General features: G+C 72.0%; 97 protein-coding genes, 4 tRNA genes, 3 pseudogenes and 1 riboswitch (1 of these 105 only partly in view). Of the genes and pseudogenes, 59 read left to right on the top strand and 45 right to left on the bottom strand.

Annotation, left to right across the window (positions count from 1 at the left end):
- Positions 1–662, top strand: the 3' portion of a protein-coding gene (locus tag ACLJPY_RS43495; RefSeq protein ID WP_410596833.1) for a chitosanase. 178 nt of this gene lie to the left of the window's left edge; 662 of the gene's 840 nt are visible here — the last part of the coding sequence; the start codon falls outside the window, past its left edge; its stop codon occupies positions 660–662.
- Between the two features lie 6 nt (positions 663–668).
- On the opposite strand, the gene ACLJPY_RS43490 is transcribed toward ACLJPY_RS43495, so the two are convergent.
- The 3 genes from ACLJPY_RS43490 to ACLJPY_RS43480 are packed head-to-tail and all read right to left on the bottom strand — an operon-like array spanning position 669 to position 2,818.
- On the bottom strand, positions 669–1,655 hold the full coding sequence (locus ACLJPY_RS43490; protein ID WP_410596832.1) for a PHP domain-containing protein: 987 nt from the start codon (positions 1,653–1,655) through the stop codon (positions 669–671).
- A 9-nt stretch (positions 1,656–1,664) separates the two neighbouring features.
- Entirely contained in the window at positions 1,665–2,168 is a 504-nt protein-coding gene (locus ACLJPY_RS43485) for a metallophosphoesterase family protein (protein ID WP_410596831.1), read from the bottom strand.
- The gene (locus ACLJPY_RS43480; RefSeq protein WP_410596830.1) at positions 2,165–2,818 is read right to left on the bottom strand and encodes a GntR family transcriptional regulator; all 654 of its coding nucleotides are present in this window, start codon (positions 2,816–2,818) and stop codon (positions 2,165–2,167) included. Before ACLJPY_RS43480 ends, ACLJPY_RS43485 begins: the two co-directional genes overlap by 4 nt.
- 76 nt (positions 2,819–2,894) lie before the next feature.
- Between ACLJPY_RS43480 and araD the strand changes: the two genes are divergently transcribed.
- From araD to ACLJPY_RS43465, 3 genes are all read left to right on the top strand, one after another.
- Positions 2,895–4,607 (top strand): L-arabinonate dehydratase, encoded by a 1,713-nt coding sequence (gene araD, locus ACLJPY_RS43475; protein ID WP_410596829.1) that lies wholly within the window; start codon positions 2,895–2,897, stop codon positions 4,605–4,607.
- 129 nt (positions 4,608–4,736) lie between these two features.
- Positions 4,737–6,521: a VanW family protein gene (locus ACLJPY_RS43470; RefSeq protein WP_410596828.1), complete on the top strand. Its 1,785-nt coding sequence runs from the start codon at positions 4,737–4,739 to the stop codon at positions 6,519–6,521.
- A 51-nt stretch (positions 6,522–6,572) separates the two neighbouring features.
- Positions 6,573–7,772 carry an MFS transporter gene (locus tag ACLJPY_RS43465; protein WP_410596827.1) on the top strand — a complete coding sequence of 400 codons (1,200 nt, stop codon included), beginning with the start codon at positions 6,573–6,575 and terminating at the stop codon, positions 7,770–7,772.
- A 315-nt stretch (positions 7,773–8,087) separates the two neighbouring features.
- Here ACLJPY_RS43465 and ACLJPY_RS43460 read toward each other — a convergent pair whose 3' ends face one another.
- Positions 8,088–8,366, bottom strand: a complete 279-nt coding sequence (locus tag ACLJPY_RS43460; protein ID WP_410596826.1) for a hypothetical protein — start codon at positions 8,364–8,366, stop codon at positions 8,088–8,090.
- Positions 8,367–8,574: 208 nt separating this feature from the next.
- Here ACLJPY_RS43460 and ACLJPY_RS43455 point away from each other — a divergent pair, with 208 nt between their 5' ends.
- Complete coding sequence (locus tag ACLJPY_RS43455; protein ID WP_410596825.1) at positions 8,575–9,849, top strand: diguanylate cyclase; 1,275 nt, start codon at positions 8,575–8,577, stop codon at positions 9,847–9,849.
- Between the two features lie 4 nt (positions 9,850–9,853).
- Here ACLJPY_RS43455 and ACLJPY_RS43450 read toward each other — a convergent pair whose 3' ends face one another.
- The gene (locus tag ACLJPY_RS43450) at positions 9,854–11,206 is read right to left on the bottom strand and encodes a TrpB-like pyridoxal phosphate-dependent enzyme (protein ID WP_410596824.1); all 1,353 of its coding nucleotides are present in this window, start codon (positions 11,204–11,206) and stop codon (positions 9,854–9,856) included.
- A 65-nt stretch (positions 11,207–11,271) separates the two neighbouring features.
- Between ACLJPY_RS43450 and ACLJPY_RS43445 the strand changes: the two genes are divergently transcribed.
- From ACLJPY_RS43445 to ACLJPY_RS43435, 3 genes are read left to right on the top strand one after another with little or no spacing between them, the layout of a single operon-like run.
- Positions 11,272–12,132 carry an arginase family protein gene (locus ACLJPY_RS43445; protein ID WP_410596823.1) on the top strand — a complete coding sequence of 287 codons (861 nt, stop codon included), beginning with the start codon at positions 11,272–11,274 and terminating at the stop codon, positions 12,130–12,132.
- Positions 12,129–12,791 carry a dienelactone hydrolase family protein gene (locus ACLJPY_RS43440; RefSeq protein ID WP_410596822.1) on the top strand — a complete coding sequence of 221 codons (663 nt, stop codon included), beginning with the start codon at positions 12,129–12,131 and terminating at the stop codon, positions 12,789–12,791. The genes ACLJPY_RS43445 and ACLJPY_RS43440 overlap by 4 nt, the downstream gene beginning before the upstream one ends.
- Complete coding sequence (locus ACLJPY_RS43435; RefSeq protein WP_410596821.1) at positions 12,788–13,525, top strand: phosphatase PAP2 family protein; 738 nt, start codon at positions 12,788–12,790, stop codon at positions 13,523–13,525. The genes ACLJPY_RS43440 and ACLJPY_RS43435 overlap by 4 nt, the downstream gene beginning before the upstream one ends.
- Here ACLJPY_RS43435 and ACLJPY_RS43430 read toward each other — a convergent pair.
- The gene (locus ACLJPY_RS43430) at positions 13,518–16,304 is read right to left on the bottom strand and encodes a tetratricopeptide repeat protein (protein ID WP_410596820.1); all 2,787 of its coding nucleotides are present in this window, start codon (positions 16,302–16,304) and stop codon (positions 13,518–13,520) included. The genes ACLJPY_RS43435 and ACLJPY_RS43430 overlap by 8 nt on opposite strands.
- 222 nt (positions 16,305–16,526) lie before the next feature.
- Between ACLJPY_RS43430 and ACLJPY_RS43425 the strand changes: the two genes are divergently transcribed.
- From ACLJPY_RS43425 to ACLJPY_RS43415, 3 genes are all read left to right on the top strand, one after another.
- Positions 16,527–17,396 (top strand): helix-turn-helix domain-containing protein, encoded by an 870-nt coding sequence (locus ACLJPY_RS43425; protein ID WP_410596819.1) that lies wholly within the window; start codon positions 16,527–16,529, stop codon positions 17,394–17,396.
- Positions 17,397–17,404: 8 nt separating this feature from the next.
- Positions 17,405–18,400 carry an aldo/keto reductase gene (locus ACLJPY_RS43420; protein WP_410596818.1) on the top strand — a complete coding sequence of 332 codons (996 nt, stop codon included), beginning with the start codon at positions 17,405–17,407 and terminating at the stop codon, positions 18,398–18,400.
- An 87-nt stretch (positions 18,401–18,487) separates the two neighbouring features.
- Complete coding sequence (locus ACLJPY_RS43415) at positions 18,488–19,324, top strand: hypothetical protein (protein ID WP_410596817.1); 837 nt, start codon at positions 18,488–18,490, stop codon at positions 19,322–19,324.
- Here the strand turns inward: ACLJPY_RS43415 and ACLJPY_RS43410 are convergent.
- The 6 genes from ACLJPY_RS43410 to ACLJPY_RS43385 form a co-directional block, all read right to left on the bottom strand.
- Positions 19,322–19,397 (bottom strand) — tRNA-Ala (locus tag ACLJPY_RS43410). The genes ACLJPY_RS43415 and ACLJPY_RS43410 overlap by 3 nt on opposite strands.
- 254 nt (positions 19,398–19,651) lie before the next feature.
- Complete coding sequence (locus tag ACLJPY_RS43405) at positions 19,652–20,752, bottom strand: ribonuclease inhibitor (protein ID WP_410596816.1); 1,101 nt, start codon at positions 20,750–20,752, stop codon at positions 19,652–19,654.
- Positions 20,749–22,068: an SDR family NAD(P)-dependent oxidoreductase gene (locus ACLJPY_RS43400; protein ID WP_410596815.1), complete on the bottom strand. Its 1,320-nt coding sequence runs from the start codon at positions 22,066–22,068 to the stop codon at positions 20,749–20,751. Before ACLJPY_RS43400 ends, ACLJPY_RS43405 begins: the two co-directional genes overlap by 4 nt.
- A gap of 37 nt (positions 22,069–22,105) precedes the next feature.
- Positions 22,106–22,183, bottom strand: a tRNA-Gly gene (locus ACLJPY_RS43395).
- Positions 22,184–22,209: 26 nt separating this feature from the next.
- A complete protein-coding gene (locus ACLJPY_RS43390) occupies positions 22,210–23,748 on the bottom strand; it encodes a hypothetical protein (RefSeq protein WP_410596814.1) in 1,539 nt (512 codons plus the stop codon).
- Positions 23,749–23,806: 58 nt separating this feature from the next.
- A complete protein-coding gene (locus ACLJPY_RS43385) occupies positions 23,807–24,946 on the bottom strand; it encodes an epoxide hydrolase (RefSeq protein ID WP_410596813.1) in 1,140 nt (379 codons plus the stop codon).
- Positions 24,947–25,027: 81 nt separating this feature from the next.
- Between ACLJPY_RS43385 and ACLJPY_RS43380 the strand changes: the two genes are divergently transcribed.
- The gene (locus ACLJPY_RS43380) at positions 25,028–25,591 is read left to right on the top strand and encodes a CGNR zinc finger domain-containing protein (RefSeq protein ID WP_410596812.1); all 564 of its coding nucleotides are present in this window, start codon (positions 25,028–25,030) and stop codon (positions 25,589–25,591) included.
- Positions 25,592–25,664: 73 nt separating this feature from the next.
- Entirely contained in the window at positions 25,665–26,081 is a 417-nt protein-coding gene (locus tag ACLJPY_RS43375; RefSeq protein ID WP_410596811.1) for a DUF2750 domain-containing protein, read from the top strand.
- Between the two features lie 201 nt (positions 26,082–26,282).
- Here the strand turns inward: ACLJPY_RS43375 and ACLJPY_RS43370 are convergent, their stop codons facing one another.
- From ACLJPY_RS43370 to ACLJPY_RS43360, 3 genes and pseudogenes are all read right to left on the bottom strand, one after another.
- Positions 26,283–27,506 carry an RNA polymerase sigma factor gene (locus ACLJPY_RS43370; protein ID WP_410596810.1) on the bottom strand — a complete coding sequence of 408 codons (1,224 nt, stop codon included), beginning with the start codon at positions 27,504–27,506 and terminating at the stop codon, positions 26,283–26,285.
- On the bottom strand, positions 27,503–27,826 hold the full coding sequence (locus tag ACLJPY_RS43365) for a YciI family protein (protein WP_410596809.1): 324 nt from the start codon (positions 27,824–27,826) through the stop codon (positions 27,503–27,505). The genes ACLJPY_RS43370 and ACLJPY_RS43365 overlap by 4 nt, the downstream gene beginning before the upstream one ends.
- A gap of 27 nt (positions 27,827–27,853) precedes the next feature.
- Positions 27,854–28,347 (bottom strand): annotated as a pseudogene (locus ACLJPY_RS43360) (dihydrofolate reductase family protein).
- A gap of 143 nt (positions 28,348–28,490) precedes the next feature.
- Between ACLJPY_RS43360 and ACLJPY_RS43355 the strand changes: the two are divergent.
- Positions 28,491–28,952 carry a phage tail protein gene (locus tag ACLJPY_RS43355; RefSeq protein WP_410596808.1) on the top strand — a complete coding sequence of 154 codons (462 nt, stop codon included), beginning with the start codon at positions 28,491–28,493 and terminating at the stop codon, positions 28,950–28,952.
- 58 nt (positions 28,953–29,010) lie between these two features.
- On the opposite strand, the gene infA is transcribed toward ACLJPY_RS43355, so the two are convergent.
- Both infA and ACLJPY_RS43345 read right to left on the bottom strand, forming a co-directional pair.
- Positions 29,011–29,223 (bottom strand): translation initiation factor IF-1, encoded by a 213-nt coding sequence (gene infA / locus ACLJPY_RS43350; protein ID WP_176175606.1) that lies wholly within the window; start codon positions 29,221–29,223, stop codon positions 29,011–29,013.
- Positions 29,223–29,921 (bottom strand): GNAT family N-acetyltransferase, encoded by a 699-nt coding sequence (locus tag ACLJPY_RS43345; protein ID WP_410596807.1) that lies wholly within the window; start codon positions 29,919–29,921, stop codon positions 29,223–29,225. Before ACLJPY_RS43345 ends, infA begins: the two co-directional genes overlap by 1 nt.
- 241 nt (positions 29,922–30,162) lie before the next feature.
- Between ACLJPY_RS43345 and ACLJPY_RS43340 the strand changes: the two genes are divergently transcribed.
- From ACLJPY_RS43340 to mtnA, 4 genes are all read left to right on the top strand, one after another.
- Complete coding sequence (locus ACLJPY_RS43340) at positions 30,163–30,789, top strand: glyoxalase (protein WP_410596806.1); 627 nt, start codon at positions 30,163–30,165, stop codon at positions 30,787–30,789.
- A gap of 61 nt (positions 30,790–30,850) precedes the next feature.
- Positions 30,851–31,648 (top strand): Fpg/Nei family DNA glycosylase, encoded by a 798-nt coding sequence (locus ACLJPY_RS43335; RefSeq protein WP_410596805.1) that lies wholly within the window; start codon positions 30,851–30,853, stop codon positions 31,646–31,648.
- Positions 31,649–31,704: 56 nt separating this feature from the next.
- The gene (locus tag ACLJPY_RS43330) at positions 31,705–32,499 is read left to right on the top strand and encodes a PIG-L family deacetylase (protein WP_410596804.1); all 795 of its coding nucleotides are present in this window, start codon (positions 31,705–31,707) and stop codon (positions 32,497–32,499) included.
- Between the two features lie 396 nt (positions 32,500–32,895).
- The gene (gene mtnA, locus ACLJPY_RS43325; RefSeq protein ID WP_410596803.1) at positions 32,896–33,909 is read left to right on the top strand and encodes an S-methyl-5-thioribose-1-phosphate isomerase; all 1,014 of its coding nucleotides are present in this window, start codon (positions 32,896–32,898) and stop codon (positions 33,907–33,909) included.
- Here the strand turns inward: mtnA and ACLJPY_RS43320 are convergent.
- Positions 33,866–34,081 carry a ferredoxin gene (locus tag ACLJPY_RS43320; protein WP_410596802.1) on the bottom strand — a complete coding sequence of 72 codons (216 nt, stop codon included), beginning with the start codon at positions 34,079–34,081 and terminating at the stop codon, positions 33,866–33,868. The genes mtnA and ACLJPY_RS43320 overlap by 44 nt on opposite strands.
- Before the next feature lie 2 nt (positions 34,082–34,083).
- Positions 34,084–35,274, bottom strand: a complete 1,191-nt coding sequence (locus ACLJPY_RS43315) for a cytochrome P450 (protein WP_410596801.1) — start codon at positions 35,272–35,274, stop codon at positions 34,084–34,086.
- A gap of 116 nt (positions 35,275–35,390) precedes the next feature.
- On the opposite strand from ACLJPY_RS43315, the gene ACLJPY_RS43310 reads away from it, so the two are divergent.
- From ACLJPY_RS43310 to ACLJPY_RS43295, 4 genes and pseudogenes are all read left to right on the top strand, one after another.
- Positions 35,391–35,900, top strand: coding sequence for a PadR family transcriptional regulator (locus tag ACLJPY_RS43310; RefSeq protein WP_410596800.1), 510 nt, complete (start codon positions 35,391–35,393; stop codon positions 35,898–35,900).
- Positions 35,897–37,110 (top strand): annotated as a pseudogene (locus ACLJPY_RS43305) (cytochrome P450). The gene ACLJPY_RS43310 and the pseudogene ACLJPY_RS43305 overlap by 4 nt, the downstream one beginning before the upstream one ends.
- 2 nt (positions 37,111–37,112) lie before the next feature.
- Positions 37,113–37,310, top strand: a complete 198-nt coding sequence (locus tag ACLJPY_RS43300; protein ID WP_410596917.1) for a ferredoxin — start codon at positions 37,113–37,115, stop codon at positions 37,308–37,310.
- A 43-nt stretch (positions 37,311–37,353) separates the two neighbouring features.
- On the top strand, positions 37,354–37,917 hold the full coding sequence (locus ACLJPY_RS43295; RefSeq protein ID WP_410596799.1) for a TetR family transcriptional regulator: 564 nt from the start codon (positions 37,354–37,356) through the stop codon (positions 37,915–37,917).
- Position 37,918: 1 nt separating this feature from the next.
- Here the strand turns inward: ACLJPY_RS43295 and ACLJPY_RS43290 are convergent, their stop codons facing one another.
- On the bottom strand, positions 37,919–40,654 hold the full coding sequence (locus ACLJPY_RS43290) for an FAD-binding and (Fe-S)-binding domain-containing protein (protein ID WP_410596798.1): 2,736 nt from the start codon (positions 40,652–40,654) through the stop codon (positions 37,919–37,921).
- A gap of 57 nt (positions 40,655–40,711) precedes the next feature.
- Between ACLJPY_RS43290 and ACLJPY_RS43285 the strand changes: the two genes are divergently transcribed.
- Positions 40,712–41,527 carry a PHP domain-containing protein gene (locus ACLJPY_RS43285; protein ID WP_410596797.1) on the top strand — a complete coding sequence of 272 codons (816 nt, stop codon included), beginning with the start codon at positions 40,712–40,714 and terminating at the stop codon, positions 41,525–41,527.
- Between the two features lie 100 nt (positions 41,528–41,627).
- Here ACLJPY_RS43285 and ACLJPY_RS43280 read toward each other — a convergent pair whose 3' ends face one another.
- Positions 41,628–42,656: a Glu/Leu/Phe/Val dehydrogenase dimerization domain-containing protein gene (locus tag ACLJPY_RS43280; protein WP_410596796.1), complete on the bottom strand. Its 1,029-nt coding sequence runs from the start codon at positions 42,654–42,656 to the stop codon at positions 41,628–41,630.
- 80 nt (positions 42,657–42,736) lie between these two features.
- Here ACLJPY_RS43280 and ACLJPY_RS43275 point away from each other — a divergent pair, with 80 nt between their 5' ends.
- From ACLJPY_RS43275 to ACLJPY_RS43265, 3 genes are all read left to right on the top strand, one after another.
- Complete coding sequence (locus ACLJPY_RS43275) at positions 42,737–43,192, top strand: Lrp/AsnC family transcriptional regulator (protein ID WP_103337692.1); 456 nt, start codon at positions 42,737–42,739, stop codon at positions 43,190–43,192.
- Between the two features lie 129 nt (positions 43,193–43,321).
- The gene (locus tag ACLJPY_RS43270; RefSeq protein WP_410596795.1) at positions 43,322–43,579 is read left to right on the top strand and encodes a hypothetical protein; all 258 of its coding nucleotides are present in this window, start codon (positions 43,322–43,324) and stop codon (positions 43,577–43,579) included.
- A 40-nt stretch (positions 43,580–43,619) separates the two neighbouring features.
- Positions 43,620–44,219, top strand: a complete 600-nt coding sequence (locus ACLJPY_RS43265; RefSeq protein WP_410596794.1) for a GNAT family N-acetyltransferase — start codon at positions 43,620–43,622, stop codon at positions 44,217–44,219.
- On the opposite strand, the gene ACLJPY_RS43260 is transcribed toward ACLJPY_RS43265, so the two are convergent.
- Entirely contained in the window at positions 44,210–46,930 is a 2,721-nt protein-coding gene (locus tag ACLJPY_RS43260; protein ID WP_410596793.1) for a GH92 family glycosyl hydrolase, read from the bottom strand. The genes ACLJPY_RS43265 and ACLJPY_RS43260 overlap by 10 nt on opposite strands.
- Before the next feature lie 443 nt (positions 46,931–47,373).
- Positions 47,374–48,006 (bottom strand): YigZ family protein, encoded by a 633-nt coding sequence (locus ACLJPY_RS43255; RefSeq protein ID WP_410596792.1) that lies wholly within the window; start codon positions 48,004–48,006, stop codon positions 47,374–47,376.
- Between the two features lie 566 nt (positions 48,007–48,572).
- Between ACLJPY_RS43255 and gltB the strand changes: the two genes are divergently transcribed.
- Together gltB and ACLJPY_RS43245 are read left to right on the top strand one after the other, a co-directional pair.
- The gene (gltB, locus tag ACLJPY_RS43250) at positions 48,573–53,144 is read left to right on the top strand and encodes a glutamate synthase large subunit (protein ID WP_410596791.1); all 4,572 of its coding nucleotides are present in this window, start codon (positions 48,573–48,575) and stop codon (positions 53,142–53,144) included.
- Positions 53,137–54,588 (top strand): glutamate synthase subunit beta, encoded by a 1,452-nt coding sequence (locus ACLJPY_RS43245; RefSeq protein WP_410596790.1) that lies wholly within the window; start codon positions 53,137–53,139, stop codon positions 54,586–54,588. Before gltB ends, ACLJPY_RS43245 begins: the two co-directional genes overlap by 8 nt.
- 58 nt (positions 54,589–54,646) lie before the next feature.
- Here the strand turns inward: ACLJPY_RS43245 and ACLJPY_RS43240 are convergent, their stop codons facing one another.
- Positions 54,647–55,519, bottom strand: coding sequence for an SDR family oxidoreductase (locus ACLJPY_RS43240; RefSeq protein WP_410596789.1), 873 nt, complete (start codon positions 55,517–55,519; stop codon positions 54,647–54,649).
- An 82-nt stretch (positions 55,520–55,601) separates the two neighbouring features.
- On the opposite strand from ACLJPY_RS43240, the gene ACLJPY_RS43235 reads away from it, so the two are divergent.
- A complete protein-coding gene (locus ACLJPY_RS43235; protein WP_410596788.1) occupies positions 55,602–56,171 on the top strand; it encodes a TetR/AcrR family transcriptional regulator in 570 nt (189 codons plus the stop codon).
- Positions 56,172–56,376: 205 nt separating this feature from the next.
- On the top strand, positions 56,377–57,777 hold the full coding sequence (locus ACLJPY_RS43230; protein WP_410596787.1) for a Dyp-type peroxidase: 1,401 nt from the start codon (positions 56,377–56,379) through the stop codon (positions 57,775–57,777).
- A 51-nt stretch (positions 57,778–57,828) separates the two neighbouring features.
- On the opposite strand, the gene ACLJPY_RS43225 is transcribed toward ACLJPY_RS43230, so the two are convergent.
- Positions 57,829–58,725 carry an ROK family protein gene (locus ACLJPY_RS43225; protein WP_410596916.1) on the bottom strand — a complete coding sequence of 299 codons (897 nt, stop codon included), beginning with the start codon at positions 58,723–58,725 and terminating at the stop codon, positions 57,829–57,831.
- A gap of 288 nt (positions 58,726–59,013) precedes the next feature.
- On the opposite strand from ACLJPY_RS43225, the gene ACLJPY_RS43220 reads away from it, so the two are divergent.
- Entirely contained in the window at positions 59,014–59,223 is a 210-nt protein-coding gene (locus tag ACLJPY_RS43220; protein WP_003069169.1) for a CbtB domain-containing protein, read from the top strand.
- A 19-nt stretch (positions 59,224–59,242) separates the two neighbouring features.
- A complete protein-coding gene (locus ACLJPY_RS43215; RefSeq protein ID WP_410596786.1) occupies positions 59,243–59,995 on the top strand; it encodes a CbtA family protein in 753 nt (250 codons plus the stop codon).
- A 380-nt stretch (positions 59,996–60,375) separates the two neighbouring features.
- Here ACLJPY_RS43215 and ACLJPY_RS43210 read toward each other — a convergent pair whose 3' ends face one another.
- Positions 60,376–61,857, bottom strand: a complete 1,482-nt coding sequence (locus ACLJPY_RS43210) for a cobyric acid synthase (RefSeq protein ID WP_410596785.1) — start codon at positions 61,855–61,857, stop codon at positions 60,376–60,378.
- Entirely contained in the window at positions 61,854–62,894 is a 1,041-nt protein-coding gene (locus ACLJPY_RS43205) for a cobalamin biosynthesis protein (RefSeq protein ID WP_410596784.1), read from the bottom strand. The genes ACLJPY_RS43210 and ACLJPY_RS43205 overlap by 4 nt, the downstream gene beginning before the upstream one ends.
- Positions 62,895–62,929: 35 nt before the next feature.
- On the opposite strand from ACLJPY_RS43205, the gene ACLJPY_RS43200 reads away from it, so the two are divergent.
- The 4 genes from ACLJPY_RS43200 to ACLJPY_RS43185 are packed head-to-tail and all read left to right on the top strand — an operon-like array spanning position 62,930 to position 66,054.
- Positions 62,930–63,571, top strand: a complete 642-nt coding sequence (locus tag ACLJPY_RS43200; protein ID WP_410596783.1) for a bifunctional adenosylcobinamide kinase/adenosylcobinamide-phosphate guanylyltransferase — start codon at positions 62,930–62,932, stop codon at positions 63,569–63,571.
- 13 nt (positions 63,572–63,584) lie between these two features.
- Positions 63,585–64,598 (top strand): nicotinate-nucleotide--dimethylbenzimidazole phosphoribosyltransferase, encoded by a 1,014-nt coding sequence (gene cobT, locus ACLJPY_RS43195; RefSeq protein ID WP_410596782.1) that lies wholly within the window; start codon positions 63,585–63,587, stop codon positions 64,596–64,598.
- A 23-nt stretch (positions 64,599–64,621) separates the two neighbouring features.
- A complete protein-coding gene (locus ACLJPY_RS43190; RefSeq protein WP_410596915.1) occupies positions 64,622–65,335 on the top strand; it encodes an adenosylcobinamide-GDP ribazoletransferase in 714 nt (237 codons plus the stop codon).
- 32 nt (positions 65,336–65,367) lie between these two features.
- A complete protein-coding gene (locus ACLJPY_RS43185; RefSeq protein WP_410596781.1) occupies positions 65,368–66,054 on the top strand; it encodes a helix-turn-helix transcriptional regulator in 687 nt (228 codons plus the stop codon).
- Here the strand turns inward: ACLJPY_RS43185 and ACLJPY_RS43180 are convergent.
- From ACLJPY_RS43180 to ACLJPY_RS43160, 5 genes are all read right to left on the bottom strand, one after another.
- Positions 66,038–66,394: a VOC family protein gene (locus ACLJPY_RS43180; protein WP_410596780.1), complete on the bottom strand. Its 357-nt coding sequence runs from the start codon at positions 66,392–66,394 to the stop codon at positions 66,038–66,040. The genes ACLJPY_RS43185 and ACLJPY_RS43180 overlap by 17 nt on opposite strands.
- An 81-nt stretch (positions 66,395–66,475) precedes the next feature.
- On the bottom strand, positions 66,476–67,492 hold the full coding sequence (cobC, locus tag ACLJPY_RS43175) for an Rv2231c family pyridoxal phosphate-dependent protein CobC (RefSeq protein WP_410596779.1): 1,017 nt from the start codon (positions 67,490–67,492) through the stop codon (positions 66,476–66,478).
- On the bottom strand, positions 67,485–68,816 hold the full coding sequence (locus ACLJPY_RS43170) for a cobyrinate a,c-diamide synthase (protein WP_410596778.1): 1,332 nt from the start codon (positions 68,814–68,816) through the stop codon (positions 67,485–67,487). Before ACLJPY_RS43170 ends, cobC begins: the two co-directional genes overlap by 8 nt.
- Positions 68,810–69,424, bottom strand: coding sequence for a cob(I)yrinic acid a,c-diamide adenosyltransferase (gene cobO, locus ACLJPY_RS43165; protein WP_410596777.1), 615 nt, complete (start codon positions 69,422–69,424; stop codon positions 68,810–68,812). Before cobO ends, ACLJPY_RS43170 begins: the two co-directional genes overlap by 7 nt.
- Complete coding sequence (locus ACLJPY_RS43160; protein WP_410596776.1) at positions 69,424–71,388, bottom strand: putative cobaltochelatase; 1,965 nt, start codon at positions 71,386–71,388, stop codon at positions 69,424–69,426. The genes cobO and ACLJPY_RS43160 overlap by 1 nt, the downstream gene beginning before the upstream one ends.
- 68 nt (positions 71,389–71,456) lie before the next feature.
- On the opposite strand from ACLJPY_RS43160, the gene cbiE reads away from it, so the two are divergent.
- The 6 genes from cbiE to ACLJPY_RS43130 all read left to right on the top strand — a co-directional run bounded on the left by cbiE (position 71,457) and on the right by ACLJPY_RS43130 (position 79,539).
- A complete protein-coding gene (gene cbiE, locus ACLJPY_RS43155) occupies positions 71,457–72,632 on the top strand; it encodes a precorrin-6y C5,15-methyltransferase (decarboxylating) subunit CbiE (RefSeq protein WP_410596775.1) in 1,176 nt (391 codons plus the stop codon).
- 649 nt (positions 72,633–73,281) lie between these two features.
- On the top strand, positions 73,282–74,043 hold the full coding sequence (gene cobM, locus ACLJPY_RS43150; protein ID WP_410596774.1) for a precorrin-4 C(11)-methyltransferase: 762 nt from the start codon (positions 73,282–73,284) through the stop codon (positions 74,041–74,043).
- A complete protein-coding gene (locus tag ACLJPY_RS43145; protein WP_410596773.1) occupies positions 74,040–75,056 on the top strand; it encodes a Gfo/Idh/MocA family protein in 1,017 nt (338 codons plus the stop codon). Before cobM ends, ACLJPY_RS43145 begins: the two co-directional genes overlap by 4 nt.
- A complete protein-coding gene (locus ACLJPY_RS43140; protein WP_410596772.1) occupies positions 75,053–75,772 on the top strand; it encodes a cobalt-precorrin-6A reductase in 720 nt (239 codons plus the stop codon). The genes ACLJPY_RS43145 and ACLJPY_RS43140 overlap by 4 nt, the downstream gene beginning before the upstream one ends.
- Positions 75,769–76,428: a 5,6-dimethylbenzimidazole synthase gene (bluB, locus tag ACLJPY_RS43135; RefSeq protein ID WP_410596771.1), complete on the top strand. Its 660-nt coding sequence runs from the start codon at positions 75,769–75,771 to the stop codon at positions 76,426–76,428. The genes ACLJPY_RS43140 and bluB overlap by 4 nt, the downstream gene beginning before the upstream one ends.
- Positions 76,429–76,446: 18 nt before the next feature.
- Positions 76,447–79,539, top strand: a complete 3,093-nt coding sequence (locus ACLJPY_RS43130) for an arabinosyltransferase domain-containing protein (protein WP_410596770.1) — start codon at positions 76,447–76,449, stop codon at positions 79,537–79,539.
- A gap of 94 nt (positions 79,540–79,633) precedes the next feature.
- Here the strand turns inward: ACLJPY_RS43130 and ACLJPY_RS43125 are convergent, their stop codons facing one another.
- The 4 genes from ACLJPY_RS43125 to ACLJPY_RS43110 are packed head-to-tail and all read right to left on the bottom strand — an operon-like array spanning position 79,634 to position 83,133.
- Positions 79,634–81,124: a precorrin-2 C(20)-methyltransferase gene (locus tag ACLJPY_RS43125; protein ID WP_410596769.1), complete on the bottom strand. Its 1,491-nt coding sequence runs from the start codon at positions 81,122–81,124 to the stop codon at positions 79,634–79,636.
- A complete protein-coding gene (locus ACLJPY_RS43120) occupies positions 81,121–81,744 on the bottom strand; it encodes a precorrin-8X methylmutase (RefSeq protein WP_410596768.1) in 624 nt (207 codons plus the stop codon). Before ACLJPY_RS43120 ends, ACLJPY_RS43125 begins: the two co-directional genes overlap by 4 nt.
- Positions 81,741–82,814, bottom strand: coding sequence for a precorrin-3B synthase (locus ACLJPY_RS43115; RefSeq protein WP_410596767.1), 1,074 nt, complete (start codon positions 82,812–82,814; stop codon positions 81,741–81,743). The genes ACLJPY_RS43120 and ACLJPY_RS43115 overlap by 4 nt, the downstream gene beginning before the upstream one ends.
- A 4-nt stretch (positions 82,815–82,818) precedes the next feature.
- Entirely contained in the window at positions 82,819–83,133 is a 315-nt protein-coding gene (locus ACLJPY_RS43110; protein WP_410596766.1) for a DUF6191 domain-containing protein, read from the bottom strand.
- 109 nt (positions 83,134–83,242) lie between these two features.
- Between ACLJPY_RS43110 and ACLJPY_RS43105 the strand changes: the two genes are divergently transcribed.
- From ACLJPY_RS43105 to ACLJPY_RS43095, 3 genes are read left to right on the top strand one after another with little or no spacing between them, the layout of a single operon-like run.
- Entirely contained in the window at positions 83,243–84,169 is a 927-nt protein-coding gene (locus ACLJPY_RS43105) for an ABC transporter ATP-binding protein (protein ID WP_410596765.1), read from the top strand.
- A complete protein-coding gene (locus ACLJPY_RS43100; RefSeq protein ID WP_410596764.1) occupies positions 84,166–85,017 on the top strand; it encodes an ABC transporter permease in 852 nt (283 codons plus the stop codon). Before ACLJPY_RS43105 ends, ACLJPY_RS43100 begins: the two co-directional genes overlap by 4 nt.
- Positions 85,018–85,019: 2 nt before the next feature.
- Positions 85,020–85,253 (top strand): helix-turn-helix transcriptional regulator, encoded by a 234-nt coding sequence (locus tag ACLJPY_RS43095; RefSeq protein ID WP_410596763.1) that lies wholly within the window; start codon positions 85,020–85,022, stop codon positions 85,251–85,253.
- Here the strand turns inward: ACLJPY_RS43095 and ACLJPY_RS43090 are convergent.
- Positions 85,250–86,152: a hypothetical protein gene (locus ACLJPY_RS43090; protein WP_410596762.1), complete on the bottom strand. Its 903-nt coding sequence runs from the start codon at positions 86,150–86,152 to the stop codon at positions 85,250–85,252. The genes ACLJPY_RS43095 and ACLJPY_RS43090 overlap by 4 nt on opposite strands.
- Positions 86,153–86,344: 192 nt before the next feature.
- Here ACLJPY_RS43090 and ACLJPY_RS43085 point away from each other — a divergent pair, with 192 nt between their 5' ends.
- The 6 genes from ACLJPY_RS43085 to ACLJPY_RS43060 all read left to right on the top strand — a co-directional run bounded on the left by ACLJPY_RS43085 (position 86,345) and on the right by ACLJPY_RS43060 (position 96,647).
- Entirely contained in the window at positions 86,345–88,705 is a 2,361-nt protein-coding gene (locus ACLJPY_RS43085) for a HAMP domain-containing protein (protein WP_410596761.1), read from the top strand.
- 1 nt (position 88,706) lies between these two features.
- Complete coding sequence (gene pgsB / locus ACLJPY_RS43080; protein ID WP_410596760.1) at positions 88,707–89,885, top strand: poly-gamma-glutamate synthase PgsB; 1,179 nt, start codon at positions 88,707–88,709, stop codon at positions 89,883–89,885.
- Complete coding sequence (locus tag ACLJPY_RS43075) at positions 89,885–90,367, top strand: poly-gamma-glutamate biosynthesis protein PgsC/CapC (RefSeq protein ID WP_400908276.1); 483 nt, start codon at positions 89,885–89,887, stop codon at positions 90,365–90,367. The genes pgsB and ACLJPY_RS43075 overlap by 1 nt, the downstream gene beginning before the upstream one ends.
- A 7-nt stretch (positions 90,368–90,374) precedes the next feature.
- Entirely contained in the window at positions 90,375–91,376 is a 1,002-nt protein-coding gene (locus ACLJPY_RS43070; protein ID WP_410596759.1) for an NlpC/P60 family protein, read from the top strand.
- A 72-nt stretch (positions 91,377–91,448) separates the two neighbouring features.
- Positions 91,449–91,520: riboswitch (cobalamin riboswitch) on the top strand.
- Between the two features lie 49 nt (positions 91,521–91,569).
- Positions 91,570–95,136: a cobaltochelatase subunit CobN gene (cobN, locus tag ACLJPY_RS43065; protein WP_410596758.1), complete on the top strand. Its 3,567-nt coding sequence runs from the start codon at positions 91,570–91,572 to the stop codon at positions 95,134–95,136.
- 284 nt (positions 95,137–95,420) lie between these two features.
- Positions 95,421–96,647 carry a chitinase gene (locus ACLJPY_RS43060; RefSeq protein WP_410596757.1) on the top strand — a complete coding sequence of 409 codons (1,227 nt, stop codon included), beginning with the start codon at positions 95,421–95,423 and terminating at the stop codon, positions 96,645–96,647.
- Between the two features lie 7 nt (positions 96,648–96,654).
- Here ACLJPY_RS43060 and ACLJPY_RS43055 read toward each other — a convergent pair whose 3' ends face one another.
- Complete coding sequence (locus ACLJPY_RS43055) at positions 96,655–97,746, bottom strand: dihydrofolate reductase family protein (RefSeq protein WP_410596756.1); 1,092 nt, start codon at positions 97,744–97,746, stop codon at positions 96,655–96,657.
- 61 nt (positions 97,747–97,807) lie between these two features.
- On the opposite strand from ACLJPY_RS43055, the gene ACLJPY_RS43050 reads away from it, so the two are divergent.
- Complete coding sequence (locus ACLJPY_RS43050; protein ID WP_410596755.1) at positions 97,808–98,086, top strand: hypothetical protein; 279 nt, start codon at positions 97,808–97,810, stop codon at positions 98,084–98,086.
- A 19-nt stretch (positions 98,087–98,105) separates the two neighbouring features.
- Here the strand turns inward: ACLJPY_RS43050 and ACLJPY_RS43045 are convergent, their stop codons facing one another.
- The 3 genes from ACLJPY_RS43045 to ACLJPY_RS43035 all read right to left on the bottom strand — a co-directional run bounded on the left by ACLJPY_RS43045 (position 98,106) and on the right by ACLJPY_RS43035 (position 102,477).
- Complete coding sequence (locus ACLJPY_RS43045) at positions 98,106–99,338, bottom strand: aldehyde dehydrogenase family protein (protein WP_410596754.1); 1,233 nt, start codon at positions 99,336–99,338, stop codon at positions 98,106–98,108.
- Between the two features lie 399 nt (positions 99,339–99,737).
- Positions 99,738–100,523, bottom strand: coding sequence for a M50 family metallopeptidase (locus tag ACLJPY_RS43040; protein ID WP_410596753.1), 786 nt, complete (start codon positions 100,521–100,523; stop codon positions 99,738–99,740).
- A gap of 1,048 nt (positions 100,524–101,571) precedes the next feature.
- Positions 101,572–102,477, bottom strand: a complete 906-nt coding sequence (locus ACLJPY_RS43035) for a DNA-3-methyladenine glycosylase family protein (protein WP_410596752.1) — start codon at positions 102,475–102,477, stop codon at positions 101,572–101,574.
- 121 nt (positions 102,478–102,598) lie between these two features.
- Here ACLJPY_RS43035 and ACLJPY_RS43030 point away from each other — a divergent pair, with 121 nt between their 5' ends.
- Together ACLJPY_RS43030 and ACLJPY_RS43025 are read left to right on the top strand one after the other, a co-directional pair.
- Positions 102,599–103,921: a M20 family metallopeptidase gene (locus ACLJPY_RS43030; RefSeq protein ID WP_410596751.1), complete on the top strand. Its 1,323-nt coding sequence runs from the start codon at positions 102,599–102,601 to the stop codon at positions 103,919–103,921.
- A 98-nt stretch (positions 103,922–104,019) separates the two neighbouring features.
- The gene (locus ACLJPY_RS43025; protein WP_410596750.1) at positions 104,020–105,039 is read left to right on the top strand and encodes a S1C family serine protease; all 1,020 of its coding nucleotides are present in this window, start codon (positions 104,020–104,022) and stop codon (positions 105,037–105,039) included.
- 113 nt (positions 105,040–105,152) lie between these two features.
- On the opposite strand, the gene ACLJPY_RS43020 is transcribed toward ACLJPY_RS43025, so the two are convergent.
- Together ACLJPY_RS43020 and ACLJPY_RS43015 are read right to left on the bottom strand one after the other, a co-directional pair.
- Positions 105,153–105,530 (bottom strand): DUF3224 domain-containing protein, encoded by a 378-nt coding sequence (locus ACLJPY_RS43020; protein ID WP_410596749.1) that lies wholly within the window; start codon positions 105,528–105,530, stop codon positions 105,153–105,155.
- A 66-nt stretch (positions 105,531–105,596) separates the two neighbouring features.
- Positions 105,597–107,123 (bottom strand): helicase HerA-like domain-containing protein, encoded by a 1,527-nt coding sequence (locus ACLJPY_RS43015; RefSeq protein ID WP_410596748.1) that lies wholly within the window; start codon positions 107,121–107,123, stop codon positions 105,597–105,599.
- Between the two features lie 103 nt (positions 107,124–107,226).
- On the opposite strand from ACLJPY_RS43015, the gene orn reads away from it, so the two are divergent.
- From orn to proP, 3 genes are all read left to right on the top strand, one after another.
- On the top strand, positions 107,227–107,835 hold the full coding sequence (gene orn, locus ACLJPY_RS43010; protein WP_410596747.1) for an oligoribonuclease: 609 nt from the start codon (positions 107,227–107,229) through the stop codon (positions 107,833–107,835).
- Positions 107,836–107,910: 75 nt separating this feature from the next.
- A tRNA-His gene (locus ACLJPY_RS43005) sits at positions 107,911–107,986 on the top strand.
- A 167-nt stretch (positions 107,987–108,153) separates the two neighbouring features.
- Entirely contained in the window at positions 108,154–109,605 is a 1,452-nt protein-coding gene (gene proP / locus ACLJPY_RS43000; RefSeq protein ID WP_410596746.1) for a glycine betaine/L-proline transporter ProP, read from the top strand.
- Here the strand turns inward: proP and ACLJPY_RS42995 are convergent.
- Positions 109,602–110,788, bottom strand: a pseudogene (locus ACLJPY_RS42995) (L,D-transpeptidase). The gene proP and the pseudogene ACLJPY_RS42995 overlap by 4 nt on opposite strands.
- A gap of 167 nt (positions 110,789–110,955) precedes the next feature.
- Between ACLJPY_RS42995 and ACLJPY_RS42990 the strand changes: the two are divergent.
- A tRNA-Lys gene (locus ACLJPY_RS42990) sits at positions 110,956–111,028 on the top strand.
- A gap of 65 nt (positions 111,029–111,093) precedes the next feature.
- On the opposite strand, the gene ACLJPY_RS42985 is transcribed toward ACLJPY_RS42990, so the two are convergent.
- The gene (locus tag ACLJPY_RS42985) at positions 111,094–112,479 is read right to left on the bottom strand and encodes a tyrosine-type recombinase/integrase (protein WP_410596745.1); all 1,386 of its coding nucleotides are present in this window, start codon (positions 112,477–112,479) and stop codon (positions 111,094–111,096) included.
- Positions 112,480–112,560: 81 nt separating this feature from the next.
- On the opposite strand from ACLJPY_RS42985, the gene ACLJPY_RS42980 reads away from it, so the two are divergent.
- Complete coding sequence (locus ACLJPY_RS42980) at positions 112,561–112,713, top strand: hypothetical protein (protein WP_410596744.1); 153 nt, start codon at positions 112,561–112,563, stop codon at positions 112,711–112,713.
- Positions 112,714–112,794 lie beyond the last annotated feature (81 nt).

Raw genomic sequence — 112,794 nt, 5'->3', positions numbered from 1 at the left:
TCTCCAGCGCGGAGAACTCCTCCCTGGACTGGAAGGCGCAGTACAAGTACATCGAAGACATCGGTGACGGCCGCGGCTACACCGCGGGCATCATCGGGTTCTGCTCGGGCACCGGTGACATGCTCGAACTGGTCGAGGCGTACACGAACTCGGTCCCGGACAACCCGCTGGCGAAGTTCCTCCCCGCGCTGCGCAAGGTGAACGGCACGGACTCGCACGCGGGCCTCGGCTCGGCGTTCGAAAGCGCCTGGAAGCAGGCCGCCGCCACGACGGCGTTCCAGACGGCGCAGAACAACGAGCGCGACCGCGTGTACTTCAACCCGGCGGTGAACCAGGGCAAGTCCGACGGCCTGAGCAACCTGGGCCAGTTCGCCTACTACGACGCCATCGTCATGCACGGCCCCGGCGACAGCTCCGACAGCTTCGGCGGCATCCGCAAGGCCGCGATGAAGAAGGCGAAGACCCCGGCCCAGGGCGGCGACGAAGCCACGTACCTCAAGGCGTTCTTCGCGGCCCGCAAGGTCATCATGAAGCAGGAGGAGGCGCACGCCGACACCTCCCGCGTCGACACCGAGCAGCTGAAGTTCCTCAACGACGGCAACTTCGACCTGCACACCCCGCTGAAGTGGAAGGTGTACGGCGACTCGTACACGATCAACTGACGCGGGCTATCGGGTCAGGAGCGCATCCGCGGTACGCGTGTTGAGGATGCGCTCCGGCCCGATTCCCGCCTTCATCGCGCGCTCGCAGCCGTAGCCCAGCCAATCCAGCTGGCCCGGTGCGTGCGCGTCGCTGTCGATCGTGAAGTCGCACCCGATCTCCGCCGCCAGGCGCAGCAGCCGCATCGGCGGGTCCAGCCGCTCCGGGCGCGAGTTGATCTCCACCGCCACCCCGTTGTCCCGGCAGGCCGTGAACACCTTCTCCGCGTCGAACTCCGACTCCGGACGGCCGCGCCCCACCACCAGCCGGCCGGTGCAGTGGCCCAGCACCCGGACGTGCGGGTTGCGCACCGCCGCCACCATCCGGCGGGTCATGTCCCGCGACGGCATCCGCAGCTTCGAGTGCACGCTCGCCACCACGAAGTCCAGCTGCCCCAGCAGCTCCTCCTCCTGGTCGAGCGCACCGTCGTCGAGGATGTCGACCTCGATGCCGTGCAGCAGGCGGAACGGGGCCATCAGCTCGTTGGCCTTCGCCACGATCTGCATCTGCGTGCGCAGCCGGTCCGGGGACAGCCCGTTCGCGACCGTCAGCCGCGGGGAATGGTCCGTCAGCACCATGTACTCGTGGCCGAGGTCGCGGCCCGCGACCGCCATTTCGCCGATCGAGCTGCCGCCGTCCGACCAGTCCGAATGGGTGTGGCAGTCGCCGCGCAAGGCTGACCGCAGCGGCTCGCCGTCCGGCAGCTCCTTCTCGACGATCTTGCCCCGGTACGCCGGGTCACGGCCGGCCAGCGCGTCCTCGATGACCCCGGCGGTGGCCTTGCCGATGCCCGGCAGCGACGTCAGCGTGCCGTTCTCCGCCAGCTGCGCCAGCTTCTCGGCGCCGGTCTTGTCCACCGTCGCCGCCGCGTTCCGGAACGCCCGGACGCGGTACGTCGGCTCGCCCGCGCGTTCGAGCTGGAACGCGATCTCCCGCAACGCCCATGCCGGATCCATGGGACCTGTCTACCCCCTCCGGGGCAGTCGGTGCAGCTCGACGTCCGCCAAGGTGCCGTCGCGCACCGAGGCCGTCTGGTACGTGCAGTACGGCTGGCGGCGGCGGTCGGTCGGCGAACCCGGGTTGAGCAGCCGCAGCCCGGACGGCGCCACCGTGTCCCACGGGATGTGGCTGTGCCCGAAGACCAGCACGTCGGTGTCCGGGAACTGCGCGTCGCACCGCTGCTCGCGGCCCTGCTTGGCGCCGGTCTCGTGGATCACGGCCAGCCGCACGCCGCCGAGGTCGGCCCGCGCGACCTCCGGCAGGCGGGCCCGCAGCGCCGGGCCGTCGTTGTTGCCGTACACGCCGATCAGCCGCTTGCTGCGCTCTTCCAGTTCGTCCAGCAGGGCGACGTCGACCCAGTCGCCCGCGTGCACGACGACGTCGGCGGCCGCGACCTCCGCCCAGACCTGCGCCGGCAGCTCGCGGGCGCGGGCGGGCAGGTGCGTGTCGGAGATCAGCAGGAGCCTCATCCGATGGCCTTCAGCACCCGGTCCAGGAACCCGCCGATGTGGTCGCGCAGCAGCTGCGCGGCCCCTTCGGCGTCACCCTTCTTCGCCGCGGCCAGCACGGCCCGGTGCTCGGTCCACTCCTTCTTCCAGCTGGGGTTGGCCTCCCAGCCGACGACGCTGATCAGCGCCGCGCGGTCCTTGAGGTCGTCGAGGATGCTGACCAGCAGCGGGTTGCCGCAGCCCGAGTAGAGGGCGCGGTGGAAGCGGCGGTTCAGCAGGCTCAGCGCGGCCTGGTCCTTGTCCGCGATCGCCGTCGACGCCTCCTTGAGCGCCTCGGCCGCGTCTTCGAACAGCTCCGGGTCGCGCCGCTCGACGGTCCGCCGGACGGCCTCGGGTTCGAGCACCGTCCGCACGTCGTAGACGGACTTCGCGAGCTCGGCGTCGACCGTGATCACCGACGCGCCCTTGTACGGGCTGAACGTCACCAGGCCGGAGTTCGACAGCACTTTGAGCGCCTCGCGCACGGGCGTCTTCGACACGCCGAGCCGCGCGGCCAGCTCCGCCTCGACGAGCGGCTGGCCGGGCACCAGCTCCCGGGTCAGGATGCCGCGGCGGATCTCCTCCAGGACCACTTCGGTCCGGGAGGCGGGCAGGCTGAACGTCCCGGTCATGGCGCGCTCCTACGGTCGTGTCGGAACCCATTCAACCAGGCCCGCCAGATCATATATCAGATGCCATACTGGACCCATGAAGCAACCCGAGGAGCTCCGCAGCCACCGGTGGTTCGGCGGCGGCGAACTGCGCGACTTCAGCCACCGCGCCCGCAGCCGCCAGCTCGGCTACAACCCGGAAGAGCACCTCGGCAAACCCGTCATCGGCATCCTCAACACGTGGTCGGACATCAACCCCTGCCACATGCACCTGCGCGAACGCGCCGAGCAGGTCAAACGCGGTGTCTGGCAGGCCGGCGGGTTCCCGCTGGAGTTCCCGGTCGCGACGCTGTCCGAGACCTACCAGAAGCCGACCCCCATGCTCTACCGCAACCTGCTGGCCATGGAGACCGAGGAGATCCTCCGGTCCTACCCGATCGACGGCGCCGTCCTGATGGGCGGCTGCGACAAGACCACCCCCGCGCTGCTGATGGGCGCGGCCAGCGCGGGCCTGCCCGCCCTCTTCGTCCCGGCCGGGCCGATGCTGCGCGGGCACTGGCGCAACGAGGTCCTGGGCAGCGGCACCGACATGTGGAAGTACTGGGACGACAAGCGCGCCGGGCTGATCGGCGACGCCGAAATGTCCGAACTGGAACGCGGCCTGGCGCGCTCGCCGGGGCACTGCATGACGATGGGGACGGCGTCCACCATGACGTCGGCCGCCGAGGTGCTCGGCGTGACGCTGCCGGGCGCCGCGTCGATCCCCGCCGTCGACTCGGCGCACCACCGGATGGCCGCGGCCAGCGGCGCCCGGATCGTCGACATGGTGTGGGAGGACCTGACCATCACGCAGGTGCTGGACAAGCGGGCCTACGCCGACGCGATCACCACGGTGCTCGCGCTCGGCGGCTCGACCAACGCCGTGATCCACCTGATCGCGATGGCCGGCCGCAGCGGCATCCCGGTGTCGCTCGCGGACTTCGACGCGCTCGCCCGGCGCGTGCCGGTGCTCGCGAACATCCGGCCCGGCGGCGACTGGCTGATGGAGGACTTCTACTACGCGGGCGGCCTGCCCGGGCTGCTGTCGCGCCTGACCGACCTGCTGCACACCGAACGGCTCACCGTCACCGGCCGCACCCTCGGCGAGAACCTCGCCGAGGCCCGCGTGCACAACGACGACGTGATCCGGCCGCGGGACAACCCGGTCGCCACCGAGGGCGGGGTCGCGGTGCTGCACGGGAACCTGGCGCCGTCGGGCGCGGTCATCAAGCACATCGCGGCGGAGAAGCACCTGCTCACGCACACCGGCCCGGCCGTGGTGTTCGAGAACTACCCCGACCTGAAGAAGCGCATCGACGACCCGTCGATCACCGCGGACTCGGTGCTGGTGCTGCGCGGCTCCGGCCCGCTCGGCGGCCCCGGCATGCCCGAGTACGGGATGCTGCCGATCCCCGCGCACCTGCTCGAACAGGGCGTCCGGGACATGGTCCGGATCTCCGACGCCCGGATGAGCGGCACGAGCTACGGCGCGTGCGTCCTGCACGTGGCACCCGAGTCGCACGTCGGCGGCCCGCTGGCCCTGGTCCGCGACGGCGACCCGATCACCTTGGACGTCCCGGCCCGCACGCTGCGGCTCGAGGTGCCCGACGAGGAACTGGCGCGGCGGCGTGCCGGGTGGACCCCACCGGCGCCCCGCTTCGAACGCGGTTACGGCGCGCTCTACAGCGAGCACATCACCCAGGCCGACGAGGGCTGCGACTTCGACTTCCTGGCCCGGACGGGTCACAACCCGGAACCGGACGCTCGCTGAGCCGACTCCGATTCACCGGTCCGTGACCGTTTCATCCCCCGTTAGGGCGAGTCGTACGGCTTGTCCGGGTGCCCCGTACGCTGGTCCCGTCACCGGCGCGACCCGGCGCCGCGTTGAAGGGGTGGAGAGTTGCCGCACGAACCGCACTGGCCCGACTCACACGGCGAGCTGACCGATGTCCTGCCGGTCGTCCGGCCCGAGCCGGACCCGGCCGCGGCTCCCGCGAAGCGCTCCCTCCGCACGGCCGGGTGGATCGCGGGCGGGGTGTTCGGCCTGCTCGTCGCGGTCTACGGCGTCGACCTGCTGGTCAGCCAGGGCAGCGTGCCGCGCGGGGTGACCGTCGCCGGCGTCGACGTCGGCGGGATGGACCGCGAGGCGGCCGAGCAGGAACTGCGCGGCCAGATCGAGCCGCGGCTGACGCGCCCGCTCGCCGTCACCGCCGGCGAGTTCCACGGCACGCTGTCGCCGACGCTCGCCGGGCTGAAGCTGGACTGGCCGCAGACCCTCGACCAGGCGGGCGAGCAGCCGCTGAACCCCTTCACACGCCTGTCGTCGCTGTTTTCCAGCCGCGAGGTCGGCGTCGTCAGCCACGCCGACGACGCGAAGCTGACCGCCGCGCTCGAGACACTGCGCGGCCAGGTCGACCGCGAGCCGGTCGAAGGCACCGTCAAGTTCGAGGGCGTCGAGCCCGTCGCCGTGCCGCCGAAGGCCGGGCAGAAGCTCGACGTGCCGGCCGCGACCGCCGCCGTCGTCGAGAAGTGGGCGAGCGGGGAACCCGTGGCGCTGCCGGTGACCGGTACCCCGGTGCGCACCACGCCCGAAGGCGTCCGGGCGGCGCTCGACGGGTTCGCGCGCCCCGCCGTCTCCGGGCCGCTGGTGGTCAAGGGCGACGGCAAGAACGCCACGGTGAAGCCGGAGGCGATCGCCGCGGCCATCACGTTCGAACCGGCCGACGGCGGCGGGCTGACGCCGAAGATCGACAACGCGAAGATCGCCGAAGCCGCCGGGCCGCAGCTGAAGTCCACCGAGAAGGAGGGCAAGGACGCGACCGTCGTCTTCGAAGGCGGCAAGCCTGCGGTCGACCCCTCCACCGACGGCCGGACCGTCGACTGGGACCCCAGCCTCAAGCCGCTGCCGGACGTGCTGAAGAAGACCGACGGCCGCGAAGTCCCGGCCGTCTACAAGGACAGCCCGGCGAAGGTCACCACCGAGCAGGCGAACCAGCTCGGCATCAAGGAGGTCGTCGGCGAGTTCACGACCCAGAAGTTCGCGGCCGACTCCGGCGTCAACATCCGGGTCGTCGCGCAGAAGGTGAACGGCGCCATCGTCAAGCCGGGGGAAACGTTCAGCCTCAACGGGTTCACCGGCCCGCGCGGCACCGCGCAGGGTTACGTCGAGGCGGGCGTGATCAAGGACGGCGCGCCCGGGCGCGAGGTCGGCGGCGGCATCTCGCAGTTCGCGACGACGCTGTACAACGCGGCCTACTTCGCGGGCCTGAAGGACGCGGGCCACAAGGAGCACAGCTACTACATCAGCCGCTACCCCGCCGCGCGCGAGGCGACGGTGTTCCAGAACCCCAACGGGTCCAGCGTCATCGACCTCAAGTTCACCAACGACGCGCCGACCGGCATCGCGATCCAGACGATCTGGACGCCGTCGTCGATCACCGTGAAGCTGTGGGGCACCAAGCGCTACACGGTCGAGTCGATCCCGGGCGCGCAGACCAACCAGAGCGACCCGCAGCCCAAGCCGGGCCCGGCGGAGAACTGCCACGCCTCGAACGGCGCGCCGGGCTTCACCACCACCGACACGCGGGTGCTGAAGGACGTCGCCACCGGCCGCGAAGTGAGCCGCTCGACCCGGACCGTCCACTACAACCCGCAGCCGAAAATCGTCTGCGGCGGGGGCCGGTGACCTCCTAACGGCCGTTCACGCTGGGCGTCCGCGACGGTACCCTGAGTGCCCATGAGCAGCCGCGCGGCAGGCTTCCGGGACGTCCTCGCCGTGACCGAGTTCCGGGCGCTGTTCTCCGCCCAGCTCGTCTCGGTCACCGGTGACCAGCTGGCGCGGGTCGCGCTGTCGATCCTGGTGTACGACCGCACGAACTCGCCGGGCTGGGCCGCGCTGACGTACGCGCTGACGTTCCTGCCGGACCTCGTCGGCGGCCCGCTGCTGTCGGGGCTGGCCGACCGGTACCCGCCGCGGACGGTGATGCTCGGCGCGGACGTCCTGCGGGCGCTCGCGGTGGCCGTGATGGCGGTGCCGGGCCTCCCGCTGCCGACCGTGGCGGCGCTGCTGGTCGGCGTCCAGCTGTTCAACCCGGTCTGGAATTCGGCGCGGGCCGCGTTGCTGCCGCAGGTGCTGCCGGGCGAGACGTTCGTTCCCGGGATGGGCCTGCTCATGATGCTGGTGCAGGCGGGCCAGGTGGCCGGGTTCGCGCTCGGCGGCCTGCTGGTGGCGGCCATCGGCACCGGCGGCGCCCTCCTGGCGGACGCGGCGAGCTTCGCGGTGTCGGCGCTGTTCCTGGTGGCCGGGGTGCGACCGCGGCCGCCGCGCGAAACGTCCGGCGTCCGCTGGTGGCGGCACGTCCGGGCGGGCTGGACGGTGGTGGTCGGCGACCCCCGCCGGCTCGCACTGGTGGCGCTGGGCTGCGTGTCCGGGAGCTACATCGCGGGCGAAGCGATCGCCGCCCCGTACGCGGCCGAGCTCGGCGGCGACGCGGTCGTGGTCGGGCTGCTGCTCGGGGCGTACGCGCTGGGGAACGTGATCGGCATGGCGGCGCTGTCCCGGATCCCCCCGGCCCGGCGCAGCCGGTTGCTGGGGCCGCTGGCGGTGCTGGCGTGCGCGGCGTTGCTGGGCTGCGCGCTGCGACCGGACGTGGTGGCCACGTTGACGCTGTTCACGCTGTCCGGAGTGGCCAGTTCGTACAACTTGATCGCGAACACGACGTTCGTCCAGCTCACGCCGGACGCCCAGCGCGCGCAGGCGTTCGGCTTCGCGCTGACCGCACTGCGGGTGTCGCAGGGATTGGGCGTGGTGCTGGCGGGACTGGCGGCGGAGCGGTTTGCCCCGCACGTCGTCGCGGCAGGCGCGGGGGTTGTGGGTGTGGTGGCGGCGCTGGGCGCGGCGCGCCTGTGGCGGCAGGCGCAACCGGAGCCCCGGTGACCGGCAGGGGCCAGCGGTTATGGGGCCTGCTCGCGAACCCCAAGGGTCCGCACAGTGTCGTGGCGGGCGCGGGGACGGTGAGCGTGGGATGCGGCTCAACTGCGGCGGCAAGCGCAGCCCGAGTTCCGGCGACCGCAGAGGTGCGAGCGGCAGCGCCGATGCGCTTGCCGGGCCGCGGAACGCGTGGCCCCGCACGGCGTCGTCGCAGGCGCCGGGGCTGTGGGTGTGGTGGCGGCGCTGGGCGCGGCGCGCCTGTGGCGGCAGGCGCAACCGGAGCCCCGGTGACCGGCCCGACGGCCGGTCACCGGGCACTGGTCAGGACCGCGTCCAGTCGGTCGGGATCCGGCGCGGGGTCCAGTCGGTGGGGCACTCCGCTGGCGAGACGCCGGGGCGGGTCCAATCGGTCGGCAGCTCGCGGACGGTCCAGTCGGTGGGCAGTTCGCGGGCGGTCCAGTCGGTCGGCAGCCGGCGCGGGGTCAAGTCGGTCGGGATCGCGCGGGTCCAGTCGGTGGGGAGCTGCCGGGTCCAGTCGGTCGGCCGCTGCGCGCGCCGGCGGGACGGGACGATGTTGGCGTTGGGCGTGAAGTGCGACATGATTTCTCCTGGGTTGTGAGAAAACTGCACGGTGCGTGACCGAGCGGTAGCCCGACCAGCCTAGTGACACACCGCGTTCATTCGATTACAGTCACAAATTCTGCGAAGAGTTCCATCCTGAGCAGAAGGGCGTTTCGTGGGATTGTCCGGGTCCCCAGGGCGAAAGCCCAGCTCAGAACGTCCACGATCAGGTATCCGAACGTGGGCGATGTGGAAGCTGGCCACTCCCGTGTTCGGCTACGTCCTCATCGTCGACGCCCTGGCGCTGGTCGCGGTCCTCTCGACAGCCACCCTGGTGCCGATCACCGCCCAGTCACTGCTCTGGTGTGGTCTGGTCCTCGCCGGTGAGATCGTGCACCTGGAAGCGGCGCAACGCATCGAGCGCATCCGCGAGCTCGCCGCCGACGGCCGTCCGCACATGCACCTCCAGTCGATCTGGATCTTCGCCGGGCTGCTCCTGCTCCCTCCGCCGTTGGCCACATTGGTCATCGTCGTCAGCTATGCCCATTCCTGGTTCCGCGTCTACAAACGGCGTGGGGTGATTCACCGGAAAGTGTTTTCCGGGGCGACCGTGATCCTCGCCTGCACCGCCGCGGGGGCCGTGCTGTGGGCGGGCACCGGGCACCTGGCGCCGTACGTGCCCTACCTGGACGGGTTCGGCGGGATGACCGCGCTCCTGACGTCCGGGATCGTCTACTTCGGGCTCAACTACGTGCTGGTGATCCTCGCGATCGTGATGAGCAACCCGGGCAAACCGCCGCGGCAGGCGTTCGGCAACCCGTCCGACGTGCTGATCGTGCTGGCCGCGGTCGGCGTCGGGTGCGGCATCGCGCTGGTGATGACCGTCCGGCCGTGGCTGCTGCCGGTGCTCATGGTGACGCCGGTGGCGCTGCACATCGGCCTGCTGCTGCCCCAGTTCCAGGCGGCCGCGCGCACGGATTCCAAGACCGCGCTGCTCGCCCCGGAGTTCTGGGTCCAGCTGGCCCGCAACGAGCTGGCCCGCGCGGCGGAGCTGTCCTCGACCGCGGGCGTGCTGATGATCGACATCGACCACTTCAAGGCCATCGACGACGGCAACGGCCACCTGGCGGGCGACGAGGTCCTGCGCGCGGTGGCGGCGGCGATCCAGGCCTCGGTCCGCGGCGGCGACTACGTGGGCCGCTTCGGCGGCGACGAGTTCGTGGTGCTGCTCCCGGGCACGACGAGCGCCGAGATCGCGTCGGTGGCGGACCGCATCCGCACGGCGATCGCCCGTGTCGAGGTCCCGGTGCCGGTGGTCCGCCCGGGCAAGCCGGAAGTGATCAGCGGCCTGACGGCTTCGATCGGCGCAGCGGTGTACCCGGAGACGGCCACGGAGTACACGATCCTGCTGCAGGCCGCGGACGACGCGGTGTTCGAGGCGAAGGCGGCGGGGCGGGACCGGGTGGTCCTGGCGGAAGCCCGCAGCGAACTCACCCGTCCCGAAATCCCCGACGTGCTTTGACGCCCTACGGCAGCGTCGCCAGCGAAGCTTCGAGCGTGGCGTCCGGCAGGTCGTCGTCCACCATGTTCCCCGCCAGGTAAGCGCCATAAGCCGGCAGATCCAGGTGGGCGTGGCCGCACAGCGCCGTCAAGATCACCTTCTCCTCGCCCGTTTCCTTGCACCGCAACGCTTCCTGGATGCACGCCGCGAGCGCGTGCGTCGGCTCGGGCGCCGGGATGATGCCTTCCGACCGGGCGAACCGAACTCCCGCCGCGAAGCACTCCTGCTGGCCGATCGCCATGGCCTCGATCAGGCCCAGCTCGTAGATGTGCGAAATCAGCGGGGACATCCCGTGGTAGCGCAGGCCGCCCGCGTGGATCGGGTCGGGGATGAACTCGTGGCCGAGCGTGTGCATCTTGAGCAACGGCGTGAGGCCGGCCGTGTCGCCGAAGTCGTAGGCGTACTTGCCCCGCGTCAGCGACGGGCACGCGGCCGGCTCGACCGCGCGGATCACCGGGTTCATCCGCCCGGCCAGCTTTTCGCGCAGGAACGGGAAGGCGAGGCCACCGAAGTTGGAGCCGCCGCCGGTGCAGCCGACCAGGACGTCCGGGGTGTCGCCGGCCAGTTCGAACTGCTTCAGCGCTTCCTCGCCGATCACCGTCTGGTGCAGCAGGACGTGGTTGAGCACGCTGCCGAGGGCGTACCGCGCGTCCGGGTCCTGCGCCGCCTGTTCGACCGCCTCGCTGATCGCGATGCCGAGGCTGCCGGTCGAGTCCGGGTGCTCGGCCAGGATCGCCTTGCCGGACGCGGTCAGCTCGGACGGGCTCGGGTGGACCGTCGCGCCGAACGTCTCCATCATCAGCTTGCGGTAGGGCTTCTGGTCGTAGGACGCCCGGACCTGCCAGACCTCGCACTGCAGCCCGTACTGGGCGCAGGCGAAGGCCAGCGCGCTCCCCCACTGGCCGGCGCCGGTCTCCGTCGTCAGCCGCGTGACACCTTCAGCCGCGTTGTAGAACGCCTGCGGCACCGCGGTGTTCGGCTTGTGCGAGCCGACCGGGCTGACGCCCTCGTACTTGTAGTAGATGCGCGCCGGCGTGCCCAGTGCCTTCTCCAGCCGCCGCGCACGGAAGAGCGGCGACGGCCGCCACAGCCGGTAGACCTCCCGAACTTCCTTCGGGATGTCGACATAGCGATCAGTCGTCACTTCCTGGGCGATGAGCGCCTGCGGGAAGAGCGGCGCGAGGTCCTCCGGGCCGACGGGTTCGCGCGTGCCGGGGTGCAGCGGCGGCGGTGGCGGCTCGGGCAGATCCGGGATGACGTTGTACCACTGGGTCGGGAGATCGGCTTCGTCCAGGACGTATTTGGTCTGTTCAGCCATCACGCCTCCTTGGTCGGCACCCCAACCTAGGACGCTCCCGGCCGCCGAACCAGTACGGTGTTCGGGTGAGGAATCCGGTCCTGATCGACGCGCCGTCCAACCTGGGCCTGCGCCCGCCTGCCGAAGGCGCGGTGCCCGGCTGCTACAAGACCCCGGGCGTGCTGCGCGACCTGGGCATCCTGCGCCGCCTGGGCGCGGCCGACGGCGGCGTGGTGACACCCGGCCGGTACGTCGGCACGTGGCAGCCGGGTGACGGCGTCCGCAACGCGGCGGCGCTGGCCGCCTACACGCGCGCGCTGGCGGAGCGGGTGACCGCGGTCCGCTCGTCGGGCGGCTTCCCCGTGGTCCTCGGCGGCGACTGCTCGATCTCGCTGGGCGCGATGCTGGCGCTGCGCCGCGCGGGCCGGTACGGCATCGCCTACGTCGACGGCCACGACGACTTCCGCCACCTGGGCGTCGCCGAGCACGTCGACGCGGCGGCGGGGGAAGACCTGGCGATCATGACCGGCCGCGGTGAGCGCGGCCTGGCCGACATCGACGGCCTGCGCCCGTACGTCCGCGACGAAGACGTCCTGGTGCTCGGCGTGCGGTCCGCCGAATCGGCGGACGTGCGGGCCGCGGGGATCGCCCACGTCACCTCCGAAGCGATCATGGCTTCGGGGCTGACGCTTTCGTCGCCGTTCGAGGGCCTGGACGGCTTCTGGCTCCACCTGGACATCGACGTGCTGGACCCGGCGTACGTGTCTGCAGTGGACAGTCCCGACCCGGGCGGCCTCGACCCGGACACCCTGGTTCCGGTGCTGCGGCAGCTGTTGTCCCTGCCGGGCGCGGCGGGTTTCGAGCTGACGGTGTTCGACCCCGACCTCGACCCGGACGGCCGGCAGGCCGCCCTGGTCGCCGACATCCTGGAAAGGGCGCTGCGATGACCGGCCTCCCGCTGTGGCACCCGCCGTCCGGCCGCGGGCCGGGCCTGGTGCTGATCCAGGAGATCTTCGGCCTGGACGACTACCTGCGCTCGGTGGCGGCGGACCTGGCCGCGGCCGGGTACGTGGTCGCGGTCCCGGAACTGTTCCGGCGGTTCGCCCCGGGCTGGTCGTCGACGCACGACGAAGCGGGCGTCGCGGCTTCGGTGGAGGTGGCGGCGAAGTTCGACCCGGCGCTGGGTCTGTCGGACGTCCTGGACGCGGTGGCCCACCTCCGGTCCCGGCCCGAGGTGACGGGCGGAGTGGGCGTCCTGGGGTTCTGCCTGGGCGGCTCGCTGGCGTTCGCGGCGGCGGCCGAAGGCGATCCCGACGTGGCCGTGTCGTTCTACGGCTCGAGGGTCCCAGAGCAGATCGAAGCGCTCGCCCGGGTCGGCTGCCCGATCCAGTTCCACTTCGGCGGCCAGGACCCGTACATCCCGCGGTCGGACGTGGCGGTGGTCGAGGCCGCGGTGGCGGACCACCCGGGGGCGGAGATCCACGTCCAGGAGGAGGCGGGCCACGCGTTCCACAACAACGTCGCACCGATGTTCCACCACCCCGAAGCGGCGGCCCGCTCGTGGGAGCTGACCACGGAGTTCCTGCGGCGGACCCTGCCGGCGTGAAGGCGGCGCTCGTCCGGGCCGGCGGGGAACTGGTGTTCCTGCTGCTCTGGTTCTGGCTCTTCACCCGGCTGGACGCGGCCGTGGGCAAGGACTTCGCGGCCGCCAACGCCGACGCGCTGGCCCTCCAGGTCATCGAACAGGCGGCCCACCTGGACATCGAGGGGAGCGTCAACAGCCGGCTGGCCGGGCACCCGGTCCTCGGTCACCTCGCGGTGTACGTGTACCGGCTGTACTACGTGGTGGTCGCCGGCGTGCTCGTGTGGGTGTTCGTTCGGCGCACGGTGGTCTACCGCGAGGTCCGCCGCACGATGGTGGCGATGACGGCCCTTGTCCTCTTGGTCTACTGGGCGGTGCCGATGGCCCCGCCGCGCTCCGCCCTGCCGGGCGCGGTGGACGTCGTCGCCCGGTACGACATCCTGGGCGAAGCGGGCCGCGCGAGCTGGACGCACCCCAGCCACTACACGGCGATGCCCAGCATGCACGTGGGCTGGTCGCTGTGGTGCGCCTACGCGGTGTGGACGGCGCTGCGGAGCACACACCCACGCGCGGCGTGGGCGGCGTGGGCGTTTCCGGTGGTCATGGTGGCGGTCGTGCTGGGGACGGGGAACCACTACGTCCTGGACGTCGCGGGCAGCGTGGCGCTGCTGGCGGTGTCGATCGGCGTCGCGTCGGTGTGCGGTCGCCTCCTCGCACGCCGGCGTCGGGCCGGATCGGGGCAACCCGTCCCTAGCTAGCCGTGGCGGTGGCTTCCGGGCGGGTCAGCACGCAGAGGTCTTCGAGGTCGGCCAGCTGGCGCATGATGCGGTTCACGTCGGTGATCCGGTGCTGGGCGCGGCTCAGGGCCAAGGCGCGCACCCACGCCGTGCGCGCCTCGGCGTGCTGTCCCAGCGCGGCGTGGGTACGAGCGAGGTGATCGAGGGTGTCGGCCTCGTAGTACGTCGCACCGAGGTTCCGGCACAGTTCCAGTGATTCCCGGAAGCACACCAGCGCCCGCTCGTGCCGGCCACGGTGGTGCTCGATGTAGCCGAGGCAGTCCAGCGTGACGGCTTGGCCCTGCCGGTTGCCGTGCCGGACGAACAGGTCCAGGGCCTCCTGGCAGGACGTCCCGGCCCGCCGGAAGTCGCCCAGCAGCGCTTGGTACCAGCCCACCATGCTGAGCGCCTCACCCTCCCAGACCGGGTTGGCCAACGTCCGGAACAGCCGGAGCGCCAGCTCGGCGTAGTCCAGGGCCAGGCGGTCGTCCACCTGCCGCCAGACCCAGGACAGGTCGTAGTACGCACGGGCTTCCCCGTGCGTGTCACCGCTCTGCCGGGCCAGGCCGAGCGCGCGGTGCAGGTGGGAGGACGCCTCGGCGCGCAGCCCGGCACGCGCGTAGGCCTGGCCGAGCAGGCGGCGGGCGTGTCCTTCGAGTCCGGGATCCTCCAGCTGCTCCGCGGCGGTGAGCGCGACCCGCCACGTCCTGAGCTGCTCGTGCAGGTGCCCGCGGCGCAGCAGGTAGCCGTGCAACGTCCAGGCGAGCTGCCAGGCGAGGTCCGGCCAGCCGAACCGGACCGCCGCTTGCTGGGCGGCGAGCAGGTTGGCGTGTTCCGCGTCGAACCAGGTGAGGATCGAGGCGTCGTCGGCGAACTCCGGGAGCGGGGACCGGCTGGGCCGTTCGCCGACGTCGATCGGCTTGCGGTGCGGGTACAGCAGTCGCTCGCCCGCGTGGCTCGTGTGGAGGTAGAAGCCGACCAGCCGCCGCAGCGCCGGTGTTCCGCCGGACCGCGGCTCGGCCGCCCGCTCGCCCGCGTAGAGCCGGATGAGGTCGTGCATGCGGTAGCGGGACGCGCCGTGGCGCTGCACCAGGTGCGCGTTCTCCAGCTGCCGGACCAGCGCGGTGACCCGGCCGGCGGGCACCCCGGTCAGTGCGGCGATCGCGGGCAGCCCGATGTCCGGGCCGGGCGCCATGCCGAGCAGCCGGAACACGTGGGCGGCCTCGGTTTCGAGTGCCTCGTAGGACCAGGACAGCGCGGCGCGCAGGTTCGAGGTGAGCTCACCACCGTCGAGCGCGTCCAGCCTGGCCGAGGCCTCACCGAGCTCGGCGGCCAGCAACGCCAGCGGGAGGTCCGCGTAGGTCGCCGCGTACGCCGCGACGATGCCCAGCGCGAGCGGAAGGCCGGCGCAGTAGGTGACGAGCTTGCTCACCGCCACCCGGTCGGTCTCGACCCGGCCGGGTCCGAGCCGCTTCGCGAGCAGTTCCCTGGCTTCCGGCGCGTCCAGCACGTCCAGGGTCAACGACCGGGCGTCGTGCGTGGTGAGCAGCCCGGTCAGCTGGTTGCGGCTGGTGATCAGCACGGTGCAGCTCGGGCTGCCGGGCAGCAGGGCCGCCACCTGGACGCTGTCCCTGGCGTTGTCCAGGACGATCAGCATCCGCCGGTCCGCCACCGCGTCCCGGTACAGCGCCGCCTGCGCCTCGGCGTCGAGCGGGATCGAACCCGGCGGCAGCCGCAACGCCTCGAGGAACCCGCGGATCGCCTCCGGCGGTTCCACCGGCGCGCCCGACGGGTCGAACCCGCGCAGGTTGACGTACAACTGCCCGCCGGGGAACAACTCCGCGTTGTCGTGGGCCCACTGCAGGGCGAGCCACGTCTTCCCGATGCCACCCATGCCGACGATCGCGACGATCGCGCCGGCGTCGTCCGCCGCGGCGGGCAACGACTTCGTGATCTCCGCCAGTTCCCGGGTCCGCCCGGTGAACGACCGGGGCCGGGCCGGCAACCGGGGTACCGGCGCAGCGGTTCGCGCCGGAGCGGGCCGTTCGTCCGCCGGGTAGGGGTGGTCGGGCAGGCAGATCCAGGCCTGGACGTCCGCTTCCTTCACGCGGACATCGGCCTGCCGGTACGTCGTCGCGTCCTCGATCGGGCTGTGCCGGACGACCTCGGTGAAGAACCAGGACGAAACGATGAGCGCCAGCACGCCCGGTGACCCGGCCAGCGCCGCCTTAAGCGGCGGTGCGTCGAGGAGCCGGAACGCGAGGTTGATCGACTTCGCGGTGACCCCGAAGTCGTCGTAGGTGATCTCACCGGCGTGCAACGCCATCCGCAGCCGGATCCGCCCCGGTTCCGGGTGCGTGCTGTTGTGCCGTCGCACAGCGGTCGCCAGGGCTCGCGGCAGCGACTCGACGAACGCGGACTTGGGCACCTCGGCCCCGGCGAGGACGAACACGCCGTCCCCGCGGTCCTCGACGTCACAGCTGTCCCACGGGATGCCGGCCGCCTCGAACGCCGACCGCAGCGCGCGGTAGACCCCGCCGCGGACCGCGACCTGGTCGGGGTTCGTCCGCTGCGGGTTGCCGAACCCCTCGACGTCGACGATGAGGATCGTCCGGTGCACCGCCTGGCGCCGGTCCACCGGCCGGATGGCGGAAACCGGCGAAGCGGCGCCGAAGCCGGCCGCGCGCCGCTGGTCGGGCACCAGACCGGCTTCGACGTCCGGCACCGCCGTGCGGACGACCTCCGGGTAGCCCTCGAACATGAGCGTCCTCCTCCCCAGGAGCGATCGAGCCGTCCACGCGTACGCCGGCACGCCGGGAAAATCGCTGACGCGGGGTGGCGTCCACCAGGATGAGCCAGCGCAACGGTGCCCGGAAGGGTGATTGCAATATTGCACGGGAACAATTGCGCAAGTTGTGCCGTACGATCTCACGAGGACTACCGCGACATTCGGCATGCACTACTCCGAAGGGGGCATAGGCCCATGACGCAGGATGCGCCGTCCGCGCGCGAGCGTCAGCTGGCCGGCGAACTCCGGCTCCTCCGCCAGAGCGCCGGCCTCAACGGGAAGAACGTCGCCGAGCGGCTCGGCTGGTCGACGTCGAAGGTTTCGCGGATCGAAACGGGGAAGATCGGGATCAGCCAGGACGACCTCGAGGCGCTGTTCCGCCTGTACGAGGTCCTCGACGACCGGGCGGAAACCCTGCGCAGGCTGGCCGCCTCGGCCCGGACGCAGGGCTGGTGGGACGCGTACGCCAACAACCTCTCGTCCGGGTACTCCAGCCTGATCAAGCTGGAAGCCGGCTCGGCCGAACTCCGCTGCTACTGCGCTTTGGTGCCCCACGCCCTGCTGCAAACCCCGGAATACTCGCGGAACGTCATCCAGTCGACCCTGCAGGTCCCGGCGCCGGCCGAGGTCGACCGGCGGATCGACATCGCGCGCCGTCGGCAAGCCGTCCTGAAACGCGACAACCCACCCATGCGGCTGTCCGCCGTGATCGACGAAGCCGCGTTCCGGCGGCACATCCGGACGCCCGACGGGCGGATCGACAACGGCGTCACCCGCGCGCAGTTCAAGCACCTGGCCGAACTGGCCACGTGGCCGGACATCACCATCCGGGTGCTGCTCTTCAAGTCCGGGATCCCGCCGGTGACCTCCGGCTCGTTCTCCATTTTGGAGTCTTCGGCGACCCGGCGACCCGACGTCGTCTACCTGGAGAACAAGACCAGGTTCTTCTTCATCGAAACGGAAAGCGAGGTACACCAGTACGTGCAGGAGTTCGAACTGCTCAGCTCGATGGCGTTGGGCACGGAAGAATCGCGCGCTTTCATCGAGCGCGCCGCGAACCGCTGAGGAAAACAATGCACAAACGCGAACTCGGCGGGTCGAAACTGAAGGTTTCCGCTCTCGGACTCGGCTGCATGGGCATGTCGGAGTTCTACGGCCGGGCCGACGAGGCAGCGGGGGTGACCGCGATCCACCGGGCGATCGACCGCGGGATCACCCTCATCGACACGGCACCTTCCTTCGGCGCGCCGCAGCACGGCGAGTCCGCCAACGAACGGCTCGTGGGCCGCGCCCTGCGCGGCCGCCGGGATTCCGTCGTGCTGGCCACCAAGTGCGGGTTCGTCCAAAGTGGAACGGACCGGATCGTCGACAACTCCCCCGGGTACATCCGGCGCTCGATCGACGAGTCGCTGGAACGGCTCCGGACCGACCACGTCGACCTGTACTACCTCCACCGGCGCCATCCGGACGTGCCGATCGAGGACGTGATCGGCACGATGGCGGACCTGGTCGACGCCGGCAAGGTCCGGCACCTCGGCTTGTCCGAAGTCAGTGCCGAGACGTTGCGCCGCGCCCACGCGGTCCACCCGATCACCGCGTTGCAGAGCGAGTATTCACTGCTGAGCAGGCACCTCGAAGACGAGATCCTGCCGACGGCGAAGGGACTCGGCGTCGGCATCGTCGCGTACGCGCCGGTCGGGCGTGGCCTGCTCACCGGCGCGCTGACTTCGCTGGACGGGCTCGAAGCCCACGACCTGCGCCGGCGGCAGCCACGCTTCCAAGGTGACAACCTCGACCGGAACCTGGCGCTCGTCGGACGGGTGCGCGCCGTCGCGAAGGAGGTCGGCTGCACCATGGCGCAGCTGGCCCTGGCCTGGCTGCTCGCGAAGGACGACGGGATCGTGCCGATCCCGAGCACCACCCGGTTCCGGCACGTCGAGGAAAACGCCGCGGCGGTCGACATCGAGCTGTCGGACCGGCAGGTGAAGGAGCTGGACGAAGCCATCCTGCCCGGCGAGGTCATCGGCGACCGGAACACCGCGGCGAGCCTCGCCCTGATGGAGCTGTAAGCCCGGCGGGTGGCGGTTGCGCGGGACCGCCGCCCGCCGGGCGAAACCCGGCGCGGCGGGCACCGTCCTTCTGCGATACTCACCGCCGTGAACAGTGGCAACACCGAGCCGGGGGTGCAGTTCCTGCTCTCGCTGATCGACCCCGGCGACGCCGCCGCCGTGCGGGAGCGGCTCGGAATCGGTGTGCCCGTGCCGGTCGACGACGAGCAGGCCGGATGGCGGCTCGATCGGCTCGGTGCGCCGCGGGCGGTGCTCCTGTGGATGCTCGAACGCGATGATCCGGACACCAACCGGGTCGTCTTCCACCGGGACCGCGTCGACGACGCCCTCAAGCGCGACATCCTGCGCGGCCTGCCGTTCGGGTCCGCGGCCGGGCCGCTGCCCGTGCGGGTGAACTGCGGGCTGCAGTGGTGTTCCCACCGGGAACCGCACATCCCGGCGAGCGGGCGGGGGCTGATCGGCGGGCTGCGGGAGGCGCGGACCATGGGCGCCGCCCGGGTGGCCGCGCGGGCGGTCAGCCGGCCCGACTGGGCCGCGGTCGCCGAGGCGGATCGGGCGGAGCCGTTGCCCGGCTTCGCGCGCTGGGCCCTCGGCGAGCGGATCGACTGCCCGCCCGAGCTGCGCGCGCAGTTCGGCTCGCACCCCAAGTTCGTCAACCGGCTCCGCAACGCGGGCATCGTCGAACCACGGGACTACGTCGAACGGGGCCGGCCGCCGCGGGACGTGCTGGCCGTGCTGCACTTCGGCACCCAGCTGTTCCCGCACCGCGTCGGCGAGGCCGCCGCCGTGCTGGCGCCATCGGTGCGGAGCGAGCTCGGGACGAACCTGGACGCGTGGGCGGTGCTGGCGCGGCTGCTGCGCACGTTCGCCGGAACCGTGCCCGAGCTGGTCGCCACGTGCGGCGCGATCGCGCGGGGTGAGTGACGGGCGGCTGGATTCGAACCAGCGTGACCCTCCTTGCCGAGGAGGTGCGACTGCCTCTGCGCTACGACCCGTCGGCACGGATGCTACCGGGGGAACAGCGGGGTACCGGACCCGGTGGCCGGTCATCGACCTGACCGACCGGCGGGCGCCGGCGGCCTGGCAGCCGGCGCCGCCCGCCGGGATCGGGCTGGACGGCCGCAACTCGCGTGATCAGAGACGTAACTCGCGTGACTGGAGGGGCTTCTCGCGTGATTGGAAGGGCATCTCGCGTGACTGGAGGGGCATTGCTCGCCCAGCGTCCGGGAAGTTCTTCACGGAACAGCCCCGTCAACCCCCGCGGTGGACGCTGCGCACGGCCGCCACGTCGGGCGGCACCGGCGGCCGCGCGGGGATCGCGGCGCTCGCCTGGTCGAGCCGGCGCCGGATGCTCGTGGCGACGCCCTTGCCGAGGACGAACCGGGTGGGCGTGGCCGCCCGCTGGGCGCCGTCGAGCAGGCGGTGCGCCGCGTGGCTGCCGAGCCTGGTGTTGCTCAGGACCAGGTGCTGCAGGCGGTGCGGCCGGTCGGCGAGCGCGCCGGCGATGGCCGTTGTCGCGGCCTCGTCCAGCCGGTTGTCCGCCGCGTCGAGCACCTTCGCGGCCTTCACCCGTCCGAGGTCGCACACCTCCACCCCGGCGCGGGCCGCCGCGATCACCAGCTCGGCCGCCGCTTGCGGACCGATTCCGTTGCTGGCCAGGGAAATCCGGCGCAGGTTCCCCGGCCGCAGCGCGTCGGCGATGGCGTGCGCGCCCTCGTCGCCCAGCCGGGCCGCGGACACGTACAGCTCGGTCACGACGTCGGCGGCCAGGAGCGCCGCCAGGTGGGCCGCCCCGGCCGGGCCCAGCGGATTGCCGCCGACGTAGAGCCGCTCGATGCGCCGGCCGCTCCCGGCCGCGGCGAGCACCGCCGCCACCACCCTCGCCACCCCGGCCGCGTCGAGACCGGTCTGGACCAGGTCGAGGGTCCGCAGCGACCGCGCGGACTCGATGAGCGCGGCCACCGCGTCCCCGTCGCCGACCGGGTTGCGCTTGAGCCAGACGCCGGTCACCCGGCCGGCCTGCGGCGACATCCGCAGGTTGTCCGCGATCCGGCACACCCCGCCCGCGGTGATGCCGTTGCAGCCGAGGTAGAGCGTCTCGACCTCGCTCTCGACGGCCGGCCCGGCCACCTCGGCCGCGGCGTCGCCGAGCCCGTCCGTGCCCAGCAGGAGGTGCTTGACCACGCCCGGCCGCAGCGCCGCCGCCACCTGGGCCGCGCCGTCCGGGCCGAGCGCGGACTTGCACAGATCGAGGCGACCGTCAGGCAAAGCCGTGCCCGTCGGGAAGTCACGCCGTTCGGCAGTGGCCGTGCCGGTACGCAGCCACGCCAACAGCGGCTCGAGCCGGCTCACCACGCCGCCTCCCGGTAGTCCTTGAGGAACACCCCGGCGCTCGGTGCACCCCGCTCGCCCCGCACGATCGGGTCGTACACCCGGGCCGCGCCGTCCACGATGTCCAGCGGCGTGCGGAAGCCGGCTTCGGCGAGGCCGGCCTTCTTCGGCAGCGGGTTCTCGTCGGTGATCCAGCCGGTGTCGACCGAGCACATGTAGACGCCGCGCTGGGCGAGCTCGGGCCCGCTGGTGCGGGTCAGCATGTTGAGCGCCGCCTTGGCCATGTTGGTGTGCGGGTGGCGGGACGTCTTGTTCCGCACGGCGAACCGGCCCTCGACGGCGGTCACGTTGACGACGTACCGGCGCGGGTGCGGCGAGGCCAGCAGCAGCGGCAGCAGCCGGTCGCACAGCAGCGTGGGGGCCAGTGCGTTGATCAGCTGCGTCTCCAGCACCTCCGCCGCGTCGAGCTCCCCCACGCGGACCGACCACGAGTTGGCCGGGGCGGTGTCCGGCAGCAGTCCCGCTTCGTCGAGCTCGGCGAGGGTCAGCGCGCCGCGGCTCGGCCCCAACGCGAGCACGGGGCTGAATCCCGGAGCCAGCAGGACGTTCGACGGCAGCACGCCGGCCTCGCCGTCGATCAGCGCCGCGTACGACTCGGGTGGGCGCCGCACGGTCTGGGCGGCGTTGTTGACCAGGATGTCGAGCGGCCTGCCGTCCGCGCGCAGCGACTCGGCCAGGCCGAGCACCTGGCGCGGGTCACGCAGGTCGACGCCGGCCACCGTCAGCCGGTCCAGCCACCGGTCACTGCCGGGAACCGCCTCGAAGCGGCGCCGGGCGTCGCGCGGGAAGCGGGTGGTGACCAGCAGTTCGGCCCCGTCCCGCAACAGCATCAGCGCGAGCTGGAACCCGATCTTCACGCGTCCGCCGGTGAGCACCGCGCGGCGGCCCGTGAGGTCCGTGCTCGCCCGGCGGCGCTCGGCGTTCTCCTGGGCGCAGGCCGGGCAGAGCCGGTGGTAAAAGGCGTCCGCGAGGCGGTAGGGCTCCTTGCAGACGTAACACCGCCTCGTCCGGGCCAACGGGCGGCCCACCGCGTCCGGGAGCTCCCGCAGCGGCGCGTCTTCACGCCGGGCGCGCGCCCCCGTCGCCGTCGCGGCGTCCACCGCCGCGTCCGCTTCGGCACGTTCGGCGGTCCGGACCTTCTTGCGGCGCTGGCGTCCTTCGCGGGCGAACGACTCGGCCACCCGCTCGGCCTGCAACCGCACCGGGTCGTCCACCGGCAGCTCCCGCAGCCGGGCGACGGTTTCGTGGAACACGGCGAGTTCGGCTTCGGTGATCATGCGGTCCCCCTCCTGCGGGTCCGCGCCGGGACCGGCCTGCCAGGGCGGCCGGATTCGAACCGGCGTGCCCCTCCTGGGCAAGGAGGCGCGCCTGCCTTTGCGCTACGACCTTGGCATTGGGCCGGATCGTATCCTGCGGCGCTACGGCCGCGGCACCGGCGGCCAGGGCGGTTCGACCAGCACGTCCGGGTCCCGCGCACCCGTCCACCAGCCGGCCGCGACGACCACCGGGAGGCAGGCCGCGGCGATGATCACGCCGAGGACGACGGTCGGGGCGTGCTCCTGCGGGTACCCGACCGTCCAGCCCAGCGCGGGCGCGACGAAGGCGAGTCCGGTCAGGACGGCCGCCGCGACGATGGCCGGGGTGCGGGGCCGGCGCAGGCGCGGCTGGGTCACCACGAGCGCCGTTCCGATGGCGACCAGACACGACGTCGTGACCGACCAGAGCGTCGTCGACATCGCGGCGTTCTCGCCGAAGAACGCGACCGCGCCGCTGATCGGGACGGCCAGGAAGAGGAACAGGGCGATGGGCGCCGCGGCGGTGAGGCCGCGGCCGAGCCGGGTGCGGACCCGGGTGGCCGCCACCGTCGTCCCGATCAGGAGCGCGAGCAGGGCCAGCAGCCCGGCCGTGCTCACGGCGTCCCCGATCACCCGGCCGAACCCGGTGAAGGGCACCGGCCGGATGTCCAGCCCGGTCCCGGCGTCCACGACCGGGACGCGGCGCCAGTCGCCGGCGGCCCCGCGGACCGCCAGCCCCTCCACGCCGTTGGCCACGAACACCTCGTGCCCGCCCGGGACGGCGCGGACGAGAACCTCCGTACTGGCCAGTTTGGACAGCCGGAGCACCCCGGCGGGGAACGGGTGCTGCCGCTGGACGAACTCCCACCGGGCGGCGGGCACTTCCCAGGCGGTGCGCCAGGTCCGGCCGCCATCGGTGGTCTCGTCGACGCCGAACAGGCGGCCGCCGCGCCGGTCGCCGGAGTCCGAGACGCCGTCGCCGTGCACCCGGTAGCAGTGCGCGGCGGCTTCCGGTGCGCACGCCTGGACCTGCGGCTGGCGCGACGCCCCGGACGACGCGGGCGCGGCCGAAAGGAACTTCCAGCCGTCGACGCCCGAGGCGGAACCGTAGAGCCGGCCCGCCGCCTCGATCACCACCTGCGAGCCGTCGCCGCGCACGGATTCGACCGCCTGGGTGGTATCCACGGGTGCCGAGGTCGCGGTGATCGCCAGCGCGGCGAAGGGCAGCACGACCACCACCCGCCACCGGGCCGCGAGCCCGTCCGGCACGGGCGGGGCCGCCGCCGCCCGGCGCCAGGCCCACCAGGACAGGCCCAGCGCGGGCAGGGCGACGAGGTCGGTGGGATCGGCCAGGACGACCGAGGGCCCGTTGACCACCGACCACACGGCCGAGACGGCGCCGGCCGCGCCGAGCTTGACCACCGCGAACCCGGCGCCGGTCACCAGCACCGCCGCCACGGCGGCCACCCGGGCAGCGAGGAAGAGGCCCAGCAGCAACCCCAGCAGCGGCGGGGCCACCACCAGCCCGGCGACGTCGCTGAGCTTGCCGGTGACCAGGCCCGGCCACGCCGGTTTGAAGACGTGGTCGTTGAGCAGCAGCAGCGCGGTGCCGCCGGCCGTCAGCGGATGCGCCGCCCAGCGCAGGAATACCCCGGTTCGCACCTGGTACAGCCTGGGGTGCGGTGATCACGGCCGTGACACGGCCCGGACCCGGATCGAGTCAGCTGTGCAGCACGGCCGCGAGGCCCTCCTGCAGGTCCTTGACGAAATACTCCGGCACTTCCAGCGACGGGAAGTGTCCCCCGCTCGCGGGCGCGTTCCACCGGACGATCTTCCGGTACCGGTCCTGCGCCCACGGAAGCGGGGTTTTCTCGATGTCCCGGGGGTACATCGTGATGGCCGCCGGGACGTCGACGCGCAGCTCCGGGTCGAGTGAATTGTGGCTCTCGTAGTAGATGCGGGCCGCCGACGCGCCGGACCGCGTCAGCCAGTACAGGGTGACGTCGTCGAGGATCCGGTCGCGCGAGATCGTCTCGAACGGGCTGTCTTCGGTGTCCGACCATTCGGCGAACTTGTCGAGGATCCACGCGAGCAGCCCGACCGGTGAGTCAACGAGCGAGTAACCGATGGTCTGCGGCCGGGTCGCCTGCTGCTTCGCGTACGCCGCGCGGTGGCGCCAGAAGTGGTGGGTCTCCTCGGCCCACCGGCGCTCGACCGGCGTCAGGCCGTCCACCGGCAACCCCGGCGGCCCCGCTGCGAACGTCGAGTGGATGCCCAGGACGCGCTCCGGGAACCGGCCGCCGAGCACCGTGGTGATGTTGCCGCCCCAGTCACCGCCGTGGGCGGCGAACCGGTCGTACCCGAGCCTTTTCATCAGCTCCACCCAGGCGGCCGCGATCTTTTCGGTGCCCCACCCGGTGGTGGCCGGTTTGTCGCTGTGACCGAAGCCGGGGAGCGACGGGACGACGACGTGGAACGCCGGCGCGTCGCCGTCCGCCGGATCCGCCAGTTCGGCCACCACGTCGACGAATTCGGCGACGCTGCCCGGCCAGCCGTGCGTGAGGACCAGCGGCGTGGCGTCCGCGCGGGAGGACCGGCGGTGCAGGAAGTGGATGCCCAGGCCGTCGACGGTCGTGCGGAACTGGCCGAGCTCGTCGAGCCGGGCTTCGAACGACCGCCAGTCGTACCCGGTGCGCCAGTAGGTCACGAGGTCGGTGAGGTCCGCGAGCGGGACGCCCTGCTCCCAGCGGCGCCGGGCGGTCTCGGCCTCCGGCAGCCGCGCCGCGGCCAGCCGCGCGCGCAGATCCGCCAGGTCGGCGTCGGACGCACGGGCTTCGAACGGGTGCACGTCGCTGGACATGAGACCTCCTGAACTCGACGGAACCGGCTTAGGTGGTTCTAACACGCCGACCGGTGACCCGCAACCGGCTAAGCTGGTTCCATGCCCGCTGAGTTCCCCGACTTCCGCCTCGGCACCGTGCTGGCGACGAGCTTCACGGCGACGCTGACGGAGCGCCGCGGCGACCCGGTGGAGCGGATCCCGACGCCGCAGCGGCTCGCCGACTGGCTGGCGGTGAGCGGCCTCGCCGTGACGTCGTGCACCACCGCCCAGCTGGAGCTCGCCCGCGAACTGCGGGAGTCGATCCACGCCGCCGCGACGGCGGCCGCGAGCGGGGAGGCACTGCCCGAGGCGGCGGTCCGGGTGATCAACGACCGCAGCGGCGCCGGCCGGGCCGCGGCGATCCTGACGCCCGCAGGCGAGCGGCACTGGCGGCTGAACGGCGTGGAAGACGCCCTCGGCGTGATCGCGGCCGACGCGATCGCCATCCTCGCCGGCGAGCGCGACGGGAGGCTGGCCCGGTGCGCGTCCCCGACCTGCCGGGCGGCGTTCTTCGACACCAGCCAAAGCCGCACCCGCAGGTGGTGCGACATGAACACGTGCGGGAACCGGCAGAAGAAGGCGCGGTTCCACGCCAATCAGCGCAGGAGCGGCGGATCGGGATGACGGCCGTGTTCGCACCGGCGGCAGGGCAAGGCGTCTGCGCCGCGGCAGTTCACCGGCGGCGGTGAGACCCGCCGTGAAAGGGGAAGCAGTGCGCGGGTTCCCGCCCTTGCCGGCCGAGGAGGCCGACCTCTGGTCGGCGAAGCCCGGCGCCTCCCGGGCGCTCTACCTCGTCCGCACCGTCGTGGCCGCGGGCCTCATCTGCGCTTGGGGCGACGACGAGGACACCGCGGTGATGGCGGATTCCGAGGGTCGCGTGGTCGTGCCGGTGTGGCCGCACCCGGACTTCGCGATCCGCGAGTTCGGGCCGGTGACCCCGGACGAGAAGCCGATCCCCGCGGACCTCGACCGGTTCCTCGAGGTGTGGCTGCCCGGACTGGCGGAAGACGGGTACGGCGTCGCGGTGTTCCCGGTCGGCGCCCGGATCGCCGTGACGTGGACACCGGCGCAGTTCGCGTCCAAGGTCCGGGCCGAGCGTGCCAAGCTTCGGTGATCGCGCGGAAGGGACGGTCATCCTGTCCGTACCGCCCGGGTCCGCCTTGCGGTCGCGGCCGTGGCGACCGGTGCGGGTACGCCCTGCACGAGCGGCTGCCGCCCGCACCACCGGCCTTCCCGGCCGCCGGGCACCGGCACGTGCGCACGACCCGGAATCCGCCGACGTCCACCGGGAACGAGTGACCGGCGTCGCCACCTCCTATCCGAGCTGGTCCCGCCGCCGGATCAAGTACGCCGTCTCGGCGGTGTTGCCCGCCAGCTCGATCGCCCGGTCGTACGCCGCCCGGGCGTGCTCGCCGCGGCCCAGGCGGCGCAGCAGGTCGGCGCGCGTCACGTGGAACGCGTGGTAGCCCGTCAGCTGGTCCTCGAGGCGGTCGACCGCCGCCAGTGCCACCTCCGGGCCGTCGAGCTCCGCGACCGCGATCGCCCGGTTCATCGCGATCACCGGCGACGGGTCCACGCGGACCAGCTGGTCGTAGAGGGCGACGACCTGGGACCAGTCCGTGTCGCGGATGTCGCGGGCCGACGTGTGCACGGCGTTGATCGCCGCCAGGATCTGGTAGCGGCCCGGGGCGACGCCGGCGGCGAGGCGCTCGCGCACCAGCGCGTGCCCCTCCGCGATCAGCGCCGTGTCCCACGCGCCGCGGTCCTGCTCGTCGAGCGCGACCAGCTCACCCGCCGCCACCCGGGCCGGGCGGCGGGCCTCGATCAGCAGCATCAGCGCCAGCAGCCCGGTCACCTCGCCGTCGGCCGGGAGGAGGGCGCGGACCAGGCGGGTCAGCCGGATCGCCTCGGCGGTCAGCTCGGCCCGGATCGGGTCGGTGCCGGGACCGGTCGCCAGGTAGCCCTCGTTGAACACCAGGTACAGGACCGTGAGCACGCCGGCCACCCGCGCCGGGAGGTCCTCGGCGGACGGCACGCGGTAGGGGATGCGGGCCGCCTTGATCTTGGCCTTCGCGCGGGTGATCCGCTGCTCCAACGCCGTTTCGCGCACCAGGAACGCGCGAGCGATCTCGGGCACCGTCAGCCCGCCGACCAGGCGCAGCGTCAGCGCCACCCGGGCCGGCGTCGCCAGCGCCGGGTGGCAGCACGTGAAGAGCAGCCGGAGCCGGTCGTCGTCGATGGCGCCCGGGGGCTCGGGCGGGTCGTCGTCGTGCACCATCCGGGCCTCCTGGTGCTTGTCGTCGCGCTTGCTCTCGCGCCGGATGCGGTCGATGGCCTTGCGGACGGCGGTGGTGGTCAGCCAGGCGCCGGGGTTCGGGGGCACGCCGTCGGCCCGCCAGCGTTCGACGGCGGTCGCGAACGCCTCGGCGGCCGCCTCCTCCGCGATGTCGAGGTCGCCGAACCGCCTGGTCAGCGCGGCCACCACCCGGGCCCACTCCTCCTGGTGGGCCCGGGTGACCGCGGCTTCGACGTCGCTCACCGGAACGGTCGCACCTCGATCTTGCGGTCACAGACCTTCGACGCTTCGGCGGCGAGCTTCAGCGCGACGTCCAGATCGGGCACCTCCCACACCCAGACGCCGGCCAGGTACTCCTTCGACTCGACGAACGGCCCGTCGCTGAGCACGGCCTGCTCGCCCCGGTTGTCGACGACCGTGGCCGCGTCGGTGTCCGCGAGGCCGCCCGCGAAGACCCAGTAGCCCTCGGCGATCAGCCGTTCGTTGAACTCGCTGATGGCCGGCTGCCGGTCCGTGCGGCCGGGTTCGCTCTTGTCGTCGATGACGGAAACCAGGTACTGCATCGCGGGATCCTCTCCGGTGGGTGGTGTTCACGCCTGGGCGTAGTGCGGGCGGCCGGCCGGCCGCAGGACCTGGATCGTCAAGCCCACGCTGTCGACCCGCGACTCGACCAGGTCGAGCGCGAGGTCGGGGCCGGTTCCCGGGAACAGCCGCGTGCCCTGGCCGACGACCACCGGCACGACCAGCAACGTCAGCTCGTCGACCAGGTCGTTCGCCAGCAGCCACCGGACCAGGGTGCCACTGCCGTGCACCTGCAGCTCGCCCCCGGGCTCGGCCTTCAGGTCCGCGACGGCGGCCGCGAGGTCACCGGGCAGGACGCGGGTGCCGGCCCACCGCGGTTCGGCGAGCGGGAAGGCGTCTGCGCGCTCGTAGATCCCGTTGATGAACGCGTGGGTCTCGGCGTCCCCGCGCCCAGGGCCCACCCGCAGCGTTCGAACCCGTTCCGGCGGTCTTCGTCCGACGCGCCGCCGTTGCCCTGGACGACTCCGTCGAGGGTGATCTGCGTGGTGGTCGTGAGCTTCATGGCCGGGATTCCTTCCGGTTGCGGGTGGCTTCACCCCTGCTACGAACGCCGCCGCACCGATCCGACAACCCCCACGCAAGATTTTCGGGATCGGTCCCGAGGGCCTAGGCTGAGTCCCGTCAGGACAGACACGGAGGATCGCCATGCCCCACACCGTCGCCTTCGACACCGTATCCACGGCCGGCCTCGAGTCGTCACCGGTCGCGGACGCGCTGGCCGGGCTGCGGGCGAACGAGGCCCGGTACTTCAAGAACAAGTACGACCACGACTTCACCGTCGAGCCCGCGAGCGAGGCGAAGGCGGCGATCGACCGGGTGCACCGCATCCTGGAGGAGGAGCGCGGCATCGTGATCGCCTCGCGCCCGCTCGAGGCGACCGAGTTCCAGGTCGAGAACATCCGGTGGACCTACGTCTTCTACGAGAACGGCCTGTCGATCAACGTCCTGTACACGGTGGACGAAGGCGGGAAGCGGGCAGTCGGGTTCAAGCTCTCCGACGGGATGGAGATCCCCGGGGAACTGTCGTCGTTCAAGTTCGCCCGCCAGAAGTCCAAGCTGGCCGGCACCATCCGCGGCTCCTACTTCGTCATCAAGAAGGAGTACTGACACCGCGTCCGAAACCGTGCCAGGCCGTCGCCGGGAATCCGGCGACGGCCTGCCGGCACTACGTGCGGTAGCGGAACAGGATGCGTCCGCGGTTCAGGTCGTACGGGCTCAGCTCCACCAGGACCCGGTCGAACGGCAGGATCTTGATGAAGTTCTTCCGGATCTTCCCGCTGATGTGCGCGAGCACCTTGTGCCCGTTCTCCAGCTCGACCCGGAACGTCGCGTTCCGCAGGCACTCGACGACCGTGCCCTCGATCTCGATCCCGGCCATCAGCGCAGCACCAGCTCGAGGTTGCTGCCGGCCCGGCGGGCTCCGGCGCCTTCGAACAGCGCCATCGCCGCCGTGTTCGCCTCGGTCACTTCGGCCGAGGCCGCGGGGATTCCCTTGCGGTGCAACGCGTCCAGCACGTGCAGCAGCAACGCGCGGCCGATTCCGCGGCGCTGCCGGTCCGCGCGGACCGCGAGCAGCCCGATCCGCGGCTGCCGCGTCACCGCCGCCAGCCGGACCAGGCCCAGGTAGCCGTCCGCGGACTCCGCCACCACGTACTTGGTGACGTCCGGGACGTCCGGGCGGGGCAGGATCTCCGCCGGCATCTCGGCCCAGCCCACCGTCGCCGAGACTTCGGCGCGGATCGCGTCTTCGAGCGAGCGCAGCGCGCGCTCGTCGGACGGCGGCCCGATCGTCACCCCCGCCGGAGCGGGTACCGGGCCCGGTGCCGTGGGGAGCACGTACTCCCACTCACGGCGGCGCGTCGTGAAACCGGCCGATGCCCAGCGGGACCGGAGCTCGGTGTCGGCTTCGTCGACCACTGTGTACAGCGGCCTCGGCAGCGCGGGCAGCATGTCGGCCGCCAGCAGCGCGAAGTCCGCGTCGTCCCACGTGTCGATGCTGAGGAAGAGGCGTCCGTCCGGTCGCCGGGAGACTTCCCCGCGGCCGGCCACGCCCGGCCGTTGGTGCAGATGGTTCATGGTGTCGCCTTTCGGGAGGATGGGCTCCCGGCGACACTGCGTCAGCCGCCCGCCCGTGACGACGAGGGGGAGCACCCACTGCGTACAACGTTCACGGGTCTCACCTCCTCGGGCCGGGTCACGGTCAAGGGCAAGTTACCAGCCCGCCGGCGGCCCGCCCACTCCTTTTCCGGCGGCGGGCGCGGAGACCGGTCAGGAATCGAGAAGCGCCGGTCAGCGGCCCGGACCTAGCGTTGCCGGCATGACGAACATCGACACCATCACCCTCGAAGTCACCGACACCGCCGCCGCCGAGCGCTTCTACGCCGACGCCTTCGGGCTGACCGGCCGGCTGCGGTTCCGGGTCGCCGAAGCGCCGAGCGACGGCTTCCGCGGCTTCACCCTCTCCCTCACCGTGCCCCAGCCCGCCGACGTCGATTCCCTGATCGGGACCGCGCTCGAGGCCGGCGCCACGACGATCAAGCCGGCCACGAAGTCCATGTGGGGCTACGGCGGCACCGTCCGGGCGCCGGACGGCACGATCTGGAAGCTCGCGACCTCGGCCAAGAAGAACACCGGCCCGGCCACCCGCAAGATCGACGCCGTCGTGCTCCTGCTGGGCGTCGCCGACGTGGCCGCCAGCAAGAAGTTCTACGTCGGCCACGGCATGACCGTCGCCAAGAGCTTCGGCAAGGTGTACGTCGAGTTCGACGCCGGCGAAAGCCCCGTCAAGCTGGCGCTGTACCGCCGCAAGGCGCTCGCGAAGGACGCCGGGGTCGCCCCCGAGGGCAGCGGCTCGCACCGGATCGCGGTCGGCGGCGCGGCCGCGGCGTTCACCGACCCGGACGGGTTCGCCTGGGAGACGACCGCCGCCGCGAGCCTGTCCTGAGCGGCCGGGGGCGGTGCTGCTCGCACGGCGTCCCCGACCGGGTTCCGGCAGACTTGCCGGGGTGCCCGAACTCCCCGAAGTGGAACTCGCCCGGCAGGTGCTCGCCGGTGCGCTCGGCCGGAAGATCCGCGAGGTCGACGACCACGACGACTGGGTCTGCCGCCCGCACGCGCCCGGGGACATCGCCACGGCGTTGCGCGGCGGCCGGCTCACCGAGGCGCACCGGCGGGGCAAGACCCTGTGGTGCGGAACGGAAAGCCGCACCGGGCGGCCCGGCCCGAACCTCGGTCTGCACCTCGGGATGGCCGGGCAGCTGCGGTTCGGCGGCCGAAGCGGGCCACCCGGCCCGGGGCGGTTCCGCGACCGGGCGGAGAAGCCGGAGTGGTTCCGCTTCGGGATCACTTTCGCCGACGGCGAACAGCTGCGCCTGTTCGACACGCGGCGGCTCAGCCGGGTCCGGCTGGACCCCGATCTCGACGCGCTCGGGCCCGACGCCGGCGAAATTTCGCGCCGCGAGTTCGGCGAGCGCGTCGGCCGCGGGCGGGCGCCGCTGAAAGCGCGGCTGCTCGACCAGTCGGTGGTGGCCGGGATCGGCAACCTGCTCGCGGACGAAACCCTCTGGCAGGCCGCGCTCGCCCCGGCGCGGCCGGTCGGCGAACTCGACGGCGACGACCTCGCGAACCTGCACAAGGCGCTGCGGAAGGCGCTGCGCGCGGCGATCCGCCACGGCGGCGTGCACACCGGCGAAATCATCGGCCACCGCCGGGCGGGTGACCACTGCCCGCGCTGCGGCGCGGAGATGAGCCACGGGACGGTCGGCGGCCGGTCGACGTGGTGGTGCTCGAAGGAGCAGTCCTAGCGGGTGCGCACCCTCGCGGGCGGTTTTTGTCGGGGGTAGCCGGTACCGTCGCGGACATGGCAACACTGGTCACTTTCCACGCCCACCCGGACGACGAGTGCCTCCGCACCGCGGGCGTCATGCGCAAGGCCGTCGAGGAGGGGCACCGGGTCGTGCTCGTCGTCGCCACCAAGGGCGAAGCCGGCGAGGTTCCCGACGGCTTCCTCGCCGAGGGCGAGAAGCTGGCCGACCGGCGGGTCCAGGAGTCGTACGCGGCGGCGGAGATCCTCGGCGTCGAGCGCGTGGAGTTCCTGGGCTACCGCGACTCGGGCATGATGGGCGAGCCGACGAACGACGACCCGGCGTGCTTCTGGCGCGCGGACGTGGAGAAGGCGGCCGAGCAGCTGGCGGCGATCCTGCGCGAGGAGTCGGCCGACGTCCTGACGGTGTACGACGACAACGGCGACTACGGCCACCCGGACCACATCCAGGTCCACCGCGTCGGCGTCCGCGCGGCCGAACTGGCCGGCACGTCCCGCGTGTTCCAGGCGACGTTCAACCGCGAGTTCATGCAGCGCGGCATGGAAGCGGCGGTGGCGGACGGGACGCTCCCGCCGGAGGCGGCACCGAAGCCCCCGGAGAACGTGGAGTTCGGCAAGCCGGAGGCCGAGATCACGGCGGCGGTCGACGTGTCGGAGTACGCGGCGGTCAAGCGCGCGGCGATGCGCGCGCACCCGAGCCAGATCACCGAGGAGATGTTCATGCTGGCGATGCCGGACGAGGTGTTCAACCAGGCGTTCGGCACGGAGTGGTTCATCCGCGCGGGTGAAGGCCCAGGCATCACGGAAACCGACCTGATGGCCGGCCTCTAACCCCCGGGCCCAGGCCCGGGGCCGGGGCCCGGGCCGGGGCCGGGGCCGGGGCCGGGGCCGGGGCCGGGGGAAAGGATCGTGATGCCCCGCCAATCACGCGAGATGCCCCTCCAGTCACGCGAGATCCGGCCACAATCACGCGAGATCCGGCTCCAATCACGCCGGACTCGGCTCCGGTCACACCGACCCTCCGGTCACACCATCCGACCCTCCGGGTACGCCATCCGACCCTCCAAGTACGCAAACCGACCCCTCAGGTACGCCATCCGACCTCCCGGGTACTCCGCACTCGGGTGACCGAACCCGTGCCTCGCGTGATCAAGGACCGAACTCGCGTGGTCGGCGGCGATGTTCAATGGTTACGTCGCTTCTTCACCCGGACCGGCGGGAGGGCTCGTGCGCAGGACCATCGACTGGGCCGATGGGGCCATCGTCATCGTCGACCAGACCGCACTCCCCCGGGACTACCGGGTGCTCGAGCTGCGGAGCGTCGGTGAGCTCGTCGACGCCGTCAAGCGGCTCGCCGTGCGGGGTGCTCCCGCGCTCGGGGCCGCCGGGGCGCTCGGCGTGGCCCTCTCCGCGCAGCACCGCGGCGATGTCCGGGCCGACGCCGACCTCATCGCGCACGCCCGGCCGACCGCCGTCAACCTCGCCTGGGGTGTCGAACGCGCCCTCTCGAAGCTCGACCAGGGCCCGGACGCCGTCCTCGCGGAGGCGCTCGCCCTGCTCGACGAGGACGAACACCTCAACAAGACCGCCTCGAAGCACGCCGCCGACGTCGTGCTCGCCGAGTGCGCGCGGCGGCCGCTGCGGCTGCTCACCCACTGCAACGCCGGGCGCCTCGCCACCGTCGGCTGGGGCAGTGCCCTCGGGGTCGTCTGGCACCTGCACGAACGCGGGCTCGTCGAAGAAGTCCTCGTCGACGAGACGCGCCCGCTGCTCCAAGGGGCCCGGCTGACGGCGTGGGAACTCGACCAGGCGGAGGTCCCCTACCGCGTCCAGCCCGACGGGGCCGCCGCGGCGGCCATGGCGCGGGGGATGGTCGACTGCGTCCTCGTCGGGGCGGACCGGATCGCCGCGAACGGCGATGTCGCCAACAAGATCGGCACCTACGGCCTCGCCATCGCCGCCCGGCACCACGGTGTGCCGTTCGTCGTGGTCGCGCCTTCGTCCACTGTGGACAGCACGCTCGCGGACGGCGCGGGCATCGCCATCGAGGAACGCGACGCCCGCGAGCTCACCGAGTACGGCGGGGTGCCGATCACGCCGGTCGCCGCGCGCGTCTTCAACCCCGCCTTCGACGTCACCCCGCACGACCTGGTCACGGCCGTGGTCACCGAGCACGGTGTGCTCAGGGACGGTGTGCTCAGGGGCGGGGTCCGATCTCCCGGCCGCCGTCGGTCACCGTGATCGCCATCGCCGGGCACGAGTCCGCCGCGTCGAGCACCGTTTCGTCGGCCGCCACCGTCGGCGTCACCGGGTGCGCCACCGGGCCGTCGAGGACGAACACCTCGGGCATCAGCGCCGCGCACATCCCCGACCCGATGCAGGTGTGTTCGTCGACTTCCACGTGCCAGCTCATCGTCACCATCCGATCGGCATCGACCGCGGTCCGCGGACGAGCATCTGCGTCTTCCACACGATATCGCCGGCCAAGTGCAGCCCCGGCAACTCGGTGACCAACGCGCGCAGCGCCTCCTGCAGCTCCAGCCGGGCCAGCGGCGCACCCAGGCAGTGGTGGACGCCGTGGCCGAAGCCCAGGTGGTGGTTCTCCTCGCGGTCGAAGCGCAGTTCCTCGGCGTCGCCGAACTGGAGCCCGTCCCGGTTGGCCGCGCCGATCGCGACCAGCACCGGCTCCCCCGCGCGCACCAGCACGCCCCCGACCTCGACGTCTTCGGTGGCGTACCGCGCGAAGCCCGCGCCCGCCCCCAGCGGCACGAACCGCAGCAGCTCTTCGACGGCGGCCGGGATCAGGTCCGGGTCGGCGCACAGCCGCTCCCACTGCTCGTGCTGGTCCAGCAGGGCGTAGACGAAGTTCGGGATCTGGCTCGCCGTGGTCTCGTGGCCGGCCACGAGGATGCCGACGCACAGGTCGACCAGCTCGAGCTCGGTCAGCCGGTCGCGGACGTCGCGGGCCTCGATCAGCGCCGTCATCAGGTCGTCCTGCGGCTGCGAGCGGTGTTCGGCGATCAGCCCCCGCATGTAGTCGCGCAGCTCTTCGCGGTTGCGCTCGAACTCCTCGGGCGTCAGCCCGCTGGTGGACAGCGCCGCGTCGCTCCACACGCGGAACTTCGGCCGGTCCGCGACCGGGACGCCGAGCAGCTCGCAGATCACCGCGACCGGGATCGGCAGCGCGTAGGCGTCGACGAGGTCGGCGGGCGGGCCGGCGGCCTTCATGTCCGCGATCAGCCCCGACGCCAGTGCGGCGACGCGCGGCCGGAGCAGCTCGACGCGGCGCATGGTGAACGCCTTCGCGACCAGCGTCCGCAGCCGCGTGTGATCGGGCGGGTCCATCTGCAGGATGCCGCCCTCGCGCTGCACCGGCGAGCGGCGCGGGGCGTCCTTCTCCTTCTCCATCGCCCGCGAGAACCGGCGGTCGCCCAGCACCAGCCGGGCGTCGGCGTAGCGGGTGGCCAGCCACGCCGGCTCCCCGTAGGTCATCTTCACCCGGACCAGGCCGTCGGCTTCCCGCGCGGCCGCGTAGGCCTCGTTCAGGTCGAGCCCGGCCTCCTCGTTGAACGGGTACGCGAGCGGTTCGGTGTGGGTGGCGGTCATGCGGGAACCCCCGTGCTCGAGTTTGTAAGCAGCTGCTTACAACGCTACACAGTTTCTTCCCGCCTGTCACGATCCGCCATTGCTCAGTCACCGAAGCCTAGGTTACGGTGACCTAGGTGTGGATCGAAATCCTCTTGCTGTCCAAGCTGGCCGTCGAGCCGATGCACGGCTACGAACTCCGCAAGGCGGTGGAGGCCTCGACCGGCCACACCCTGTCGAACAACTCGCTCTACCCGACGCTGCGGCGTTTCGTCGACGCGGGCGCGGTGAGCCGCAGCGCGGAGGAGCAGGAGGCCAAACCGCCGCGGCACGTCTACACCATCACCGAGGTCGGGCGGGAACTGCTGCACGACCTGCTCGCGGACTTCCCGGCCGACCTCGCGCTCAACGAGCCGGAGTTCCTGGCCCGCGTCGGGAACTTCGCGTGGCTGCGCCCGCCGGAACGAAAGCGGGTGCTCGACGTCCGCAGGAACGCGCTGACCGCCGAACACGCCCGGCTCACCGAGCTGGCCGCGGGCCAGGCCGACCCGTGGGGCCGGGCCGCGCTGCAGCACGTGCTCGGGAAGTTCGACGCCGAACTCCGCTGGCTCGCCGGCCTCACCACCGATCCGAGGGAAGACGCATGACGACCACCGAAGAGACACCCCGCCTCCCCTTCGCCCGCGCGAACGCACTCGCGATCGCCCCGGACTACCAGGTCCTCCGGCAGCAGGCGCCGGTGAGCCGGGTGCTCACCCCGGCCGGCGACCCGGCCTGGCTGGTGACGTCCTACGAGGAGGCCAAGGAGGTGTTCCGCGACCGCCGCTTCGGCCGGTCGCACCCGGCGCCCGAACAGGCGTCGCGGATCTCCTACGCCGCGCTGCAGGACGGCCCGAGCGGCGACTTCGAGACCGAAGAACACGTGCACAAGCGGATGCGCCGGATGCTGGCGCCCGCGTTCTCCGCGCCCAGGATGCGCGCGCTCGGCGACCGCATCGCGGAGCTGACCGACCGCTGCCTCGACGACATGCAGGCCGCGCGCGAAGCCCGCCCCGGCGAGCCCGTCGACCTGACCGACTTCCTCGCGTTCCCGTTGCCGGTGCTGGTGATCTGCGAGCTGCTCGGCGTCCCGTACGCCGACCGCGAGCACTTCCGCGGGTTGTCCGAGCGGATCGCGGTGATGGACGGCGGCGAAGACGCCCAGGCGGCGATGGCGGAGTTCATGGCCTACATGACGAAGCTCGCCGACGCCAAGCGCGCGGACCCGCAGCCCGACGTCATCTCCGACATGGTCGCGGTCCAGGCCGAAGACCCGACGTTCACCGACGAGGACCTCGCCCGGAGGGCGCAGGCCTGCTGTTCGCCGGCCACGAGACGACGTCGACGCGCATCGCGATGGGCACGCTGTTCCTGCTCACCGACACCGCCCGCCGCGACCGCTTCGCCGCCGACCCCGAGGGCCAGGTGAACCAGACGGTCGAGGAGATCCTGCGGCTGACCGCGACCAGCGGCACCGGCCTGCTGCGGTACGCCCACGAAGACGTCGAGATCGCCGGCGTCCGGATCATGCGCGGCGACGCCGTCCTCATCTCCAGCGACGCGGCCAACCGGGACGCGTCGGTGTTCGCCGACCCGGACGGGTTCGACCCCGACCGGACGCCGAACGTGCACCTCGCCTTCGGCACCGGCGCGCACGTCTGCATCGGCGCCAACCTCGCCCGCACCGAGCTGCGCACGGTGTTCCCGAAGCTGTTCCGCCGCTTCCCGGGCCTGCGCCTGGCCGTCGGGATCGACGAGATCCCGGTGCGCACCAACCGCGTGGCCGGCGGCGTCGAGCGCGTGCCGGTGGAGTGGTGAGCGTGAAGATCAGCGTCGACACGGCAAGCTGCGTCTCGTCCGGCCAGTGCGTGCTGCTGGCTCCGGAGGCGTTCGACCAGAACGAGGACGACGGCACGGTCGTCCTGCTCACACCCGAGCCGCCCGCCGGAGCGGAGGACGCGGTCCGGCAGGCGGAACTGACCTGCCCGGCCGCCGCGATCCGCCTCTCCGGCGCCTGAGGGTCCGTCGCGCCGCGTCCGGTTTGCCGGTTAACCTGCTTCGATGACGGAACAGGCCGGTCGCAGACGGGACGCGGCCGCGACGCGGCAGGCGTTGCTGGACGCCGCGGCGAAGCTGTTCGCCGAGCGCGGGTTCGACCGGACCACCGTGCGGGACATCGCCAAGCTGGCCGGGGCGAACCAGTCGCTGCTGTTCCGCTACTTCGGCAGCAAAGAGGCCCTGTTCGAGGCGGTCATCGCCCGCTCGGGGCGCGAACAGCTCGCCGCGACCCCGGCCGAGCGGCTCTTCAGCACGTCGCTGCGCAGCATGCTCGACCCGGAGGGTCAGCGGAACCGCGCGCTGGAGACGTACCTGCGCTCGTCGGGCAGCGACAACGTCGCCGCGGCGATCCGGCACGAAGTCGGCCGGGAGTACGCTCGCGTGCTCGCCACGCTGACCGACGCCCCGGACGCCGAACTGCGGGCGGACCTGGCGCTCGCCTGGCTGATGGGCATCGCGCTGGTCCGCGAGGTCACCGGCAAGGAACCGCTGGCCAGCGCCGATCCCGACGACATCGTCCGGCTCGTCCTCACCGCGACCAGGACGCTGCTGGAGCGCAGCGAATAGGTCACGGCAGCGCCCGGCGCAGCAGTTCGGCCAGGTGCACCGGGGTCCGGCCCGACTCCTGGGCGATCTGGGTCCGGCAGCTGAAGCCGTCCGACACCACCACCGTTTCCGGTGCGGCCGCGCGGATCGCGGGCAGCATCCGGTCCTCCGCCACCGCCTTCGACACCTCGTAGTGGCCGCGCTCGAAACCGAAGTTGCCCGCGAGGCCGCAACAGCCCGAGTCGAGCGTCGTGTTCCGGACGCCCGCGGCCGCCAGCGCGGACTCGTCGGCGCCGAAGCCGAGGACCGCGTGCTGGTGGCAGTGCACCTGCGTGATCGCGTCGACGTCCAGCGCGGCGAACGGGATCGGCGCACGCTCCAGCAGTTCCGCGAACGTGAACGTCCGCGCGGCCAGCAGTTCCGCGCGGGCGTCGCCCGGCATCAGCGCGGGCAGGTCGCCGCGGAACAGCGCCGTGCAGCTCGGTTCCAGGCCCGCCACCTCGTAACCCTCCTGCAGGTACGGCAGGAGCACGTCCAGGGTCCGGTCCAGGACGCGGCGCGCCACGCCGAGCTGGCCGGTCGACACCCACGTCAGTCCACAGCAGACTCCGCGGTCCGGCAGCACGACGTCGTACCCGGCGGCGGTGAGCACCTCGTGCGCGGCGTCGAGCACCGACGGCGTCAGGTAGTTGTTGAAGGAATCCGGCCACAGCACCACCCGCCGCTGCCCGGACGCCTTCCGCCGCAGGTCCGCGTGCGACGACGTGAACGGGGCGGGGGCGAACGACGGCAGCTCGCGTTCCGGCGCGATCCCGCCGAGCCGTTTCACCAAGCCGGCCAGCCGGGACCGCCCGACGGCGTTGGCCAGCCGCGGGACGCGCGCGCTGAGCCGCAGCCACAGCGGTAGCCAGCCCATCGAGTAGTGCGACGCCGGGCGCAGCCGCCGCCGGTAGTGGTGGTGCAGGAACTCGGCCTTGTACGTCGCCATGTCGACGTCGACCGGGCAGTCCGAGAGACATCCCTTGCAGGACAGGCACAAGTCGAGAGCATCGTGCACTTCGGACGACCGCCAGCCGTCGGTGATGACTTCGCCGTTGATCATCTCGGCGAGCAGGTGGGCACGCCCGCGCGTCGAGTGCTGTTCCTCGCGGGTGGCCCGGTAGCTCGGGCACATCACGCCGCCGCCGCTGGTGTTGCGGCACTTCCCCACCCCGACGCAGCGCCGCATCGCCTGGCCGAAGTTCCCGCGGTCCTCCGGGTAGCCGAGGAAGACACTGTCCTCGAAGGACTGCGAAGTCGAGCGAACACGCAGGTCGGCGTCGATCGGCCGCGGTGCCACCAGGATGCCGGGGTTCATCCGCCCGGCGGGGTCGAAGATCGCCTTGAACCGCGCGAAGACGGCCAGCATCTCCGGGCTGTACATGCGCGACAGCAGCTCCGACCGCGCCTGGCCGTCGCCGTGTTCGCCGGACAGCGAGCCGCCGTGCGCCGCGACGAGGTCCGCGGCCTCCTCGAGGAAGCGCCGGAAGCCCGCGACGCCGGAGGTGGACAGCAGGTCGAAGTCCAGCCGCAGGTGCAGGCAGCCTTCGCCGTAGTGGCCGTAGACGACGCTGCGGCGCCCGTGCGCGCGCATGAGTTCCTTGAACTCGCGCAGGTACGCACCGAGCCGCTCGGGCGGGACGGCCGCGTCTTCCCAGCCCGGCCAGGCCTCCGAGCCGTCGGCGAGCCGGGTCGCGAGGCCGGCGCCTTCCTCGCGGATGCGCCACAGCCCGCGTTGCGCCGCCGGGTCGTCGACGATCGCGAACCCGGTGAGGTCGAGCGACGCGGCCAGCTCCCGGGCGCGCGCGGCCGGGTCGTCGCCGGCCAGCTCGACGAACAGCCACGCGCCGCCCGGCGGCAGGTCGCGGACCCGCCCGGGGAGCATGGCGACGAGCTCGGCGTCCACGCCTTCGACGGTCAGCGGCGACCACGGGAGGATCGACGGCACCGCGTCGGCCGCCGCGATGTCGGACGGGAAGCCCAGGACGGCGAGCACCTTGCGGTCCGGCAGGCGGGCGAGCGAGACCGTCGCCTCCAGGACGGTCACGCAGGTGCCTTCCGAGCCGACGAGCGCCTTGGCGACGTCGAAGCCGTTCTCCGGCAGCAGGTGTTCGAGCCCGTAGCCCGACACGCGCCGCGGCCACGTCGAGAGTTCCTTGCGCAGCAGAGCGAGGTTGCCGCGCACCAGCGCGCGCAGCTCGTCGAAGATCCGGCCTTCGGTGGGTTCCTCCGGGCCGACCCGCAGCCGCGTGCCGTCGTAGAGCAGGACCTCCAGCGAGTGGACGACGTCGACCGTGCGCCCCCACGCCACCGAGTGCGAACCGCACGCGTTGTTGCCGATCATCCCGCCGAGCGTGCAGCGGCTGTGCGTCGACGGGTCCGGGCCGAACCGCAGGCCGTGCGGCGCCGCGACGGCCTGCAGGTCGTCGAGGACCGTGCCGGGCAGCACCCGCGCGAGCCGCGTGTCCGGGTCCAGCGAGAGCACCCCGCCGAGGTGGCGCGAGGTGTCGATCACCAGCCCCGGGCCGCACGCGTTCCCGGCGACGCTCGTGCCGCCGCCGCGGGCGATCACCGGCAGGTCGCGGGCGCGGGCTTCGGCGACGGCCGCGACGACGTCGTCGACGGTCCGCGGCAGCACCACGCCGCGGGGCACGTGGCGGTAGTTGGACGCGTCGGTGGTGTACAGCGCGAGCGTGGCGGCGTCGGTGAGGATCTCCACGCCCCCATTCAAGTCGACGGGGCACCGCCGCGGCGAACCCGTGCGACGATCCGCGGCATGACGATCGACCTGCACGCGCACAGCACGGCCTCGGACGGGACGACGCCGCCCGCCGAACTCCCGCGGCTGGCCGCCGAGGCGGGGCTGACGGCGGTCGCGCTCACCGACCACGACACGTTCGCGGGCCTGGCCGCGGCCACCGCCGCCGCCGCGGACGTCGAGGTGGTCCCCGGGGTCGAGATCTCGTGCCGGCTCGACGACGCCGAGGTGCACCTGCTGGGGCTGTTCGCCGACCCCGGGCACGAGGCACTGGCCGCCGAGCTGGCGCTGATCCGCACCGACCGGGACCGCCGCGGGGTGCGGATGGTCGAACGCTGCCGCGAGCTGGGCGCCCCGATCACCCTGGCCCAGGTCCGGACGATCGCCGGAGGCGCCCCGCTCGGCCGCCCGCACATCGCGGCGGCCCTGGCCGCGGCGGGCATCACCGACGCTTTCACCCCGGACTGGATCGCCGACGGCGGCCGGGCCGACGTGCCGAAGCACGTCCTGGCCACGGCGGACGCGATCGCACTGGTCCGCGCGGCGGGCGGCGTGGCGGTGCTGGCCCACCCGCGCTCGGTCAAGCGGCGTGCTTCGGTGTCGGACACGCAGCTGGCGGCCCTCCGCGACGCCGGGCTCGCGGGGATCGAGGCGGACCACCCGGAGCAGCCACCCGAGGTCCGCGACCGGCTCCGGGAAGTGGCCGCGGACCTGGGGTTGCTGGTCACCGGCTCGAGCGACTTCCACGGTGACCGGAAGGCGGTCCGACTTGGCGAGTGCACTACCGCGCCTGAGGTGTTCGCGGCCCTCCGGGAGGCCGCTGGAGGGCGGTGAAGGGTTCGGTCACGGCGTCGGGCGGGAGGCTAATCGTCACTGCCTGCGGCGAGGCGAGCCGACGCTCGGTCACCGCGGCCGTTTGCCCCAGCGAGGCGACTCACGAAGGCCCCGCACCAGCCGCAAGCCGACGCTCGGCCAGCGCGGCCGCCTCCTGCAGCGGGGTGGTCGCGTTGGCCTCGGCCGCGGCGAGGAGCGCGCGCACCGTGTCCTCGATCGTCTCCACGCGGGCGAGCGCGGCCTCGTGGCCGAGGCCCTCGGCCTCCCTCGAAAGCGTGTAGAGGATGCCGCCCGCGCTCGCCACGTAGTCCGGGATCCAGCGGATGCCGCGGGCGGCGAGCTGCTCCGCGACGGTGTCGTCGGTCAGCTGGTTGTTCGCCGGGCCCACCACGAGCGGCGTGTCGAGCCGGGCCGCCGTCTCGGGGTCGAGCACTCCGCCGACCGCCGCCGGGATCACCACGTCGGCGGTCAGGGTGAGCGCCTTCTCCGGCTCCGCCCAGGTCAGGCCCTGCTTTTCGGCGCCCGCCCGCTTGCCGGGGTCGATGTCGGAGACCACCACACCCGCGCCCGCGGCCTGCAGGCTCGCCGCGAGGTGCGCGCCCACTGAGCCGTAGCCGCTGATCACCACCCGGCGGCCCGTCATGTCCGCCGAGCCGGCCGCCGCCCGGAGCGCCGCGAGCACGCCGACCGCCGTCGGGCCGCTGGAGGAACCGGTTCCGCCCGCGGACTCCGGCGTGCAGAACGCGTACGGCGAGGCTTCGCGGAGCACGAGCATGTCCGCCGGTCCGGTGCCCACGTCCGGGCCCGCCTGGTAGCGGCCGCCGAAGCCGGCGATCAGGTCGGCGTGGTCGAGCAGGACGGCCCGACGCTCCTCGGGCGAAAGCACCCTGCCGGGTTCGGTCGCGATGACGCTCTTGCCGCCGCCGAACGCCAGTCCGGCGACCGCGCACTTCGCCGTCATCGCGGCCGAGAGGCGGAGGACGTCGCCGATGGCTTCTTCGAGCGTGCTGTAGGGCTTGAAGCGGCAGCCGCCGACGGCGGGGCCGAGCGCGGTCGAGTGGATCGCGACCATCGTGGTGATGCCGGATCGACGGCCCCGGCGGACTACGAGCTGCTCATGTGCGGTCATGAGCGCCGAAGTTAGAGTGAATACCGGCAGTTCGAACCAGCTGCCGAACGAAATTCGGGTCCGACAGGGAGAGCCCGGTGCTGGACGAACTTGATTCGGCGATCGTGCGGCTGCTGCAGGAAGACGCCCGCCAGACCAACCGGGACATCGCCCGGAAGGTCGGCATCGCGCCCTCGACGTGCCTCGAACGCATCCGGCTGCTGCGCGAGCGCGGCGTCATCCGCGGCTACCACGCCGACGTCGACCTGGCGAGCCTCAACCGCGGCGTCCGGGCGCTCGTGACGGCGCAGGTGCGGCCGCTCAGCCGGGCGGTGATCGATTCCTTCCAGCGGTCGATCGCCGAACTGCCGGAGGTCCTTTCGGTGTACGTCACGGCGGGAAACGACGATTTCCTGATCGAAGTCACCACCCCGGACATCGACGCGCTGCACGCATTCCTGACCGACCGGCTGGCGTTGCGCCGCGAGATCGTCGGGTTCCGGACCTCGATCGTTTTCCGGCACCTGCGGAAGACGACGCTTGAGCCGCTCCCGTAGGGGTACCCCACACAGGACGCGACACGCCACCCCTACGTGGAACCCCGAAATACCCGGGTTCGCACGCTCGGAGGCGGAAACTGTCGGTGGCGGGGCGTCTAATGAGCCCGAAGGGAAGGAGGCACCGCCATGATCACCGCATTGAACCATCGTGAGCGGGCCACGTTGAGAGCCGTGGCCGAGGGCCACGCCGAGATCAGCTGCAGCTGCGAGCCCGACCTGTTCATCGACGGCCTGAGCTGCTGCGACCAGTCCACCGTGCACCGGCTCGCGCGGCTCGGCCTGATCGCACCCGCGCACCCCGGCAGGTGCGGCGAGCGCGTGCCCGCCATGCTCACCGAGGCCGGCTCGCGGGCGCTGGGCGAGGTCCTCGCCGCCGCCGCGTAAACGCATTGCCACACTCTGGGGTTACTGCCAGCATCACCCGATGCACGTATTCCTCGAAACCGAGCGGCTGATCTTCCGCCGGTTCACCGAGAACGACGCCGACGCGCTCTTCGAGCTCTACGACGATCCGGCCGTCATGAAGTACCTCAATGGGGGACAGCCGGCGGACCGCACCGAGATCGTCACACTGGATCTCCCCGCGTTCCTCGGTTACTACGAGCGTTTCCCCGGTTACGGGTTCTGGGCGGCGATCGAAAAGAGCACCGGCGACTTCCTGGGGTGGTTCCATTTCCGCCCGCGTCCCGCCGATCCACCCGACGAACCCGAACTGGGGTACCGGTTGCACCGGAAGGCGTGGGGCAAGGGTTACGGGACGGAAGGGTCCGCGGCCCTGCTCGCGAAGGGGTTCACCGAACTGGGGGTCACGCGGGTCACGGCGTTCACCATGACGGTGAACAAGGCCTCGCGCCGCGTGATGGAGAAGCTGGGGATGCGGTTCGTCCGCACGTACTTCGAGGAATTCCCGGAACACGAGCGCGCCGAGGGCAGCGAACACGGCGAAGTCGAGTACGCGATCACCCGCGAGGAGTGGCTCGCGAGCGCCGGGCGAGGCGCTCACGAGCCACCGGATCAGCGGTAGACCTCGAACTCGTAGATGCGCGCCGCGCCGTTCCCGTCGTTGGCCGGCGTGGTCAGGTTGAGCTTCACGTACCGCGCCGAGCGCGTCGTGATCGGGTGGTACGTGCGGCTCGCCCGCGACCCGGTCACCGACGCCACCGTCGTCCACGTCGAACCGTCGGTCGACGTCTGGATGGTGAAGGCGCCGGTGTTCCAGCTCGTGGTCTCGCCGCCGAGACCGGCGTGCTTGACCACGAACGACGACACGTTCTGCGCCGCCCCCAGGTCGACCTGCAGGTACTTGGTCGCGGCGGTGGTGCAGAACTTGCTGTTGTTCGCGAGGCTGCCGTCGACGGCCTTGTCCGCGGTCTCGGCCGAGTTGCACGACGCCGAACCCGTGGCCGCCTTGCCCTGGGCCAGGTTCGTGCCGAGTTCCGGCGCCGCGGCCGGCGGCGTGAACCCGTCGTTGTACGACGGCGGGACGTCGGACACCGCGGTGCCCCAGGCGCTCGGCGACGAGCCCATCGCGTAGCTCAGCGTCGACGCGCCCGCGATGTCGCCGTAGCGGATCCACGACTTCGTCGTCGAGACGCCGTTGACGCTCACGCTCTGCACGTACTGGGCGCCCTGGCCCGCGCCGCTGCCGGTGATCCGGATCGTCCCCGAAGGCCGGATGATCGACGCCGACGGGAACAGCGGGCCGTGCAGGGCCAGCACGTCCGCGCCCGGCGTCGCCGGGTACATGCCCAGCGCGGCGAAGACGTACCACGCCGAGGTGGCGCCGAGGTCGTCGTTGCCGGGCAGGCCGCCGGCGCCGGTGGTGAACGATTCGTTCATCACCCGCCGCACCGCGGAACTGGTGCCCTGCGGGTGGGCGGCGTAGTTGTAGGCCCACGGCACGCCGTGCTCGGGCTCGTTGCCGATGTAGAAGTACGGCTGGGTGAGCCCGCCGTTGAGCTGCGTGAAGTGGTGGTCCAGCCGCTGGACGGCGGTCTGGCGGCCGCCCATCAGGTTGATCACCCCCTGGTAGTTGTACGGCACCATCCACGTGTACTGCGACGGGTTGCCCTCGGTGTAGCCGCTGTTGCTCGACGGCACGACCGGCCACGCCCAGGTGCCGTCGCTCCCCCGCGGCTGGACGTAGCCCGAGTCGGGGCCGAACACGTTCTGCCACCACTGGGCGCGCTGCATGTAGGTGTTGTACTTCGTGGTGTCGCCGACCGCCTTCGCGAACTGCGCAATCGCGAAGTCCGACGCCGAGTACTCGAGCGAGTCCGACGGGTCTTCGTAGACGTAGTGCCGGCTGAGGTAGCCGCTTTCCCGGCCGCGGATCGCCTGGCCCTGGGTGGTGCCGCCGTTCGCGCTCTTGTCCATCAGCGTCAGCGCCGCCGCGGTGTCGAACCCGCGGACCCCGAAGGCGTACATGCTGCCGACGATGATCGGCCCGGGGTCGCCGGTCATCACGAAGTGCTCGTTGCTGTTGTGCGACCACTTGGGCAGCAACCCGCCCTGCTGGCCGTCGAGCACCATCGACTTCGCGATGTCGCTCGCTTCGTTCGGCGCGACGAGCCCGATGAGCGCGGACCACGACCGGTAGATGTCCCAGCCGGAGTAGTTCTGGTAGACGGTGTGCGACGCGGTGTGGACGGCCTGGTCGAACCCGCGGTACTGGCCGTTCGTGTCACTGGCGGTGTTCGGGTTCTGGAAGACGTGGTACAGCGCCGTGTAGAACTTCTGGAGGTCGGCGGCGGCGCCGCCGGTCACCTGGACGCGGTTGAGGACGTTGTTCCAGCTCGTGTCGGCCGCGCCGCGGATCCCGGCGAAGTCGAAGCCGGGGTTCTCGGCGGCGAGGTTCGCCTGCGCGTTGGCCAGGCTGACGAACGAGATGCCGACCTTCGCCTGCACGGTCGCGTTGCTCGAGGTGTCGAAGGTGACGTAACCGCCGGAGTTCGTGCCGCTGGTGCTCGAGCTCCCGGCGCTGACCGTGCCGCCGAGCCAGGTACCGAACCCGCTGGGCGCGCGGTCGAACTGGATGACGTAGTAGATCTGGTACGTCTTCGACGAACCGCAGAAGCCACCGCCGGTCACCGAACCGGTGAGCTGGCTGCCGCTGATGCTGATGCTGCCGTTCCGGCTGCCGGTGGCGCTGCGGCTGGTGTTGACGAGCAGCCGTGCGGACGTCGTGTTCGGGTAGGTCAGCTTCATGAAGCCGGTCCGCTGGGTGGCGGACAGCTCGACGGTCGTGTTGTAGGTGTCGAGCTTGTTCTTGTAGTACCCGGGCGCGGCGGACTCGTTCGCCTTGGTGTAGCTGCCCGCGTACCCGGTCCAGCCGGTGCCCGGCGAGGTGCCGAGCGCGCCGGTGATCGGCAGCAGGCCGAGGTCTTCGTTGTTGGCGCAGCCGGCGCCGTTGAAGTGGGTGAGGCTGAACTCTTCGATGCTGGTGTCGCTGTAGCGGTACCCGGACGGGGATGCGGTCGGCGTGTCCGGGCTGAACTGCACCATCCCGAACGGCACCACCGCGCCGGGGTACGTGCTGCCGCCGGCGCCGCCGGGAACGGGGTTGGGCGAGTTGCTGTTGTCGGTGCCGATGAAGGGATTCACGTACTGCGTGAGGGCGAGCGTCGCGGCGCCGGCCGGGGTGGCCGGCAGTGCGGTGAGCCCCGCCCCCGCGACAGCCGCGGCGAGCAAAGCACCGCGCAGCCGTCTGTTCAGCCTCGAGAGTGGTCCGGACATGAGCCCTTCCTCTCTTGTCGCACGCTTTCCGCCGGGCGACAACGTTGTCGGACAAGCAGAATGGTGGTGACAACGTTGTCAGCACCGCATGCGCCGCGCTGGCAACGTTCAGGGGATCGAAGTGGTACCGGAACTCGGTGGCACGACATGGTGCCACGAAAGGGACCGTCCGCGAAAGCACCGAAAGTTCGTTGCGCGGCAAGCGAATCCTGGACCGGACCACTTAGGGCCGGTGGACCACCCAGTGGTCACCGAGCGCGGTCGGCCAAGCCGTCCGTTACGTGACTGAACCCGGATCTCGCGTGACCCAGGCCGGAACTCGCGTGATTGAAGGCGGAACTCGCGACTTCCGGGTCCAATCACGCGAGTCACGGGTCCAATCACGCGAGATACGGCTTCCGTCACGCGAGTCACGGATTCGGACGCGCGAGCCACCGGCCGGGTCAGCGGCGGTGGATCACCCAGTGGTCACCGAGCGCGGTCGTCGTCGCCTCGCCGTTCGTCAGGTCGGCCAGCCAGCCGTGGAAAGCGCCGGCCTCCGCCGGCGCAAGACCGACCTCGAAGCGGGCCAGTTCGTCGAAGCGGGTCGCGTGGAGCGAGTACGGGGACGCGCGCAGGTCGTTCTCCAGCCGGCCCGCGCGGTCGTAGCCGACCGCCACCTCCACCAGGCTGAGACGCCGGTGTTCTAGTACACCAACAACTTCCAGAGCGTCCGAAACGGACTGACCGTACGCGCGGATCAATCCGCCCGCGCCCAGCAGCACTCCCCCGAAGTACCGCGTCACCACCGCGACCGTGTCGGTCAGCTCACGGCGGCGCAGCACTTCCAGCATCGGGGTGCCCGCGGTGCCGGCCGGTTCGCCGTCGTCGCTGGAGCGCCGGGTTCGCCCGTCCGGCCCCAAAACGAAGGCGTGGCAGTGGTGTCGCGCACCCGGATCGGCGCTGCGGCGGGCCGCGATGAACTCGCGCGCCGCCTCTTCCGACGCCACGGGAGCGAGCGCGCAGAGGAACCGCGAGCGCTTGATCTCGATCTCGTGGACGCCTTCCCGAGCCACGGAGAGATAACGATCAGCCATCGGAGCAGTCCGCCATGCCCCCAGCTTCCCACCCCCGCGGCAGGGTACGACAGCGGCCCTGGACCACTTCGGACGGACATTTACGCAGGTCAACGACACAGCAGCCCGCTCTGCGGGAGTTCCAGCCCGGCATATGGGACTACCCACCGCCGCGTCAACGCCAGCGTGGCATTTCCCACCCGGAGGCAACGACGTATGTCGATAACAGCGAATTCACACTATCGTCATAAGACCCGGCGAACCCGGGAGTAACACCGCGCGCTCCGGACGACCCCCACCACAGTGGCCGTCCTGTGCGCGCCCGCAGCACCCGACATGTTCGGCTGCCCAGTGTTGTGCGGCCTCCCAGATGCCTTCGCGGCCGGTTTCCGAGCATCGGCGCTCGGCCGGTCCTTCGCGGCATCTTGCACTGCGACACACCCACGCAGACACCACCCACGCCGACAACAGCAGCAACTGTTCTCGACTGACCATCGCGGTACCGGACCACTTCGTTAACCGGTTCAGCTCGAACCACTCGATGGAGTGAGTACCGGTCGCGCCAACGCCTTGGGAGGCGGCCAGCCGTGACCCACCGTGCCAGTTCCCTGCCCCCGTTCGGGGAGCAGCTCAGCAACGCCGAGGCCCAGGGCCTCTACCGGAGCGACTACGAACACGACGCCTGCGGTGTCGCCTTCGTCGCCGACCTGACCGGGCGCCGAGATCATGCGATCGTCGCCAAGGCCCTGGTCGCGTTGCGCAACCTGGAACACCGCGGTGCTCGTGGCGCCGAACCGGACACCGGCGACGGCGCCGGGCTGCTGATCCAGATCCCGGACGAGTTCTACCGCGAGGTCGTGGACTTCGAGCTCCCCGAGCCGGGCACCTACGCCGTCGGCACGGCTTTCCTGCCGCAGGACGAAAAGCGCCGCCGCCGGGCCATGACGACCATCGAGCGGATCGCCGCCGAGGAGGACATGCGCGTCCTCGGCTGGCGCGAGCTGCCGGTGCACACCGAGCACTGCGGGCCGACCGCGGCCGAGACCATGCCGCACTTCACGCAGCTGTTCCTCGCCGCGCGCCGCCCGAAGCCGGAGCATTCGGACCCGCTGCACATCGAGCGCAGCGCGTTCTGCGTCCGCAAGCGCGCGGAGCACGAACTCGTCGAGGACGACGTCTACTTCCCGTCGCTGTCCTCGCGGACGATCGTCTACAAAGGAATGCTCACCGAGCCCCAGGTCGAGCGGTTCTTCGCCGACCTGACCGACGAGCGCGTCACGAGCGCCATCGGCCTGGTGCACTCCCGCTTCTCCACCAACACGTTCCCGTCGTGGCCGCTGGCCCACCCGTACCGGTACGTGGCGCACAACGGCGAGATCAACACCCTGCGCGGCAACCGCAACTGGATGGACGCGCGCGAGGCCCTCCTCGAAACCGACCTGATCCCGGGCGACCTCAAGCGCGTCTACCCGGTGATCACCCGCGGCGCCAGCGACTCGGCGAGCTTCGACGAGGTCCTGGAGCTGCTGCACCTCGGCGGCCGTTCGCTGCCCCACGCCGTCCTGATGATGATCCCGGAGGCCTGGGAGAACCACCAGGAGATGGACCCCGCGCGGCGCGCGTTCTACGAGTTCCACTCGACGCTGATGGAGCCGTGGGACGGCCCGGCGCTGGTCGCCTTCACCGACGGCAGCCAGATCGGCGCGGTGCTCGACCGCAACGGCCTGCGCCCCGGCCGCTACTGGGTGACCGACGACGGCCTCGTCGTGCTCGCCTCCGAGGTCGGCGTGCTCGACATCGACCCGGCGACGATCGTCCGGAAGGGACGCCTCGAACCCGGCCGGATGTTCCTCGTGGACACCGTCGAAGGCCGGATCATCGAGGACGAAGAGGTCAAGACCGAACTCGCCACCGCCCACCCGTACGACGAGTGGGTCGACGCCGGGCTCGTCCACCTCGAAGACCTGCCCGAGCGCGACCGCGAGGTCCCGCTGCACGCCACGCTCGTCCGCCGCCAGCAGTCGTTCGGCTACACCGAGGAAGAGCTCGAAGCGATCCTCGAACCGATGGCCCGCACCGGCGCGGAGCCGATCGGCTCGATGGGCAACGACTCGCCGATCGCGACGCTGTCCAGCCGGCCGCGGCTGATCTTCGACTACTTCATCCAGCTCTTCGCCCAGGTGACGAATCCGCCGCTGGACGCCATCCGCGAGGAGCTCGTCACCGCGCTCGGCACCCAGATCGGCGCCGAGCCGAACCTCCTGGACGGCAATGCGGCCAGCTGCCGCCGGATCGTGCTGCCGTTCCCGGTGCTCGACAACGACCAGCTCGCCAAGCTGGTGCACGTCAACGACGACGGCGACCTGCCGGAGTTCCAGGCCGTCACCGTGCTCGGCCGGTACAACGTGCACGGCGGCGGCGAGGCGCTGATCAAGCGGCTCGACGAGATCCGCGCCGAGGTGTCCGAGGCGATCGAGGACGGCGCTCGGCTGATCGTGCTGTCCGACCGCGGCGTCGACGAGAACCACGCGCCCATCCCGTCGCTGCTGCTGACCGGCGCGGTGCACCACCACCTCGTCCGGGAGAAGACGCGCACGCAGGTCGGCCTCATCGTCGAGGCCGGCGACGCGCGCGAGGTGCACCACATCGCGCTGCTGATCGGCTACGGCGTGGCCGCGGTCAACCCGTACCTGGCGATGGCGACCGTCGAGGAGATGGCCCACCGGGGCCTGATCCCCGGCGTGACGCCGAAGCAGGCGACGCAGAACCTGATCAAGGCGCTCGGCAAGGGCGTCCGCAAGACGATGTCCAAGATGGGCGTTTCGACGGTCGCGTCCTACACCGGCGCGCAGATCTTCGAGGCGATCGGCCTCGGCGAAGAGGTCATCGAGAACTGCTTCACCGGCACGACGTCCCGCCTCGGCGGCGTCGGTTTCGAGACCCTCGCCGACGAGGTCGCGAAGCGGCACAAGTACGCGTTCCCGGCCGACGGCGTCCGGGCCGCGCACCGCGAGCTCGAAACCGGCGCGGACTACCAGTGGCGGCGCGAAGGCGAGCCGCACCTGTTCAACCCGCAGACGGTGTTCAAGCTCCAGCACTCCACGCGGTCGGGCAAGTACGAGGTCTTCAAGGAGTACACGAAGGCCGTCGACGACCAGGCCGAGAAGCTGCTGACGCTGCGCGGGCTGTTCGACTTCAAGTACGGCAAGCGCGCGCCGGTGCCGATCGAGGAGGTCGAGCCGGTCTCGGAGATCGTCAAGCGGTTCGCCACCGGCGCGATCTCGTACGGCTCGATTTCGATGGAGATGCACCAGACCCTGGCCATCGCGATGAACCGCCTCGGCGGGAAGTCGAACACCGGTGAGGGCGGCGAGGACCCGGAACGGCTGTACGACCCCGAGCGGCGCAGCGCCGTGAAGCAGGTCGCGTCCGGCCGGTTCGGCGTCACGAGCGAGTACCTCGTCAACGCCGACGACATCCAGATCAAGATGGCGCAGGGCGCGAAGCCCGGCGAAGGCGGGCAACTGCCCGGCGCGAAGGTGTACCCGTGGATCGCGAAGACGCGGTTCTCGACGCCGGGTGTCGGCCTGATTTCGCCGCCGCCGCACCACGACATCTACTCGATCGAAGACCTGGCGCAGCTGATCCACGACCTCAAGAACGCCAACCCGAACGCGCGCATCCACGTGAAGCTCGTGTCCGAGGTCGGCGTCGGCACGGTCGCGGCGGGTGTCTCGAAGGCGCACGCCGACGTCGTGCTCATCTCCGGCCACGACGGCGGGACGGGCGCGTCGCCGCTGTCGTCGATCAAGCACGCGGGTGGCCCGTGGGAGCTCGGCCTGGCCGAGACGCAGCAGACGCTGCTGGCCAACCGGCTGCGCGACCGGATCGTGGTGCAGACCGACGGCCAGCTCAAGACGGGCCGGGACGTCGTCGTCGCGGCGCTGCTCGGCGCCGAGGAGTTCGGCTTCGCGACCGCGCCGCTGGTGGTGTCGGGCTGCATCATGATGCGCGTCTGCCACCTCGACACGTGTCCGGTCGGCGTCGCGACGCAGAACCCGAAGCTGCGCGAGAAGTTCAGCGGCAAGGCCGAGTACGTCGTCAACTTCTTCGAGTTCATCGCCCAGGAAGTGCGCGAGTACCTGGCGGAGCTCGGGTTCCGGTCGATCGCCGAGGCCGTCGGGCACGCCGAGTTCCTCGACAAGCGCAAGGCGATCGAGCACTGGAAGGCGGCCGGGCTCGACCTGTCGCCGATCTTCCACGTGCCCGAGATGGCCCCCGCCGGGCTGCGGCTGCAGCAGACGCTGCAGGACCACGGTCTGGAGAAGGCGCTGGACAACACGCTGATCCAGCTGGCCGAGGGCGCGTTGAACTCGGGCGACAAGGTCCGCTTGGAGCTGCCCGTCCGCAACGTGAACCGGACCGTCGGCACCATGCTCGGGTCCGAGCTGACCAAGCGGTGGGGCGGCGAAGGCCTGCCGGACGACACCATCGACGTCACCTTCACCGGGACCGCGGGCCAGTCGTTCGGTGCCTTCGTGCCGAAGGGCATCACGCTGCGGCTCTACGGCGACGGCAACGACTACGTCGGCAAGGGCCTCTCCGGTGGCCGGCTGATCGTGCGCCCGTCGAAGGACGCGGTGATCCCCGCCGAGGACCACATCATCGCCGGCAACGTCATCGCCTACGGCGCCACGAGCGGGGAGATCTTCATCCGCGGCAAGGTCGGCGAGCGGTTCTGCGTGCGCAACTCGGGCGCGCTGGCCGTCGTCGAGGGCGTCGGCGACCACGGCGGCGAGTACATGACCGGCGGCCGGATGGTCGTGCTCGGGCCGATCGGCCGCAACTTCGCGGCCGGCATGTCCGGCGGCATCGCCTACGTGCTGGACCTGCCCGCGCACCGCGTCAACCCGGAGATGGTCGACATCGACCCGCTCGATTCCGAGGACGCGGACTTCCTGCGCGAGACGCTGGAAGAGCACTACGACGAAACGGAATCCGCCGTCGCGCGGGAACTGCTGGCCGACTGGGACGCGGGCGTCGACCGCTTCGGGAAGGTCATGCCGAAGGACTACAAGCGCGTGCTCGCGGCCCAGGTCCAGGCGGAACGGGACGGGCGCGACGTGAACGAGGCGATCATGGAGGCCGCACATGGCTGACCCCAAGGGCTTTCTGACCACCACCCGCGAAGAGCCGAAGCGGCGTCCGGTCGACCTGCGGCTGATGGACTGGCGAGAGGTCTACGAAGACTTCGCCACGACGAAGCTGCAGAAGCAGGCCGGCCGGTGCATGGACTGCGGGATCCCGTTCTGCCACCAGGGCTGCCCGCTCGGGAACCTCATCCCCGAGTGGAACACGCTGACCTGGCGCGAGGACTGGCAGCAGGCCATCGAACGGCTGCACGCGACGAACAACTTCCCGGAGTTCACCGGAACGCTGTGCCCCGCCCCGTGCGAAACCGCGTGCGTGCTCGGGATCAACGACGACCCGGTGACGATCAAGCGCGTCGAGATCTCGATCATCGACCGGGCCTTCGACGAGGGCTGGGTGACGCCGCAGGTGCCGGTCGCCCTCACGGGCAAGAAGGTCGCCGTCGTCGGATCCGGCCCGTCGGGTCTGGCCGCGGCGCAGCAGCTCACGCGCGCGGGCCACAGCGTCGTGGTCCTCGAGCGGGCCGACAAGATCGGCGGGCTGCTGCGCTACGGCATCCCCGAGTTCAAGATGGAGAAGTCCCGGCTGGACCGGCGGCTCGACCAGATGCGCGCCGAGGGGACGGAGTTCCGGACGTCGGTGAACGTCGGCGTGGACGTCTCTGCTTCCGAGCTGACTTCGTCCTACGACGCCGTGGTGCTGGCCGGTGGCGCGACCGACTGGCGCGACCTGCCGATCCCCGGCCGGGAACTCGACGGCATCCACCAGGCGATGGAGTTCCTGCCGCCGGCCAACCGGGTCGCTTCCGGCGAGCTGGAGAAGTCGCCGTTCGACGCGTCCGGGCTGGACGTCGTGGTCATCGGCGGCGGCGACACCGGCGCGGACTGCGTCGGCACGTCCCACCGCCAGGGCGCGCGTTCGGTGACGCAGCTGGAGATCATGCCGAAGCCGCCGGAGGCGCGTTCGGACGCCCACCCGTGGCCGACGTACCCGATGATCTACCGGGTTTCCTCGGCGCACGAAGAGGGCGGCGAACGCCTGTACGCGGTGAACACGCAGGAGTTCCTCGGCGACGCCGACGGCCGCGTCCGGGCCCTGAAGCTGGTCGAGGTCCGCAACGAGGGCGGCAAGTTCGTCCCCGTGGACGGCTCCGAGCGCGAGCTGCCCGCGCAGCTCGTCCTGCTGGCGATGGGCTTCCTCGGGCCGCAAAAGCAGGGCCTGCTCGAGGACCTGGGCGTCGAGCTGGACGCGCGCGGCAACGTGGCGCGCGACAAGGCGTTCAAGACGAGCCTGGACAACGTGTTCGTGGCCGGCGACATGGGCCGCGGGCAGTCCCTGATCGTCTGGGCGATCGCCGAAGGCCGCAGCGCCGCGGCCGGCGTCGACAATTACCTGACCGGCCGCGAGGTCCTGCCCCGCCCGATCGCGCCGACGGACCGGCCGATCGCGTAAGGCCCCAGCGCCGGCGGAGGTGTCACCGTCGCCACCTCCGCCGGCGCTGTCCCACCGCTCAGCCGTAGTAACCCTTCTCGAGGTCGTCCAGCAGCCCGGGCTGCGTGGGCCGCCAGCCGAGCAGCTCCTGCGTCAGCTCGCTGGAGGCCGGCTGGTCGATGGCCAGGAGGCCGCCCAGGAACCCGAGCTCCTCCGCGGTGACGGACGTGGCCGGCAGGCCGAGCCGGCGACCGGCCACCTCGGCGATGTCGCGGATGCGCACGCCTTCGTCGCCGACGGCGTGCAGCACCGCACCGGCCGGGGCCTGCTCCAGCGCCAGGCGGAACAGGTGGGCCGCGTCGACGACGTGCACCGCGGGCCAGCGCTGCGTCCCGTCGCCGACGTACGCCGCGATGCCCTTCTCGCGCCCGAGCGCGACCAGGCGCGTGACGAGCCCGTGGGCGTCCCCTTCGCCGTGCACGGAACGCGGCAGCCGGACCAGCGACGCGCGGACCCCGCGGTCCGCCGTCGCCAGGACGGACCGGGCGATGTCGCCCCGGCCGGCGACCGGGCCGGGGAAGACGGAGTCGTCCCGCTCCGTCGCCGGGCGCCCGGACACCACCGGCGTCCCCGAGGCCGCCACGAAGGTCTTGCCGTCCAGCACCGCGCTCATGGCGCCGACGGCGGCCGCGTCGACGCGGATCGCCTCGTCCATCCGGCCGAAGTCGTGCCCGAAGGCGAGGTGGACGACGCCGTCGGCGCCTTCCGCGCCGGCTTTCAGGACGTCGAGGTCGGTGAGGTCGCCGCGGAGGACGGCCGCCCCCGTGGCGGTGACGGCGGCCGCCGACTCCGCCGACCTCGCCAGCCCGACGACCTCGTGGCCGGCGTCGAGGAGTTCGGGCACGAGGGCCCGGCCGATCCAGCCGGACGCGCCGGTGACGAACACACGCATGAGCTTCTCCCTTTGTGATGACACCTGGTGTCATCACCATAGCACCGCAATGACACCCGGTGTCATCGCCTAGGCTGGGGGCATGAGCCGCTGGGAGCCGAACACGCGCGTGCGCCTGCTCGACGCCGCGCTCGACCTGTTCGGCGAGCGCGGGTACGACAGCGTCACGGTCGCCGAGATCGCGGAGCGGGCCGGGCTGACGAAGCGCACCTTCTTCCGCCACTTCGCCGACAAGCGCGAAGTGCTCTTCGCGGGCCAGGAGGTGCTGAGCCGCCTCTTCGCGGACGCGATCACGAACGCCCCGGCGTCGGCGACCCCGATGGAGGCGGTCGCGGCGGCGCTCACGGCGGCCACGGCACCCATAGCCGAGCGACGGGAGCGGTCGCGCCAGGTCCAGTCGGTCGTCGCCGGCCACACCGACCTGCGCGAACGCGAACTCCTCAAGCTGGCGACGCTGCGAGCCGCGATGGCCGGCGCCCTGCGCGACCGCGGCGTCGCGGACCCGACGGCGACCCTCGCCGCGGAAATCGGCGGCCTCGCCTTCTCGACCGGCTTCGCGCGCTGGGTCGCACCCGGCAGCGAACGGCAGTTCGCCGAGCTGGTCCGCGAGGCCCTGGACGAGCTGGTGGCGGCGACCGCAACCCTCGGCTGACTCCTTATTCCCGGCGATTTGTTTCCGGCCTGAAACTGTTTCGCGCTCAACTTAATCTTTCGTGTGAAACCGGAAAACGGGTGGCACCACCCACCTTCGGCACGGCACTCTGTATTCAGGGGACCCGGTCGGCCGAGGGGGGATTCAGGCCGGCCGGGTGCCCGCCGAGAGGCGGGCGTTTTTTTCCACGGGAGGGGAGCCCGAAATGAGTGTCGACCTGTCCACCACGCTGTCCTGGACCACGGCCACCGGCGATGCCGCGACGATGCTCGGCGAACTGCAGCCGAACATCCTCAAGGCCCACGTCCGCGACCACCTGTCCGCCCTGTTCCTCGCCTTCCGGGACGCGGCGGAGGCCCGCGCCTTCCTCGTCTCGGTCACCGGGAAGATGAAGTCCGCCAAGGCCCACCTCGACGAAGTGAGCGCCTTCAAGGCCGGCGCCGGCCCCGGAACGCCGTACGTCGGCGTCGGGCTCACCGCGGCCGGCTACCGCGCTCTCGGCGTCGACGGGAACATGCCGCAGGACGAGGCGTTCCTGCGCGGGATGACGGCGCCGGACACGCGGCGGAAGCTGAACGACCCGCCGCGCTCGACGTTCGATCCCGGCTACCACGGGGAAGTCCACGCCGTCGTCCTCGTCGGCGACGCCACGGACAAGGCGATGACCGCGCGGCGCAACGAAATCCTCGGCCTGCTGCCGGATTCGGCCACGGTGCTCGCGGAGGAAACCGGCCTCGGCCGGGTCAACGCGCGCGGCGAGGGCATCGAGCACTTCGGGTACGTCGACGGCCGCAGCCAGCCGCTCTTCCTCACCGAAGACGTCGACGCGGAAAAGAACAACACCGACGGGATCAACGTGTGGAACCCGGCCGCGCCGCTCGGGCAGGTTCTCGTTCCCGACCCCGCGGCGCCGGATCCCGGCGTGCATTTCGGCAGCTATTTCGTTTTCCGCAAACTGGAACAGAACGTCCGGCGGTTCAAGCAGGCGGAAGCGGATCTCGCCGACACGCTCGGCCTCGCCGGCGAAGACCGCGAGCGGGCCGGGGCGATGATCATCGGCCGCTTCGAGGACGGCACGCCGCTGACCACCCAGCGCGAAGACGGCGCGGAAAGCCCGGTGTCGAACAACTTCACCTACGACAGCGACCGCGCCGCGCTGAAGTGCCCGTTCCAGGCGCACATCCGCAAGACGAACCCGCGCGGCTCCGGCGGCGCCGAAGACCCGGCCGACGAGCGCCGCCACCTGATGGCCCGCCGCGGCGTGACGTACGGGGAACGCCCGGACGACCCGAACGCCGACGTGCCGCCCGCGGCGCGGCCGAGCGGCGGGGTCGGCCTGCTGTTCATGGCCTTCAACTCGGTGCTGGACAACCAGTTCGAGTTCACGCAGGCGCTCTGGGCGGACAACCCGGGCTTCCCGATCGTCGACGGCGTCACACCGGGGCTGGACCCGGTGATCGGCCAGGGCGAGCGTCCGGCGTCGGACTACACGGTGGACTGGGGCGGCGCCACGCAGCGCAGCGCCGGCCCGGTGCCGCAGGCGGTGACCCTGCGCGGCGGCGAGTACTTCTTCATGCCGTCGCTGGCGTTCCTGCGGTCACTCTGAGCTGGGGGGACGAAGGCCACCACCGGGAGCTTCCGGTGGTGGCCTTCGGCGTCAGGCTTTCAGCAGGTCGAAGGCCAGCAGGCCGGCACCGAGCCGCCCGGCTTCGTCACCCAGCTCGGCGATCCGCAGCTCCGGCATCCGCTGGAACGTCAGGTGCGCGGCCAGCCACTCCCGCACCGGCTCCAGCACGTAGTCGGCCGCCGTGAACAGCCCGCCGCCCAGGACGATCACCTCCGGGCCGAGCAGCGTCAACAGCGTCCGGATGCCGTGGCCGAGCCCGTCGAGCGCGTCCTGGACCACCGCGACCGCCACCTCGTCACCCCCGCGGGCCAGCTCGACGACCTCGCGGGCGCCGTCGGCCGGGCGACCGGTGCGTTCGGTGTAGCGGCGCGCGATCGCGGCGGCCGACGAGATGGCCTCCAGGCAGCCCGTCGCGCCGCAGCCGCACTTGCCGGCGTGGCCGACGTCGATGTGCCCGACCTCGCCGGCCTGCCCGTGCGCGCGGTGGATCCGGCCGTCGAGCAGCAGCGCGGCCGCGATCCCGGTGCCGACGGGGATGAACGCCGCGTTCGTCGCACCCCGCCCGGCGCCGACGCGGAACTCGGCGATGCCGCCCGCGGTGACGTCGTGCCCGAACGCCACCGGGAGCCCCAGCCGGTCCTCCAGCAGCTCGCCGAACGGGACTTCGCGCCAGTCGAGGTTGGCGGAGAAGTGGCAGACGCGGGTCTGTTCGTCGACGATCCCCGGCACCACCACACCGACCGCCGCCGGCTGCCCGGTGCCGGCCTGCTCGGCCAGCGCGGCCACGATGTCCGCCGTCTGCGCGGCCAGGGCCGTGCCGTCCGCGCTGCGGGCGGTCTCCGCGCGCAGGGCCGCCTTGGGCTGGAGCTGCTCGTCGAGCAGCGCTGCCTTGATCGTCGTCCCGCCCACGTCGAGGGCGGCCACCATTCGAGTCACCGCGGCATTGTCACATTTGAGGCTTGTTCTGGTTAGGCCGCCGCGCCCCCGCGCAGGTCGCGGGGCATCACGGCTGCCATGCGGCGGCCGACGGCTGAACAAGCCTCATTGACGGGCCCCGAAAGGGGGACCTACGCTCAACCGGCCAGACGAGGAGATTCCGGAACGCGGTGCAAGTCCGCGCGGTCGCGCCACTGTGACCCCCGCCAGGGGGAAGCCAGACCCGGACCCTCGTGACCGACCCCGATGAGGCCGCGAAAGCCCGAGGAGGCCACGCTCATGACCCAGACGGCAGCTCCCGCCGTTCCGCTCCCGATCCGCATCCCGATCCGGGAGATCGTGCCGTGGGCGGTGTTCGTGGTGCTCCTGGCCCTGATCGCGCTGTACTTCGTGAGCGCCGAGCAGGGCGCGACGGCGGTGTTCGCGAACATGTACGTCCACGAGTTCGTGCACGACGGCCGGCACCTGCTGGCCTTCCCCTGCCACTGATCGGCGGGCACGCACTCCCATGATGAAGACCTTGCTGGTCCGCGGCATGCTGGCGGGCCTGATCGCCGGCGTGCTCGCGTTCGGGTTCGCCTACGCCTTCGGCGAGCCATCGGTGAACACCGCCATCGGCCTCGAGGAGCCCGGCGGCCACGCGCACTCGCACGACGCATCGGCGCCGGCCCCTGCCGAAGAACACGAAGAAGAGCTCGTCCCCCGGGACATCCAGAGCACCCTCGGCCTGCTGACGGGCGTGCTGGTGTACGGCGTCGCGATCGGCGGCCTGCTCTCGCTGGCCTTCGCGTTCGCCCAGGGCCGCCTCGGCAACCTCCGCCCGAGGGTGACGGCACTGCTGCTCACGGCGGGCGCGTTCGCCGTGGTGTTCCTGGTGCCGTTCCTGAAGTACCCGGCCAACCCACCGGCGGTGGGCCAGCCGGGCACGATCGGCTCCCGCACGGAGCTGTACTTCGGTTTCGTCGCGGTCTCACTGCTGGCGGGCATCCTCGCCACGGTGTTCGGCCGCAAGCTGGCGGACCGCTTCGGAGCCTGGAACGGCTTCCTGCTGGCGGCCGCGGGCTACCTCGTCGTGATCGGCGTGGTGGCCTGGCTCCTGCCATCGATCGACGAAGTCCCGGCAACGTTCCCGGCGTCCACGTTGTGGAGCTTCAGGACGGCCTCGGTCGGCACGCAGGTGACGCTGTGGCTGGCGCTGGGGTTGACTTTCGGCGCGTTGGCGGAGAAGGCGCTGAAGCAGCGGACCGCGGTGGCCGCCTGAGGCCTGCTCTGGTGAGCCGCGGTGGCTGGCGGACCGAGCTCGGCGAGCCGCGATGGCCGCCTGAGTCTCGCTCCGGCGAGCCGCGGTGGCTGGCTGGCCGAGCTCGACGAGCGGCAGTGGCTGCTTGATCGGGCTCGGCGGGCCGCGATGGCCGCCCGACCGAGCTCGACCAGCCGCGTTAGCTGTCTGGCTGAGCCCGGCAAGCCACGCTAGCCACCTGACCGGCCCCGCGAGCCGCAGTAGCCAGCCACCGAGCCAGGCAAGCAGCGTGGCTGGGGACCGATCGCGGCAAGGCGCGGTGGCTGACGGACCGAGCCCGGCCAGCGGGGCGCGTGTTCGATCGCCGGAGTAGCGCCGTCGCCGTCTCACTCCCGTTCCGGCTACGGCGCTCCCGGCGGCGCGAACGGCAGGTCCACCGGGGCGCCCTGGTCCAGCAGCGTCTCCAGCAGCGCCGTGTCCAGGTGTTCGTCGACGGCGTCCGCGAGCTTGTCCAGCATTTCCTCGCGCAGCTCGCCGAACCCGGGGGCGCCGGGTGCGGGCGTCCAGGTGGCTCCGGCCTGCGTCGCGGCTTCGGTGAGCCATGCGCGGCGGAAGGCGTCGTTCTCGAACGCGCCGTGCCACATCGTGCCCCAGACCCCGCCCGCGCGCAGACCGTCCAGAAAGGACTCCGCCGGCGCCGTCGTGGTCACCGAACCGTGGTGGATCTCGTAGGCGTCCACCGGATGACCGCGCCACGTTCCCGCGGGCCGGGCGAGCACCTTCTCCGCGGCGAACGTCACCCGCCCGGGCAGCAGACCGAGGCCGGCGACCTCGCCCGCGCCGGATTCGACGTCGTCCACGATGGATTCGGTGAGCATCTGGTAGCCACCGCAGATGCCGAGCACCGGACGGCCCGCGGCGGCCCGGGCCGTCACCGCCGTGTCGAGCCCGCGGTCCCGCAGCCAGGCCAGGTCGGCCACGGTGGCCCGCGACCCGGGCAGCACCACGACGTCCGCCGCCGCGACGACGTCGGGATCGGCGGTGAGCGTGACCGTGACCCCGGGTTCGGCGGCCAGCGCGTCGACGTCGGTGGCGTTGGAAGCGCGCGGGAACCGCACGACCGCCACACCGAGCCCCCCACCGGGCGCTTCCCGGCGCCAGCCCGCGGCGGCGAGGGCGTCCTCCGAGTCGATCCACACCCGGTCGAGCCACGGCAGCACGCCCAGCACCGGCCGTCCGGTGACCTTCTCGAGGCTGTCCAGGCCCGGCCGCAGCAGCCCGACGTCGCCGCGGAACTTGTTGACCACCCAGCCCGCGACCAGGGCCTGATCTTCGGCGGAAAGCAGCGCGAGGGTGCCGAACATGGCCGCGAGCACCCCACCGCGGTCGATGTCGCCGACGACCAGCACGGGCAGCCCGAACCGCCGCGCGAGCCCCATGTTGACGTAGTCGCCGCCCCGCAGGTTGATCTCGGCCGGACTCCCGGCGCCTTCGCAGACGACGACGTCATAACGGGCGCTGAGGTCCTCGAACGCCCCGAAGGCGATCTCGGCCAGCCCGGCCCGCCCGGTGGCGTACTCCCCGGCTTCGAGGGTCCCGAACGGCTTCCCGAGCGCGACGACGTGACTGCGCCGATCACTGCCGGGCTTCAGCAGCACCGGGTTCATCGCCGCCTCGGGTTCCGCCCCGGCGGCCCGCGCCTGCACCCACTGGGCGCGCCCGATCTCGGCCCCGTCGGCGCAGACCATGGAGTTGTTGGACATGTTCTGCGCCTTGAACGGAGCCACCCGCAGCCCTTGGCGCGCCAGCCACCGGCAGATCCCGGCGGTGACGAGGCTCTTCCCGGCATCGGAAGTCGTCCCGGCGACGAGCAGGCCCCTCATCGCAGGTTGTCCACAGCTAGGCCGCCCGCGGCGAAGTTGTCCACAGATCGCCGAGCGGCGGTTCTCCCCCTGCGGGAGGCGATAAACTGGACAGGGGCCGCCCCCCAGGGAGTGGTGGGGGCTGCGAGGGCGGCGATGGCCGCTGCGGCCGTTCCCACTCGCCGGGACAAGCGGACCGCGCGCCGGAGGTCTGCAGGGTCCGGGGTGCGGCCTTCGCCGAGGCGGGCGCGGGTTTCCGGCTCGCCGTCGTAGCTGTTCGTTCCGCCGAGGCGGATGTCCAGTGCTCCCGCGAATGCCGCTTCCACCTGGCCGGCGTTGGGGCTCGGGTGGCGTCCGCCGTCGCGGCGCCAGACGCGCCAGGATTCGCGCGCCCGGCCGCCCGCGCACAGCGCCGTGAGCGCCGCGCCGATCCGCGACGGCAGCAGGTTAACGACGTCGTCGGCCCGCGCCGCCGCCCAGCCGAAGCGGCGGTAGCGGGGTGAGCGGTAGCCGACCATCGCGTCGAGCGTGTTGAGCGCGCGGTAGCCGAGGAGGCCCGGCATCCCGGCGACCGCACCCCAGAACAGCGGCGCGACCACGGCGTCCGAAGTGTTCTCGGCGATCGACTCGGTGGCCGCGCGGGTCAGCTCGGCGGAGTCGAGGGTCGTCGCGTCGCGCGCGCAGAGGTGCGCGAGCCGCTGACGCGCTTGAGGCACGTCCTCCGCTTCGAGCAAGCGGGCCATCTCGGCGCCTTCGGCCGCGAGACCGCGTCCGCCGAGCACAACCCACGTCGACGCGGCGGTGAGGGCGAAGCGCGCGAAGGGACGCCGCCGCGTCGCCGCCTGGAGCGCGACGCCCAGGCCTACGGCGGCGGAGGTGCACAGCGCCGCGTACACGGCTCCGCGCGGCTTCGAGTCGGCCCACAGACGGTGTTCGACGCGGGCGGCGGCCGTACCGAACAAGGCGACCGGGTGGCCCGTTCGGGGGTCACCGAACAGGGCGTCGGCTACGTATCCGGTTACGAGTCCGGCTGCGGTTGTCCCTAGACGGAGTGGCACGTGGCGCACGGTAGCGCGTGCACCAGAATGCCGGTATGACTGTGTCCGATGCCTCCTCCGCGGGAAAGCGTCCGTCGGCGGGGCTGCGCCACCGGGTCGCCGGGTATCTCGAAAGCCTGGCTCGCGCCCTCCGCCGGTCCGGGCGCGACGAAGGCAAGGTGCTGGTCCTCGGCGGCGTCCGCTCGGGGAAGTCGCGGCACGCCGAGCGGCTCGTCGCCCGCCACCCGCACCTCGTCTACGTCGCACCCGGCCTCCCCGCGGGCGAAGACGACCCCGAATGGGCCGCGCGGGTGGCCGCGCACCAGGCCCGGCGGCCCGCGCACTGGAAGACCGTCGAGACCACCGACCTGGCCGGCATCCTGCGCACGGCGACCGAGCCGCTGCTGATCGACTGCCTCGGCACGTGGCTGTCCCGCGTGCTGGACGACGTCGGCGCGTGGCGGCAGAAGCCGGGCTGGGAGCACCGCCTGGACGACCGGCTCGAGGACTTCCTGGCCGCATGGGCCGCGGCGCGGGTGCCGGTGGTCGCGGTGAGCAACGAGGTCGGCAGTGGTGTGGTGCCCGCAACGTCGTCCGGGCGGCTGTTCCGTGATGTGCTGGGCGCACTCAACAACCGGGTGTCCGCCGACGCCGACCGGGTCGTGCTGGTCGTCGCGGGCCGGGCGCTCGACCTGTAGCCAGGAGGCGCCCGTGTTCGACGTACCCGTGCCCGACCCCGCCGCCCGCACCGCCGCGCAGGAGCGGCTCGACGGCCTGGTCAAGCCACTCGGCGCGCTCGGCAGGCTGGAGGAGATCGCCGCCTGGCTGGCCGCGGCGCACGGCACCGTGCCGCCGCGCCCGCTGGACGACGTCCGTGTGGTCGTCTTCGCGGGCGACCACGGCGTGTCGGCGCTCTCGGCGTACCCGCGCGAGGTGACCGCAGCGATGGTGCGCGTGTTCCTGGCCGGCAAGAGCGGCGTGAACGTGCTGGCCGCCCAGGTCGGAGCGCGCGTGCGGGTCGCGGACATCGCCGTCGACTGGGACGCCGCGGACGTGCCGCCCGAGGTCACGGCGCACAAGATCCGCCGCGGCTCGGGTTCGATCGACGTCGAGGACGCGCTGCTCCCGGGCGAGGCGCAAGCGGCCTTCGAAGCGGGCCGGGCGATCGCCCTGGAGGAGCGCGACGCGGATGTACTGATCCCGGGCGACATGGGCATCGGCAACACGGCGATGTGCGCGGCACTGGTGGCGGCCTCCGTCGGTCTGCCGGCGGCCGAGGTGGTCGGCACCGGAACGGGTGTGGACGCGGCCGGCCTGGACCGCAAGACGGCGGCGGTCACGGCCGCCTTGGCCCGGGCAGCGGGCCGCACGGAGGACCCGTTCGAGCGGTTGACGGCGCTGGGCAGCGCCTGCGTCGCCGCGACGGCGGGCTTCCTGGTCCAGGCGTCGGTGCTGGGCATCCCGGTGCTGCTGGACGGCGTCTTCTCCGGCGCGGCGGCGCTGGTGGCGCGCGACATCGCCCCCGGTGCGGAGCAGTGGTGGCTGGCCGGCCACCGCTCGACGGAACCGTCACAGGCGTTCGCGCTGAAGGCGCTCGGCCTGGAGCCGATCCTGGACTTCGGCCTCCGGCTCGGCGAAGGCAGCGGAGCGGTGCAGGCCGTGCCGGCCCTCCGCGCGGCGCGCGCGATCCTGGCGGACATGGGTCTGCTGGCCGACTTGACGTGAGCCGCTGGACGGACTCCGCGCGGATGGCCGTCGGGACGTTGACCACCGTGCCCGTCCCGGCGCCCCGCGTCATCGACCGCCGCGTCGCCGGCGGCGCCATGCTGCTCGCTCCCCTGGCCGCCCTTCCGCTGGCCGTGGCCGCCGGGCTCGTCGTCGCCGCCGGACACGCCGTTCACCTCCCTTCTTTCGCTGTTGCCGCCCTCGCGCTCGGAGCCGTCGCACTCGGCAGCCGGGGGCTGCACCTCGACGGGCTCGCCGACACCGCCGACGGCCTCGGCGCCTCCTACGACCGCGCCAAAGCCCTCGACGTCATGCGCCGCGGCGACTCCGGGCCCACCGGGGTCGCCACCCTCCTCCTCGTCCTCCTCGTCCAGGTCGGTGCCCTGACTGCCGCCGGCCCGGTCACCGCGGCCGCCGGCGTCCTCATCGGCCGGTGCACGCTCTCACTGGCCTGCGCCCGCGGAGTCCCCTCGGCCCGGCCGGAGGGACTCGGCGCGACTGTCGCCGGCTCGGTTCCCCGCACCGCGGCGCTCGCCGTGGGCGTCGCCGCCGCCGGGCTCGCCGCACTGCTGCCCGGGCTGCCGTGGTGGCGCGGACCCCTTTCCGTCGTCCTCGCCTACGCCGTCACCGGAGCGCTCCTGTGGCGGTGCACCAAGCGCCTCGGCGGCGTGACCGGCGACGTCCTCGGTGCGGGCGTCGAGGTCGCTGTCGCGGCGGCCCTGCTGGCGCTCGCCTGAAACTGTCGTACCCCCTTCCTAGAGTGCAGCGCGTGAACCGAACCGATCGTCTCTACGCCATCGTCGAAGAACTGCGTGCCGTCGCGCCGCGGCCCCGCAGCGCGCGGTGGCTCGCGGATCGGTTCGAGGTCAGCGTCCGGACCGTCGAACGCGACATCAGCGCCCTGCAGCAGTCCGGCACGCCGATCTACGCCGAGCCCGGCCGCACCGGCGGCTACTGCCTCGACAAGGCGCACACGATGCCGCCGGTCAACCTGACTCCCGGCGAGGCCGTCGCCATGGCCCTCGCCCTGAGGCACCTCGACGCCACCCCCTTCCGGGCCGAAGGCCGCTCGGCGCTGCGCAAGCTCGTCGCGGCGATGCGGGAGGAGGACACGCAGGAGGCACGGGAGCTCGCCACCCGGGTCCACCTGCTCGGCGAGGGACCGGTCCCGCCGAAGCCGCACGTGCTCGGCATCCGCCGCGTCCTGCGCATCCAGTACACCGACCGCCAGGGCACCGCCACCCGTCGGGAGATCGAGCCGCTCGGCTACGTCGGCAAGCCCGAGCACTGGTACCTCGTGGCCTGGTGCCGGCTGCGCCGGGAGATCCGGGCGTTCCGCACCGACCGCATCACCTCCTTTTCCGTGCTGGCCGAGGTGCCGCCGCCGCGGAAGCTGCGCCCCGAAGACCTCGACATCCCCTACGGCGACGTCGAGCAGCTCAATTTGGCGGGGTGAACACCGAGAAGTGGTTGCCTGCCGGGTCGAGCACGTGCGCGAACTTCACGCCGACCGGGTTGACGCTCGGCGGCCGTTGCACGCGCCCGCCGGCCTGCTCGACCTGGCGGCAGGTGGCCTCGACGTCCTCGACCAGCACGGTGAAGACCGCATAGTTCTCCTGGCCCGTGAACAGGCCGCCGCGCGAGCCACCGGTGTCGATGACGCGGTAGGCGGCGTCGGTGCTCGCCGCGTTGTCCTGCGCGACGGTCCAGCCGAAGACCTCGCCGTAGAACCGTTCCGCGGTCGCCGGATCGTCGGTGCCGATCTCGAACCAGGCCACGTCGTTGAAGCGGGGCATGTCGTTCCTTTCGCTGCCATGCCGGGCGTTTCCCGGCTCCGCCCACTTTCGACGGTGGTAGCGACAACCCCCTGTCGGTGTTTACAGGATTTTCCGCAACGCCCTCAAAAACGCCTCCGTCGTCACCCGATCGCGCACGGCCAGCCGCAGGTGATCCGGCCCCAGCCCGGGGAACGTGTCCCCCCGCCGCACGGCGTAGCCCGCGTCGCGCAGGCGAGCGCGCACCGAAGCACCATCGGGCACGCGCACCAGCACGAACGGGCCGCGCGGGTCACCCAGCACGTCGACTCCCTGCGAAGCCAGGCCCGACACCAGGTACTCCCGATCCGACTCCGCCGCCGTCGCCAGCTTTTCCGCCTCCTCCAGGGCGGACGGGCGACAGCACGCCACCGTCGCCACGCCGGCCAGCGTGGACACCGACCACGGCACCTGCACCGCCCGCAGCCGCTCGATGACGTCCGCCGAAGCGAGCACGTAACCCGCCCGCAGCCCGGCGAGCCCCCACGTCTTCGTCAGGCTGCGCAGCACGACGACACCCGGGACACCGGACGCCAGGCTCTCGGCCTCGCCGGGGATCGCGTCCAGGAACGCCTCGTCGACCACGAGCAGCCGACCGGGCCGGACCAGGGAACGCAATACCGCCGCCGGGTGCAGCACGGAGGTCGGATTCGTCGGGTTCCCGACGAACACCAGGTCGGCGCCGGCCGGGACGAGCGCGGGATCGAGGACGAACCCGTCCGATTCGGCCAGTACCACCCGCGAAACCGCATGTCCGGCCGCCCGCAGGGCCGCTTCGGGCTCGGTGAACTGCGGGTGCACGACCACCGCGTGCCGTGGCCGGAACGCCGAGGCCAGCAGCGTGAACGCCTCCGCCGCACCCGCCGTGACCAGCACTTCCGAGGGAGGACGACCGTGCCGCGCGGCGACCGCCCGCACGGCGTCCTCAGTGGACGGATAAGCCGCGAGGGAGTCCAAAGCGGACGCCAGCTCGTCCCGCAGCCACGCCGGCGGCCGCGGCAACCGGACGTTCACCGCGAAATCGACCAGCCCCGGCCCGACCTCGCGATCACCGTGGTGGTGCAGGTCGTAGTCACCCACGGGCGCGGACCCGCGCCGCGAACCGCTGCGCCAGCTCGGGGTACCCGGCCCAGTGGACGTGCAGGTAGGAGGCGTGCAGGGTCGGCGACGCGAAGCCGTCCAGCTGCCTGTCCCAGCCCCACGCCGCCGCAGCGCCGTGCGACGGCGTCACTTCGGTGCGGTGGAATTCGTGCCCGGTGACGCGCTGACCGGCCGTCGCGAGCAGGTTGTCCTCGACGGCGACCGCGCGCCGGTAGCCGAGCTTGCCGCGGGCCGTCATCTTGGCGTCCGCCGGCACCGCGCCGACCATGGGCACGCCGTCCAGCGACTGGCACAGGTACAGCAGCCCCGCGCATTCCGCGCTCACCGGCATCCCGCTCTCGATGGCCGAAGCCACTTCGGACCGCAACGCCGTGTTCGCCGACAGTTCCGCCGCGTGCACCTCGGGGAACCCGCCGCCGAAGTACAACCCCGCGCACCCGTCGGGTAAGGCCTGGTCCCGCAGCGGGTCGATGTCGACGACCTCGACCCCGCAAGCGGCGAGCAGCTCGACGTTTTCGGTGTAGCGGAAGGTGAACGCCGGACCTCCGGCGGCCGCGACCGTCACCCGCGGACCGTCCACACCGGACGGTTCCCACGGTGGCACGGAGAGCCGCGGCGCAGCGGAAGCGATCCGGACGATCGCCTCGAGGTCGACGCCCTCCCGCACCCAAGCGGCGAGGGCGGGCAGCACGTGCTGTGCTTCGGCGGCCCGTTCCGCCGCCGGGACGAGCCCGAGGTGACGGCTGGGCGCGTGGATCTCTTCGTTGCGGTACAACGCTCCCAGCAGCGGCACGCCGGTGGCTTCGAGCGCGGACGCGATCTCGTCGCGATGCCGCTGCGAGCCGAGCTTGTTCAGGATGACGCCGGCCAGCCGCACGCGGTTGTCGTAGTGGGCGAACCCGAGCACCGTCGCACCGACACTGCGAGACGCGGCCGAAGCGTCGACGACCAGCACGACCGGCGCGTCCAGCACCCTGGCCACGTGGGCCGTCGAGGCGTACCCCTCGGTGCCCAGTGCCCCGTCGAACAGGCCCATCACGCCTTCGATCACGGCGATGTCGGCGCCCGCGGAACCGTGCCGCAGCAATGGAACCAGCCGCTCTTCGCCCTGCAGGAACGGGTCCAGGTTGCGCGCGGGACGTCCGGTCGCCAGCGCGTGGTAGCTCGGGTCGATGAAGTCCGGGCCGACCTTGTGCCCCGAAACCCGGTGCCCGGCCGCGCGCAGCGCCGCCATCAGCCCGGCGGCGATCGTGGTCTTGCCGTGCCCGGAACCGGGCGCGGCGACGACCACGCGCGCTACCATTCGATCCCCCGCTGGCCCTTCTGCCCGGCGTCCATCGGGTGCTTGACCTTGGTCATCTCGGCGACCAGGTCGGCGGCCTCGACGAGCTCCGGCGGCGCGTACCGGCCGGTGATGACGACGTGCTGGTGCCCGGGCCGCGAGACCAAAGTGGACACGACGTCGTCCACTTCGAGCCAGCCCCACTTGAGCAGGTAGGAAAACTCGTCGAGGACGTAGAAGTCGTGCGCCTCGGCGGCGAGCCGTCGCTTGATCTCCGCCCAGCCTTCGCGCGCGTTCTCCGCGTGGTCGTCCTCGGAGCCGGACTTGCGCGCCCAGCTCCAGCCTTCGCCCATCTTGTGCCATTCGACCGGCCCACCTTGGCCGGTGTCGTCGTGCAGCTTCCCGAGCGCCTTGAACGCCGCTTCCTCGCCGACGCGCCACTTCGCCGACTTGACGAACTGGAACACGCCGATCGACCAGCCCTGGTTCCAGGCGCGCAGCGCCATCCCGAACGCGGCCGTCGACTTGCCCTTCATCTCGCCGGTGTGCACGGCGAGCAGCGGCCGGTTGCGGCGCTGGCGCGTGGTCAGGCCGTCGTTCGGGACGACGTCGGGCTTTCCCTGCGGCATCAGGCGGCCCTTCCGGTCCGGGCGCGGACGGCGTCCGCGAGCGAGTCGGCGGCGACGTCGGCGAGGGGGACGTGTTCCGCGCCCAGGTGGGCGGCGAGGTCGGCGGCCAGGCCGAGCCGCATCTTCCCGCTTTCGCAGTCCATCACGACGGCCGTGACGCCGGTGAGCAGCCCGGCCGCGGCCTGGGCGCGCGCCACGGCGTCCGGTCCGCTGGTGGCGCGCCCGTCGGTGACGACGACCAGCAGCGGGCGGCGCCGCGGGTCGCGGATCTCCTCGACCCGCAGCACGCGCGCCGCCTCCAGGAGCCCTTCGGCCAGCGGTGTCCGGCCGCCGGTCGGGAGGCCTTCCAGGCGAGACGCGGCCGCGTCGACGCTGATCGTCGGCGGCAGTGCGAGTTCGGCCGCGTTGCCGCGGAACGTGACGAGCCCGACCTTGTCGCGGCGCTGGTAGGCGTCCAGGAGCAGCGACAGGACCGCGGACTTGACCTCGCGCATGCGGGCCTTCGCGCCCATCGAGCCGGACGCGTCGACGCAGAACAGCACGAGGTTGCCTTCGCGGCCTTCGCGCAGTGCGTACCGGAGGTCTTCGGGCCGCAGCTTGAGCGCAGCGCCGTCGCGGCCGCGGGCTTTCTGGTGCGGGGCCGCGGCTTTGACCGTCGCGACGAGGTGGGGGCGGCCTTCGCGGACGCTGGCGGGCTGGACGCCGATGGTGCGTCCGCTGTCGGTGATCGCGCGCGAACGGCGTCCGCGCTCGCCCTCGCCCGTGCCCTTGACGCGGAACACGCGCGCCTTGAACGTCTCGCCGGCGCCGACGGTTTTCTGCTGCCCGCCTGCATTCTGCTGCGCGCCCGCGTTCGGCTGTTGCTGGCCCTGCGGAGCGTTCTCGCTCCCCGGCGACTCGGGCGTTTCCGGCGGCGCCGACCCCGAGCCGGGGCCGTCGTCCTCGGGTCCGGGGTCCGGCTGGGCGTCCTGGAGGGCCTGCTCCAGCTGCTCTTCGGAGATGCCCGGCGCGTCGAACGGGTTCCGGCGGCGCCGGTGCGGCAACGCGAGCCGCGCGGCGACGCGGACGTCTTCGGTGGTCACCTCGTCGCGGCCGGACCAGGCCGCGTGCGCGACCGCCGTGCGCGCGGTGACGATGTCCGCGCGCATGCCGTCGACCTCGAAGGAGGCGCAGACCTCGGCGATCTGGCGCAAGGCGTCGTCGGGCAGCTTGACGGCGGGCAGGAGACGTTGCGCCGCTTCGATGTCCGCGGCGAGCTGGGCGTCTTCGTCGGCGTACTGCGCGGCGAAGGCGTCCGGATCGGCTTCGTAGGCGAGGCGGCGGCGGACGACCTCGACGCGCTGCTCGGGGTCCCGGCTGGAGGCGACCTCGACGGTCAGGCCGAACCGGTCCAGCAACTGCGGGCGCAGCTCGCCCTCTTCGGGGTTCATGGTGCCGATCAGCACGAACCGCGCCGCGTGCGACACCGAAACGCCCTCGCGTTCCACGGTCGCGCGGCCCATCGCGGCGGCGTCCAGGAGCGTGTCGACGAGGTGGTCGTGCAGGAGGTTGACCTCGTCGACGTAGAGCAGCCCGCGGTGCGCGGCGGCCAGGAGGCCGGGCTGGAAGTCCGTGACGCCTTCGGCGAGCGCGCGTTCCAGGTGCAGGCTGCCGATGACGCGGTCTTCGGCCGCACCGACCGGGAGTTCGACCAGGCGGGCCGGACGTCGGTGACTCGTGTTGTTCTCGTGCGGGCCGTCCGGGCAGAGCGGGTCGGGCGCCGCGGGATCGCAGGAGAAGCGGCAGCCGTCGACGACGTCGACACCGGGCAGGAGGCCGGCGAGCGCGCGGACCATGGTCGACTTCGCCGTGCCCTTTTCGCCGCGCACCAGCACCCCGCCGACGGCGGGCGAGATCGAGGAGAGGACCAGCGCCAGGCGCAGGTCCGGCAGCCCGACGACGGCGGTGAACGGGTACGGCTTCAACAGCGCTCCTCCAGGTCGGCGACCGGCCGATCATCGCACAGCGCCCGCCTCGCTTAGGGTGGGAAATCGTGCGCGAAACATCACGTCCACCGGCCACCGGAGCGGACCGCCTGACCGTGGTCGGGATCGGGGCCGACGGCTGGTCCGGCCTTTCGGAGCAGGCGAAAGCCGCGGTGCTCGCCGCGGACGTCGTGCTGGGTGCGCCCCGGCAGCTCGGCTACCTGCCCGAGGGCGTCCCGGCGCAGGCGTGGCCGACGCCGTTGCTGCCCGGGCTGGACGCGGTCATCGCGGAGCACGAAGGGGCCCGGATCTGCGTCCTGGCCAGCGGCGATCCGTTTTTGTCGGGGGTGGGTGCCACACTGGTGGCCCATGGATACGAGGTCGAGGCACTGCCCGCGCTCTCGTCGGTGACACTGGCCCGGGCACGGCTGGGGTGGTCCGCCGAGGAGACCGAGGTGGTCACCATCGTCGGCCGGTCGTCGGCCCGCGTCGCCCGGGTGCTGGCGCCGCGCCGGCGAGTGCTCGTCCTGGGTGCCGACGCGCCCGCTTTGCGCTCCCTGCTCACCGTGCGGGGTTATGGCGAGAGCGAACTGATCGCGTTGGAGAACCTGGGCGGGCCCGACGAGCGCATCTCCGACGGCTGGGACGGCGATCCCGGACCGCTGACGGTGTTCGCGCTGGCGTGCGCGGGTCCGGCGTTGCCGCTGATCGGCATCCCGGACGACGTGTACGCCCACGACGGGCAGCTGACCAAACGCGACCTCCGAGTGTCGGCGCTGGCCCGCCTCGCGCCGAGTCCCGGCGAGCTGTTGTGGGACGTCGGCGCGGGCGCGGGCAGCGTCGGCATCGAGTGGTCACGGCTGCACGGGCTGAACCGTGCGGTCGCGATCGAACGCTCCGCGGAGCGGGCCGAGCGGATCGGCCGGAACGCATTGGACCTGGGAGTACCGGAACTGGAGGTGGTGGCGGGGGAAGCACCGGAAGCGCTGAGCGCGCTGCCCGCGCCGGACGCGGTCTTCATCGGAGGCGGCGTGACGGCGCCGGGCGTACTGGACGCGTGCGTGGCCACGGGCGCACGGGTGGTGGCGCACGGGGTGACGCTGGAGGCCGAGCAGGTGCTGGCCCGGGCGTACGAGGAGCACGGCGGGGAACTGCTGAGGATCGGTGTTGAGCGGGCGGCGCCGCTGGGCGGGTTCACCGGGTGGACTCCGGCGCGGGTGGTGACTCAGTGGAGCAGCCGGTGATCGGGGTGCGGGCGGTTCCCGGGTGCGTGGGTGGACTGGCGCGGAGGCTGGTAAGCCCGGTTGCGGGTGTGGGCCGGGTGTTCGGGGCCACGGCGTGGTCGGCGGCTGTGGTTCGGCCGGCGACCACCGGTTGCGCTCCCGGGGGCGCGGGGCTGCCTGCGGACCGGCGACCGGCTGGCAGCGGGGTGCTCATGCCCTCGGCTCGGCCGGCAACCACCGGCCTGGTGCACGCCACGCGGTCAGCGACCACCGGTTGCGCACCTGAGTGCGCGGGGCTGCCGCTAGACCGGCTTGCGGCCCGCGGCCCGGTGTTCGCTCACGCGGCGCGGTGGGCGACCGCCCGCGGCATGAGCTGCCTTGAAGGCGCACTCGCGTCGCGGCGACCGGCGGCCGCCGACCGCGCAGCCGAGCTCGCGGGGCTGCCTGAGGACCGGCATGGCGGCGGGCACCCGGCCACCGGCTGGGCGCCCATGCCCGCCCCGCGCCCGACGATCGGCAGCGCGCCGGGCGTCCACTGTCGGCGCGCCCGCCGACCGGGCACGCGCCTGCCAGGCGCCGCGCCGGACGCCCACCGGCGTGGCACCCGCCTGCCGAGCACCCGACCGCCGGCGACCTCGCGCGGTGGCAGGCCCACTCTCCGGAGCAGCCGATGACCGTCCACTTCATCGGCGCCGGGCCCGGCGCCGCCGACCTCATCACCGTGCGGGGGCGGGACCTGCTTGCCCGCTGCCGCGTCTGCCTCTATCCCGGCAGCATGACCCCGCCCGATCTGCTCGCCTACTGCCCGCCCGGGGCCGAGCTCGTCGACACGGCGAACCTCAGCCTGGAACAGATCGTCGCGAAGCTGGTCGAGGCGCACCGCGCCGGGCACGACGTCGCGCGGTTGTGCTCCGGGGATCCGGCGCTCTACAGCGCCGTCGCCGAGCAGGTGCGGCGGCTCGATGCCGCCGGTGTTCCCTATGACGTCGTGCCCGGGGTGCCCGCCTTCGCCGCTTCGGCCGCCGTGCTGAAGCGGGAGCTCACCGTGCCCGAAATCGGGCAGAGCCTCGTCATCACCCGGGTTCAGGCGCGCTCCACCAAGATGCCGCCCTCTGAGACCCTGGCCGCCTTTGCCGCGACCGGGGCCACGCTCGCGCTGCACCTCGCCATCAACCACGTCGAGCGGGTGGCGGAGGAACTGAAGCCGCACTACGGCGAGGGCTGCCCCGTCGCCGTTGTCGCGCTCGCCAGCCAGGCCGGGGAGACCGTTGTGCGCGGGGTGCTCGGTGAGCTGCCCGCGCTCGTCCGGGCCGCCGGGATGACGCGCGCTGCCACCATCTTCGTGGGGCGGGTGCTCGCCGCCACCGACTTTCCCGACAGCTTCCTCTACTCGAGTGCCCGTGACCGGGCGAACCAACCGGAGTCGTTGTGACGGAACTGCGCTGGGGCCTGCTGGCCGCCGGGACGATCGCCGGGCACTTCGCCGCGGGCGTCGACGAAAGCAAACACGGCGTCCTCGGGGCCGTTGCCGCCCGGGATGCCGGGCGGGCGCGGGACTTCGCCACGCGCTTCGACATCCCGAAGGCCTACGGCAGCTACGAAGAGCTCCTCGCTGACCCGGACATCGACGCCGTGTACGTCTCGACGCCGCACGCGATGCACAAACAGTGGGCCATCGCCGCCGCCGAAGCGGGGAAGCACGTGCTGTGCGAGAAGCCGTTGACCATTACCGCGGCCGATGCCGAGGAGGTCATCGCGGCCGCTCGGGCGAACGACGTCTTCCTCATGGAGGCGTTCATGTACCGGCTGCACCCGCAGACGCGGCGGCTCGCCGAACTGATCTCCTCCGGCGCCATCGGCGAGGTCCGCGCGGTGGACACGACGTTCTCCTTCGACAGCAACCCGGAGGAGACCGCCCGGCTCAGCGACCCGGCGCTCGGCGGCGGCGGGATCCTCGACGTCGGCTGCTACTGCACGTCGCTGGCCCGGCTGGTGGCGCAGGCCGCGACCGGGCAGGACGTCGTCGAACCCTCCGAGGTCAGCGGGATGGCGCACCTGTCCGCCACCGGCGTCGACGAGTGGGCGACCGGCCTGCTGCGCCTGCCCGGGGACATCCTCGCGACGATCTCGTGCGGGATCCGGCTCACCCGCGAGGACGGCATCCGCGTCTTCGGCTCGGCCGGGCAGATCCACATCCCGCAGCCCGCGTGGATCCACCCGCTGCGCAAGCCCGGCGTCTCGCAGATCATCCTGACGCCCGCCGGCGGCGAGCCGGAGGTCATCGAGGTCGAAGCCACGCAGGGCGTCTTCGCGCGCGAAGCGGACCACGTCGCCGCGCACGTCGAAGACCGGCAGGCACCCGAGCTGACCTGGGCGGAGACCCTCGCCAACCTGCGGACGCTGGACCGCTGGCGGGAGGCCGTCGGCTACGGGCGTCCCTCGTGATCCTGATCCTCGGCGGGACCGGCGAAGCCCGGCAGCTCGCCGAAGTGCTCAGCGCGCGCGGAGTGCGCGTTGTCTCTTCGCTGGCAGGACGCGTCGCGCGGCCGAAGCTCCCGGTCGGCGAAGTGCGCGTCGGCGGCTTCGGCGGTCCGGACGGCCTCGCGGCGTACCTGCGCGAGAACCGGATCGAAGCCGTCGTGGACGCGACGCACCCCTTCGCCGAACGCATCGGCGCGAACGCGGCCAAAGCGGCCAAAGTGACGCAAACGCCTCTGCTCAGGCTCGCGCGGCCGGGCTGGCAAGCGGGCCCGCGGGACGTCTGGCACTGGGCCGACGACCTCGCCGACGCCGCCCGTCAACTCCCCGACCTGGGCAAACGCGTCTTCCTCACCAGCGGCCGCCAGGGGCTCCCGGCCTTCGCGCACCTCGACGACCTGTGGTTCCTGATCCGCTGCGTCGACCCGCCCGAGCCGCCGCTGCCGCGGCACCACGAGCTCCTCCTCGCGCGCGGGCCGTACGAGGTGGCCGCCGAACGGGAGCTGCTCGGCCGGGTCGACGTCCTGGTCACGAAGGACTCCGGCGGCCCGCAGACCAGCGCGAAGCTGACCGCCGCCCGTGAACTCGGGAAGCCCGTCCTCGTGATCCGGCGGCCGCCACGGCCCGCCACGGAGACCGCCGAAACCGTCCCCGACGCCGTCGAATGGGTCCTGCACCGATGATCGAAGAGTTCTACGAAGTCCTGCGCAAGCGGCGGGACGTCCGCGGCGAGTTCACCGGCGAGCCGATCCCCGAAGCCACGCTGACGCGGATCCTCGAGGCCGCGCACGCCGCGCCGAGCGTCGGGCTCACCCAGCCGTGGGACTTCGTGCTGGTCGACGACCTCGCGACGCGCGAGAAGTTCGCCAAACACGTCCACGAGGAGCGGGAGGTCTTCGCCGGGCAGCTCGGCGAGGACCGGGCCGGCACCTTCGCGAACATCAAGATCGAAGGCATCCTCGAAGCGAGCCTCGGCATCGTCGTCACCTACGATCCGGCGCGTGGCGCGCCCGACGTGCTCGGGCGGCACGCCATCGCCGACGCCGGCCTCTACTCCGTGTGCCTCGCGATCCAGAACCTCTGGCTCGCCGCGACCGCGGAGGGTCTCGGCGTCGGCTGGGTGAGCTTCTACCGCGAACCGTTCCTCGCCGAGCTGCTTGGCGTCCCCGACGGCGTCCGGCCGGTGGCGTGGCTGTGCGCCGGTCCGGTCAGCGAGCTGGCGACCGTGCCCGACCTGGAACGCCACGGCTGGCGCAGCCGCCGTCCCCTGTCCGAGGCGGTACACCACGGGCGGTTCACCCCGCGTGACCCGGGGGCTGCGTCAGCGGCCGACCTCTGACCCGTTAGCGTTGCGCCGATGCGTCTGATTGCCGTAGCGCTGGGGTTGCTCTCGGCCTTGTGCGCGCTGGCTTTCCCCTTCCTGCCGGTGGTGCAGGACACGGCGGAGGTCGTCTGGCCGACCGGCAGCGACACCCGCTCCGTCAACGCGCCCTTGACCGGGTACTGGGCCGAGGACCTGCGCGCCGAACTGCCGTGCGCGGCCATCCGCTCGGTCGACGCGCGCACGAACGGTCCGGGCCTGCTGTTCGCCACCGTGCCGGACGGCCGCACCGACCCGAAGGCCGGCAACGGCGTGGGCCTGCAGCTGCGCGTCGACAACGGCGTGCTGCTCGCCTCCAGCCAGGGCCAGCAGATCGCCCAGCAGCCGCTGCCCGCCGAGAAGTGCGACGTCGAGCTGGACGTCGATGCGACGCAGATGACCCTCGCCGTCGCGGGGACGCCGATCTTCCACGCGAACGGCGACGTCCGGCCGCGCGTGGTCGGCATCTACTCCTCGATCAACTCGAGCAAGGACCCGATCGCCGGGCTGCACGTCTCGGTCGTGCCGGACACGCGGTACCAGACGTCGCCGACCGCGCTGAAGATCGTCGTCGGCGTGCTCGCCGTGCTGTCGCTGATCGGCTGCCTGATCGCGGTCTGGCGCCGCGACTCCGGGTTCGCGCGGCGCGCGCCGCGCTGGGCGCCGGTCGGCTGGTGGCGGCTGACCGCGCGGGACGCCACGGTGATCGTCGCGCTCGGCGCATGGGTCTTCATCGGGCCGGTGACCTCGGACGACGGCTACATCCTCACGATGGCCCGGGTCACCGAGTCGACCGGTTACCTGACGAACTACCACCGCTGGTTCGGCGTCGCCGAGGCGCCGTTCGGCTGGTTCTACCACGTGTTCGAGCTGATGACGCACGTCAGCACGGTGCCGCCGTGGATCCGGCTGCCGTCGTTCCTGCTCGGCGTGCTCAGCTGGCTGCTGATCAGCCGCGAGGTGATGCCGCGCCTCGGCAGCCAGATCCGCACCAGCCGCCCGGCCAGCTGGGCCGCGGCGACGGTGTTCCTCATCTGGTGGATGCCCTACAACAACGGCGTCCGCCCGGAACCGGTGGCCGCGCTCGGCTCGTTGCTGGCGATCTGCGCGGTCGAGCGCACGCTCGTGACGCGGCGGCTGCTGCCGCTGTGCCTGGGCCTGACCGCGGCCGGGTTCACCCTGGCCGCGACGCCGACCGGGCTGATCGCCGTGGCGCCGTTCCTGGTCGCCGCGCGGCCGCTGTTCAAGCTGATCCGCCAGCGCGCCAACGAGAACGGCTGGCTGCCGGTGCTCGCGCCGGTCGCCGCCGCCGGGCTGCTCGTGCTGGTCGTCGTGTTCGCCGATCAGACGTTCGCGACCGTCCAGGAGGCGACGCGGATCCGCACCCAGGTCGGCCCGAACCTGTCGTGGTTCCAGGAGCTGGCGCGCTACCAGCTGCTGTTCGCCGACCTGCCGGACGGCTCCGCGCCGCGCCGGTTCCCGGTGCTGCTGGTCGTCCTGTGCACGGCCACCTGCCTGGTCGTGCTGCTGCGCCGCAGCCGGATCCCCGGCGCGGCGCTCGGCCCGGCGCGCCGCCTGATCGGCACGACGGCGCTGTTCTTCCTGCTCCTGGCCCTGACTCCGACGAAGTGGACGCACCACTTCGGCGCGTTCGCCGCGGTCGGCGCGTCGATGGCGGCGCTGGCCGCGCTCGCGACGAGCTCGACGGTGCTGCGGTCCCAGCGCAACCGCGCGGCCTTCCTCGCGGCGCTGCTGGTGGTCGCCGCGCTCGCCGCGACCGGGCCGAACACGTACTGGTTCGTCTCGCGCCTCGGCGTCCAGTGGACGAACGTGGCGCCGTCGGTCGGGGGCATCCCGCTGTCGACGATCCTGCTGGTCGCCGCGGCGGTCGCCGGGATATACGCGTTCGTGGAGAACGTCCGCGCGCACCGGCCGGGACTGCCGGCCCAGCCCCAGGAAGGCCGGCTGCGCGCACTGCGGCTCGGGTCGCTGTCGCTGGTCGTGGTCTGCGGCCTGGTCGCGGCGGGCGAGTTCGTCACGATGGCGTGGGCGATCCACAACCAGTCCGGCAGCTACAGCCTGGGCGCCGCGAACGTCGGGCACCTGTTCGGCAAGAGCTGCAACCTCTCCGACCACGTGATGGTCGAGCGCGACGCGGCGACGAGCATCCTGCACACGCAGGCCGAGCAGCGGACGGTCGCGGAGAAGCCCAAGGAGACGGACTCGCCGCTGCCGAACCCGGACCAGGACAACGGCCGCGTCCAGACCGGCTTCCACACCCGCCCGGTCGACGACAAGGACCCCCTGGCCGAGCCCCCGCACGGGTTCACGCCGGACAAGGTGCCGATGTGGTCGAGCTACCTCGACCCGGAGACGCGCGCCGGGCGGCTGCGCAGCGACTGGTACGCGCTGACGGAGAAGCCGGCGGACGGCCAGATCGTGGTGGCCACGGCGGGCGCGCCCCGGCGCCCGACGTCGGTGAGCCTCGACTACGGCGTCAACACGCCGGAGGGCGTGAAGATCCTGCGCAGCCAGTTCATGCTCCCGCCGGGCTCGGGCACGGGCGGCTGGAACGACACGCGCATCAACCTGCGCGACCTCCCACCGGAGACGAACGCGGTCCGCATCAACATCGTGGACAACGACCTGACCGAGGACGGCTGGATCGCGGCGTCGGCCCCGCGCGTCCCGACGTTCACGACGCTGACGGACCGCATCGGCTCGAAGCCGGTGTACGTGGACTGGCCGGCTTCGTTCGTGTACCCGTGCGTCCAGCCGGTGACGTCGCACGACGGGATTTCGCAGGTCCCGGACTACCGCATCACGGCGGGCGGCCTGGCGGACGAGGCCCAGTGGGCGTCCTCGACGAACGGCGGCCCGATCGGCTGGCTGGAGGAGCTGGCCGAGGAGCCGGAGGTGCCGAGCTACCTGATCGGCCAGCCGAGCCAGTCGTGGGGCCAGCTGCTGCAGATCGAGCCGTTCACCGAAGGCATCGCGCCGACGGTGGTGCACGGGGAGAAGACGGTGCCGGGGTGGTGGTCCCCGGGGCCGGGCCCGAGCCAGCCGAACGGCAAGGACCCGACACGCTGACCCGGCTCAAGCGCCCCAAGGCGGCCTTCGGTGCGTCTCACGCACCGAAGGCCACATTGGGTGCGTCTGACGCAACCAAGGCCACATTGGGGCGCTAGTAGCTGCGGGGCGTCCAGACGATGCCGTTTTCGGAGCGCGTGCGAGACGAGCCCACGATCAGCAGGCAGCGCATGTCCACCGTCGACGGATCCAGCTCGCCCAGCGTCGTGATGCGGATGTCCTCCTCCGGGCCGCCCACGTCGCGGGCCACCACGACCGGGGTGGCCGCAGCACGGTGGCGCAGCAGCACCGCACGGGCGTCCGCCAGCTGGGTCGTCCGGGAGCGGGACGCCGGGTTGTACAGCGCCAGCACCAGGTCCGCCGCGCCCGCCGCGTCCAGGCGCTTCTCGATGATCTCCCACGGCTTCAGGCGATCCGACAGCGACAGCACGCAGTAGTCGTGGCCCAGCGGGGCGCCCACCCGGGACGCCGCCGCCTGGGCTGCCGTCACGCCCGGGACGATCCGGACTCGGACGCCCGTGCCGTGGCCGGCCGACACCTGCTCGAGGACCGCCGACGCCATCGCGAACACGCCCGGGTCGCCCGAGGACACCACCGCGACCCGGGCGCCGGAAACCGCCAGGTCCAGGGCCTCACGCGCCCGGTCCGCCTCCACCCGGTTGCCCGACGCATGCCGCTGCTGGCCCGCCTTCTGCGGCACTCGCGCGACATACGGCCCGTATCCGACGATGTGCTCCGCGGCCGAAAGCTCCGCAGCCGCCTCGGGCGTCAGCCACTCCGGACCGGCCGGTCCGAGGCCCACGACGACGACCTCGCCCACGGCTGAGGGAACTTCACGAGGCGAAGCAGGCGGAGACTGCCGTGACGCATAACCCGGTGAGGGCAGCAACGCCAGCGAGAAGTACGGCACCGACGCGGGATCCACCGAGGCCAACGGCTCCACGCGCTGCTGTCCCCAGGTTGCGCGCTCGACGTACACGGCGTCATCCAGCTTGCCGGCCTCCGCGAACGCCTCGCGCACCGAGGAAAACGTCCGGCCCAGCTTCAGCACCGCTGCCGCGTCCGTGTCGGCCAGGCGGCGGGCCAGCTCCGGGGCCGGGAGCGTGCCCGGGAGCACCGTCAGGACCTCGTCGCGCTGCACCAGCGGGCGGCCGAATACCGAGGACGCCGCGCTCACCGACGTCACGCCCGGGACGACCACCGCTTCGAAGCGGCCGGAAAGCCGCTCGTGCATGTACATGTACGAGCCGTAGAAGAACGGGTCGCCCTCGCAGAGCAGGACCACGTCGCGGCCCGCGTCGAGGTGTTCGGCCAGCCGTTTCGCGCTCAGCTCGTAGAAGTCGGCGATCGCGCCTTCGTAGCCGCCCGGGTGGTCGGTCGTCTCGGTCGTCACCGGGTAAACGAGCTTTTCCTCGAGCTGGCCTTCGCGCAGGTACGGCTCGGCGACCGACCGGGCGATGCTGCGGCCGTGCCGCGCGCAGTGGTAGGCGATCACCGACGCCTCGGAAATCAGCCGGGCCGCCTTGACCGTCATCAGTTCCGGGTCGCCGGGGCCGAGCCCGACGCCGTACAGCGTGCCCGTCATTCTTCGGCGCTCGCGAGTGCGTTGATCGCCGCGACGGCCATCGCGCTGCCGCCCCGGCGGCCGTGCACCACCAGGTAGGGCGCGGGCGCCCGCTTGGCCAGCTCCACTTTGGACTCCACCGCGCCGACGAACCCGACCGGGACGCCGATGATCGCCGCCGGCGCGCCGACGCCTTCGTCGAGGATCTCGAGCAGGTGGAACAACGCCGTCGGCGCGTTGCCGATCGCCACGACCGAACCGGGCAGCTGGTCGCGCCACAGTTCCAGCGCCGCCGCCGAGCGCGTCGTGCCCATGCGCTCGGCGAGCCCGGGCACCGCCGGGTCCGACAGCGTGCAGAGGACTTCGTTGGCCGCGGGCAGGCGGCGGCGGGTGACGCCGCTGGCGATCATCTGCGCGTCGCACAGGATCGGCGCGCCGGCTTCGAGCGCCGCGCGGCCGGACTCGACGACGTCGAGCGTGTAGCGCAGGTCGTCGACCAGATCGACCATGCCGCAGGCGTGGATCATCCGGACCGCCAGCCCGGCCACGTCGTCGGGCAGGATCGCCAGGTCCGCCTCCTCGCGGATCGTGGCGAACGAGTGCCGGTAGATCTCGGCACCGTCCCGCAGGTAGTCGATCACAGGTTCCCTTCCATCTCGTCGAGCGGCACCCAGCGGCCGTCGATGCGGTAGCCCCCCGCTTCGGCGACAACGTCCACATGGGACTGCGACGGCTTCCCGCACCGCCGTTCGCAGCCCGAGAAGTGCGCGCGCAGGCCCGGCCGGAACACCGCGTCGGCCCGGACGTCGGCGCGCGACTTCGCGCAGCCCGGACGGCCGATGCACGCGGTGGTCCCCAGCGCCTCGCCCCCGAACCCCAGCCGCGCGAACACGTCGGCGGGCACGTCCGGCAGGACCACGGACTTCCACGGCGTCACCAGCGCCGTCCCGAACTCCGCCAGTGCCCGCGCCTGTGCCGCCGAAAGCTGCCCGAAGCGCGGCACGACACCGGCGGCGAACCCGCCGTCGCGTTCGATCAGCCCGGCCGGGACCTCGACCGGCGTCCGCGGCACCGGTGTTCCGCGCCAAGCCGGGTCGTCGAGTTCGGCGACGCGCCAAGCGGCCCCGCGGACCTGGCAGAACTCCAGCGCGACCTCGACCAGCGCGGCCACGGCGCCGGCGCGCGCCACGCGCCGTCCGGTGTCACCGCCCGCGAGCAGCAGCGTCCCCGTTTCGGCATCGAGAGCACGCCAGCAGACGTCGGCGCCTTCGCCCGCGACGTCGCCGCGGCCGTCGTCGAACGCGAAGAGGAACCGTCCCGGCAGCGCCGCCAGCTCCGGCGTCGAACACAGCACGTCGTCCAGGGACGCCGCCAACTCGCGGACGTCGGCGAGGCCGCCGCGCACCCCGCTCAACGGCGACGCGAGGACGTTGCGGACCCGCTCGTGCGACGGCGACGGCAGCAGGCCGGCGTCGCTCAACCGGGCCGCGAGACCGGGCCGGGTGACGCCGCGGAGCTGGACGTTGCCGCGCGAGGTGAGGTGGAGGTCGCCGTCGCCGCAAGATTCCGCCGCGTCGGCCAGCGCGCGCAGCTGCGTTGCGGAAATCGTGCCGCCGGGCAGCCGCACGCGGGCCAACGGCCCGTCGGCGGCGTCGTGGGGTGCGAAAACACCGGGGCACGCGTCGGCTCGCACGCGTGCTGGGGTCGGCATGAGGTCACTGTAGCTGGCGGTTTTCCGGCTCCGGCGGCTCCGGACGCGGCCGGATCCTGGCCGTGCCGGCGTCCAGGTCCACGTCACGCCAGGGTGGCGCGCCTTCGGCGTCCCGCTCGACGAGCATCGACATCGTTTCCCGGTGTTCCAGCTCACGTCGTTTGGTGCCGTAGAGGAACGCGGTGGTCTCCTCGATGTAGGTCGCGGACAGCCGCGCCTTGAAGCGCGAGCCGTCCTTGCGCGGCCGCAGTTCGATCGCGGCCATGACCAGCAGGACCACCACGCCGCCCGGAAGGGCCAGCCCCAGCCAGGTTCCCATGCCCGGCGAACCGGGTGACCCGGGGTCAAGTTCCCATGGCCGTAGAAGTCTGATCGAATGTAGTAGACGTGCTACATTCGACCGCATCAGTCAGATGGGGGTGACCACGATGAGAGATCCGGCCGATCCCGTCGTCCGCGTGCGCGGGCTGCGGATGCGGTACGGCACCAACGACGTGCTCCACGGCTTCGAGTTCGAGGCGTACCGGGGGGAGGTCGTCGGCCTGCTCGGGCCGAACGGCGCGGGGAAGACGACGACGATCGAGATCCTCGAAGGCTTCCGCATGCGGTCGGCGGGCGAGGTGAGCGTGCTGGGCGTCGACCCGGCGCAGGGCGACGAGGCGTGGCGGGCACGGCTGGGGGTCGTGCTCCAGTCCTGGCGCGACCACGGCAAGTGGCGCATCCGCGAGCTGCTCGCCCACCTCGGCCGGTACTACGCGCCGTACTCGACGGCGTCGCACCCGCGGCCGTGGGACACCGACGAGCTGATCGCGACCGTCGGGCTCACCGAGCACGCGCACAAGAAGCTCAAGCAGCTCTCCGGCGGCCAGCGGCGGCGGCTCGACGTCGCCATCGGCATCGTGGGCCGGCCCGAGCTGCTGTTCCTCGACGAGCCGACGGCGGGCTTCGACCCCGAGGCCCGGCGCGAGTTCCACGACCTGGTGCACCGCCTGTCCGACGAGCTCGACACGACGATCCTGCTGACCACGCACGACCTCGACGAGGCCGAGAAGCTGGCCGACCGGATCCTCATCCTCAACGGCGGCAAGATCATCGCCGACGGCTCGGCCGACCAGCTCAGCCGGCAGATCTCCGGCGAGGCCGAAATCCGCTGGAGCGTCGGCGGCCAGCGGTTCGTCCACTCGACGACCGAAGCGACGAAGTACGTGTACGACCTGTTCAAGCAGCACGGCGACGCCGTCGCCGACCTCGAAGTCCGCCGGGCGTCGCTGGAGGACACCTACATGACGCTGGTCCACCGCGCGGAGACCGGCGGCGAGACGGAGCTCGGTCTCCAGGAAGCGGGTGCGCGATGAACGCCAGGACCACCGCGTTGCGCGCCGGGCTGGCCCGCGGCTGGATCGAGTTCAAGCAGACGTGGACCAACCTCGACGACGTGGTGGGGCAGCTCGTCTTCGTCGTCCTCTTCCTCGGTACGTTGTTCTTCATGCGCAACGCCACGCTGCCCGGCACGTCGTTCTCGCTGGGTGCGGCGACCGTGCCCGGCGTGCTCGGCGCCGGCATCGTGTTCAACGGCCTGACCGGCGCCGCCGGCTACCTGGCCGTCGACCGCGAGGACGGCACGCTGCTGCGCGCGAAGGCCACCCCGAACGGCATGCTCGGCTACCTGATCGGGAAGACGACCGCGCTGTCGATCGCGCAGCTCGCGTCCCTGACCGCGGTGCTGGTCCCGTGCCTGTTCGCGTTCTCCGCGCTGGCGCCGGACGGCGGCTGGTCGTACCTGCACCTGCTCGGGGTGCTGGTGCTCGGCATGGCCGCGACGATGCCGATCGGCGCGGCGCTGGGGTCGCTGACCGGCAGCCCGCGGTCCATCGGCCTGATCACCCTGCCGGTGATGGGCATCGGCGCGATCTCCGGCATCTTCTACCCGATCACCGCGCTGCCGGGCTGGTTGCAGGACATCGCGCAGGTGTTCCCGATGTACTGGCTGGGGCTCGGGATGCGGTCGGCGCTGCTGCCGGACGCCGCCGTCGTCGTCGAGATCGGCCAGTCCTGGCGGCCGGTCGCGACCGTGGCGGTGCTGCTCGCGTGGGCGGTGCTCGGCTTCGCGCTGGCTCCGGTCCTGCTCCGCCGCATGGCGCGGCGCGAGGCGGGCTCGTCGCTGGCCGAACGGCGGCAGAGGGCCATGCAGCGTGTGGGGTAGTCATGAGTGAGGTCGTCTACAACCGGATCGCGATGCTGCGTGCGGAGCGGTCGATCTCGCGGCGGCAGCTGGCGGAGGCCCTCGGGGTGCACTACCAGACGATCGGCTACCTCGAGCGCGGCGAGTACAGCCCTTCGCTGTACCTGGCCCTGCGGATCGCGGAGTTCTTCGAGGTCGCGGTCGAGGTGCTGTTCTCGACGAAGCCGTTCCCGCGGCTGGGCGAGCGGTCGGCCTAGGGTTTGGTGAGCTCGGCTTCGGCGAGCGCCCGGACGACGCCGGCGCGTCGTTCGGGTGACTCGCGGACGGTCCGGCTCATCTCCACGTGCAGGAACACCGTGTCGTCCGCCGCCGCCAGCTTGCCCTGGACGTTCTTCGTCCCTTCCAGCGCTCCGCAGCGCTCCTCCCACGCCTGGCACACCGCGAACCCGTCCGCCGCCAGGCGCGTCGCCGTGCGGCGGGCCGCGTCGCCGGCCACGGAGGCTCCCGACGACAGCACGATGTCCGTCGACGGCAGGTTTTCGTCGTGGAAGCCGTGCAGCTGGACCTGGGTCAGCCCGCGCCCGGCCAGCGCCGCCGCCACGACGTGGAACACCGAGTCCTCTTCGTGCGCGACGTCGGCCTTGCTGTCGTCGGCTTTCCGGTGCGCGCCCGCCACCAGCAGCACCGCACCCGGCGTGCGGCGGAACAGGTCGACGCCGAACAGCTCCGTCCGCAGGTCGAACGCCGGGTGCGGCACCTCGATCGCCAGCGACGGCGGGGCCGACCGGTCGATCACGTACATCCCCCACGCGCGTTCGGTGTCCGGCTCGTTGACGGCGATCGTGTACGGCCGCCCGGTCGCCGGGTCGACGCCGTCGCGCACCGAGAACCCGAGCTTCTGCAGGTCCGTCGAGCCCCGGCGGTCCAGGACGGCGGCGAACCCGGCCGCCGCAGTCCGGCGCTCGCCGGACTGCGGTGAGCGGTACTCCTGGTCCGCGGACAGCCTCGCCGTGAACTCGGTCACCAGGGAATCCAAAGCGGCCTCCGGGGCGCGTTTCGGCGGTGCGTCGTCACCCAGGACCAGCACCAAGGTGAGGACCAGGGCCAGCGCGACGGCCACGCCGGCCACGCTGAGCAACATCCGCGGTCGGCTCATCACACCCGAACTGTACTGATGTCACCCGTTAGTTAGCCTTAGCCGCCCTTTGTCACCCAATGGGGTGGTTGTAACGTCCCGACAGACAGCATTGATACCTTCACGTGACCCGAACGGGTGGATGTTTCGCTAGCGGTCGCGGTGACCGGCGGTTTCCGGAACGCGTGACGGGAAGGGCCTGGGGAGACCCTCTTGAACCAGCACGAAGTCCGAACGGCGCGGTTGCGCGCGCAGATCCCGGAGGCGGGGTTCCCCCGCGGCGCCGGGGTCGCGTCGGCGACCACGTTCGTCCTGCTGCTGCTCATCGCCGCCTTCACCGCCCTGTACCTGTCCACCGCGGGCCCGCTTTCGCTGATCCGCGCGAACGACGCCGCCGGCCGCGTCCCCGACGAGGTGACCGCCGGCCAGCAGCGCGGCGCCGCCGGTCTCGCGCAGAGCGTCGCCACCTCGGCGACGGCCGCCGCCGGCGACCTCCGAGTCGCGACCGGCTCCGGGGTGTTCGACACCGAGGACGACGCCGCCCTGCTCACCCGGCTGGGCGAGACGTACGGATACTGGCGCGGAGCCGTCATCTACGACCCGGCCGCGCAAAAGATCCTCGCCACCCGCGGGGAGCCGGTGCCGGTTGAGACGCTGCGCGGGATCGCCGTGGCGAACCTCACCGTCCGCCCGGTCGCCCGCTCCGGCGACACCCCGCTAGTGCTGACCGCGCTCCCGCTCACCGGGGCCCGCGGCGGCAAGCTCCTCGTCGTCTCGACCGCCCTGCGCACCACCGCCGGCGACCTCGACAAGGACACCCAACAGCAGGTCCGCCTGGTTACCCCGGACGGCTCCGTCCTGTACACGCACGGCTCCGACGTCGCCGCGACCGACACCCCGGCCCAGGAACTGCTCACCCGCGCCGCCACGGCGGCCGCCGCCGGGCAGACCGGCGTGCTGACGGGGGCGGCCGTCGCCGAGAAGGGAACCCGGCGGGCCGCGGTCGTCGCCTACGCCCCGGTCTCCCCCGCCGGCATCGGCGGCAGCCTCGGCCTGTCCGTCGTGGCGTTCAGCCGCTTCCCGGTCGAAACCGTGCCGGTGCGCTGGCCGGGCCTGATCCCCGCCGCCGCGCTGCTCGCGCTGGCCGTCGCGGGGTTCGTCCTGCTGCGCCGCACGGTCGTGGCGCCGATTCGCCGGGCGCGCACCGACGCCCTCGCCGTCGCCGCCGGGGTGCTCGGCAAGCCGGTCCGGCAGTCGCGCATCCGCGAGGTCAACCGGGTGACGGCGGCCCTCGAACGGTCGCGGTCGAAGCTGCGCCGCCGCAAGCCCGCGCCGGACGTGCGCCCGTTCCTCTCGGCGCAGCTCGTCATCGCGGCGGTCGCGGTAGCCCTGCTCGGCTGGTCGGGCGCGGTCGCCGCGACGCTCGGCCGGCAGCACGCCGAGGTCTCGCCGACCATGCTCAGCGAGCACGGCGTGCACGTCACGCGCTCGGCCGACACCCTGCGCCGCAGCCTCGCCGCCGGCCTCAGCGACCTGCAGTCCGTCGCCCGGCTCGGCAAGGGCAAGGAGCCGGAGCAGCTGCGCGGCATGCTCGACCGGCTCGCCGGCACCGAGAGTCGGTTCCGCAGCGTCTACGTGACCGACGCCGAGGGCGCGGTTCGGCTGCTGGCCGGGCGCGAGTCGCTGCGCGAGCCCGGGAAACTGCCCGACGGCGAAGGCCTGCGCCAGCACAACACCAGCGGGCGCGTGCCGATCGTCTACGCGTTCACGCCGCTGCCGGGATCGAAGAACGTCCTGGTCGGCGAATACGACGTGCCGCGCATGGCCGAGCTGCTCGGCTCCGCCGGCGGCCGGGTCCGGGTCGTCGACGAGGGCAAGCGCACGATCGCCGACACCCAGGGCTACCTCGCGTTCTCACCGCTGTCCGATGCGACGCTGGTCAAGAACGTCGACGCCGCGCAGTCGGGCAAGGACGCCCGCGAGACGACGCCGTCCGCCATGGTCGCGGCGCAGCGCCTGGCCGAGAAGGGCTCCACCGCGACGCTGAAGTGGGTCGTCGTCGCCGAGCAGCCGATCGGCTCGCTCGGGCTGGCGGACAACACCGTGCGCTCGGGCGCGCGGGTCGCCGCGCTGCTCACCGCCGTCGTCGCGCTGATGCTGTTCGCCTGGCACCTGCTGGTCGTCGTGCGGCCGCTGCGGCGGGTCGGCGACGAGGCGCGGCGGATCGCGCGCGGCGACACCGGCGCGGTCGTCTACCCGCAGCGCCAGGACGAGATCGGCACCATCGCCTCCTGCGTCGAGATCTGCCGCCAGGCCCTCACCGACGGGCGCGACCGGCTCGGCGAGGTCCGCCGGCCGACCGGTGCGGCGACCGACGAAACCGAGCTGCTGCAGAAGATCGTCGACGAGCCGGCACCCGAGCCGGAGCCGGAGCCGCGGCCCCGGCCGGAGCCGCCGCGTGCGGACCGGCCCGCCCGTCCCCGGCCGCAGACGCCACCGCGGCTGCCCGCCCGGACCCCCGAAGAGCAGGCCAAGAGCGACTACCTGAGCTGGCTGGACGGGGCCGGGGTCTGACGTGACGTTCCTCTACGTCGTGCTGCTCACAGCGTCGGCGGCGATGCTGGCCGCCGGGATCGCCGAACAGCGCCAGCACTACAAGCACCTGCACAGCATCCCGGCGCGCGTGCTGGTGAACGGCATCCGCGGCAAGTCGTCCATCACCCGGCTGTGCGCGGGTGCCCTGCGCGGCGGCGGGCTCGTCACCACCGCGAAGACCACCGGCACGGCCGCGAGGTTCATCCACCCCGACGGCAGCGAAGAGCCGGTGTACCGCAAGTTCGGCATCGCCAACGTCGTCGAACAGATCGGGATCGTCCGCCGCGCCGCCGCCTACCGGCCCGACGCCCTCGTCATCGAATGCATGGCCGTCATGCCGGACCTGCAGGAGATCAACCAGAGCAAGCTGATCCGCTCCACCATCGGCGTGCTCTGCAACGTCCGCGAGGACCACCTCGCCGAGATGGGGCCCACCCTCGACGACGTCGCGCGCTCGCTGTCCCGCTCGATGCCGGTCGGCGGGATCTGCCTGACCGCCGAGAAGGACCGGTTGCACATCCTCCAGGATGAGGCCGACAAGCGGGACTGCGAGCTGATCGCCGTCGACCCCGAGTCGGTCACCGACGCCGAGATGCGCCGCTTCAGCTGGATCACCTTCAAGGAGAACGTCGCCATCGCGCTGGCCGTGGCCGACCTGCTCAACGTCAACCGGCAGCTCGCGCTCGAAGGCATGTGGGCCGCGCCGCCGGACCCGGGCGTGCTGCAGGTCCACCAGTACCGCGCGGGCCGGCGTCTCCTGCGCTTCGCCAACGTCTTCGCCGCGAACGACCCCGAATCGACGCTGATGAACATCGACCAGCTCCGCCGCCAGGGCGCGATCACCGACCCCCTGCACGTGATCATCAACTGCCGCCCCGACCGCGTCGAGCGCAACGGCCAGATGGGCGCGCTCATCCCGAAGATCGCCCCGGAACGCGTGGTGCTGATCGGTGAGCCGACGCGCAGCGCCCGCGCCGCGATCCCGAGCGAGTGGCACGACCGGGTCGTCGACCTGGGCGGTTCGCGGTCACCGCGGGACCTGCTGCGCGGGATCGTCGGCGGCGTCGGGCGGCAGGCGTCGCTCATCGCCATCGGCAACATCCACGGCCAAGGGGAACTGCTCATCGAGGAACTCGCCAAACTGGAACCGGTCACCTGATGCTCACCACGTCCCTCGCCCCCGAGGTCGCCACCGTCGGCCTGGCCATCGGCCTGCTGCTGTCGCTGGTCTGCTACCTCACGACGAACCTGTCGCCCGGCGGCATGATCACCCCCGGCTGGATCGCGCTGACCATGGTCGAGGACTACCGCCGCGCGGCGATCATCGTGCTGATGACCGCGCTGACCTTCGGCGGCACGAAGCTGTTGCAGCGCCTGGTGATCCTGTACGGCAAGCGGCTGTTCGCGGCGGTCGTGCTGCTCGGCGTCGTGCTGCAGACGACGTTGCTGATCGTGCTGCAGGCCGACTTCCCGCTGCTGTTCGTGCACCAGACGCTCGGGTTCGTCGTGCCGGGCCTGGTCGCCTACCAGCTGGTCCGGCAGAAGCCGGTGGCCACGATGCTCGCGACCGGCGGGGTGAGCCTGGCCAGCTACGCGATCCTGATCAGCGGGGTGCTGGTCGGGCTGGTCCCGACGGTCTGAGGTGACGATGCGCAAGGCGGTCCGGATCGGCGTGCTGGCCGCGGTCATCGGCGTGTCCGGCACGGCGGCGGTCTACGTCGCCACGCAGGACCGGCCGGACATCACGGCCCTCTCGGCGGCGCCCTCGGGCGCGGCGGTCACCGGCGGGTACACCTACGAACGCCTGGACAACCCGCCCCGGACGGTGGTCCGCGACGCGGCGGGCGCGCAGCTCGCGTCCTTCACCGACGGTGCCCGCACAGCGATGCTGACGGGCCGCTCGCGGACCTTCACTGAGCCCAAGTTCACCAAGGTCGGCATCACCACGACGGCCTGGATCCGGCTGGCGCCGCAGGCGTGGCACCCGGGCGCGGAGCAGGAGAAGTGGTTCACCGACTGGCTGCCCAAGGCGGTCGGCGACACCGATCCGGACATCCTGGCCATCGCGATGCAGTACACCGACGGCGCGGCCGACCAGACCGCGAAGAAGCTCCGGATCGCCGGGGACGCCAACTTCGGCCCGGACAGCGCCGAAGGGCGGCTCGAGAAGTCGGATTTCTACGACTACCTGGGCATCGGCTGGGACTTCCCGGGCGGAGTCCACGAGGCCGCGGAGCCGGCCCGGGCGCGGTCGCTGGACTGCTCCGGCTTCGTGCGGATGGTGTACGGCTACCGGGCGGGCTACCCGCTGCTGGGGACGAACACGAAGGGCCCGGGCCTGCCGCGCCGGGCGTGGGCGCTCTCGGAGCTCGGACCGGGCACCGAGCTCGTGCACGACGAGAAGAAGCAGGTGACGGACTTCAGCTCCCTCCAACCGGGTGACCTGCTGTTCTTCAACCTGGAGCCGCAGCTGGGGACGCAGGTGTCGCACACCGGCATCTACCTGGGCATCGACAGCGACGGGCACCACCGGGTGCTGTCCAGCCGGAAGGTCGCGAACGGGCCGACGTTCGGCGACGCCGGCGGCGTGTCGCTGATCGACGGGTCCGGGACGTACGCGAAGGCGTTCCGCGCGGCGAAGCGGCTCTGAGCCGCACACGTCACCTTGACGCCATCCGCGGCACACCGGAGAGTGGGTGCGATACCCACGCGTCGGCAGGTGGAGGAACCCGGTGGAAGTCCGGGGCGGTCCCGCCACTGTGACCGGAGACGGATCTCCGGCAGCCAGGAACTCCGGCCGGCGCGCCCGTCTACCCGGGGCGCGGACCCCGAGGAGGAACCTCGTGATCCTGCTTCTGTCCACTTCGGACACCGACCTGCTCAGCGCGCGCTCGTCCGGTGGCGAGTACCGGCTCGGCAACCCGTCCCGGCTCGACGTCGCCGAGCTGCCGGGCCTGCTCGACGGCGTCAAGATCGTCGTCGCCCGCATCCTCGGCACGCCGCGGAGCTGGCAGGAGGGCCTGGACACGCTGCGGGCGTCGGGCGCGCACGTCGTCGTCCTGGGCGGGGAGCAGACGCCGGACGCCGAGCTGATGAAGCTGTCGACCGTGCCGGCCGGCATCGCCGCCGAGGCCCACGCCTACCTCGCGCAGGGCGGCCCGGCCAACCTGACGCAGCTGCACCGGTTCCTCTCCGACACGCTGCTGCTCACCGGCGACGGCTTCGAGCCGCCCGCGGCCCAGCCCGGATGGGGTGTCCTCGAGCGTCCCGCGCCGGCCTCCGACGGGCCGGTCATCGGCATCCTGTACTACCGCGCGCACCACCTGTCCGGGAACACGGCGTTCGTGCACGCCCTCGCCGACGAGATCGAAGCCGCGGGCGGCCGCGCGTTGCCGATCTACTGTGCTTCGCTGCGTACGCGCGAGCCGGAGATGATGGCGGAGCTGGGGAAAGTCGACGCCCTGCTGGTCACGGTGCTCGCGGCGGGCGGCACGCGGCCGTCCGAGGTCGGCGCCGGCGGTGACGACGAGGCCTGGGACGTCGCCGAGATGGCCGCGCTCGACGTCCCGATCCTGCAGGCGCTCTGCCTGACCAGCGACCGCGAGACGTGGGCCGCGAACGACGACGGCCTCTCGCCGCTCGACGCCGGGAACCAGATGGCCGTCCCGGAGTTCGACGGGCGGCTGATCACCGTGCCGTTCTCGTTCAAGGAGCTCGACGAGGACGGTCTCCCCCGGTACGTGCCGGACGCCGAACGCGCGTCCCGCGTCGCCCGCATCGCGCTGGCGCACGCGCGGCTGCGGCACACGCCCCCTCCGCAGCGTCGCATCGCGCTGATGCTGTCGGCGTACCCGACGAAGCACTCCCGCGTCGGCAACGCGGTCGGGCTGGACACGCCCGCGTCGGCCATCGAGCTGCTGCGGCGGATGCGCGAGGCGGGGTACGACCTGGGCCCGGAGGCCTTCCCGGGTGTCGACCCGACCGGCACCGACCAGCCGGACGGTGACGCGCTGATCCACGCGCTCATCGCGGCCGGCGGCCAGGACCCGGAGTGGCTGACCGAGGAACAGCTGGCCGGGAACCCGATCCGGGTGCCCGCGGCGCGGTACCGGGAGTGGTTCGACGCGCTCCCGGCCGAGCTGCGTTCCGGGGTGGAGGAGCACTGGGGCCCGGCGCCCGGCGAGCTGTACGTCGACAACGGCGACATCGTGCTGGCGTCCCTGCAGAGCGGCAACGTGATCATCATGATCCAGCCGCCGCGCGGGTTCGGCGAGAACCCGGTCGCGATCTACCACAACCCGGACCTGCCGCCGAGCCACCACTACCTGGCCGCCTACCGGTGGCTGGAGGAGGAGTTCGGCGCGCACGCCGTCGTCCACCTCGGCAAGCACGGGTCCCTGGAGTGGCTGCCGGGCAAGACCGCGGGGCTCTCGGCCTCGTGCGCGCCCGACGCCGTGCTCGGGAACCTGCCGCTGGTCTACCCGTTCCTGATCAACGACCCCGGCGAGGGCGCGCAGGCGAAACGGCGGGCGCACGCGACGATCGTCGACCACCTGATCCCGCCGATGGCGCGCGCGGAGTCCTACGGTGACATGGCCCGGCTGGAGCAGCTGCTCGACGAGCACGCCAACATCGCGGCGATGGACCCGGCGAAGCTGCCGGCCGTGCGCCAGCAGATCTGGACGCTGATCCAGGCGGCCAAGCTGGACCACGACCTCGGCGTCGAGCAGCGGCCGCACGACGCGGAGTTCGACGACTTCCTGTTGCACATCGACGGCTGGCTCTGCGAGGTCAAGGACGCGCAGATCCGCGACGGGCTGCACGTCCTGGGCGCGGCGCCGGTTGGCGAAGCGCGGGTCAACCTGGTGCTGGCGATGCTGCGCGCGTCCCAGATGTGGGGCGGCAAGCAGGGTGCGGTGCCCGGCCTGCGGTCCGCGCTGGGCCTCAAGGAAGACGCGCCGATGTCCGAAGTGGACGCGGTGGAGAAGACGGCCCGCGAACTGGTCCAGACGATGGAGATGCGGGGCTGGGACCCGACCGCGGTCGCGTCGGTCGCCCCGGACGAGGCTGTCGCGCGGGTGCTCTCCTTCGCGGCCGAGGAGATCGTGCCCCGGCTGGCGGGGACGACCGCCGAACTGGACTCGGTGCTGCACGCGCTGGACGGCGGGTACATCCCGGCCGGGCCGAGCGGGTCGCCGCTGCGCGGGCTGGTCAACGTGCTGCCGACCGGGCGGAACTTCTACACGGTCGACCCGAAGGCCATCCCGAGCCGGCTGGCCTGGGAAACCGGCCAGGCGCTGGCGGATTCGCTGCTGCGGCGCTACCGCGAGGACACCGGTGACTGGCCCCGCTCCGTCGGGCTTTCGGTGTGGGGCACGTCGGCGATGCGGACGTCCGGCGACGACGCGGCGGAGGTGCTGGCGCTGCTGGGTGTCCAGCCGGTGTGGGACGAGGCGTCACGACGGGTCACGGGCATCGAAGCGATCCCGCTGGCCGAGCTGGGCCGGCCGCGGATCGACGTCACGGTGCGGATCAGCGGGTTCTTCCGCGACGCGTTCCCGCACGTGATCACGCTCCTCGACGACGCCGTGCGCCTGGTGGCGTCGTTGGACGAACCTTCGTCGGAGAACTTCGTCCGGGCGCACGTTTCCGTGGACCTGGCCGCCCACGGCGATTCCCGGCGCGCGACGACCCGGATCTTCGGGTCGAAGCCGGGCGCGTACGGCGCGGGCCTGCTGCCGCTGATGGACAGCGGCAACTGGCGCGACGACAAGGACCTCGCCGAGGTGTACGCGGTGTGGGGCGGCTTCGCCTACGGCCGCGACCTGGACGGCCGCCCGGCGCGCGAGGACATGGAGAGTTCGTACAAGCGGATCGTGGTGGCGGCGAAGAACACCGACACGCGCGAGCACGACATCGCGGACTCGGACGACTACTTCCAGTACCACGGCGGGATGATCGCGACGGTCCGCGCGCTGACGGGTTCGGCGCCGGCGTCCTACGTCGGCGACAGCACGTCCCCGGACGCCGTCCGCACGCGCACGCTGGGCGAGGAGACGGCCCGGGTGTTCCGGGCCCGCGTGGTCAACCCGCGGTGGCTCGCGGCGATGCGCCGTCACGGCTACAAGGGCGCGTTCGAGCTGGCGGCGACGGTGGACTACCTGTTCGGCTTCGACGCCACGGCCGGCGTCGTCGGCGACTGGATGTACGAGAAGCTGACCGAGTCGTACGTGCTGGACGAGGTGAACCAGGAGTTCCTGCGCCAGGCCAACCCCTGGGCACTGCGCGGGATCGTGGAGCGCCTGAACGAGGCGGCGGACCGCGGCCTGTGGGCGGAACCGGATCCCGAACTGCTGGCGAAGATGCGCGAGGTCTACCTGTCGCTGGAAGGGGACCTCGAGTCGGAGTGACCGCAAGCGGACTGCCGGCCGCGGGGGCGCCCCCCGTTATCCACTCTACTCCGGGGGACCGACAAAAACGGCCCTCGTGCGGTGGCCGGGCACGCTCGCCGGTGCCCGGCCTCCGGCACGGCTCGTCACCGGTGAGCCACCGACGAGCCACCGACGGACAAAAATATCGGATATTCCGGCGGTTTTCGCCCACGGATCGGGCTTTCCCGACCTTCGCGTCTTGACTTCGGCATTGGTCTAGTCCAATGATCTGTCCACCTCGAACCCCCACGGGAGGACAGCTCATGCGCAGGAGCAGACTGGCCGCCATCGGGCTCGCCGCCGCCACTTTCGCCGCCACCGCCGTCAGCCTCGTGCTCGGCGCACCCTCGGCGACCGCGGCGTTGAGCAACAACTGGTACGCCGCGGCGCCGTACCTGATGCCCCAGAGCAACAACCCGCCCGACCCGGTCACCGTGATGAACGCGACCGGGCTCAAGGCCTTCCAGCTGGCGTTCATCCTCGCGCCGAACGGCGGCGGCTGCAGCCCGACCTGGGACGGGACGTCGGCGGTCTCCTCCGACACCGCCGTCGCGAACGTGATCTCGCGGATCCGCGGCGCGGGCGGTGACGTCTCGGTGTCCGTCGGCGGTTACGGCGGCACGAAGCTCGGCCAGACCTGCGGAACCGTCGCCGCGACCGCCGCCGCGTACCAGCAGGTCATCACGAAGTACTCGCTCAAGGCGATCGACTTCGACCTCGAAGAACCCGAGTACGAAAACACCGCCGCGATCGCGAACGAGCTGGGTGCCGCGAAGACGTTGCAGGCCAACAACCCGGGCCTGTTCGTGTCGGTGACCATGCCGGGTACCTCGGCCGGCACCGGCTGGTTCGGCACGCAGCTCATCGACCAGGCGAAGTCGATCGGCTTCACGCCGAACAACTTCTCGATCATGCCGTTCGACGGCGGCTTCAACGGCGGCTCGTCGCAGGTGTCGGCGCTGGAGGCGTTCCACGGCCTGCTGATGTCGCACCTCGGCTGGGACAGCGCGACCGCGTACGCGCACGAAGGCTTTTCCGGCATGAACGGCAAGTCGGACGCGGCGGAGATGTTCTACACCGCCGACTTCCAGACGGTGTACGACTACGCGACCAGCCACGGCCTCGGCCGCTTCACGTTCTGGTCGGTCAACCGGGACCGCGCCTGCGTCGGCACCACGGACAACGGCGTCTGCAGCAACGTCCCGCAGAACGACTGGGACTTCACGAAGTTCAGCGTCCGCTTCGCCGGCGCGACGCCGCCGCAGACGACGCCGCCGGTGACGACGACCCCGACCACGACGCCTCCGACCACGACCACCCCGGGCGGCGGCAGCTGCACCGCGGCGGAGTGGGACCGGACGAAGGTCTACGTCAAGGACAACGTCGTCTCGCACAACAGCCACAAGTGGACGGCCAAGTGGTGGACGCAGGGCGAAGAGCCCGGCACCACCGGCGAGTGGGGCGTCTGGCAGGACAACGGCGCCTGCTGACCCCGTTTCAGAAGTCGAGGTGGGTGTTCTCGCGCTGGACCTCCGGGGTCAGCGCGGGAACCTCGACCACGTGCCGCCCGGCCCGGCGCAGCAGCTCGGTGCCCCGGGCGTCGACGAAGACCGGCGGCTCGCGCCAGGCGAACACGACGCGCGGGATCCCGGCGTCGAGGACGAGCTGGGTGCAGCTGCGCGGGTGGGAACTGCGGTGACTGCACGGCTCCAGTGAGCTGTACATGGTCGCGCCGGCCAGGCGCGGGTCGCCGGCGCACTTGGCCAGCGCGGCTTCTTCGGCGTGGTTGCTCGGGTCGCCCTCGCCGGAGTGCCCGGTGGCGACGACCTCGCCGTCGGCGTCGGTGATGACGGCACCCACCCGGAAGGTGTGGCTCGGCGGGCACTCGGCGGCGAGCGCGATGGCCTCCTTGAGCCGCTGCACGTCCCGGCCGGTCGGCTCGTCGGCGGCGCGGTACTCGAGGATGGCCATGCCCTGCAGCTCGCGGGCGGACGTCAAGGTCAGCGGCCGCGGGTAGAGGCCGGGCCCGACGAACCGCGGCGCGTCCGGCTGGCCGACGAAGAACGGCGCGATCGCGAGCCGCAGCTCGTCGGCGAGGCCTTCGGTGAGGAAGCGCGTGTGGATCCCGCCGCCGCCTTCGACCAGCAGGTTCTCGATGCCGCGTCGCCCGAGGTCGTCGAGGATGCGGCCGAAGTCCGGCGGGTCGCCCGCGTCGACGACGGTGGCGACGTGCTCGAGCGCGTCCGCGGCGCCGGGTGGCGCGTAGACGATCTTTTCGGTGTCCCCGACGGTGAAGAACTGCACGTCCGGGTCGAGGCCGCGGGTGGTCACGGTGACCTTGACGGGTTGTTCGGGCTTGCCCTGTTCCCGGCGCTTCTGCCGCAATTCGGGCGAGCGGACGAGCAGGCGCGGGTTGTCGGCCCGCACGGTGCCGGCCCCGACGAAGATGGCGTCGGCCTCGGCCCGCAACCGGTCGACGACCGCGAAATCGTCCTCTGTGGACAGCACGAGCCGCTCGGGCGAGGTGTCGTCGAGGTAGCCGTCGAGCGACTGCGCGGCGGACAGCAGGACGTGCGGCCGGGGGATCACCCGGCCCAGTATGCCGTAACGCGCGGGGCCGTTCCCGCGTCCTACGACGTATCCCCCTGTCGTGCCCATTCCCCCGGAGCTGCCGAACATGACCACGCGAGGCTGGTACAAGGAGCGGACGCTCACCACGGTCGACACGGTCGGCCGGGAGGTGTCCGTGACGACCGGGCTCACCCGCGACCCCGAAGGCCGCCTGGTGGCGGCGATCGCGATCAGCGACGGGCCGACCGCGATCTACCGCTACGCCGGCGACGTCGGCGAGCGGACCGAGCTGGTGACGAACGCGGCGGACACCGTCCGGGAGCTGCGCAACCTCGCCGGCCTTCCGCCCACGCGCTGACCCGGGCCCGGCCCGCGGTTCAGGCGGGCAGGACGGCGTACTGGCGGACGTAGAGGTCCGTGTACGTCACCGGGCCGCGGGGGCCGGGCACCTTGTCGAGGTTGATGCCGGTTTCCGGGACGGCGAGGAGCTTGAAGCCGTCGAGGAGGCGGGTCGGGGCGTTCCAGAAGACGCCGGTGCCGGTGTAGCCGTCGAAGAAGGCGTCGGCGGCCGACGCGTCCTCGGTGGTGATGCCGGCCGCCAGGCCGGACGTCCGCTCGTTCGCGATCTCGACGGCGTCGGTGAGCGAGCCGACCTTGGCGACCGTGACGGTCGCTTCGCGGTCGGAGTCCAGCGCCCACTCGTAACCGATGGGGTGCTCGTGCGGGGCGAGGGAGGGCGTGACGCCGCGCTCGGCGAGGGCGTCGGAGATCGCGGGCCAGACGTCGTCGTGGATGTCCTCGTGGATGAGCAGCAGGTTCAGCCGGTTGCAGACGCCGAGCCGGTCGAGGCTGGCGTGGACGAGGTCGCGCGTTTTGGTGACGTCCGCCCCGCGGTCGACGTACAGGACGCCGCCGCCGTCGGCGTGGGCCAGGGTGCGCACGCCGTGGACGGCCGCCTCGGTGGCGAGGGCGCGGGTGCTGTCCCCGCTGCCGCGCAGGATGACCAGCGGCACGAGGCCGGGCAGCCGCACGAGCGCGGACGCGGCCTCCCGCTCGACCCGCGGCACGAGCTGGATGCAGTCGGCGTCGATGCCCGCCTCCGCGAGCGCCGGCGCGATGACGACCTCCCGCAGCCGCTGGGCCGACCCGAGCGCGGCCGAGCCGGTGCGCAGGACGCCGGCGTTGCGGGACTTGACCAGCTGGGAGGCGACGTCGACGGTGACGTTCGGCCGCGCCTCGTAGTTCGCCCCGATGACACCGACCGGCCGCCGCCGTTCGACGAGCCGCAGCCCGCCGTCCAGGGTGGACACGTCGACGGACCGCTCCTGGTGCGGCGCGCCGGCGAGCAGCCGCAGCTGTTCGGCCATGCCGGTGAGCCGCTCCGGGGTGATGGTGAGCCGATCGAGCAGCCCGGCGCTCATCCCATCGGCCTCGGCGCGCTCGACGTCGGCCCGGTTGGCGTCGAGGATCTGGTCACGGTGCGCAAGCAGCCGCTCGGCCATCCCGGTGAGCGCGGCATCGACGGCCTCGGCACTCGCACCGGCCAGCGACGGCGCAGCCAGCTTGGCGGCCCGCGCGCACTCTTCGACGGCCTTGGCGACCTCGTCCATCGTTCGTCTCCCTCCGAGCGGACCATCAGTTTGCCGTATGGGCTGAGCTGCCTGGCCAGGGGCTCCGTGGCTGGTGGAGTGAGGGTGCTGCGGCTCGGTGCGGTGGCGGTGGCGGTTGGCGGGGTGGGCCGCGCGATGTCGGGAGCGCTCTTACGGTTACCGCGCCCGCGATGGTGGCCCAGGTGCTCACCGCGTGGGCCGCCGAGCACCGCGACGCCGTGGGGCCGAGCGGCGCGCGTGCCGTCGGCCCGGGTCGACGCGCAGGTGGCGGGCAGTCACCCGGCGGCTGCGCCCGGTGGGCGTCGGGCTGCGGGCTGCCGATCACCACAGCGCGTCGCTGTGCCAGCCGCCGCGGGCGGTGGTCGGCTGCGAGGTGTGGCTACCGGTGTCCGTCGTGGGCTACTTGGCCACCGGTTCCAGGAGCCAGAGGGCGCCCGCGATCAGGCAGCTGACCGTCGCCACCGTGAACACCAGGACCCATAGGATCGGCGGAACCGCCGTGAGGCGGCCCAGTTGGTCGGCGTCTGAGTCGCGGGCTTGGCCGCGTCGCCGTTTCACCTGCAGCTCGGCCACCGGGCGGACGCCTCCGAACAGCAGGAACCACGTCAGCAGGTAGCTGAACGGCGCCTGCAGCTCCACCGGGGCGACGAACGCGATCAGCGCGAGGACCGCCGCGCTGGCGACGACCGTGAACACCCCGTAGGCGTTGCGCACCAGCACCAGCACGCCGAGCAGCAGGAGCGCGATCAGCACCAGCACCGTTCCGACCAGGTCGGCGCCCAGCAGGCTGGCGAACAGCAGCCCCAGCACCGACGGTGCCAGGTAGCCGGCCATCGCCGTGAACGCCATGCCCGGGCCCTCGGGTTTGCCGCGCGAGACGGTGACGCCCGAGGTGTCCGAGTGCAGCTTGATGCCCTGTAGCCGCCGTCCGACCAGTAGCGCCGCCAGCGCGTGGCCGGCTTCGTGCACCATCGTGATGACGTTGCGTGCCCGCCGCCACGGGGTTCCGCCCGCCAGCACCACCAGCAGGGCCACTCCGCCGGCGGCCAGGGTGATCACCGCCGGGGTCTGGACCTGCTCGAGGAGCGAACCGGCCGGTGAAGTGTTGGTGGCGGCGGCCGCGCGGAACGCTGACAGGGTGTCACCGGCCGGGCTGCCGAGCGCGAGAGGAACGGGCGAGCTCACCCGGATACCTCACCACAGGCGATATCTGGCTACTGTGAGTCCCCACCGGTCGTCGCTTCGCGGGTTCCGGTATCGGGTCGTTGCGGTCTCCTTTCTGTCGGTGGGACCGGCGGTGATCGGTTGGGGCGCCGGGATTCATGCGGTACGCCGGGGCAGCGGCACCGCGAACCTGCTTGCGAGGCCCCCGGGGCAGCTCGCGGAACGACCATCGGCTCGCGGCTGGCGCGGGGAACGCGCGGCCGAGCATCGACGCAGCGGGATCCGCGCTCGGCGCGAAGGTCGCTCGCCGATTCCCGGCCACCACGGGCTGCTGCGGGTCGGATGGGGTCGCAGCGGAGCATCGACGCGCCGAGCCCGATCCGCACCCGACACGAAGCTCGCTCGCCGACCGACCCGACCGCGGGCCGCCGCGGGGTTGGGAACAGGACGCAGCCGAGCACCGGCGCACCGAGCCCGATTCGCACTCGGCATGACGCTCACTCGCCGACCGCCGAGCGATCCACGGGCCGCCGTGGGCACGGGAAGCGCGCGGCCGAGCATCGACGCAGCCGGATTCGAGCTCGGCGCGAAGCAGGCTCGTCGGCCGTCGACCAGCCGCGGGCCGCGGCTGGTCCGGAAACGCACAGCCGCACCGACGAGCCGAGTTCGATTCGCAGTCGGCGTGAAGCTTGCTCGCCGACCACCGACCCAACCGCGAGCCGCAGCGGGTTGGGAGGGCGCAGCGGAGCATCGGGCCCAATCCGCACCCGGCGCGAAGATGCCTCGCCGGTTCCCGGCCCACCCATGGGCTGCTGCGGGTCGGGAACGAGGGCGCAGCGGAGCATCGACGCAGCCGGACCCGAGCTCGGCGCGAAGATACCTCGCCGATTTCCAGCCCATCCACGGGCTGCGGCCGGTGGGGAACAGGGCGCAGCGGAGCATCGACGCGCCGAGCCCGATCCGCGTTCGCCACGAAGCTCGCTCGCCAACCCGGCCCAGCCGCGGGCCGCGCGGCGGGGTTGGGAAAGGGCGGAGCCCTGCTCGCGTCGGGCGCGGGCCGCTGGTCAGCTCATCGTGACTCCCTCATGCGGGCCTCGCCCTCCACTCGGCACAGAAAGGCCACCCAGCTTCGGAACGGGGCCCAGGCCTCGGCGATCTCCGCCAGCTCCGGGACCTCCGCCTCCGGGAGGTGGTACGCCTCGCGCATGATCTCGTGGAGGCGGGTTTCGCTGCGGGGGAAGATGTCCGGGTGGCCGGCGCCGCGGATCAGGATCAGCTCTGCGCTGAACCGGCCTATGCCCGGCAGCAGCTGCAGCTCCTTCAGCGCCTCCTCGGGCGGCTTTGCGCGCAACGCCGCCGCGTCCAATGTGCCCATGGCCGCTGCCTCGGCTATTGCTCGCAGGCGGGTCATCTTCGGGCCGGGGAGGCCCGGCAGGTACTCCAGCTTCGCCAGCGCGGCCGGTGCCGGGAACGACCTCAGCACCGTGCCGCCCACGTCGACCTCCGTGCCGTGGCGCTCGGTCAAGCGGCGGCGGAGCCGCACGGCCTGCGTCATCCAGATCCGGTGGCTCAGCACCGCCCAGCACGCCGCCTCGTACGGCGATGCGAACAGCACCGGGCGCAGGCCCGGGTGCAAGCCCTGCAGCAGCGACACCACCGGATCACGCGCGCCGGCTTCGGGGAACGCCGTGCCGTCGATGTCCAGCGAGCACATTCGCCGCACCTGCGCCACCACCGCTTCCGTGCGCGAAGGCGGGCCGTGGACCTCGACCGTGAGCTCGCCGGGCGATCTCTGGCGCAGGACCGCTCCCACCGGTGTTCCTTCGCCGTCGAGCGGGAACGCCAGCCGTAGGGCGCCGGGCTCCGCCTCCGGGTGGCCTGCGGGGGCGAAGCCGGTCAGGAAGCGGGCCGCCGCCGTCAGGTCGAACTCGCCCTGGATCGCGATCGTGCTGCACGGGCGGGTCATCGTCGTCATCTCTCCTCCTTGGTTCGGGACCTTGCCTGGGACGTTAGGGAGGGGTACCGACAATTTCGGGGGTCGAACGTCTGAGCGCGGATTTGTTCACTCGAACGAGTGGGCGGTTAGCATCGCCCCCATGACCCACCACGCGCCCGTCCCGCCCGATGACAGCTACCTGCGTTCCCTGGTCGAGGCCACCGCCGACGCCGTCGCGGCCGCCGAACCGCTGTCCTCGCCGTACGCCGGCGCGGATGGGGCGACGCGGGGCGAAGTGACCGCCGCCGTGGAGCGCAGCTCGGCGGATCTGGTGGCGTTGAGCCAAGATCTGCACGCGCATCCCGAAGAAGGCTTCGCCGAGCACCGCTCGGTCCAGGCCTTGGCGGACCTCCTGCGGCGCCACGGCCACGAAGCGACCGTCGGCGTCGGCGGGCTCGACACCGCGCTGCGCGTCAGCACACCTCCACAAGACGGCCCGCACATCGCCGTCCTCGCCGAGTACGACGCGCTGCCCGGCCTCGGGCACGCCTGCGGTCACAACGTCATCTGCACCACCGCCGCGGGCGGCTTCCTCGGCGCCGCCACCGTTGCCGGACGGCTGGGCGGCCGCGTCAGCCTGATCGGCACCCCGGCCGAGGAAGGCGGGGGTGGCAAGGAGATCCTCGCGCGCGCCGGGGTGTTCGACGACGTCGACGCGGTGATCATGCTGCACCCGTTCAGCCACGACATCGCGCTGCACCCGTTCCTCGGCCGCCGCCAGCTCGAAATGGTCTTCCACGGCGTCGGCGCGCACGCGAGCGCCCAGCCGTTCATGGGCCGCAACGCGCTCGATGCCGCCGTCGCCGCGTACCAAGGCGTCTCGGCGCTGCGCCAGCAGCTGCCGCAGAGCGACCGCGTCCACGGTGTGTTCACCGACGGCGGTGCCCGGCCGAACGTCATCCCGGCCCGGGCCGCGCTGCTGTTCTACCTGCGGTCGCAGAGCCCGGACACCCTGCGCGACCTCGCCGCCCGGATGACGTCGATCGCCGAAGGGGCCGCGGCGATGACCGGCTGCGGTGTCGACCTGGTCTGGGACGCCCAGCCGGCCTACCTGCCGATCCGGTTCAACACCGCGCTCGCCGGCCGCTGGACCGCCAACCAGCTGGGCACCGGCCGCAAGCCGCTCCCGCCGGGCATCGTGCCGGAGTCGCTCACCGGCTCCACCGACCTCGGCAACCTGTCGTACCGGATGCCCGCGCTGCACCCGATGCTCGCCGTGTCGGGTCCGACGGTTGCGTTGCACACCAAGGAGTTCGCGGCCGCGGCCGGATCGGGCACCGGTGACGCGGGTGTCCGGGACGGCGCGCTGGGGCTGGCCCTGACCGCCGCCGACTACCTGGGTGACGCCGAGCTGCGGAAGGCGGTGCACGACGAGTTCGAAGCGGCCGGAGGCGCACTGGACGTGCCCTCGTTCTTCGCTTGACGCCTGAGGATTCCCTGAGGTTTCTCAGCTGATTCTTCTCAGCAAAGCCCGAGGTGTTTCCACAGGTTGTTCACAAGCGCGGGCGCGAACCTTGGTGCATGACCGAGAACGAGAGTCGGCCCGGCCCCGCCTCCACCGGTGGGCACCAGCCGCACCAGAGCACCGAGCAGTACGGGCCGTACGCGCAGTACGCCTACCAGCAGCAGGCCGCGCCGAATCCGCTCTTCACCCCGCCGCCGGGCCACCAGGCCCCCACGGCCCTGCAGGCCAAGTCGCGCAAGGGTGGCCGCGTCGCGATGTTCGTCAGCGCGACCGCGCTCGGCGCCGCGCTGGTCGGTGGGGTCGGCGGCGCCGCGATCGTCGGGCTCACGACGACCTCGGCGACCGGCGCGACGACATCGGTCAGCACGCCGGCGGCGAACGGGCAGACGGTCTCGAACGCCACCTCCGGTGACGTCAGCGCCGTCGCGGCGAAGGTGACGCCGAGCGTCGTCCAGATCAACGTCACGACCGACCAGGGCGAGGCCATCGGCTCCGGTGTCATCCTCACCTCGAACGGCCGGATCCTGACCAACACGCACGTCGTCGACGGCGCCCGGAACGTCGTCGTCACCACGTCCGACGGCAAGAAGTACCAGGCCAGCGTGGTCGGCGCGGACGCGAAGGCGGACATCGCGGTGGTCCAGGCGCAGAACGCCAGTGGACTGACCGCAGCGAGCCTCGGCGACTCGAGCAAGCTCGCCGTCGGCCAGGAAGTGGTCGCGATCGGCTCGCCGGGCGGCCTGCAGAACACCGTCACCACCGGCATCGTCAGCGCGCTGAACCGGAACCTGTCCGACATCGGGCAGGGCGAACAGCAGCAGCGCTCGCCGTTCAGCCGCACGTCGAACCAGAGCAGCGACTCGCCCAGCTACACCGCGATCCAGATGGACGCCGCCATCAACCAGGGCAACTCCGGCGGCGCGCTGGTCGACACCCAGGGCAACGTGATCGGCATCAACTCGGCGCTCTACAGCCCGGCGGCGTCGGCCAACGGCTCGGCGGGCAGCGTCGGGATCGGCTTCGCCATCCCGATCAACGACGCCAAGAAGATCGTCGACCAGATCGCGAACAACTAGGACGCGGACGGGCCGTGGTCGGGGCGGCCCGTCCCCCGCTTCGGGGAGCGGGAGAACACGCTAAGGCCGTTTCGAGAGTCTATCGGGGGCTCTCGAAACGGCCTTCGCGCTGTTCAGAGCGTGCACGTCAGGGTGAAGACGTGGTTCTTCTCTTCGTCGATCACGATGCTCGCCGTGCCCGCGATCCCGGTCAGCTCGCCGAAACCCGAGCCGGTGAGGATCTTCAGCGTCAAGCCCGAGTCGTCGGCCGAGTGGTGCAGGACGAAACCGCCCTTGCGGCCGTCGACCGAGACTTCGAGACGTTCGAAGGCGACGTACGCGCGCGAAGTCGTGTTGGACGCGGTCAGCATTTCGACGGTGCTGGTTCCCTCGACCGCGCCGGTGAACGTCTTGGCGATCGCCACCCGGGCGAACTCGGTGCCCGCGGTCTCGTCGGTCGCCTGCGGTTCCCACTTGTCCAGGACGAACGACGCGGTGGCTGTGCTGGTCATGGCTGATTTCCTTTCGAAGGTGGCGCCAGCCTGCCAGCCATACCTGACAACTCGCGGCAGGATTTGTCAGCGCCGGCGGTTCCCGAACAGCCCGCGCGTGATCTCCCGGCCCAGCGCACTCGCCGCGGACCGCATGAACGACTTGACCGCCGGGTTCTTCATGGCGGACTCGATGAACCCCGGCTCGTCCTTCTCCGGCGCCGGCGCGGGTGCCTGCGCCTCGGGCGCGGGCGCCGGAGCGGCGGCGACCTTCGCGGCCAGCTTCTCGTAAGCCGATTCCCGGTCGATCGTCTCGGCGTACTTCGCGTGCAGGTCCGACGCCGAGACGGCCGCGGCGACGGCGTCGGCGCCGATCGAGCCCATCTTCGACCGCGGCGCCCGCAGCCGCGTCCACGCCACCGGCGTCGGCGCACCCCGCTCCGACAGGACCGTGACGACGGCCTCACCGATGCCCAGCGACGTCAACGCCGTGTCGAGCTCGTAGAACTTCGTCTTCGGGTAGGTCTTCACCGTCTTGGCCAGCGCCGCCTGGTCGTCCGGGGTGAACGCACGCAGCGCGTGCTGGATCCGGGCGCCGAGCTGCGAGAGCACCGCGTTCGGGATGTCCGTGGGCAGCTGCGTGCAGAAGAACACGCCGACGCCCTTCGACCGGATCAGCTTCACGGTCTGCTCGATGCGCTCGAGGAACGCCTTCGACGCGTCGGCGAAGAGCAGGTGGGCCTCGTCGAAGAAGAACACGAGCTTCGGCCGGTCGAGGTCGCCCTCCTCGGGCAGCTCCTCGAACAGCTCGGCCAGCAGCCACATCAGGAACGTCGAGAACAACGCCGGTTTCGCCTGGAGGTTGTCCAGCTCCAGCAGCGTGACGACGCCCTTGCCGTCGCGAGCGCGCATGAGGTCGTGGACGTCCAGTTCGGGCTCGCCGAAGAAGTCCTCGCCGCCCTGAGCCTCCAGGTTGGACAGTGCACGCAGGATGACCCCGGCCGTCGCGGCCGAGACCCCGCCGATGCCCTTGAGGTCCGCCTTGCCCTCGTCGCCGGTCAGGTGCGTGATGACCGACCGCAGGTCCTTCGTGTCCAGCAGCGCCAGGCCGCGCTGGTCGGCCCAGTGGAAGATCAGCCCGAGCGTCGACTCCTGCGTCTCGTTCAACCCGAGCACCTTGGCCAGCAGCACCGGCCCGAAACTCGTGATCGTCGCTCGGATCGGTGTGCCCTTCCCGCCGGTGCCCAGCGACAGGAACTGCACGGGGAACGCCGCGCCCGCCCAGTCGTCGCCGAGCTCCTGCGCGCGCTCGGTGACCTTGTCGCTCGCCTCGCCGGCCGCGGCCAGCCCGGACAGGTCGCCCTTGACGTCGGCGAGCACCACCGGCACCCCGGCCGCCGAAAGCTGCTCCGAGATCAGCTGCAACGTCTTCGTCTTGCCCGTCCCGGTCGCCCCGGCGACCAGGCCGTGCCGGTTCAGCGTCGCCAGCGGCAGGCGCACGGCCGCCGCGGCGTCCACCTGCCCGTCGACCACCACCGCACCCAGCTCCAGCGCGGCACCCTCACTCGCGTAACCGGCGGCGATCTCACTCGCCGGCGACTGTTGCTCGGTCACTCGCCACTCCCCGATCGTGTGTCCTGGACCACACCGGGGAGCGTAACGCGCCGTACGCGCAGGTAACGCCCTTCTTATCCCCGTGTCGGGTTAGGGTCACCAGGTGACCGACCGCCTAGTCTGGATCGACTGCGAAATGACGGGGCTCGACCTCGGCAAGGAAGCGTTGATCGAAATCGCCGCCCTCGTCACCGACGCGGAGCTGAACGTGCTCGGCGAAGGAGTCGACATCGTCATCCACGCCGACGAGGAAAAACTCGCCGGGATGCCCGAAGTCGTCCGCGAGATGCACGCCCACTCCGGCCTCACCGAAGAGGTCCGGCGCTCCACTGTGACGCTCGAAGAAGCCGAACGCCGCGTCCTCGAGTACATCCGCGAGCACGTCCCCGAGTCGGGCACCGCGCCGCTCGCCGGCAACTCGATCGCCACCGACCGCGGCTTCATCGCCCGCGACATGCCGGCCCTCGACGCCCACCTGCACTACCGGATGGTCGACGTCTCCTCCGTCAAGGAACTCGTCCGCCGCTGGTACCCGCGCATCTACTACGCCAAGCCGGAGAAGGGCCTCGCGCACCGCGCGCTCGCCGACATCCGCGAATCCATCGGCGAGCTCGACTACTACCGGCGCGTGGCCTTCGTCCCGCAGCCCGGGCCGACCAGCGAAGAAGCCAAGGCCGTCGCCGCTGAAGTGCAGGAACACCACCAGAGGTGACCCCCTGAAAACCGGTCGAGGAGACCCGCTACGATTACAGCCAGCGAGGTGACCGGAAGCGGTTCCTCGTAGATGGTGGGCGTAGCTCAGCTGGTAGAGCACCTGGTTGTGGTCCAGGAGGTCGCGGGTTCGAAACCCGTCGCTCACCCCATCACCCCAGCCTGTTCGGGGCTTGCGCCCCTTCCCGCAGGCTGGGGTTTCGCCTTTTTGTGGGGGTCGAACCCCCACACCCCCGCCGGGGGCTCGCCCCCGGACCCCCATCGGAGTGGTCGGGTCCGCATTGCCGGGTGCGCCGTTCGTGGCAACGCTCACGACCGGATGGCTCAGCGTGCGAGCCGCCGGACGCCGGGGCACGGTGTTCTCGTGGCACGTTCAGCACCGAACATCCGGAGTCGCAAGAAGAAGCTGCGGTACGAGGACATCACCGTCGTCGACCGGTCGTTGCTCAAGCGCGCGGTGGGGGCCGCCGCGCTCGGCAATGCCATGGAGTGGTTCGACTTCGGCGTGTACGCCTACATCGCCGACACCATCGCCGAGGTGTTCTTCCCCGCCAGCGTGGCTCCCGGCGTCCGGCTGATCGGGACCTTCGGGGCCTTCACCGCCGCCTTCCTCATGCGGCCGCTCGGCGGGCTGGTGTTCGGGCCGCTCGGGGACCGGATCGGGCGGCAGAAGGTGCTCGCCGTCACCATGATCATGATGGCCATCGGGACCCTGTGCATCGGCCTGATCCCGTCGTACAGCTCCATCGGCGTCTGGTCACCGGTCCTCCTGGTGCTGGCGCGGATGGTGCAGGGGTTCTCCACCGGCGGCGAGTACGGGGGCGCCACCACCTTCATCGCCGAGTACTCCCCCGACAAGCGGCGCGGGTTCATGGGGTCCTGGCTCGAGTTCGGGACGCTGTCCGGGTACGTGCTCGGGGCGTCCGTCGTCACCGGGATGAAGGCGTGGGTGCCGCACGAGACCCTGCTCGACTGGGGCTGGCGCGTTCCGTTCCTGGTGGCCGGACCGCTCGGGATCATCGGGCTGTACATGCGGCTGAAGCTCGAGGAGACGCCCGCGTTCCAGAAGCACGCCGAGGAAGCCGAGAAGCGCGGGCGGGCCGGGGAGCCGTTCTGGAAGATGTTCACCGAGTACTGGCCCGCGCTGCTCATCTGCGTCGGCCTCGTGCTCGTCTTCAACGTCACCGACTACATGCTGCTGTCCTACATGCCGACGTACCTGTCGGAGCAGCTGCACCTCGACGCCACCCACGGGCTGCTGCTGATCATCGTCGTCATGGTCGTGATGATGCTCATCATCATGGTCGGCGGGCGGATCACCGACCACGTCGGACGCAAGCCCGTGATGATGACCGGCTGCCTCGGGTTCCTCGTGCTGTCCTGGCCGCTGATGCTGCTGGTGCACGACGGCGGCCTCGTCCTCACCTTCCTCGGGCTGATGGGACTCGGCCTGCTGCTGCTCTGCTTCGAGGTGTCGATGCCCGCGGCGCTGCCCGCGCTGTTCCCGACGGCGATCCGCTACGGCGCGCTGTCCATCGCGTTCAACATCTCGGTGTCGCTCTTCGGCGGCACGACCCCGCTGGTCATGCAGGCGCTGATTTCCGCCACCGGCCACGACTTCTGGCCGGCCTGGTACCTGATGGCGGCGGGCGCGATCGGCGCCGTCGCGGTGTACTTCAGCCGCGAGACGGCGAACGAGCCGCTCTGGGGCTCGGGACCCGCAGTGTCGACCGAAGCCGAGGCGCGGGAGCTGGTGCGCGGGTCGGGTTAGTTCGCCGCCGCCCGCCACTCGTCCCAGGACAGCTGCCAGACGCTCCAGCCGTCGGCCGGGTCGAGCTTCGGGCCGCCGCTGTTCTGCACCGTGACGACGTCGCCCTTCTTCGACGTGTCCATCAGCCACTTCGTGTCCTCGGTGGACAGGTTCAGGCAGCCGTGGCTGACGTTGCTGTGCCCCTGCTGCCGCACCGACCACGGCGCGGAGTGGTAGAAGATGCCGCTGTAGGACAGGCGGACCGCGTACTGGACGAAGGTGCTGTAGCCGCCGGGCGCGTCCTCGGGCACGCCGTAGGTGGCGGAGTTCATCGTGTACCCGGTGTGCTCGCTCATCACGGGTAGGCGCCCTGCGGCGTGTTGTGGCCGGGCTTGCCCATGGAGGTCGGCATGGTCTTGACCTCCTTGTCGTTGATCGACACCGTCAGCTGGTGGGTCCGGCCGTCGGCGACGGCGACGAGCTTGTCGCCGACCGTGGCGCTCACCGCCTTGTCCTGCCGACCGTAGCTGCCGCTCCCGAGCGGCTTGCCGTAGACGGCGGCGTCGACCTTGATCCTGGTGCCGCTCTTCCAGTACTCCTTGGGCCGCCAGGTGACCTGCTTGTCGCCGAACCAGCGGAAGGCGCCCTCGGTGGCCGGCTCCGCGGTGACCTTCAGCGCCTTCTCGGCCGCCGCCTTGTCCGTGACGTTGCCGGTGAAGGTGAAGATCAGCGGCATCCCGACGCCGACGGTCTCCCCCTCGACGAGGTTCACCGAGACGTCGAGCTGCCGGGCGGGTTTGACGGTGCGGAAGGTCGACTCCGCGGTGACCGGCTTGCCGTCGGTCCCGGTGGCGGTCGCGGTCAGCCGGTAGGTCTTGTGGTAGCCCAGCGGCTCGGTGGCGTCCCACCCGGACCCGTCGGCCCGCGGCTTCCCGGCGACGACCTTGCCGTCGGCGCCGGTCAGCCGGACCTCCCCGACGGTCCCGTCCGTGACGGTGACACCCACCGGTTCGCCGGGCGCGACGTCCTTGGCGTCCTCGCCGGGGGTGAGGATGAGCACGGCGGGCTTCGGCGCGGGCCGGGTTCCGCTGACCGACGGCGCCGGCTGCGGAGGAAGTTCACCCGAAGGCGTGCTGCTGCAACCCCCGACGGCGAGCCCGACCACCCCCGCGGCCACCAGCAGCCGCACCGCCACACCCCGCATGTCCACCCGCCCGTTTTCGTCGTCGATGTCCAGCTCCAGTGTGCCCGACCAGCCCGGACACCGGGGCGGCGATGCCCGGACCCGGTTGGGGGGACCCCCCTGAAACGCACTCGGAGACGGGTGCTAATCTTTTCCACGTCGCCGAGGGAAGCCTCCGGCAGACACCGGCGCCATTAGCTCAATTGGCAGAGCAGCTGGCTCTTAACCAGCGGGTTCGGGGTTCGAGTCCCTGATGGCGCACCCCACTGAATCGAAGCCCACCTGCGGATATCCTTGATCAAGAGGATCTTGCAGGTGGGCTTTGATCATGGGTGGGACCGGCGTGGGGCCGAATGAGACCGCGCTTGTCGGCCGTTGTTCTTGGCCTTCTTGTTGTTGGCGTGGCGTCCTTTGCCTCGTCGGCGTTGTTTCCCGCTTCCCCGGCTGCGCAACGACGCTGCCGCATCGCGAGCCGCCGCCAGCACCAAAGCCGCCGTTGCCTCGGCGGCCTGATGGGCCAGACAAGGCAGGACGCTGGTGTAGGTGTCGGCGGTGAGCACGATGCTCGAGTGCCCGAGCATCGCCTGCACCACCTTCAAGTCGTTACCGGCCGCCAGGGACAGGCTGGCCGCTCCGTGCCGCAGGTCGTGGAACCGGATCGGCGGCAACCCCGCCGCCGCCACCAGCCGAGTGAAGGTGTGCGTCACATAGCCCGGGCTTAGCGGCCCGCCATACCGGTTGGTGAACAGGAACCCGACCGGCTCCCCGCCCTCCTCCTGCCGCCGCTGTGACCGAAGCGCCCGCAGGGCCGCCACCAAGCCGTGGTCCAGTGCCAAGGTGCGGACGCTCGTCTCGGTCTTCGGTGGGCACACCACTGTGCGGCCGCCCCGGTCCTGGACCTGGTGCGATACCTGCACGACCCCGGCGTCGAGGTCGAGATCGCACCAGCGCAGGCCGGTCGCTTCGCCGCGCCGCAAGCCGAGCAACGCGACCGCCAGATACAGCACATACATCGGATGATCATGTGCATGCTCCAAAAACTCGGCCGTCTGCCGAGCCGTCCATACCGCCACCGGCGGGCGCTCGCCGGTCGCCCGCCAGTGCGCGACCCGCGCGTCGGTCCACACCACCGCGCGTGGCCGCCGCCCCGACGGCAGCTCGACCAGATGCGCCGGGTTCCGCTCGATCAACCCGACCCGGATCGCGCCGTTGAGCGCCGCGTGCAGCGTCCCGCGGACCCGCACGAACGTGGCCGGCGACAGCGGCCTCTCCCGTGTCGCGTTCGCTCGGGCCAACGCGACGAACATCGCCTGCACCTGCGCCACCGTCAACGACCGTAGCGGCACACTCCCGAGATAGGGCTTCAGGTAGTCGTTCACGTGCTGTGTGTATAGGCGGCGGGTGTTGAAGCTGAGGGTCTGGCGCATCTCCAGCCAGATGTCCACCCACTGCCCCACCGTCACCGCACTCCGCCCCGGCACAACGTCGGCCCCGAGCAGGTAGGCTCGCGCCTGCTCCGCCGCCGCACGGGACCGGAACCCGCCACGGCGCACCCGATGCCGCCGGCCGTCCCGGCCACACGGCAGCTCCAGCGAGAAATACCAGCTCCCATGCCCCCGCTCCGCCAACCGAGGACACCGGGCACCTCGCTCGCCGCCAGCCTCTCCTCGCGCCTTACAGCCACACCGCTTGTAGACCGCCGACCGTCCCATCACGACCTCCTTGTGACCACCTCAGCGTGCGCCTCCGCGTCGTCGACCACCACACGCTGCCCGCGGGGATAGCCTGGACGAATGACCCGCGCCCAGGGACGCAGCCGCAGAGTCAAGGTGACAGTCGAAGCGATCATCGACATCACCGACGAGAATGCACTCGAACAGGCCGCGATCGCCGACATCGAGGGACTGTTCCGAGATCGGTGTTTCCGGCCCGACACGCCGGGCTGAGGTCCGGCGGGATGGGCACTGTGAGTGATGACATCGGAGCTTGTGAGTCCACGCAAGAGTGAGTCCAAGCCGGCGCGGGAG

Origin of the sequence: Amycolatopsis sp. lyj-23 (assembly GCF_046549135.1) — a bacterium.
Classification (GTDB): domain Bacteria; phylum Actinomycetota; class Actinomycetes; order Mycobacteriales; family Pseudonocardiaceae; genus Amycolatopsis.
This window is presented reverse-complemented; position numbering and strand designations above follow the sequence as displayed.

Excerpts from the sequence above, each read along its gene's own strand:
- ACLJPY_RS43490 (WP_410596832.1), bottom strand. The coding sequence starts at position 1,655 with ATGGATCCGGCATGGGCGTTGCGGGAGATCGCGTTCCAGCTCGAACGC.
- ACLJPY_RS43485 (WP_410596831.1), bottom strand. The coding sequence starts at position 2,168 with ATGAGGCTCCTGCTGATCTCCGACACGCACCTGCCCGCCCGCGCCCGC.
- ACLJPY_RS43480 (WP_410596830.1), bottom strand. The coding sequence starts at position 2,818 with ATGACCGGGACGTTCAGCCTGCCCGCCTCCCGGACCGAAGTGGTCCTG.
- araD (WP_410596829.1), top strand. The coding sequence starts at position 2,895 with ATGAAGCAACCCGAGGAGCTCCGCAGCCACCGGTGGTTCGGCGGCGGC.
- ACLJPY_RS43465 (WP_410596827.1), top strand. The coding sequence starts at position 6,573 with ATGAGCAGCCGCGCGGCAGGCTTCCGGGACGTCCTCGCCGTGACCGAG.
- ACLJPY_RS43460 (WP_410596826.1), bottom strand. The coding sequence starts at position 8,366 with ATGTCGCACTTCACGCCCAACGCCAACATCGTCCCGTCCCGCCGGCGC.
- ACLJPY_RS43455 (WP_410596825.1), top strand. The coding sequence starts at position 8,575 with ATGTGGAAGCTGGCCACTCCCGTGTTCGGCTACGTCCTCATCGTCGAC.
- ACLJPY_RS43450 (WP_410596824.1), bottom strand. The coding sequence starts at position 11,206 with ATGGCTGAACAGACCAAATACGTCCTGGACGAAGCCGATCTCCCGACC.
- ACLJPY_RS43440 (WP_410596822.1), top strand. The coding sequence starts at position 12,129 with ATGACCGGCCTCCCGCTGTGGCACCCGCCGTCCGGCCGCGGGCCGGGC.
- ACLJPY_RS43430 (WP_410596820.1), bottom strand. The coding sequence starts at position 16,304 with ATGTTCGAGGGCTACCCGGAGGTCGTCCGCACGGCGGTGCCGGACGTC.
- ACLJPY_RS43425 (WP_410596819.1), top strand. The coding sequence starts at position 16,527 with ATGACGCAGGATGCGCCGTCCGCGCGCGAGCGTCAGCTGGCCGGCGAA.
- ACLJPY_RS43420 (WP_410596818.1), top strand. The coding sequence starts at position 17,405 with ATGCACAAACGCGAACTCGGCGGGTCGAAACTGAAGGTTTCCGCTCTC.
- ACLJPY_RS43400 (WP_410596815.1), bottom strand. The coding sequence starts at position 22,068 with ATGATCACCGAAGCCGAACTCGCCGTGTTCCACGAAACCGTCGCCCGG.
- ACLJPY_RS43385 (WP_410596813.1), bottom strand. The coding sequence starts at position 24,946 with ATGTCCAGCGACGTGCACCCGTTCGAAGCCCGTGCGTCCGACGCCGAC.
- ACLJPY_RS43380 (WP_410596812.1), top strand. The coding sequence starts at position 25,028 with ATGCCCGCTGAGTTCCCCGACTTCCGCCTCGGCACCGTGCTGGCGACG.
- ACLJPY_RS43365 (WP_410596809.1), bottom strand. The coding sequence starts at position 27,826 with ATGCAGTACCTGGTTTCCGTCATCGACGACAAGAGCGAACCCGGCCGC.
- ACLJPY_RS43355 (WP_410596808.1), top strand. The coding sequence starts at position 28,491 with ATGCCCCACACCGTCGCCTTCGACACCGTATCCACGGCCGGCCTCGAG.
- infA (WP_176175606.1), bottom strand. The coding sequence starts at position 29,223 with ATGGCCGGGATCGAGATCGAGGGCACGGTCGTCGAGTGCCTGCGGAAC.
- ACLJPY_RS43345 (WP_410596807.1), bottom strand. The coding sequence starts at position 29,921 with ATGAACCATCTGCACCAACGGCCGGGCGTGGCCGGCCGCGGGGAAGTC.
- ACLJPY_RS43340 (WP_410596806.1), top strand. The coding sequence starts at position 30,163 with ATGACGAACATCGACACCATCACCCTCGAAGTCACCGACACCGCCGCC.
- ACLJPY_RS43330 (WP_410596804.1), top strand. The coding sequence starts at position 31,705 with ATGGCAACACTGGTCACTTTCCACGCCCACCCGGACGACGAGTGCCTC.
- ACLJPY_RS43320 (WP_410596802.1), bottom strand. The coding sequence starts at position 34,081 with ATGAGCTGGCACGTGGAAGTCGACGAACACACCTGCATCGGGTCGGGG.
- ACLJPY_RS43315 (WP_410596801.1), bottom strand. The coding sequence starts at position 35,274 with ATGACCGCCACCCACACCGAACCGCTCGCGTACCCGTTCAACGAGGAG.
- ACLJPY_RS43295 (WP_410596799.1), top strand. The coding sequence starts at position 37,354 with ATGACGGAACAGGCCGGTCGCAGACGGGACGCGGCCGCGACGCGGCAG.
- ACLJPY_RS43285 (WP_410596797.1), top strand. The coding sequence starts at position 40,712 with ATGACGATCGACCTGCACGCGCACAGCACGGCCTCGGACGGGACGACG.
- ACLJPY_RS43280 (WP_410596796.1), bottom strand. The coding sequence starts at position 42,656 with ATGACCGCACATGAGCAGCTCGTAGTCCGCCGGGGCCGTCGATCCGGC.
- ACLJPY_RS43270 (WP_410596795.1), top strand. The coding sequence starts at position 43,322 with ATGATCACCGCATTGAACCATCGTGAGCGGGCCACGTTGAGAGCCGTG.
- ACLJPY_RS43265 (WP_410596794.1), top strand. The coding sequence starts at position 43,620 with ATGCACGTATTCCTCGAAACCGAGCGGCTGATCTTCCGCCGGTTCACC.
- ACLJPY_RS43260 (WP_410596793.1), bottom strand. The coding sequence starts at position 46,930 with ATGTCCGGACCACTCTCGAGGCTGAACAGACGGCTGCGCGGTGCTTTG.
- ACLJPY_RS43255 (WP_410596792.1), bottom strand. The coding sequence starts at position 48,006 with ATGGCTGATCGTTATCTCTCCGTGGCTCGGGAAGGCGTCCACGAGATC.
- ACLJPY_RS43245 (WP_410596790.1), top strand. The coding sequence starts at position 53,137 with ATGGCTGACCCCAAGGGCTTTCTGACCACCACCCGCGAAGAGCCGAAG.
- ACLJPY_RS43240 (WP_410596789.1), bottom strand. The coding sequence starts at position 55,519 with ATGCGTGTGTTCGTCACCGGCGCGTCCGGCTGGATCGGCCGGGCCCTC.
- ACLJPY_RS43235 (WP_410596788.1), top strand. The coding sequence starts at position 55,602 with ATGAGCCGCTGGGAGCCGAACACGCGCGTGCGCCTGCTCGACGCCGCG.
- ACLJPY_RS43230 (WP_410596787.1), top strand. The coding sequence starts at position 56,377 with ATGAGTGTCGACCTGTCCACCACGCTGTCCTGGACCACGGCCACCGGC.
- ACLJPY_RS43225 (WP_410596916.1), bottom strand. The coding sequence starts at position 58,725 with ATGGTGGCCGCCCTCGACGTGGGCGGGACGACGATCAAGGCAGCGCTG.
- ACLJPY_RS43220 (WP_003069169.1), top strand. The coding sequence starts at position 59,014 with ATGACCCAGACGGCAGCTCCCGCCGTTCCGCTCCCGATCCGCATCCCG.
- ACLJPY_RS43215 (WP_410596786.1), top strand. The coding sequence starts at position 59,243 with ATGATGAAGACCTTGCTGGTCCGCGGCATGCTGGCGGGCCTGATCGCC.
- ACLJPY_RS43210 (WP_410596785.1), bottom strand. The coding sequence starts at position 61,857 with ATGAGGGGCCTGCTCGTCGCCGGGACGACTTCCGATGCCGGGAAGAGC.
- ACLJPY_RS43200 (WP_410596783.1), top strand. The coding sequence starts at position 62,930 with ATGACTGTGTCCGATGCCTCCTCCGCGGGAAAGCGTCCGTCGGCGGGG.
- ACLJPY_RS43190 (WP_410596915.1), top strand. The coding sequence starts at position 64,622 with ATGGCCGTCGGGACGTTGACCACCGTGCCCGTCCCGGCGCCCCGCGTC.
- ACLJPY_RS43180 (WP_410596780.1), bottom strand. The coding sequence starts at position 66,394 with ATGCCCCGCTTCAACGACGTGGCCTGGTTCGAGATCGGCACCGACGAT.
- ACLJPY_RS43170 (WP_410596778.1), bottom strand. The coding sequence starts at position 68,816 with ATGGTAGCGCGCGTGGTCGTCGCCGCGCCCGGTTCCGGGCACGGCAAG.
- cobO (WP_410596777.1), bottom strand. The coding sequence starts at position 69,424 with ATGCCGCAGGGAAAGCCCGACGTCGTCCCGAACGACGGCCTGACCACG.
- cobM (WP_410596774.1), top strand. The coding sequence starts at position 73,282 with ATGACCGTCCACTTCATCGGCGCCGGGCCCGGCGCCGCCGACCTCATC.
- bluB (WP_410596771.1), top strand. The coding sequence starts at position 75,769 with ATGATCGAAGAGTTCTACGAAGTCCTGCGCAAGCGGCGGGACGTCCGC.
- ACLJPY_RS43130 (WP_410596770.1), top strand. The coding sequence starts at position 76,447 with ATGCGTCTGATTGCCGTAGCGCTGGGGTTGCTCTCGGCCTTGTGCGCG.
- ACLJPY_RS43125 (WP_410596769.1), bottom strand. The coding sequence starts at position 81,124 with ATGACGGGCACGCTGTACGGCGTCGGGCTCGGCCCCGGCGACCCGGAA.
- ACLJPY_RS43115 (WP_410596767.1), bottom strand. The coding sequence starts at position 82,814 with ATGCCGACCCCAGCACGCGTGCGAGCCGACGCGTGCCCCGGTGTTTTC.
- ACLJPY_RS43110 (WP_410596766.1), bottom strand. The coding sequence starts at position 83,133 with ATGGGAACCTGGCTGGGGCTGGCCCTTCCGGGCGGCGTGGTGGTCCTG.
- ACLJPY_RS43105 (WP_410596765.1), top strand. The coding sequence starts at position 83,243 with ATGAGAGATCCGGCCGATCCCGTCGTCCGCGTGCGCGGGCTGCGGATG.
- ACLJPY_RS43100 (WP_410596764.1), top strand. The coding sequence starts at position 84,166 with ATGAACGCCAGGACCACCGCGTTGCGCGCCGGGCTGGCCCGCGGCTGG.
- ACLJPY_RS43095 (WP_410596763.1), top strand. The coding sequence starts at position 85,020 with ATGAGTGAGGTCGTCTACAACCGGATCGCGATGCTGCGTGCGGAGCGG.
- ACLJPY_RS43090 (WP_410596762.1), bottom strand. The coding sequence starts at position 86,152 with ATGAGCCGACCGCGGATGTTGCTCAGCGTGGCCGGCGTGGCCGTCGCG.
- ACLJPY_RS43075 (WP_400908276.1), top strand. The coding sequence starts at position 89,885 with ATGCTCACCACGTCCCTCGCCCCCGAGGTCGCCACCGTCGGCCTGGCC.
- ACLJPY_RS43070 (WP_410596759.1), top strand. The coding sequence starts at position 90,375 with ATGCGCAAGGCGGTCCGGATCGGCGTGCTGGCCGCGGTCATCGGCGTG.
- ACLJPY_RS43060 (WP_410596757.1), top strand. The coding sequence starts at position 95,421 with ATGCGCAGGAGCAGACTGGCCGCCATCGGGCTCGCCGCCGCCACTTTC.
- ACLJPY_RS43045 (WP_410596754.1), bottom strand. The coding sequence starts at position 99,338 with ATGGACGAGGTCGCCAAGGCCGTCGAAGAGTGCGCGCGGGCCGCCAAG.
- ACLJPY_RS43035 (WP_410596752.1), bottom strand. The coding sequence starts at position 102,477 with ATGACGACGATGACCCGCCCGTGCAGCACGATCGCGATCCAGGGCGAG.
- ACLJPY_RS43030 (WP_410596751.1), top strand. The coding sequence starts at position 102,599 with ATGACCCACCACGCGCCCGTCCCGCCCGATGACAGCTACCTGCGTTCC.
- ACLJPY_RS43025 (WP_410596750.1), top strand. The coding sequence starts at position 104,020 with ATGACCGAGAACGAGAGTCGGCCCGGCCCCGCCTCCACCGGTGGGCAC.
- ACLJPY_RS43020 (WP_410596749.1), bottom strand. The coding sequence starts at position 105,530 with ATGACCAGCACAGCCACCGCGTCGTTCGTCCTGGACAAGTGGGAACCG.
- proP (WP_410596746.1), top strand. The coding sequence starts at position 108,154 with ATGGCTCAGCGTGCGAGCCGCCGGACGCCGGGGCACGGTGTTCTCGTG.
- ACLJPY_RS42985 (WP_410596745.1), bottom strand. The coding sequence starts at position 112,479 with ATGGGACGGTCGGCGGTCTACAAGCGGTGTGGCTGTAAGGCGCGAGGA.
- ACLJPY_RS42980 (WP_410596744.1), top strand. The coding sequence starts at position 112,561 with ATGACCCGCGCCCAGGGACGCAGCCGCAGAGTCAAGGTGACAGTCGAA.